This is a genomic window from Ralstonia sp. R-29, assembly GCF_049913345.1.
Lineage (GTDB): Bacteria > Pseudomonadota > Gammaproteobacteria > Burkholderiales > Burkholderiaceae > Ralstonia.
In genome coordinates, this window is sequence record NZ_CP184378.1 from 1,200,235 (window position 1) to 1,315,577 (window position 115,343).

A 115,343-nucleotide genomic window follows, 5' to 3' on the forward strand; every position below is an offset into this window, starting at 1 on the left:
GCTGCCCGGTGGTCTCCACCCCTTCGGCCACGGTCTTCATGCCCATGGCCTGCGCCATCATGATGATGGCCCGCGTGATGGCTGCGCGCTCCGCCACGTGCGGCAGATCCTGCACGAACGAGCGATCGATCTTCAGCGTATCGATCGGGAAGCGATGCAGATACGACAGCGATGAATACCCCGTGCCGAAGTCATCCAGCGCCAGCGACACGCCCATCGCCCGCAGCTCGGTAAGCAGCGCATGCAATGACGGATCGTCGCGAATCAGAATGCCTTCGGTCATCTCCAGCTCAACCGCATTGCCGGGCAAACCGCTGGTGGACAGCGCCCGGCGCACCATGGTGCTCAGTTGCCCCGAGCTGAACGCCTGCCCGGACAGGTTGATCGACATGCGTAAGTGCGGCAGCCCGATGCGGCGCCAGCGCGCGAGTTGGTCGCAGGCGGCGCGCAGGATCCAGCGGTCGATCTCGACAATCAACCCGGTCTCTTCGGCATCGTGGATGAACTGGCCGGGCATCATCTGGCCGAAGTCGGCCGAGTTCCAGCGGATCAGCGCTTCCACGCCGACAATGCGGCCGCTGCGCACGTCCACACGCGGTTGGTAATCCGCGTAGAACTCGTTGCGGTCGCTGGCGCGGCGCAGGCCCGATTCAATGCGGAAACGGCGCGAGACACGGTCGTCCAGATCGCTCGTAAAGGTCTGGAAGTTGTTGCGCCCGCGTTCCTTGGCCAGGTACATGGCGGCGTCGGCCTTGCGCAGCAGCGTGTTGGGGTCGTCGCCGTCGTGCGGTGCCACGGCAATGCCGATCGACACCCCCAGATACAGCTCCTGCCCCTCTATATAGAACGGCGCGCTGAGAGCCGACAGGATGCGCTCGGCCACACGGCGCGTGCCGATGCTGTCGAGCGCCTCAAGCATGACGACAAATTCATCACCGCCCAGCCGGGCGACGGTATCGGCTTCGCGCGCGCAGGCCTGCAGGCGCGCGGCCACTTCCCGCAGCAGCATGTCGCCAAACTGATGGCCCAGCGTGTCGTTGACGTTCTTGAAACGATCCAGGTCCAGGAACATGACCGAGACCCGCGAATGATTGCGGCGCGCAATCGCCAGCGCGTGCTCCAGCCGGTCTTCGAGCGCAGAGCGGTTCAGCAGCCCGGTGAGCGTGTCGTGCGTGGCCAGATGCCGGATGCGCTGCTGCGCCTCGCGGATCTGCGTAATGTCCACCAGTGACACCAGCACCGAATACGGCGGCGCGCCTTCCACAGCGTCCGTCGGCGAGGCGGTCATCGACTGGCCACCTTGGGTATACAGCGGCGTCCAGTTGCTCGACACCCACACGGTGCGACCGTCCTGGCAATGCAGCCCGAAGATCTGGTTCAACTGCGGCTGGCCTTCGGCCAGTACGTCGCGATCGGGCCAGTCGGCTTCGTGGATGGAAGTTTCGAACTCGTCAACGGCCGAATTGACCACCGTGGGCAACAACCGCCCGACCAGTGCGTCCATCGGCATGCCCAGCAGCCGGGCCGCACTCGGGTTGGCGTAGGTGACGCGCCGGTCGGCGCCGCAGACCAGGATGCCCTCGGTCAGCGCGTTGACCATCGACAGCAGATCCAGCTTGGGGCAGAAGCCCGGCAGTTCGCCGCGCGCCGGACAATCGGCGGGCAGGCCGTCGGCATCAACCGTTGCCAGGGCAACACGCGTGGGAAAAGGTAGAGGGTTCAAGACGGCTTCCGGCAAGGCAAGTGTGCGGGCCGGACCACGCCGGCGCGTTCTGTCCACTTACAACGGCAGGCGCCCGTAAATCTTTCGGAACGGCATCACATTTGCGTCAAAAGACGGGCCCGCGCGCTTGACAAGACACATTTGTATTTGCCCAGGCATCATCAATATGCTCCAAACGTCACTTATTGAGGCCGCTTCAACACGTCGGCGGCATCGCAAACCCCCGAGATAGGCCGGATTGACCGCGTTTCTTGTCGGAATGAGGTGGACACAGCTGGGGAAGAATGCCATCCGAGAACCCGACTCTATGGCTTGCAACGTGCGCCAGAGCCGGGAAGCCAATCCCCCCTTTGTTCCCGAGTGATCCCCATGGCCGAAGCTGCTGCCGCTACCACTGCCCCCGCCCCAGCAAAGGGCGGCTCCACCAAGCTGCTGCTGATCATCCTGATCGTGCTCGTGCTCGTCGGCATGGGCGGCGCCGCTGCTTGGTTCTTCCTCGGCGGCGGCAATCACGCCGCAGCCGGCCCCGCCGCTCCGCCCAAGCCGAAACAGCCGGTGTTCGTGGCCATGGAAACCCTCACCGTCAATCTGCAACCCGAAGAAGGCAACGATCGCTATCTGCAGATCGGCATCACATTCAAGAGCTTCGACAAGCACGCCGAAGAAGAGATCAAGACCTATACGCCAGAACTGCGCAGCCGGGTCCTGACGTTGCTAGCCAGCAAGGCACCCACCGAGCTGTACTCGGCCGAGGGCAAGGGCAAGCTGTCCAAGGAAATCGTCGAACAGTGTGAGGAGGTGTTCAAGGCCGTCGGCAAGGAATCGCCGGTGGCGGACGTCCTGTTCACCAACTTTGTGATCCAGTGACATGCTCAAGGAAGAGTTTCTTTCCCAGGAGGAGATCGATGCGCTCCTCAAGGGCGTCTCCGACGACACAGACGATGAACCTGTCGAGGACGCCCCCGCTGGCATACGCTCGTACAACCTGGGCTCGCAGGAGCGCATCGTCCGTGGGCGCATGCCCACGCTGGAAATCATCAACGAGCGTTTTGCGCGCAACTGGCGTATCGGGCTGTTCAACTTCATGCGGCGCAACGCGGAGATCTCCGTCGGGCCTGTGAAGGTGCAGAAGTACAGCGAGTTCATCCGCAACCTGGTGGTGCCGACCTCGCTGAACCTGGTGCACGTCAAGCCGCTGCGCGGCACGGCGCTGTTCGTGTTCGACCCCAACCTGATCTTCCTGGTGGTCGACAACCTGTTCGGCGGCGACGGGCGCTTTCACATGCGCGTGGAAGGCCGCGACTTTACCGATGTGGAGCAGCGGATCATCCAGCGCATGCTGCAGCTCGTGTTCGAGCACTACGCCAAGGCGTGGCAGCCGGTGTACCCGATCGATTTCGAATTCCTGCGCATGGAAATGCACACCGAATTCGCCAACGTGGCCACGCCCAATGAAGTGGTGGTCACCACCAGCTTCAGCATTGAGTTGGGCAGCAACGGCGGCGACGTGCACATCTGCATGCCGTACACCATGATCGAGCCGATCCGCGACCGGCTCACCTCGGCCATCCAGGGCGAGGCGCTGGAAGTGGACAAGCGCTGGCTGCGCCTGCTCTCACAGCAGGTGCAGACCGCCGAGGTGGAGCTGATCGCCGACCTGGCCACGGCCAAGGTGCGGTTCTCCGACATCGTCAACATGAAGGCCGGCGACGTGATCCCGGTGGAGCTGGACGATTGCGTGACCGCCAAGGTGGACGGCGTGCCCGTCATGGAATGCAGCTACGGCACGTTCAACGGCCAATACGCGCTGCGGGTCAACCGCATGCTGAATATGAGCGGCAGCGAGGCTGCCACGGAGTCTGAAGATGACAACTGAACCGACCATGAACCCCGAAGCCAACGCCGACGACATCGATGTCGAAATGACGATGGAAGAGGCCATGGCCCTTGAGGCCGCACAGCGTGCCGCCTCAAACCCGCCAGCCGCGGCCCCTGCCGAAACCAGCCCGGTATTCAAGCCGCTGACGGCCGATGGCCTGGGCGGTGGCAGCGCCCAGCGCAATGACATCGACATGATCCTGGACATCCCCGTGCAGCTGACGGTGGAGCTGGGCCGCACCAAGGTGCCCATCAAGAACCTGCTGCAGCTCGCGCAGGGCTCGGTGGTGGAGCTGGACGCACTGGCGGGTGAACCGATGGATGTGCTTGTCAACGGGTACCTGATCGCCCAAGGTGAAGTGGTGGTGGTGAACGAGAAGTTCGGCATCCGCCTGACCGACATCATCACGCCGTCGGAACGCATCCGTAAGTTGAACCGTTAAGCCACAGAATCCGCCGTTTTTTCGGCACCCTGACAGCAACTACTGCTCCCCCCGGGCAAGGTGTTGACATGAACCAAGCAGTCGATTGGGCCCGCACCTTTGGCGGGCTGTTTGTAGTGTTGGCCATGATCGTGGCGGCAGGCTGGCTGTTGCGCCGCCTGCAGCAGCGTGGCGGCATGGGCCCCTTGGGTGCTGGCCGCCGTCGCGGCCAGGTCATCACCGTGGTCGCCCAGCAGATGCTGGGCGCGCGCGAGAAGGTGGTTGTGGTGGACGTGCAAGGCACGTGGCTGGTGCTGGGCGTCACGCAACAGCACGTGCAGACGCTGCACACGCTGCCGCGCCCGATCGAGGAAGCCACCGAACCCTCCAGCGGCGACGACAGCCCCGGCACTGCCGACGACACGTCCAGCGCGAGCAAGCCGCCCAGCTTTGCCGATGCGCTCTCTCACCAGATCAAACGCCACCTGACGGGGAAGTCGGAATGAAGTTGCGTGTTGTCTTCCGTCCCCTCTTCCGCTGGCTCGCGGTGCTGGCACTGTTGAGCGCCGCCCCGGCCGTCTTCGCACAGGCGCAACCCGGTCTGCCGCTGCTCACGGGCACGGCCGGTGGCCAGAGCTATTCCCTGCCCGTTCAGACGCTGATCTTCCTCACGTCGCTGGGCTTCCTGCCGGCCATCATGCTGATGATGAGCAGCTTCACGCGCATTATCATCGTGCTGTCGCTGCTGCGCCACGCGCTGGGCACGCAAACCACGCCGCCCAACCAGGTGCTGATCGGGCTGGCGCTATTCCTCACGTTCTTTGTCATGTCACCGGTGCTCGACAAGGTGTACACCGACGCCTACGTGCCGCTGCGCGACAACAAGATCACCGTGGAACAAGCCATGGACACCGCCGCCACGCCGCTGCGCCAGTTCATGCTCAAGCAGACCCGCGAGCCCGACCTCGCCCTGTTCGTCAAGATGGGCAACATGCCGCCCATCGCCAGCCCCGAGCAGACGCCCATGCGTGCGCTCATCCCCGCCTTCGTCACCAGCGAGTTGAAAAGCGCATTCCAGATCGGGTTTGCCATCTTCATCCCGTTCCTGGTGATCGACATCGTGGTGGCGGCGGTGCTGATGTCGATGGGGATGATGATGGTCACGCCGTCAATCTTCTCGCTGCCGTTCAAGATCATGCTGTTCGTGCTGGTGGATGGCTGGCACCTGCTGTTGGGCTCGCTCGCCCAGAGCTTTGTGCAATAACGCAATCAGGAGCCACCATGACACCCGAATACGTATTGGACATGGCCCGCCAGGCCATGCAGGTCGCCATGATGGTGGGTGCGCCCATGCTGTTGGTGTCGCTCGTCGTAGGCCTGCTGGTGGCGGTGTTCCAGGCCGCCACGCAGTTGAACGAGCAATCGCTGTCGTTCATTCCCAAGCTGGTGGCCGTGGCCGCCACCATGGTCCTGGCCGGCCCGTGGATCGTCAGCGTCATCGTCGACTACACGCGCGGCGTGCTGACCAACATCCCGAACTACGTCAACTAACGTAGCGCCGCAAATCCAAGCCCACGCCTCATGATCCAGTTCACCGCCACCCAGCTCAACGGCTGGATCGCCATGTATTGGTGGCCGCTGGTGCGCGTGCTGGCGTTCATCGCCATTGCGCCGCCGTTTGCCAATACCGAGGTGCCGAACACGGTCAAGATCGCGTTTGGCGTGATCGTCACGGTAGCGCTGGCCCCCATGCTGACGCTGTCACCGGATGTGGCCAGTGTGTCGGTCGGCTCGTACGAAGGGCTGTGGATCACCCTGCTGCAGGTGGCGATCGGGCTGACGCTGGGTTTCTGCGTGCAGCTCGTGTTTTCGGCCATCAGCGGCGCAGGTGAGCTGATGTCGATACAGATCGGCCTCGGTTTCGCCTCGCTGCTGGACCCGCAACAGACCGAAAGCAGCATGCTGCTCGGCCGCTTCATCAGCCTCACGGCCATCACCGCGTTCATTGCCGGAGACGGCCACCTCGTGCTGCTGCACGCGCTGTTCGACAGCTTTACCGCGCTGCCGGTCTCAGCCACGCCTCTGGCCAACCCCGGCTGGCAGACGCTCGCCGGCAGCGGCACGATCGTTTTTGCACTGGCCCTGCGCATTGCCCTGCCGATCATCGCCATCATGCTGGTCGTCAACTTGGCGTTTGCGGTGCTCTCACGTACCGCGCAGGCGCTGAACCCGTTTGCCGTGGGCATTGCCGCTACGCTGGTGGTGGGGCTGATGCTCGTCATGGTGATGATGACCTCGCTGGCACCTGTGGTGGAGCGCTCCGTCATGGACGCGCTGGAACTGGGCGGCCGGGCGTTTGGACAATTCGGGCAGCTCGGGGCACGCTAAGCCCCTGCCCCAACTTCATCCGAAAGAATTAAAACAATCGTTTTACTCACGCCACAGTGGAGCACCGTCCTGCACGGGAAGTGGGTGTCATCCCTCTGGTTTTGCACGGACGTTTTGTATATCCCCTCCACTTTTTCCGGCTTCGTCGCGCATGTGACACGAATTCACGCAAGTGGTTGTTTTCGGAGGGAACTTTTCAGTATGATTCGGCCCGGGGTTGGGGAATAGCAAGCGTATTGAAAGAGAAAATCGGCCGGGATTAACGGCCCGTGCGTTCACCCAGATCAATCGATAACAACGAGAGCGGATCGGGTGGAGGCAAATGCGCGGGCTTGCGCAACTGCCGCACCCGTGCCGGGGCGCCACGCAATCGCGCGGCACTGGCCCTGCTCCCAACGCGAACACCGATATGCCCGATTTGCACTGGACTATCCCGGTTGCTCGCTGGTCCTGCTGGCCTGCTCTTGGTTCCGATTCAGTTTCGTCGCCTGACCTCGGTTTTATTGAACCGATGGTGCGGCGTCGCCTGAGCACGCTGTCTAAAAGCGCGCTGAAAGTCGCACACGATTGCGTAGCAGACGTACCGCACGCGCGCATCGTGTTTGCGTCCCGGCATGGTGAGTTGCGCCGCACGGCGGGCATCCTGGCCGATATTGAAAACGCCGAGCCGGTCTCCCCCACCGCCTTCAGCCTGTCCGTGCTCAACGCCATGAGCGGCGTATTCAGCATCGCGCGCGGCGACACCTCGCCCGCCATTGCCGTCTCTGCCGGCCCCGCCACGCTGGGCTTGGCGCTGCTCGAAGCACACGCGCAATACACGGCAGACCCGGCCTCGCCGGTGCTGTTGGTCTATGCGGATGAGCCTGCGGACGCGCGTTTTGGCACCGTGACCGATGAGGTGGATGAACGCGCGCTGGCCATCCTGCTCGATGGCACGGCAACGGCTTCGCTGGTGTGCTCGCACAGCGCGCCCGGTGCGGCTGCGCAGGACGTCTGCCCCATGACCACGCAAAGCCAGGCCGTACTGCACAGCCTGGCAACGCACACCTCCAGCACGTGGCAGCACGCCGACGGCACCTGGACGTGGCAATGGCGCGAGGGGCGATGACACATCCATTGACACTGACCACACGCATCAACAAGGCATGGCGCCTGGTGGCGACGGGACTGGCCTTTGTCGTCTTCGGCATCTGCGGCGTGCTGTTTTCCATCATCGTGTTTCCGCTGGCGTGGCTGTGGCCGCATCGCGCCTCGCGCCAGCGCACGGTCACCTTCATCATTCACTGGTTCTTCCGCGCGCTGGTGCGGGCACTGCAATGGCTGGGCGTGATGACGCTGGACATGCAAGGCGCTGAGCGGCTGCGCGCAGGCGGCCCGGCCATCGTGGTGGCCAACCACCCGACGTATCTGGATGTCGTGGTGCTGCTGTCGCTCACGCCGCGTGCCTGCTGCGTGGTCAAGAACGCGCACTGGGGCAACCCGTGCTTCTGGGGCATCGTGCGTTCGGCGGAATACATCAGTAATGCCGACCCGACCGAACTCGTGGAAGCCGGCGCGCGCCAACTGGCCGCCGGCTACACCATGATCATCTTCCCCGAAGGCTCGCGCAGCCCGGCCAAAGACCGCCTGCATCCGTTCTCGCGCGGGTTTGCGCACATGGCGCTCAACGTGGGCGCGCCCATCGTGCCCGTGCTGATGGATTGCAACCCGCCCGCCCTCACCAAGGCCATGCGCTGGTACGACGTGCCGCCGCGCGCATTCTGCATCAAGGTGGCGGTGCTGGAACCCGTCAGCGTTGCCCAATACGTGCCGGAAGGTGCGCCGTCAGCCTTGGCTGCGCGGGCGCTGACCACCGGCATTGAAACCCATATCACCGACCATCTTCTGCACTATGGATTCCTTGAAGCTCGAAATTAAGCAACTCCTGATCGAGGCACTCGATCTGGAAGACATGACACCGGCCGATATCGACGACGACGCCCCGCTATTCGATACCAACGGCATCGGCCTGGATTCCATTGACGCATTGGAAATCGGCATCGTGCTGCGCAAGCGTTATCAATTGACGATTGCCGCCAATGACGAACAGACGCGCGAGCATTTCCGCTCCGTGAATACACTTGCGGCACTCGTCAAGAGCCAACAATAATCGCGCCGCCGCGAATTGCACCAGCGCACCAGCGCACCGGCAGAAATAGGGAGAAAACCACATCATGACGGACACCGAGATCCTCGAACGCATCCGCGCCATTTTCAAAGAGAACTTCGATATCGCCCCCGAACGCGTTACACGCGAGGCGCATCTGTTTGAAGAGCTGGACTTGGACAGCATCGACGCCGTGGACCTGGCCATCAAGCTGCAAGAGATGACGGGCCGCCGCATCAAGCCGGAAGAATTCAAAACCGTGCGCACGGTGGGCGATGTGATCGTCGCCGTGGAATCGCTGCTGGCGGCGTGACCGGATGCCCGCGCGGATGCAAGCGCGCATGCCCGCGCAATCTGACCGCTTGACCCACCCATCCACCACCCTGCCCCGCTGGGTGCGCGGCGCCACGCAGGGGCTGCTGAAAATCGCCTATCCGCTGGTATTGATCGGCGCCTGGCATTTCGGCAAGCCGCGCTACGCCGGCATCGCGCTGCTGGCGCTGTTGTGGGCGCAGCGGTGGGTGGGAGCCGGCAGCGTATCCACGCTGCTGCGCCAGCTCACGCCGCTCGATTGGCTGATCGCCGGCACGCTCACGTGTACCTCGGCGGCCGTGGCCATTACCGATAACGAGCTGGTGCTGCGCCTGTATCCGGCGCTGGTCAATGCCGGGCTGCTGCTGAGCTTTGCGGCCACGCTGCGCTCGGGCCCTTCCATGATCGAAAAATTCGCGCGCATGCGCCTGCCCGATCTGCAACCCCGCGCCGTGCGCTATACGCGGCGCGTGACGCAGGTCTGGTGCGGCTTCTTTGCGCTCAACGGGCTGACCGCCGTGGTAGCGGCGCTGTACTGGTCGCGCGGTGCCTGGGCGCTGTACAACGGCGTGATCGCCTATGGGCTGGTCGGTGTGCTGATTGCGGCCGAGGCGGCGTTCCGCCATTGGGTCGTGCGGCCGCATGCGCCCTCTTCGGAGGCCGCATGATCGCCCTGCATGCCCTGCTGTCAAATGCGCGCGCAAACAACGCCGTAGTCTGCGTTGACGGCGCAACAGCCATCACATACGAGGCTTTCAGCACCCGCGTAACGGCCTACGCCGCTGCATTCGCAGCGCAACCGGCGACGCGCTATGCCCTGTGCGTGGACGACCCGTTCGATTTCACCTGCGCGCTATTCGCGCTGTTTACGTGCGGCAAGCACGTGGTAATTCCCGCCAGCGCGGCGCCCGCCTATCTAGACACGCTGGATGGCGCTTTTGATGCGCTCGTCACCGATGCCAGCCTGGGGGCGATGGATCTGCAAGCGGAAACAACCCTTGGTGCGATTGACCCGCAGGCGCCCATCACGCTGTACACATCGGGCAGTACCGGCACGCCCAAACCCATCCACAAGACGCTCGCGCAATTCGATGCCGAAGTCGTGACCCTGGAGCAGCAGTGGGGCGCGCAGATCGGCACGGGTGCCATGATGGCGAGCGTGCCGCATCATCATATCTATGGGTTGCTGTTCCGCGTGTTCTGGCCGCTGGCGGCTGGGCGTGCATTCAGCCGGCAAACGCATACCGAACCTGCGGCATTGCATGGTGCGCTGGCGCAGCATGCAACAGCGGCCTTTGTTTCCAGCCCCGCGCAATTGGCGCGCTGGCCAGAATTGCCCGGCTTCAGCGCGCTGCCGGCGTTGCCAGTGGTGTTCTCCTCGGGTGGCCCGCTGGATGCGGCTGCCGCCACGGCATTTGCTGCCGCGCATGGCAGCGCGCCCATTGAAGTGTTCGGCAGCACCGAGACGGGCGGCATCGCCTGGCGCCGTCAGGACCAGACGCTGGCCTGGTGCTCCTTTTCAAGTATCGAAATCCGCCAGGAAGACGACGGCGCGCTAGCCGTGCGCTCGCCGCATCTGCCGCACCAAGATTGGCACCGCACCGACGACGCCATCGCCTTTGACGACAGCGGCCGCTTCCTCCTGCGTGGTCGGCTGGATCGCGTGGTCAAGGTGGACGGCAAGCGTGTCTCGCTGCCGGAAGTCGAGGGCTGGCTGGGCACGCATCCGTTTGTCACGCGGGCGGCGGCGACGCTGTTGCCCGGGGCGTCGCGCGAACGGCTGGGCGCGCTGGTGGCGCTCACGCCCGCCGGTGTGCAAGCGCTGCGTGCGCAGGGCCGCGTGGCCCTGGCCAAGACGCTGCGCCGGCATCTGTCCACTTACACCGAGCCCACGTTGATTCCCCGTCGCTGGCGCTTCTGCATGGCCATGCCGGTAGATGCGCGCGGCAAGCTGCCAGCCGCCGCCGTGGCCGCCGCCTTCCGGCCCGGCGTGGAAGGTTTCGAAACCCTCGCGCACGTCAGCGATGCCGAGGGTGATCACTACGAATTGCGCGTCAGCCCCGACCTGGTTCACTTTGCAGGCCACTTCCCCGGTCTGCCAATCCTGCCGGGCGTGGTGCTCGTTGACTGGGCGGTGCGCTTGGCCGCCACCCGCAATCGCGCCGTACGCGCAATCGCTTCGGTGGATCAGTTGAAGTTCATGGCGCCGGTGCCGCCGGGCGCGGTGGTCTCGCTACGGCTCGCACACGAGCCGGACCGCTGTCGCGTGCGCTTTGTCGCCCGGCTCGGGGCGCGGGATTGCGCTTCGGGCGTGCTGGTGCATCAGGAGGCGGCATGACCCCACCGACTGGTGTCACCACCGCCATCGTCATCCCGATCTACAACCACAAGGACGCCATCGGCAATACGGTGGCGCACCTGGCGGTGCACGGGCTGCCGATCTTTATCGTCGACGACGGCAGCGATGCGGCCACGCAAGCCGTGCTGGCCGCGTTGGCACAGCAGTACGCATCGCAAGTGACGCTGCTGCGTCTGCCGCAGAACGGTGGCAAGGGCGCTGCCGTGATGGCGGGCCTGCGCGCCGCGCGTGCTGCTGGCTATACGCATGCCCTGCAGATTGACGCCGACGGCCAGCATGATGCCGCCGACGTGCCCCGCTTCCTGGCCGCCGCAGCCGCTTCGCCCGACGCGGTGATCCTCGGCCGCCCGGTCTACGACGAAAGCGTGCCAAAGGCGCGCCTGTACGGCCGCTACCTCACGCACGTGTGGGTGTGGATCGAAACGCTGTCGTTTGATATTCGGGATTCGATGTGCGGCTTCCGCATCTATCCGTTGGCGCTGGCGTGCAAGCTGATTGACGATGTGGCGCTGCCCACGCGCATGGATTTCGACATCGAGATTCTGGTACGCCTGCACTGGCGCCGCGCGCGCATCGTCACGCTGCCCACGCGCGTGACGTACGAGCCGGGCGGCCTCTCGCACTTTGACGTGCTGTGGGACAACGTGCGCATCAGCAAGAGCCACACGCGCATGGTGGCCGGCATGCTGCTTCGGCTGCCGCTGCTGCTGGCCGGCAAGTTCATGCCGCGCTGGCGGCATCCGGCTGCAGCAGACAAGACGCAGAGCGAGTCTCACGGCTGGTGGCGCATGGCCGAGCGCGGCAGCCAGCTCGGCATGCAGTTTCTGGCGCTGAGTTGCCGCCTGTTCGGTACGCGGTTCACTTCGCTGTGGCTGTACCCGATCGTTGCGTACTTTCTGCTGACGGGCCGCGCTGCGCGAGAGGCATCGCGGCAGTATTTCGCGCGCCTGCATGCGACATCACCCGGGGCTGACATGCCACAGCCGGGGTGGCTGAGCGCGTACCGTCAGATGATCGCGTTTGCGCAGTCGGGGCTCGACAAGCTGGCGGCGTGGTCAGGCCAAGTCAAAAACGAGCGCGTGCGCTTTGATGACCCGACCGCGTTCGAGGCGCTCGTCGCCAGCGGGCGCGGTGCGCTGGTGATCGGCGCGCACCTGGGCAACCTGGAGATGACGCGCGCGCTGGCTGCCCGCAACGGCCATGCCAAAGTGACGGCGGTGGTCTACACCGAGCACGCGCAGCGCTTCAACCACGTGCTGGCACAGGCGCATCCGGATGTCGTCTCGCACCTGATGCAAGTGACCGACTTCGGCCCCGCCACCGCCATGCTGATGCAGGAGCGCATCGACGCCGGCGAACTGCTGGTGATCGTGGGCGACCGTGTGCCCGCGCATGAGTCAGGGCGCACGGTGGAGGCCAGCTTCCTCGGCGCACCCGCGCAGTTCGCGCAAGGGCCGTATGTGCTGGCGCACGCCCTGGGCTGCCCCGTCTACCTGTTCTTCTGCCTGAAGACGGGCCGAGACCACACCCTCTACTTCGAACCGTTTGCCGAACGCATCGAACTGCCGCGCGCCGAGCGTGCACGCCACCTGGGCGGATTCGCGCAACGCTATGCGGAACGGCTCGAACACTATTGCCGCAAGGCGCCTTTCCAATGGTTCAACTTCTTCGATTTTTGGGCGCGTCCGCGCGTTGCCAAGAACATGGATACCGCCCATGGCTGAACACGATCTGAATGTGACCACAGAGCGGCACACAGAGCGCCACATCAAGCCCATCGTCATCGGCAACCGCCATCTGACGATCGAAGACGTGGTTGCCATCGCGCGCGGCACGCAGCCGGTGTCGCTCAACGCGGACGCCGCCTGGCGCTTGCGCATCGAGCGCGGCGCGCAGTTCCTGCGGGAACGCCTGGCCCAAGGCGCAACCATCTACGGCGTCAACACCGGCTACGGCGATGCCTGCCAGGTGAGCGTGCCGATGGCGCTGGTCGAAGCCCTGCCGCTGCAACTCACGCGCTACCACGGCTGCGGCATGGGCCGCTACCTGGAGGCCTCGGAAACGCTGGCCGTGGTGGCCGCACGGTTGAACTCGCTGGCCTATGGGTACTCGGGCGTGCGCTTCGTGCTGCTGCAACGTCTAGCTGATCTCGTCAACCACCGCATCCTGCCGCGCATTCCGGCCGAGGGCTCGGTGGGTGCCAGCGGCGACCTGACGCCGCTGTCGTACGTGGCCGCTGCACTGGTCGGCGAGCGTGACGTGCTCTTCAACGACGCACTGCAACCTGCTGCCGGCGTATGGCAGCAGATCGGCCACGCGCCCCTCACCCTGGCCCCCAAGGAAGGGCTCGCACTGATGAACGGCACGGCCGTCATGACGGGCCTGGCGTGTCTCGCGTATGCACGGGCCGAGCAACTGGTCCGACTGTCGTCCAGATTGACGGCGCTCGCCACGGTGGCACTCGATGGCCGCGCCGCGCACTTCCACCCCACCATCTTTGCCGCCAAGCCGCACGCCGGTCAGGCGGAGGTGGCGGGCTGGATTCGCGCTGACTTGGCCGACTGGGACGACACCTCCGCGCACCGCGTGCAAGACCGCTACTCGATCCGCTGCGCGCCGCACGTGATCGGGGTCGCGCGCGACGCGCAGTCGTGGATCCGCCGCGACATCGAAAACGAACTCAACAGCGCCAACGACAACCCGCTCATCGACCCCGATGCGCAGGAAGTCCTGCACGGTGGCAACTTCTACGGCGGGCACATTGCGTTTGCGATGGACTCGCTCAAAACGGCCATCGCCAACCTGGCCGACCTGATGGACCGCCAGGTCGCGCTGCTGGTGGACGACAAGTTCAACAACGGCCTGCCGCGCAACCTGTCCGGCGCCACGGCAGAGCGCGCACCGATCAACCACGGCTTCAAGGCGGTGCAGATTTCGTCGTCCGCGTGGACGGCCGAGGCGCTCAAGCACACCATGCCGGCGAGCGTGTTCTCGCGCTCCACCGAGGCACACAACCAGGACAAGGTCAGCATGGGCACGATCGCCGCGCGCGACTGCCTGCGCGTGCTTGAGCTGACCGAACAGGTTGCCGCCGCCCATACGCTGGCGGCGGTGCAGGCGGTGCGGCTGCGCTGCCAGCTCGACCCGTCGACGAAGGTACCGGCACCGGTGCAGGCGTTTATCGACCGCGTGAGCACGCTGTCGGCGTTCGTGAGCGAAGACCGCCCGCTGGAAGCCGACCTGCGCACGCTGACGCTCGCCATCGAGCGCGGCACGCTCACGGATGAACAAGGAGCGCAATATGACCGCACGTGACCTGCCGGCGACCTTGCCACCCCTGACCGCCAGCGCCCGCGTGGAAGTGCCCTTCCATGACGTCGACGCCATGGACGTCTGCTGGCATGGCCACTATCTGAAGTATTTCGAGATCGGCCGCGCCGCGCTGCTGCGCCGCTTCGACTACGACTACCGGGAGATGCGCGATTCGGGCTTTCTGTGGCCCGTGGTGGAAGCTCACCTCAAGTACATCAAGCCAGCGACCTATGGCCAGCAGATCGAGGTGCGCGCCACGCTGGTGGAATACCAAAACCGTCTGAAGATCGGCTACGAAATCGTCGATTGCGCATCGGGTGCGCGCCTCACAAAAGGCCACACCACGCAGGTGGCGGTGTGCGCCCGCACGGGTGAACTCCAGTTCGTCTCGCCGCCCGTGATGATCGAACGTGTGGAGCGCGCATGGCTGCCCTAATCCACACCGTGCGCGCATGGGCAACGGCGCTGGTGCTGGCGGCCTGCCCGCTGGCCAATGCGGCACCTACGGAGCCGCCACAGGACAATGCGCTTGTCTCGCAAGTGGCCGCGCAGTTGGCACAGGCCAAAGGCGTGCGCGCGCAGTTCGTGCAAACACAATCGCTGCAAGCCATGCAAAAGCCGCTGGTGAGCAGCGGCACCCTGCTCTTCCTGCGCGATCAAGGCGCACTCTGGCGCATCGAGCAGCCAACCCGCATGACCTATGTGATGACCGACACCGGCGTCACCACGCTGGACGCCAACGACAAGCCCATGGCGCGCGGCGCACGCAATGCCGCAGGCGTGGCGCAGGTCTCGCGCATGATGCGCGCGATGCTGGCGGGCGATCTGTCGGCGCTGTATTCGCAGTTCAATGTCAATGCGCAAGGCAACGCCAGCCGCTGGCACCTGCGGTTGATTCCGGCGCAGCCGCAATTGGCGCAGGCGTTGCGTGGCCTGGATCTGACGGGGGATACCTACCTGCGCAGCATCCGCATTCAATCGGCCAACGGCGACGAAACCCGCATCGAGTTCACGGGCAGCACGCGCGTGGACGCGCCCAACGCGGCGGAACGCACGCTGCTGGGAGCGCCCTGATGGCGCGGGAGTTTGCCCTGCGCCAGTCCGGTCAAGCCACCTGGGCCATCCGGCTCGGCTGGCTCGCACTCGTGCTGGCCGCGCTGCTCTATTGCGGCGTGCGGCTGCACGATGGCACGGCGCTGCAGACCAACTTGCTGGCCCTGCTGCCCGCGACCGAGGCCGACCCGGTGGCCGAAAAGGCCGTCGACACACTCGCCGCATCGCTGGGCGACCGCGCCGTCTTCCTGGTCAGCAGCCGCGATGCCGAGCACGCCAAGGCCGCCGCATTGCAGCTTGGCGGTCAGCTCAAACGCAGCCCCGCATTCCGCAACGTGATTGCCGCGCTGCCGCCGTTCGACGCCAGCCAGATCACACGCTTCTACCAGCCCTACCGCTTCGGCCTGCTCAGCGCCGCCGACCGTGCAGCGCTGGACGATCCGTCCACGGCGTTGCCGGCACTGCTCGCACAACGGCTCTACGCGCCGGTTGAAACCGGGCTGAGCGCGCCGCTGGCCGATGACCCATTCGGCTGGCTCGGCCACTGGCTGGCCGACCTGCCACTGGCGGCCACGCGCCTGGAGCTGGAAGACAACTTCCTGATCGCCCGGCACGACAACACCACCAGCGTGCTGGTAACCACCACCCTCGCCGCCTCCGCCTACGACGGACAAACCCAGGCCGACGTGCGCAGCGCGGTCGCCGGAGCCGAACAATCACTTGCGCGGTCCTTTCCCGACGTCACACTGGTGCGCACAGGCGCGGTGTTCTACGCGGCCGCGGCGCGCAATGCTTCGGAGCAGGAGCTGCACCGCATCGGCATCGTCTCCACAGTCGGCATTGCGCTGCTGATGCTGTGGGTGTTCCGCTCGCCGCGCTATTTGCTGCTGGGGTTCGTGTCGACCGGCATCGGTATTGTGTTTGCGCTGGCGGCCACGCTGCTCGTGTTCGGCAAGCTGCACCTGCTGACGCTGGTATTCGGCGCCAGCCTGATTGGCGAAGCGGTGGATTACTCCATCCAGTACTTCGTCAGCCACCTTGGGGCCGAGGCCGGGCAAGACGCACGACGCAGCGCGCGCGATGTGCGCCCCGCACTGTTGGTCGCCCTGGCCACCAGCCTGCTCGGTTACGCCATTCTGGTTGGCGTACCCTTTCCGGCGCTGCGCCAGATTGCCTGCTTTGCCATCGCGGGGATTGGGGCGGCCTTCCTGTCGGTGGCTTCGCTGCTGCCCGCCCTGCTGGTGAACGCACCACGCCAACCGCGCCGCACCTATGGCCGAGCCGCACGCTGGCTTAGCGGCTGGCAGACCGCACTCACGCGCCGAGGCGCCTGGCTGTGTCTTGCGCTCATCGCTGTCGCGGCCGTGCCCGGCTGGCTGCGCCTGACCAGCGATGACGACATCCACCTGTTGATCCAACGCGATCCGGAACTCGCCCGGCAGGAATCCGTGGTGCGCGAGGCCATTGGCGTGGAGAACAGCACGCAGTTCTTCGTCGTGAAGGGCGATCCCGCCGAGCAGGTCTTGCAGCGCGCGGAAGCCCTACAACGCAAGTTGGAGGCACCCATTGCCGGTGCGCAACTCAAGGGCGTGCAATCCGTCGCGCAATTCGTGCCGTCTGCGCATCAGCAAGCGCAAGACCACGCTCGTCTTGCCAATCGCGTGTTCGCCGATCCACAGGCACTGAGCACCACATTGACCGACGCCGGCTTCCGCCCCGACGTGGCGGCTACCTACATCAACGCTTTTGCAAGCGCCGGCAGCAGCACCCCGCTCACCATCGACGCATGGCTGGCGATGCCGTGGTCGCAGCCCTACCGCCATCTCTGGCTCGGCCAGGTTGCGAACGCCAACGCGCAACAACCCGTGTATGCGGCCATCGTCATTCCAACGGGTGCCACGGCCGCGCAATTGCCCGCGCTTGCCGCATTTGCGGAGGGCGATGCCGGCATCCGCTTTGTCGACAAGCCGGCCAGCGTCGCGCGCCTGTTCGCCACCTACCGCGTCGACAGCGGCTGGTGGCTGGCCGGCGCGCTCAGCCTGATCCTCGCGTTGTTCTGCGTGCGCTATGGGCTGGCGGCCGGCGTGCGTGTGACGCTGCCGGTGATCTGCGCGGTCGGCATCACGTTTGCCGTGTACGGTTATGCGGGCATTCCGCTGAACCTGTTCCATTGGCTGGCCCTGATGCTGGTGCTCGGCGTGGGGGCCAACTACGCTGTGTTTCTGCGCGAAGGCTGTACGCGCCAACGTGCGGACATTGGCGGCGTATGGGTGGGCGTGCTGTTGTCAGCCGCGACCACGCTGCTGTCGTTCGGCCTGCTCAGTACGAGCGCCATGCCGGTGCTGCGCAGCTTTGGCATGACGCTGGCACTGGGCATCGTCATCGCGGTGGCATTGGCACCGCTGGGTATGCCACTGGCAAGACATCGATCCTCATGACTGCATTTACTGCCTACCTACATGCGCTGGGCATGGTCAACGCACTGGGCGATGACGTGGACACCATCCGTCGCAATTTGGCGGCCAGCCACGCGCCCGGCATGGTTGCGGCCGAGCGGCCCGATGGCACAACTGCCATCGTGGGGCGCGCCGTGGCACCACTCACGCTTGCACCTCCTGCACATCTCGCCCCCTACGACTGCCGCAACAACCGGCTGCTGCTGGCCGCGCTCGCGCAGATCGAGCCCGCGCTGAGCGCCGCCCGCGAGCGCTATGGTGCGCACCGCATCGGCATCGTGCTCGGCACCAGCACCTCGGGCATCGATGCGGCCGAAGCGGCGCTGCGCCATGCCAAGGCACACGGCGCGTTGCCCCCCGCGTTTGACTATCGCCAGATGGAAATCGGCACGCTTGCGCCCTTCGCCGCGGCGGCACTCGGCACCACCGGCCCCGCCTATACGGTGTCCACGGCCTGCACGTCGAGCGCCAAGGCATTCGCATCCGCCCGCCGGTTGCTCGGCCTGAACCTGTGCGACGCCGTGGTCGTGGGCGGTGTGGATTCGCTGTGCGAGCTGACGCTGCAGGGCTTTGCCTCATTGGAATCGACCAGCCCCGTGCGCACCAACCCGATGAGCCGCAATCGTGCCGGCATCAACATCGGTGAAGGCGCCGCGGTGTTTCTCATGACGCGCGAGCCCGGGCCGGTACGCCTGGCCGGTGCGGGCGAATCGAGTGATGCCCACCATATCTCCGCGCCCGACCCCACCGGCGCCGGCGCGGAACGCGCGTTGCGTGCCGCGCTGGCCGATGCGGGCATCGACGCCAACGCCATCGGCTACGTCAACCTGCATGCCACGGCCACGCGCAAGAACGACGAGATGGAAGCACACCTCATGGCGCGCGTCTTCCCACTCGGCGTGCCGACCAGTGGCACCAAACCGCTGACCGGCCACACACTGGGCGCGGCGGGTGCGACCGAACTCGGCTTTGCGTGGCTCGCGCTTGCACACGAAGGCACGCCCTTGCCACGCCACCTGTGGGATGGCGAATCGGACCCCGCGCTACCTACGCTGGATTTGATCGAAGACGACCGCCGCCTGGGCGCCGGCCAGTACGTGATGAGCAACTCGTTTGCGTTCGGCGGCAGCAACGCCAGCCTGATCCTGGGCCAGGGATGAGCATGAGCGCCGACTTTCCCATCTTGCCCATCGAATCCATCCTGCCGCATCGAGGCACCATGTTGCTGCTCGCAGGCGTGGAGGCGTGGGATGAAGAATCCCTGACCGCTACCGCCGACGTCGACCCCACTGCGTGGTATGCCGACGCCGCGGGCAACATGCCGGCGTGGATCGGCATCGAACTGATGGCCCAGGCGATTGCCGCGCATGTCGGCCTGCTCTCAACACGCGAGGGCAAACCCGCGCGGCCCGGCGTGTTGCTGGGCTCGCGCAAGTACGAGGCCAGCGTGCCGGCCTTCACGTCAGCTCACTCGCTGCGCATTGAAGCACGCGAGTTGCTGCGCGGCGCAGAGGGTCATGGCGCGTACGAGTGCACAATCAGCACCTGCGGCCAGACGCTGGCCAAGGCCATCATCAAGGTCTACCAGCCGACCGATTTTCAAGCATTCATCGAAGGGAGTTTCACAGCATGAGCCGCCGTGTTCTTGTGACGGGCGCCAGCCGCGGCATCGGCCGGGCCATCGCCTACCAGTTGGCGTCGGACGGGTTCGACGTTTCCGTGCATTGCCGCAGCGGCCGCAACGAGGCCGAGGCCGTGGTGGCCGGTATTCAGGCGCAAGGCGGCACGGCACGCGTGCTGCAATTTGACGTGCGCGACCGCAACGCCTGCCGCACGCAGCTCGAAGCCGACGTGGAAGCGCACGGCGCCTACTACGGCATCGTCCTGTGCGCAGGCGTCACGCGCGACGCCGCCTTTCCCGCTCTGACGGACGAAGACTGGGACATCGTGCTGGAGACCGGCCTGGACGGCTTCTACAACGTGGTGCACCCGCTCACCATGCCGATGGTGCGCGCACGCAGGGGCGGCCGCATCGTCACCATTGCATCGGTGTCTGGCGTCATGGGCAACCGTGGGCAGGTGAACTACAGCGCAGCCAAGGCTGGGTTGATCGGCGCGACCAAGGCGCTGGCAGTGGAACTGGCCTCGCGCAACATCACCGTGAACTGCGTGGCGCCGGGGTTGATCGAGACCGAGATGCTCTCGCATGTCGAGCACCTCGACCACGCCCTGAAAACGGTGCCAATGAATCGCGTGGGCCAGCCGGCCGAGGTCGCTGCGGTGGTCGGCTTTCTGATGTCGGATGCGGCGTCGTACGTCACGCGGCAAGTGATTGGCGTCAACGGCGGGATCGTCTGATGAAGCGCGTTGTTGTGACGGGCATGGGCGGCGTGACCGCCCTGGGCTCCGAGTGGAGCGAAATCCAATCCGCCATCGAGCAAGGCCGCAACGCCGTGCGCCGCATGCCGGAGTGGGATTACTTCGACACCTTGCATGCGCGCCTGGCCGCCCCGCTGCCTTCCTTCACCACGCCAGCGGACTACCCGCGCAAGAAGACGCGCTCGATGGGGCCGGTGTCGGTGTACGCCGTGCGCGCAAGCGAGATGGCGTTGGCCGATGCCGGGCTTACGGGCGACACCTCCATCGCCGATGGCCGCATGGGTGTGGCGTACGGTTCGTCGTCTGGCTCCGTGCAGCCGATCCGCGCGTTTGGCAGCATGCTCGATACGGGCTCGATGCAAGGCGTGACCTCCAACAGCTACGTGCAGATGATGCCGCACACCACGGCCGTGAACGTGGCGCTGTTCTGGGACTTGAAGGGCCGCATCATCCCCACGTCGTGCGCGTGTGCCTCGGGCAGCCAGGCGATCGGTTATGCCTACGAAGCCATCGCCACCGGCAAGCAGACGATGATGCTGGCCGGCGGCGCGGAAGAGCTTTCCGCGCCGGCCGTGGCGGTGTTCGACACGCTCTATGCCACCAGCACGCGCAATGACGAGCCACACCTCACACCCCGCCCGTTCGACAAGGCGCGCGACGGCCTGGTGGTAGGCGAAGGCGCCGCCACGCTGGTGCTGGAAGACTACGACCACGCCCGCGCACGCAGCGCACGCATCCATGCGGAGGTGGTCGGCTTCGGCTGCAACTCCGACGGCGCGCACATGACGCAGCCCACCGCCACCACGATGAGCCATGCGATGCGGCTTGCACTGCAAGACGCCGGCCTCTCGCAAGACGCCATCGGTTACGTCAACGCGCATGGCACCTCCACCGACCTGGGCGACGTGGCCGAAAGCCGGGCCACCGCTGAAGTGTTCCGCCCGTCGATACCGATCAGCTCGCTCAAGAGCTACATCGGCCATACGCTGGGCGCGTGCGGCGCCATCGAAGCGTGGTGGACCATCGAGATGATGAAGCGCAACTGGTTCGCGCCCACGCTCAACCTCGAACACGTCGACCCGGCCTGCGCGCCGCTCGACTACATCGCCGACAGCGCCCGCGAACTGCATGTCGACTACGTGATGAGCAACAACTTTGCGTTCGGCGGCATCAACACGTCGCTGATCTTCAAGCGCGCCGACTGATGCAAGCTGGTATGACGCGCACTTCCTGGGCACCCGAACGCGTGGTCGTCACGGGCCTGGGCATTGTGAGCTGCCTGGGGAATACGCTTGATGCGGTTTCCGCCGCGCTGCGCGACGGGCGCTCGGGGCTGGTGCACATGCCGGCTTGGCAAGCGATGGGACTGTCATGCCAGGTAGCGGGTTTGGCCTCCGTGCAGGACGAACCGCCGTTTGCGCGCAAGTTCGAGCGCTTCATGGGCGAGACCGCGCGCATGGCGTGTCACGCCGCGCGCAAGGCGGTTGAGGACGCCGGGCTCGACATGGCCGCGCTGCAATCACCGCGCGCTGGCCTGGTGGCAGGTTCGGGCAGCGGCGCATTGGCCGCCTACGACACCGCACTGGACGCCGTACGCGCGCGCGGCGTCGAACGCGCCTCGCCCTACATCGTGCCGCAGGTGATGAGCAGCACAGTGTCAGCCAACCTCGCGCAGGTGTTCGGGCTGGGCGGCATCAGCTATTCGCCTTCATCTGCGTGCACCACGTCAGCCTTGGCCATCGGGCAGGCTGCGCATTGGATTCGTTCCGGCCAGCAGGACATCATGCTCGCCGGTGGCGCGGAAGAACTACACGACAGCTACGCATTGTTCTTCGACGCCATGGGCGCGCTCTCGCGGGCGCCGGGTGACATGCCCGCACGCGCATCGCGCCCTTACGATATGGCGCGCGACGGCTTCGTACTGGGCGCGGGCGCGGGGATGCTGGTACTGGAATCGCTCACGCATGCGCGGGCACGTGGCGCCCGAATCTATGCCGAGCTGACCGGCTTCGGGCAGAGCACCGATGTGGGCTCGATGGTGTCGCCCCGCGCGCCAGGCATCGCGCGCGCCATCCAGAGTGCCATAGACGAAGCAGGCGCGCCGCCCGATTACATCAACACGCACGGCCCCTCCACGCCATCGGGCGACGTGGAAGAAATCCTGGCCCTGCAGACAGTATTCGGCGCCGAGGTGCCGGCGTTCTCGTCCACCAAGGGGCTCACCGGGCATCCACCGGGCGCGGCAGGCGCGCACGAAGCCATCTATACCTTGCTGATGATGCGCGACGGCTTTGTCGCGGGCTCGGTCGGCATTGAAACGCCCGACCCGGCGGTGGCAGGCCTGCCGCTGGTACGCGAGACGCGCCCAGCGCAAATCGGGCGCGCGCTGTCGATTTCCTTCGGCTTTGGCGGCAGTTGCGCCGGGCTGATGTTTGATGCCAGAGATGGCGATTTCTCACCCCAACAACAAGAACAGGAATGCTCTCGATGAAGACCCAACTGCTACTGGCTGCCAGCGCACTGGCCATGCTCACCCAGGCGGCCCACGCTGGCACCCAGGTGATGACGTTCCCGATTCAGCCGGTGCTGCAATCGCAGCAGTTCGCGCCCGGCGTCGGCTTGTACTTTGGTGATCAGCCGCACCCGGCCGTGGTGACGAAGCTGGGCGAAGTCACCAAGTCGTCGCACCCGGCGCGCAAGACCGCCACCGAGGTCGAAATCTGCAACGCCACGCTGGCGGACGCGCTGGGCCAACTCGCCAACGCCGCGCACGACCGCGGAGCTAACGCCGTCATCAACATCAAGACGTGGTTCCACTCCACCGTGAGCAATGACGCCAACAACTACACCTGCGGCGTCAGCGGCGTGTCGGCCGGGCTGCACGTAAGCGGCGAGCTGGTCAACGTCGAACCTGCCAAGTAATCCGTGATTGCAGTCCCTTTCCACAACCCGCAATACAACAACAAGGAGTCTGGAATGAAACGTCACCTGATGCTGGCCGCCCTGTGCGTCGCCACGATGAGCACCACCGCCTTCGCCCGCAACGATGTCGAGACCTACTCGATCGAGGCCGCACTCAAGAGCCCCGGCTCTGAGAAGGTCGGCAGCGATATCGCACTGAGCTTTGCGGGCCAGAAGCACACGGCCGTGGTGAAGTCGATGGGCGAGATCGCCACCAACAAGAAGACCAACGGTGTTGGCCGCAGCGATGAAGCCGCTTGCCAGTACGTCTTCCTGTCAGCCGTGCTGGCGCTACAGGAACGTGCCCGCGAAATGGGCGGCAACGCGGTCATCAACATCAAGAGCAACTACAAGAACAACCTGACTGCCAGCGCGACGGACTTCACGTGCGGCTCGGGCGCGCTCATGTCGGGCGTGGCCCTGAAGGGTGAGGTTGTGACGCTGAAGAAGTAACGCGCTGACGTGTAACGGGTGCCACCGGCCGGAATGTTCGGCCGGCACACTCGCTACAACCGATCAGGCAGCGGGCTTGGTAGCGGCGACGTTGACGAGCGTCTCGCGCCGCTTGCCCGGCTTGGGATGATGCAGGCCCAGACGCTCGAACAGGCCGAAGTCCGTTGCGCGGCTCCACCATAGATACGGCAGCGAAACGTTTCGCTGATCAAACTCAAAACCACCGGCACGCAGCATCTGCAGATAGCCATCCGCGCTCTTTTGCACTTCCATGGGATGCCGGAACAGCAAGCGGATCACCCACGACTTGATATACGCGTCGGTCGACTCCGCAAACAGCAGCACGCCACCCGGCTTCAAGATGCGCCGGAATTCCGCCAGCGCGCGCTCCTGCTCGACAAGGTGATGAAACGTCTGATGGCAGAACACGATGTCTGCACAAGCGTCGGGCAGCGGCAGCGCCGCGCAATCCCCTTGCATCACCTCGACTGGCGTGCCGATGGCACTCCCGGCCTTGCGCGCCGCGTCCAGCGAGGGTTCATGGCAATCCACACCAACGATACGTTGCGGAGCAAACGCTTGCTCCAGCAGCCGGAATGAAATGCCTTGTCCGCACCCGACGTCCACCAGCACGGGGGCGTCGGGTAATGGGGTGGTGATCCGCTGCTTGAGATCGTTGATAGCGACGCGCAGCACATGGTGTTCCCACGTATACGTGCGCAGGAACCAGACACCAAATGCGGTTTCGGGCACGAAGGAACCGACGTGCGCGGGCGTTGAGGTGGTTTGCATGGGGAGGCGGTGGTGGTCTGAAAACGGCAGCGCGGGCATGGACAGCCCGCACATGATTCAGGAGCCGCGACTATAACGCACCGCCGCATGCGGTAGGCGCATTCGATACCGAACCCTATACTGATTCGACGGCACAAGGAGACACGACGATGGAACTGCTCGTGGAACCCGTAGAAGTGTGGGCGGCAGGCATTCCGGACCAGCCTGGCGGGCTGGCCGCCGTGTTGACGACCCTGCGCGATGCCGGCGCCGATCTGCAATTGATCATCGCCCGGCGCAGCCTCGAGCGGCCCGGCGAAGGCGTTGTCTTCGTCACGCCGCTGCAAGGCGATCATGAAATGCGCGCCGCGGCAGTGGCAGGCTTCAACATCACGCAACGGCAGCACTGCGTGCGCGTGACGGGCCCCAATCAACCAGGCATTGCCGCCGCTCTGGCGGAGGACCTTGCCGAGGCCGGGATCAACCTGCGGGGCTTCTCTGCGTCGGTGATCGGTGCGCAGTTCGTCGCCTACGTCGCGGTCGACTCGCAGGCCGAGGCTGAGAAGGCGGCATCGGTACTCAAGGCTGTTTGAACCCGTGTTGCGGCCGGTTCTAGCGTCGAGTGTCTAGAGCGCCGCGAAACGCGAGACCCAGCGTAGTGCCGCAATCGCGGCCAGCAGCCAGATCCCGGCGATCACCAGCGCTGCTGCCCGGCTGACAGACGGGTGCTCAATGCACTTGGCGGCCGCGCGATGTTGCTCCATCACCTCAACAGGAATCAGCCGGATAGCGAGCAGCAGGCCCAGCGGGACCAGCACCACGTCGTCCAGATAACCCAGCACCGGAATGAAATCCGGAATGAGGTCGATGGGAGACAGCGCGTAAGCGGCGACCACGCCAGCAAGCGCCTTCGCATACCAGGGCGTGCGCGGGTCGCGCGCGGCCAGCCAGACCGCATGGGCATCGGCCTTGATCCCGCGCGCCCATTGACGCGCGCGCCCTGTCAGGCGGGCAAACACATCACGGCGCCAGACGCGCAGCCGCACATCGTCAAGCACCGGAATCGCCGCCAGCATGACCAGCAGCATCGCCAGCGGAAGCGTGACACTGAACCCCACGGACTTGAACCCCACCGCGCCCACCACGCCGCCCAGAAAGAAGAGGCCGATCAACGTGGTCAGCACGCGCAGCTTGTGGCGGTTAGCCAGCACCAACGGCTTGGTGGTATCGGCCTTCTCGAGGTTCCAGTAGAACAGCTTGCCGAGTTCGATACCGATGTCGGTCACCATGCCCGTCACATGCGTGGTGCGGATTTCCGACTTGGAAACCTTCGTCACCATCGCGTTCTGCAAGCCCATGATGAAGCACAGCACCATCACGGTTGCCGGCACGAACAGCCATTCGTGGTGCTCAAGATTGCCGCCCAGCACGCCGAAGCACACCAGCAACCCAGCCTCCACCATCAGCGGCAACGCGTATTCGCTCTGCAGGTGTTCGCGCCGGCCCCAATTGATCAAGACGGAAGAGCACGCTGCCCCCGCCAAGAAGGACAGCAACGCCCCCAGGCCGCCAAGCAACAACCCGACATCGCCCAGCGCCAGGTCGTCCGCCATGGCCGAGACAATGCCCGACATATGGGATGTGTATTGCTTCACAGCGAGAAAGCCGCCCGCATTGGTTGCCCCGGCGATGAAGGCGAGGTAGCAGGCGAGTTGCCGATTGCCTTCAGGACTGCGTTCCTTCCCCGTCAACTGGCGCAGGTATGAAATGGGCATGGTTGCGTGCGAGGTGCGTTCCGGCCGGGGCGATGTTGTCTGCGCGTCAGTTGGCCTGTTCTGACCAGGACGGCCGACTGGGCGCGGGCCGTTTGCGCTGTCTCAGACGCCGCGCCGCCGAGCCCAAGTCCAGCGCGTGCGTGGCTTCCAGGCTGGTTGCGCGCGCCAGCAAGGTGTCTTGCGGCGGAAGCTTGCCTTTCCAGGCCAGCAGCGTGTAGTTGCCACCGTCCTCGGACAACCACATGGAAAACGATTCGCCAAACGCCGTGCGCACTTCGTCCAGATAGAAGCCGATATCGGGATCACTCTCCAGGAAGTTGGCCACCAGCACGCCGTTGTCAGCGAGGCGTGCGCGGCAATCCGCGTAGAACTCCGCCGTGCCGAGTTGCGCCGGCATGCCGCACGCTAGGAAGCCATCCACCAGAATGACGTCCGGCCGCGCATCCTGATTTTTGACGTATTCCACGCCATCCGCGCAGACCACTTCAAAGCGATCGTCGTCGGGCGGAATCTGAAACGCGTCGCGCAAAGCGATCACGGCGGGATCGATCTCGATGGCCACCACCTTGGTGTCCGGCAGATGGTGATAGCAATACTTGGCCAGCGAGCCGCCACCCAGACCGATCATGGAGATCCGCGCCGGTGCCGGCTGCAGCAGCAGGAAGCTCATCATCGTCCGCGTATAGCCCAGCACGAGCTTGTAAGGCGCGCGCCGCGACATCAGGCTCTGTATCGCGTGTTCGTCGAATTGCAGCGACACCAGTTGCTCCGTTTCCAGAACGAGCGGCATCCCGTCGCCTGAGGCCTCGGCAGTGAACTGCAGATCGGCACCCAGGGAGGCATCGTAGAAATCGGTCTCCATCAGCGGGCCTCGGTCAACCAAGCAGCGCAGCGAGCGTCTTCGCCGCAGCACCCTGGTCCGGGCCAACCGCCTTGATCTTGATCTCGGTGCCGGCGCGGACGGGAAGCGCCATCACGTCCATGACGTTCTTGGCGTTCGCCTGGCGCGCGTTGCAGACCAGCAGGATGTCGCTTTCGAACTGGCTGGCGGCCAACGCCAGCCGCGCCGAGCCGCTGCCTTGCAGGCCAACGCGGCTGGTGATTTCAATCGTCGCTTCTGTCACCACATCCCCAAGATCGGTGAGATCCGAGCCGCGAGCGTCTGTCCGCTTGAAGACACGCACGTCGTGACTCAGTTGTATATAATGATAATGACATTATCATACAATACAACGCCAGAGCGTATGGAATCCAAGACCGCCCGCCTCACCGTGCTGATCGATCCGGTGAAGAAAAAAGCCTTCGAGGAATTGTGCGCAGAGCAAGACCAGACGCCGTCGCAGGTGGTGCGTCAGTTGATTCGTGACTACCTGGAGCAGCACGGCGCCGACTATGCGACCCGCTCAACGGTTGGCGCAGGTGCGCGCGCCCCAAAACGCGTTTCGTAAGCCTGCAACCCTCACGGCTGCCGGTCGAACCACTCGGCCTGGCTGATCTTGAGCACCGCCTTGGCGTGCTCCGATAGCACCGCCTGGTGCTCGCGCGCGGTGGTCTCGCTGGAGCCGATCAGCACATCGCATCGCGCGATGGCGGCGGAAAAGCTGTCCTGGTAGTTATCGCGCCCGACGGCCGCCAGGATGCCCGCCTTCTCCAGCTTGCCTCGGACCCGGTCATTCGCTTCACTAACGAGCACGGTGATGCCACGCTTCTCCAGCTTGGCGATCACTTCCTCCAGGGTCAGCAACCCCGTCATGTCGATGAATGGCACGCGCTTCAGGCGCAGGATCAACACCCGTGGGTCTGCGTGCGTCTGGCTCAGGGCGCGCTCGAAGTTCTCAACCGCCCCGAAAAAGAACGGGCCGTCGATCGCATAGACCAGCACACTTGGGGGCAACCGCATCTGGCCCAGCTCCGAGCCGAGTTGCTGCACGGACTGCTGACACACCTCAACCGACGACGCCATCCTCCGCAAGAACTGCAGCGTGGCCAGGATGACGCCGATGTTGACCGCCACCACCAGATCAGCAAACACCGTCAGGAAGAATGTCATCAGCAGGATGGCAACGTCTGCGCGCGGTGCCCGCTGCACCATCCGGACAAAGTGTCGGACCTCGCTCATGTTGTACGCCACCACGAACAAGATCGCCGACAACGCCGCCAGCGGCACCTTCGACGCCAGCGGCGCCAGCAGAAGGAGGATCAGAACCAGCGTCAGCGCATGCACGATGCCGGCCAGCGGGCTGTTCCCTCCATTGCGGATGTTCGTCGCGGTGCGGGCAATCGCACCGGTTGCCGCAAAGCCGCCAAAGAGGGGCGCCGCAACGTTGGCAAGACCTTGGCCGATGAGCTCCTGGTTTGCGTCGTGCCGGGTGCCGGCCATGCCATCGGCCACCACGGCGGACAGGAGCGACTCGATCGCGCCCAGCATGGCAATCGTGAACGCCGGGCCGATCAGCTCGACGATGCGGGTCAGCGTCACGTTTGGCAGGGTGAAGCTGGGCAGCCCCTGCGGGATCCCACCAAAGGTACTGCCGATGGTGGCGACCCCATCGAAGTGGAACGTGGCCTGCGCTGCCGTTGCAACCACCATCGCCACCAACGGGCCGGGCACATGCTTCAGGCGCGCAATGCGCGGCGTGAGGATGACAAGCGCCAGGCTGGCGATCGCCAATGCGGTGGTCGCAAAATGCAGATGCGGCAAGCTCTGCAGGGTGTGCCAGAGCTTCTCGTGAAAATGGGCCCCGGCCGGTTTGGGCAGCCCAAAAAAATCGGGCCATTGGCCAACCCAGATAATGACGCCGATCCCCGTTGTAAAACCGACGATCACCGGAGCGGGAATAAACTTGATAACGGTGCCCAGCCTGGCGGCACCCATGCCCACCAGAATGATGCCTGCCATCAATGTGGCGATCTGAAGGCCATCGATACCGTGCGCGGCCGTGACACCCGACAGAATGACGATGAATGCGCCGGTCGGCCCCGCAATCTGCATCCGGCTGCCACCGAAGGCGGACACCAGCAGCCCGGCAACGATGGCGGTATAGAGCCCCTGCTCGGGTTTGGCGCCAGACGCGATGGCAAAAGCCATGGCCAGCGGCAAGGCCACAACGCCGACAACCAGGCCGGAAATCACGTTGGGCAGCCAGTTCTGGCGCCGCAGCAGTCCAGCGCGATACGCTTCTTGCAGTGCGATCATGATGTGTGCCCTGCCACGCCGTTCGACCCGGTCATCCTCGTCCTGCACCGGGTCGCACATGCATCGGTTGATCCTTCCAATGTATCAGCGGGCAAGACAGATCAACATCAAAATATCGGTTCAGTCACGCTGCTTTGATGTGGATACGCTTGTTTTCATGCAGAGAAGCAACAGCCGCGCGATCTGGAATTGGCAGTTCGCTTCAATATCGGTTTTCAAAGCGTGTACGATCGCGCGTTATCTCGGCCAAGCCGCGCAACAAACACCCTATTCGCAACCGATATGCACGCCAATCTTTCCGAAATCGAACACCACGAACACGTCGACGTCGCCATCATTGGCGCGGGCCCTTCAGGGGCTGTGGCGGCGGCCATGCTGCGGCGCGCGGGGCGCAATGTTCTGGTGCTCGAACGCCAGCACTTTCCGCGCTTCTCCATTGGCGAGAGCCTGCTGCCGCAAAGCATGGCCTACCTGGAACAGGCCGGCATGCTGCAGGCGGTGGTGGAAGCGGGTTTCCAATACAAGAACGGCGCGTATTTCGTGCACGGTGACAAAAGCGCCGCCTTCGATTTTCGCGACAAGCATTCCGCCGGCTGGGGCACGACATATCAGGTCGAGCGCGCGGTATTCGACAACGTGCTGATTCAATGTGCCGCCCAGCAAGGCGCCGAAGTGCGCTTCGGCCACACGGTGCGCGCCATGCAGCCGGGTGACGCTCCCGTGCTGGAAGTGGAGGACGAGGCCGGCAACGCCTACGTCGTCCACGCCCGCTTTGTGCTGGATGCCAGCGGCTTCGGCCGCGTGCTGCCGCGCCTGCTGAACCTCGAAGCGCCGACCGGCATGCCCACGCGGGCTGCGCTGTTCACCCACGTGCGCGACGCCCTGCCCGCCGGCAGCACCGACCGCGACAAGATCTGCATTGCCGTGCACCCCGAGCGGCGCGATGTCTGGTTCTGGATGATCCCGCTGGCCGGTGGCCGCTCATCGGTGGGCTGCGTGGCAGAAGCCAGCTTCCTCGACGTGCCCGAAGCCGAACGCGAGACCACGCTGCGCCGCCTCATCCAATCCGAGCCGAACATCGCTGCCCTGATCGGCAATGCACCGTTCCTGATGCCGGTGCGGCAGATTGGCGGCTACTCAGCCAACGTCGAACGCCTGTATGGCCCTGGCTATGCGCTGCTCGGCAACGCGGGCGAGTTTCTTGACCCGGTGTTCTCGTCGGGCGTGACGATTGCCCTGCGCTCTGCCGAGCTCGCCACGCGCACCCTCCTGCGCCAACTCGACGGCGAAACCGTCGATTGGCTGGCCGATTACGACCGACCGCTGCGCAAGGGTGTTGACACCTTCCGCGCCTTTGTCGAGCGCTGGTATACGGGTGAGCTGCAAGACATCATCTTCCACCCGCGCCACTCGCCTGGCATCCGCCGCATGATCAGCGCCATCCTGGCGGGCTATGCATGGGATGAAACCAACCCATTCGTGGCCGATCCGGTGCGTCGCCTCAATACGCTGCATGAAGTCTGCAAGCTCGAAGCGGCCTGACCGGCAAGCCGCACCGGCCGCTACACCGAACGCCGCTTCGGAATTCCGGCTCAAACGCGACGTCGCGCGGCGGCTGGCGGCGCGGTTTGCGCTGCGTCTGCACGTGGCGCTGATCGTGCTGTGGTCATTGGCGTGGGGCGTGGCGTGCAGCAAGACGCTGCATTGGGCGGGATTGGATTCGCGCGCCTGGCGATATGCCGTGGCCACCGTTTGCGCCTGGCTGGCGATGCTCATCGCCTTCAAGCTGTGGCTCGCCTATACGGGGTTCACGCAGCGCCGCAGGGCGCAACGCGCGAGCACGAACAGCGATGGCGGCATCGATCTCGACTTCGATTTCAGCCTGCCACGCCTGGGTGGCAATGCGGGCCGGGCAGCGACCCGCATGGGAGACCATGGCGGCACCTTCAGCGGTGCCGGCGCTTCAGCCGATTTCGAACCGTTTGCCAGTGCCGGTGATGCTGCGGGCAGCGTGGCCGATGGCTTGTCATCTGCCGACGAGGCGCTGCCCATCGTCTTGGTGATTGCGATCGTGGTGGCCGCGGCAGCCGCGTGCCTGGGCGTGCTGACGTACTTCTACACGCAAGGGCCCATGCTGCTGTCGGAAGCGGCGTTTGAGGTGTTGCTGGCCGGCGGCGTGATCCGCTCGGTGCGACGGGCGGACGACGGTGACTGGCTGCGCACAGTGGTCGTCAAAACTGCCGTGCCATGGCTGATCGTGCTGGGCTGCGCCGTCGCCATCGGCCTCGTGCTGCGCTAAGCGTCGCTAACAAAACCCAGCGCAGCGGTCCTGGCTAGGCGCGACGACGCAGACAGTACAAAGGTACGGCAAGGAGGCGCAACGAAGCCAGGCGGGTTTTGTTAGCGACGCTAAGCCGGCGCAGGTGCTTGATCAAGAATGGATGTACTGGAACAGCGACATGCCCTGCATGGCCGTGAACGTCTTCTGCGCGGCCTGCAGCGACACCTGCTGTTGCGAGAACTGTGAGATGGCGCTGGTGTAATCCACCGATTGCAGCTTGGAGATCTGCTCCTTCAACTGCTCGCCGTAGTTCGAGCCGCTGCTGTTGAGCGTGGTGATCTGCGCTTGCTGCGTACCGACCGTCACCTGCGCCTGCAGTGCCGCCTGATAGGCGTTGTCCAGATTGCCCTGTGCGGTCTGCACGGCCTTCTGCAGGTTGGCGACGTCCGTGGCCTGGGTGGCGGCGTTGATCGGCGTCGACAGTGCCGTGATCAGGTTCTCGTACGTCTTGAAGATGCTCTGGTTGGTGTTCGGGTTGGCCGGGTCCGTATTGGCAATGCGCACGAACACCGAATCGCCCGACACTGAGTTCGGCATCGAAACGTTTTGCGACACCTGCACCGTGGGCGGCTGACCCGTGCCCACGTATTGCACCGTGCCGCCGGTGCTGACAAACGGGTCGGTCGTGCCGTTGGCGCCACCGAACAGCGCCACGCCAGACGCATCGCGCTGGTTGGCCGTTGCCAGCAACTGTTGATACTGCTGTTTGACCTGCGCCAGCACGCCAATGCGCTGCGAATCCGTCATCAGCGAGGTATTGGCACCCACCATCGTCTGCTTGCCCTGCTGCAGCGTGGTCACCAGGTTGGTGAGCGCGGAGGACACGTTCGTCAAGCGCGCATCGGTGGCGTCGCGGTTGGCCTGGTACTGATCGTTGGCGTCTTGCGTTTGCTGCAATTGCGTCATCTGGCCGAACGCGCTGGGGTTGTCGCCCGCGCTGTTGAGCGCGATGCCGCTCGAAATCTGCTGCTGCAGCGTCAACAGGTTGGACTGCGTGTTCTGCATCGAGGCGCTGGACAGCGCGAAGAACTGGGCGGTACTGACTCGCATGATCGGTCCGGACGGAAGGCTTCTTTAGAGCGTTATCGGCAGAGGGGCGTGATTCTTCAGTGGCAAATTGCGCGGATGGTGCGGATTAAGCGCGCCCATCAGTGGTTGGCGATCGACAGCAGCGAATCGAACAGCGTATTGGCCGTCTGCATCACCTTGGCTGACGCCTGATAGGCCTGCTGGTACTTCATCAGGTTCATCGCCTCGTCATCGAGGTTCACGCCCGACACGGATTGCTGCTGCGACGTCGAACTCGCCAGCAGCGCCTTCTGCGACGTCAGGTTGGTGCTGGCGGAGTTGGCCTGCACGCCCACTTGCGTCACCAGCGTATTCCACGCCGAACCGATCGAGCTGGTGCCGCCGTCGAGCAGCGTGGCGTTGCGCAGCTTGGCCAGCGCGCTGGCATTGCCGTTGTCGGTGCTGTTGGCGGTGTTGGCTGCAACGGTAAAGGTATCGCCATTACCCGGCGAGCCCGACAGCGTCATCTGCACGCCGTTGAAGGCATACGTGGCGCCCTGGGTGTACGGCGCCGTGCCACCGGTGTAGGTGGTGGACGTGCCATTGGCGGTGACCGTCACGCTGCCTGGAAAGCCCGAGAGCGAGCCGCCCACGGCGGAGCTATAGGCGAGCGTGACTGGCGAGGCGAGCGGCGAACCGGCGTACGTGCTGTCCACGCCAATGGACGACACCGTGGCGCTGCCCGTGTTGTTGCTGCCCTGCGTGAGCACCACAGGGGACGCTGCCGCCACGTTGTGGTAGTCGGTGGTCAACGTCTGCATGGTCGATGCGGCGTTGGCCGTCGGGCGCACCAGGAACGAATCGCCGCTGTTCATCGTGCCCGACACGTTGAGCGTGACGCCGTCGACGGTGGTCGGCCAGCTCGTCACCGTAACGGAGGCCGAGCCGTCCGGATAGTGCGAAACGGTGTAGGCGCCGCCCTGGTACTTGATCTGGTAGTCGTAGCCCATCCCCGCGTTGGCGTTGGTGATGCTGGCTGTGACCGTAGCGCTGCCGGTGTTGTTGGTGCTGGCCGCCACGCTCGGCGCGCCCACGGAGAACAGGTCCGTACCCATCTTGCCGTTGGCGTCTATGCCGAGCTTGCTCTGCGCGTTCACGTCGGCCGACACGGCGGTGGCCAGACGGCCCAGGCTGTTCTGCGCCGGGATGAGTGTGTTGCGGCGGAAATCCATCAAGCCGCCCAGCGTACCGCCGCCGAGCTGGCTGTCGTCAATCGTGACGGTGCCGGCCGGGCTCTTGTAGCCCACCGACAGCTGCGTCGGGTCGTACTGCGACGGCACCGGCGTCAGCTGGTAGCTCTGGTTGCCCTGCACCAGCGCCTGACCGTTGCCGACGTAGATGTTGTATTGGCCGTCGCCGGTCTGCACCACGCTCGCCTTGATCGACTGGTTGAGCGTCTGCACGAGTTGGTCACGCTGGTCGCGCAGATCGTTGGCGGGCTGGCCGGTCGAGGCCTCCGCCTTGGCGATCTGGTCATTCAGGGAGGCGATCTGCTGCGCGGTGCCGTTGACCGAGCTGATCTGCGTCTGCACCTGCGTGTTGACCTGGCCAGACAGCGCATTCATCTGGCCGGAAATCGAATTGAAGCGTTGCTGCAGGCTGGCTGCCGCGTTCAGGAAGACCTGGCGCGCCGTCGTGCTCGACGGGTTGGACGCCAGGCTGTCGGCGCTATTGAAGAAGCTGGTCAGCGCGGAGCTCAGGCCGCTGTTGCTGTCCGACATGTACTTGCTCAGGCCGGAAACCAGGCTGTTGAGCTGGTCCGCCGCGCTGGTGGCCGCCTGGCCGCTTTGTACCTGTGCGGTCAGGAACTGGTCGTAGATGCGCTTGACGGTCGTGACGTTGGCACCCTGCCCCAGATAGCCGACGCCGGCGTACATCGGAATGTTTTCCGTCTGCACGGCCTCCTGGCGCGAATAGCCGGGCGTGTTGGCGTTGGCAATGTTGTTGCCAGTCACCTGCAGGTTGATATCGGCAACCCGCAGGCCGGTGGCGCCAATGTTCAAGAGGGAGCTGCTCATGTTTGTCTCGCGGATGGTCTCGAACCGAGCGGCACAACGCCGCCGGGATAGACCCTAGAAACAACATCGGCCGGCCAAGAAGAAACTTGAGCCGGCCGATGCGTTGAAATGTGACGAATAATTCACTTCAAGCGATCTGCTTGAGCACCGCCATAATCTTGTGGGCGTAGTTCGGGTCGGTGGCGTAGCCGGCGCGCTGCAGGCCCTTGGCGAACGACGCTGCATCGTTGCCGTTGCCCGCCGCCACGACATTGCTGTAACGCGGGTTGTTGGACAGCAGGTTGGCGTAGTCCTTGAAGGCCTCGGCGTATGAGCTGTAGGCACGGAACTTCTCCTGGACCTTGTGGGCGACGCCGCCGATGTATTCGGTGGTGGTCACCACTGCGGTCTTGCCCGTCCACGAGCCGCCGGCCTTGATGCCGAACAGGTTGTGCGTGTTGGAGCCGTCCTTGGCCTTGATTTCGCGGCGGCCCCAGCCGGATTCCAGCGCGGCGTGGCCAATCATGAAATTGGCCGGAATACCGGTTTCCTGTGCCGCTTGCGAAGCGTGGCCGATCAGCTTGTTGTAGAAGCTGGCCATGCGGCTGCCGCCAGACTCAGACGCCACGGTCGACAGATCCACATCGGCCATGGCGCTGGCGGACTTGCTTTCGGCTTCCGCCTGCTTGCGCAGGGCAGCCAACGCGCGCTGCACACGCTCTTCCAGGCCGGGGCGCGGCACGGTGCTGATGCCCGAACCATCGTCTTCCGTGCCGGTTGCCGCCGACGCAGCAATGCTGTTGAGCGACGACCGGGCGATGGTCTTGGCCGCATCCGTGGCGGAACCGGCAGCGCCCGGCAAAGCGGTGTTGGTGGCGGTGGTATTCGACAGGGCGGTATTCACCGGCGTCGTGGACGCATCCGGGTTCACGCGGTTGGCCTGGCGCAGCATCTGCTTCAGAAGCTGGTCCGCCACGCCCACGCCGCGCGCGGCCATGGTCTGCGAGAGCTGCTGATCGAGCATCGACGTATACATCTTGGTCGATGACGAATCGAACGGCCCGTTCTGCGGCGATGCATCGCGCATCTGCTTGAGCATCATGTTCACGAAGATCGCGTCGAACTGCTTGGCGACGGTCTTGGTGGCGCCGGTCGGGTCGGTGCGCGCGGTCTGCTTGAGCGATTCGAATCCCTTGGAATCGAGCGCCAGGCGGCTGGTGAGGTCGGTCGGGTTCATGGTCATTGCTGCATCCCCGGCATCAGATGATTTCCAGATCGGCGCGCAGCGCGTTGGCCGCTTTCATCGCCTGCAGGATCGAGATCAAGTCTTGCGGGTTGGCGCCAATCGCATTGATGGCCTTGACCACATCTGCCAGGTTGGTGCCGCCCTTCACGTTGATGAGGCTGCCGCCCTGCTGCTTGACTTCGATGTTGGAACGCGCGCCCGCCACCGTCTGCCCTTGCGAGAACGGCGCCGGCTGGCTCACCACCGGCTCGGTGCTGATGGTGACCGACAGGCTGCCGTGCGCCACCGCACAGGGCTCCAGCTTGACGAGCTGATTCATCACCACCGAACCCGTACGGGCGTTGATCACCACGCGCGCAGCGGCCAAGGCCGGCGTCACTTCAATGTTCTGCAGCTTGGCGACAAAGCCAACGCGGTCCGACGCCAGGGCCGGCGCACGCACGTTGATCGTGCGGCCATCCGCAGCCTGGGCCGTATCGCTGCCAAATTGCTTGTTGATGGCCGAGACGATGTTCTGCACCGTGCCGAAATCTGTCGTACCGGTGTCGAGCTGGATGCTACCGGCCTCGCCCACCGTGGCCGGCACGGCGCGCTCCACCGTGGCACCGTTGGCGATGCGGCCGGCGCCCAGTTGGTTGATCTGCACCTTGCTGCCATTGGCCGACGCACCTGCGCCACCAATCACCACGTTGCCCTGTGCCAGTGCGTAGAGCTGGCCGTCCACGCCCTTGAGCGGCGTCAGCAGCAGCGTGCCGCCGCGCAGGCTCTTGGCATTGCCGATGGATGACACCGTCACGTCGATGGTCTGGCCCGGCCGCACAAACGCGGGCAGCGAGGCCGTCACCACCACGGCGGCGGTGTTCTTGAGCTGGATGCTCGCGCCGGCCGGCACGTTGATGCCGAACTGCGTGAGCATGTTGTTGAAGCTCTGGATCGTGAATGGGGTTTGCGTGGTCTGGTCGCCGCTGCCATCCAGGCCGACGACGAGGCCATAGCCGATCAGCGCGTTTTCACGCACGCCGGCAATGGTGGTCAGGTCTTTGATGCGGTCGGCATGTGCCGTGCCTGCCAAGGATGCGAAGGCAACCAATGCGGCGCCGAGGATTCGATACAACGTCATGACTGATTCCTCAGAACGGTGACACGGTCAGGAAGAACCGCGACAGCCAGCCCATCTGCTGCGACTCGGCCACATAGCCCGTGCCGCGGTATTCCATGCGTGCGTCCGCCACCTGGGTGGACAGCACGGTGTTTTGGTTGTTGACGGTGGTCGGATTGACCACGCCCGAGAACTTGACCGACTCGGTGCCCTGGCCCACGGCGGTCTGCTTCTCGCCGCTGACCACCAGGTTGCCGTTGGACAGCACCTCCACCACCGTCACCGTGATGGTGGCCGTGAAGTTGTTCTGTGCGCCATTGGCGCCCTTGCTGTCGAACTTGTTGGCGTCGGTGGCCGACACGCCCAGCAAGGACAGCACGCCGGCGTTCATGCCTGCAAAGGTGGGCACCGAAGCGCTCATGCTGCCGCTGCGGTCCACAGTGCCGGTCATCTGCTTGCTGGCCGCCGTGTTTTCCGTGATCACGATGGTGATGGTGTCGCCCACCATGTGTGCGCGGCGGTCTTCAAACATGCCGCGAAAACCGCCGCTGCCCGATGCCACTTCCTGGTAAATCGCCCCGTTCTGGCGCGGCGCCATCACCGGCATCGGTGGGCGCGCGGTGGTCGGACCTTGCACGATCGGGGCCGGCGGCGGCAGGAAGCCGCACGCCGTAGCGAGCAAGGTGGCCGTGCCGAGCACAGCCAATCGAACGAACCGGACAGCGCGGCCGCTATCCGAAAGCGAGTAGACCGGGGGGGTTTGCATCGCACTACTTCCTTAAAAACTGCGCCGCACAGCTTAGAGCTGCGACAGCTTTTCGAGCATCTGGTCGGACGTCTGCACCGACTTGCTGTTGATCTCGTACGCGCGCTGCGTCTGGATCATGTTGACCATCTCTTCCACCACGTTCACGTTGGACGTTTCCACGTAGTTCTGGTTGAGCACGCCGATACCGTTGGAGCCCGGGTTGGCCAGGTTGGCCGTGCCCGATGCTTCGGTTTCTGCATAGAGGTTTTCACCCATGCTGCGCAGGCCGGCCGGGTTGATGAAGTTGGCCAACTGGAACGCGCCCACCTGCGTGCTGTTGACCGAGCCCGGCGTGGTGACCGTCACAATGCCGTCCTTGCCGATGGACAGGCTGGTGGCGTTTTGCGGCACGGTAATGGCCGGCTGCACCGGGTAACCCGCGGCCGTCACGAGCTGGCCTTGCGCGTTGACCTGGAAGCTGCCGTCACGCGTGTAGCCCAGCGTGCCGTCCGGCATCTGCACCTGGAAGAAACCGTTGCCGTTGATGGCCACGTCGGTCGAGTTGCCGGTCTGCTGCAGGTTGCCCTGCGTGTGCAGGCGTTCGGTGGCGACAATGCGCACGCCGGTGCCGATCTGCATGCCCGAGGGCAGCGTGGTCTGTTGCGACGACTGCGCACCCGGCTCACGCACGTTCTGGTACAGCAAGTCTTCGAACACGGCGCGCGAGCGCTTGAAGCCCGTCGTGTTGACGTTCGCCAGGTTGTTCGAGATGACGTCCAGCTGCGATTGCTGCGCGTCCATCCCGGTTTTGGAAATCCACAGGGAGCGAATCATGTTCGAGTCCTTGGTTGATTCAGTTATGCGCCCGCCGATCAGGCGTGGCGCAGCAGTTCATTGGCCGACTGTGCGTTCGAGTCGCTCGTGTGCAGCGACTTCATCTGCATCTCGAGCTGGCGGGAGATCTCAATCATGTTGACCAGCGAATCGGTCAGATTGACGTTGCTGCCCTCCAGCGCACCGCCCGTAATGCGCACCTTTTCGTCCACGGCGGCATCCTGGCCGTCGCGCTGGCGAAACAGGCCGTCGGTACCGCGGTCGATGTTGGCCGGCTCGATACTCACCAGCTTCAGACGGCCGAGCGCCACGGGTGGCGTGCGGTTGTCGGCGCTGATCGCGTTGACCGTGCCGTCCTTGGCAAACTGCACCGTGGTATCGGGCGGCAACGTGATCGGGCCGCCGTCACCCAGCACAGGCTGGCCGGAGAGCGTCTGGATCGTGCCGTCCGGACCCACCTGGAACGTGCCGGCGCGGGTGTAGGCCTCGCTGCCATCCGGCGTTTGCACGGCAAAGAAGCCTTGGCCGTCGATGGCCACGTCCAGGCTGCGGCCGGTGGTTTCGATCGGGCCAGGCGTGAGATCCGTGCCGATGGCCGAGGCCATCACGTAGCTGCGCGTGGGCGAACCTTCGCCCTGCACGCCCACTGAATGGAACGCATCGATCTGGGCCTTGAAACCCGTCGTGCTGGCGTTGGCGAGGTTGTTGGCGCTGGCCGCCTGTTGGTCGAACAGGTGCTTCACGCCAGTCATCGACACGTAGATCGAACGATCCATTGTGGTGGGCTCCTGCTTGTGGCTTAACGCATGCTGACCAAGGTCTGGAGGATCGTATCCTCCGTCTTGATGGTCTGCGCATTGGCCTGGTACGAACGCTGAGCCACGATCATGTTGACCAGCTCCTGGCTCAGGTCCACGTTCGATTGCTCCACCGCCGACGATTGCAGCAGGCCGAACGAGCCCATGCCCGGCGTGCCGAGGTTGGGCGCGCCCGAGTTGGACGTTTCCACCCACTGGTTGCCGCCGATGCTCTGCAGGCCTTCCGGTGCCTTGAAGTTGGCCATGGCGATCTGGCCCAGCGTGGCCGTGCGGCCATTGGAGTAGCGCGCCGTGACGATACCGTCGGTACCGACCGAGTAGCTCGCCAGGCGGCCCGTGGCGTAGCCGTCTTGCGCAACGCCGGGCGCGGTGTCGTTGTAGCCACCGCCGTATTGCGTGGTGCCCGTGAAGTCCATGCTGGCGATGCTCATGCCGCCGAACGCCACGGCAATCTTGCTGGGCGAAGACGTCAGCTGGCCGTTGCTGTTGAACGTGAGCGACGTCACCGGGTTGCCGCCGGTGGGGTTGTTGCCATCGACCTGCGAGTAGACATCCCAACCGGTGGCGGTGCGCACGTAGTAGTTGGTCAGCATGTGCGCCGTGCCCGTGCCGTCGTACACCTGCTCCGACACGGAGTGGTTGAACGTGGCCGAGTTGGCGTTCGAGAACGGCGTGGTGGTCGGTGGGGTGGCGGCCGCATCCAGGTTGATGCCGAACGTCGTGTTCGTGGTGGCAAGCGGCGCCAGGTCGTTCACCGGAATCTGCAGGTTGGTCAGTACAGCGGTGTTGACTTTGCCGGCGCTGTCCACGCCGTAGCCCGTCAGGTTTTGGCCGGTGGCGGACAAGATGAAACCGTTCTTGTCGGTGTGGAACTGGCCGTTACGCGTGTACGACACCTGGCCGCTGCTCGTATCGACCGTGCGGTAGAAGCCCGTGCCGTTGATCGCGATATCCAGCGGGTTGCCGGTAATGGTCACATTGCCCTGCGTGAACGACTGCGACACGTTGGTCACGCTCACGCCCTGCCCGATCTGGGTGTCCGACGCGCCCACCAGCGAGCGTGCGTACACGTCGCCAAACTCGGCGGTTGCCTTCTTGAAGCCGACGGTGTTGGCGTTGGCAACGTTGTTGCCGATCACGTCGAGGTTTTTGGAGGCGGCGTCGAGACCGCTCAGGCCTTGCTGGAATCCCATTGTGTTCTCCCGAGAAAGTATGGAAGCGGTGTTCGCCGCGTTATTGAATCGTCGTGATGTCCGACAGCTTGGCCGTGTTGCCCGAGGCCAGTTGCAGCTGCGTCGTCCCGTTGGTAATGGTCACGCCCGTCACCTTGTCGGCGCCCGTGGCGTTGGCCGTGGTGGTCTTGCCGCCCAGCATGGCGGAGACCGAAATCGAATACGTACCGTCGGCCACCGTAGTGCCGCTGTCGTTCTTGCCGTTCCAGGCGTAGCTGCCGCTACCGGGCGCCATCTGGCCCAGATCGACGGAACGCACGGTGTTGCCGCGCGCATCCTTGATGGTGACCACCACATCGTCGGCGCCGTTGGGCACCGAAATCCCGAAGTTGGCCGTGCCCGATGCCAGCGTGAGCGACGACGACGGCACCTGCACGCTGCGCCCGATCAGCGACGACGCCTGCGTGGCGGCGTTCTGCGTGGCCATGTTGGTCATCGTGGTGTTCAACTGTTGGATGCCGTTGACGGTGTTGATCTGCGCCAACTGCGAGGTCATCTGCGAGTTGTCCATCGGGTTGAGCGGATCCTGGTTCTTCAGCTGCGCGACCAGCAGCTGCATGAACGTGTTCTGCAGATCGGTGCCGCTGGTGACGGCAAGCTGGTTGCCGGTGTTCGTGGTACTGCCGGTGCTGCTGGTTGCGCTGACGGTCATGTTCGTATCTCGCTAGGATGGGGGCCCTTCATTGGCCTAATCACTGGCCCAGGGTCAGGGCCTTGGAGGCCATCGTCTTGGTGGTGTTGGCGACTTCCACGTTGGCCTGGTACGAGCGCGAGGCGGAAATCATGTTGACCATTTCTTCGACCGGATCCACGTTGGGCATGGTCACGTAGCCATCGGCATCGGCCAGCGGGTTGCCCGGCTGGTGCATGCGCTTCATGGGCGTGACGGTGTCTTCCACCACACGGTCGACCGACACGCCGGTGGCATAGGCATCGCCGTCGGTCTGCTGCGCGGGGGTGAATACCACCTGCTTGGCGCGGTAGGCCGTGCCGTCCGGGCCGGTCACGCTCTCGGCGTTGGCCAGGTTGGAGGCCACTACGTTCATGCGCTTGGACTGCGCGGTGAGCGCGCTGCCAGCCACATCCATCACCTTGAATAGCGACATGTTGGTTCCGCTGTCTTCTGAATACTGTGCCCGGCGCGATTGCCGGGTCTAACTTGCCGTTGTGAGGGCGCGCTCCGAGCCAGATCTGCCTGGCCCGGGGCGCCACATCACTCCCGCCCCTCTTTCTCGCCGCGCCTGACTGCTGCGCGGTCGTCTTGCCCTATACGTCGTGTTAGTCCACTGAATCACTGAAATTGGTCGGTGCTTGCCATGCCATCGGGGCGCATCGCGTCGTTGCAAATGCTCGCAATAGCCAGCTATTGCTGCGCTTTGCGCCTAGCGCTGCATCCCCCATGGCATGTCCTTCACCTCCCATTTCAATGATTCAGCGGACTAGCTGTTCTGGATGGCCGCCAGCATCGACTTGATCTTCTGCGTCACGATGTTCAAGTCGGCCTCGTAACGCACCGTGTTGTCGGCAAAGCGCATGCGCTCGCCGTCCATGTCCACCGTGTTGCCGTCAATCGACGGTTGCTGCGAGGTGCGGTACTGCACCTCACCTTGCAGCGCCTTGGTCTGCTGAGATAGCGACGCCTGCATCGGCGTCACATCGCCTGCCGGGGCGCCGGTGGTGGTCAAGTGACCGGCCGCCGTTGCCATCATCGGGAGGCTGTTACCGCTTTGCTGGCCGACCGCGTTCTGCAGCGCAGACTGAAAATCAAAGTCGCGCGCCTTGTAGTTCGGCGTATCGGCGTTGGCGATGTTCGAGGCCAGGATCTGGTGCCGCTGCGAACGCAAGTGCAGCGCCTGCTCCTGAAAACCGAACAACTGATCCAGCTTGTCGACCATGTCTGTATTCCTTGCGCGCGGCGCCCTGTTGTGGCGCGCCCGCCGGGTTTGTGTTCCAAATTCCGTTGGGGGTGGAGACTGCGGCACCGGCGGCCCCTTCAAAACCACCGATGCCGTCTCCAAAAACCGCTTGTTACCGCGTGCTGCTGAGTTGCCGTCATGCACCTCAGTGGAAAAGGACTGTCTGCGATCCAGCAGCCGCCACGAACACGACCACCAGGACAGGTCACGCGAGGCACAACCAGACACCGCGCAACGCCAGGGACTTCACCACGTTGCAAAGTCTAGGGGCCGGTGCGCAAGTGCATTCGTCCGAATAAGGGGGGGATTGGCCGACATTTCCGCATTTGGCTCTCCCGAGCGCGTGGCTACACTTCACCGGACTTTTGATGGAGGCTTGCCATGCCACAGCGGTTTGCACGCAGCGCGCACCACCCGACACTCGCCGTTGTCCGGCGCACGCGTGCCGTGGCCATGCCATTGGCGGCCCGCCAGCGCAAGCTGCTGCTGATGGTGATGCTGGCGCTTGGCGTGCTCGCCAGCCTGGCGCACCCGATCCTGGCGCACGCGCAGGGCATGATGCGCGTGGGCTATGCGCCAGCCGCCGCCAACCAGCCTATGCCCGCCCAGCCGGCGACGACCATCCAGGGCCCGACCGCCATCCAGATGCAGATTCAGCAGCAGTTGCAATCGCAACTGGACATCCTGGGCGGCACCAACGACGCCGGCGCCCCGCGCGCCTCGGTAGAAGTCGGCCCCGTCGACCCGCGCATCGCCAACCAGCCGTGTGATCAGATCGACCTGATGTTGCCCGCCGCCAACCGCCTGCGCGGCCGTATACAAGTGGGCGTGCGCTGCCGTTCGCCGCACGCCTGGGCGGCATGGGTGCCGGCCACGATTCAGATCAGCGGAACGTATTACGTGGCCGTACATCAGTTGTCGCCAGGCAAGACGCTCGACATGGGCGACCTGGAAGCCCGCACGGGCGATCTGTCTGCGCTGCCGCCCTCCGTGGTGCAGCAGCCCGCGGACGTGGTGGGCCGCGTACTCGTCACCAGCGTGGCGCCCAACCAGCCGTTGCGCGCCGAGAGCCTGCGCTTGCCCATCGCCGTGCAAGCGGGCCAGACCGTCAAACTCGTCGCCGACGGAGGTGGCTTCCAAGTCACAAGTGACGGACGGGCGCTGAATCAGGCGGCCATTGGCCAAGTTGCGCAGGTGCGCACCGCCAACGGCAACGTCATCTCGGGGATTGCGCAGTCGGTTGGCGTGGTCGCCGTCCAGTTTTGAGCTTGGTTTGATGCGAACCGATCACTTTCACAGTGTGATGTGCAATCGCATTCCGCCGCTAAGAGCCGCTAACAAAGCTGTCCTGGCTAGGCGTGCCGACGCAGACAGTACAAGCGTACCGAGTGTTGGTCACTGCGGGAGGCGCAACGACGCCAGGGCGGCTTTGTTAGCGGCTCTAAAGTTTGAGCCGGGGTTGGCCGATATGGGTGTTAGGATGAACGCGCTCTTCGGAGACACCTGTGAAAATCAACCATATCGTCAACAACGCGCCCGCCGTGGTGCCGGCCAAGGACGCCACGTCCGGGTCGAGCCGCGCCACGAGCACACCGTCGGCCAGCGGCACGGCTGCGGGCTCGACGCGCCACAGTGGCGACACCCCGTCGCTCTCCGTTCAACAAGTCTCGCGCCAAGTGGGCAGTGGCGACTTCGACGCAGCACGCGTCGAGCAGATTCGCGCCGCCATCAAGAATGGCACGCTGAAGATGGACGCCGGCAAGATCGCCGATGCGGCACTGTCCGACGCCCAGTCGCTGCTCTCGACGCGAAGCAAAAAGGCCTGACGGGGCACTTCCCGCGCCTGTCTCTCGTTTTTGATGACGCCGCCGGCCCGCATGGGCTGATCGCGGCGGGGTGGCGCTCAGCCCATGCGGGCCGGCGGCTGCCCAAGCTCCCCACGCTGATAGGTCGCCACCATGGATAACACGCTGCTGATCCGCACCCTTGCCGACGAGCAGGCACTGCTGCGCGCCGCCACCCAAACCCTGGAAGCCGAAAGCCAGGCGTTGCGCGATGGCGACATGGCCGAGCTCGAGCGCATTACCCAAACCAAGCAGAACCAGCTCACCGCCCTGGGCGAAGCCGACCGTGAGCGCCGCCTGTGGTGGGCGCAGCACGGCGGCGCAGATCCATACGGGCTGGTGAAATACCTGCGCTCGGACGAAACCGCCAGCCGCCTGTTCGACGAGAACCTCGCCCTGGCCCGCGCCCTGCGCCAGCGCAATATCGACAACGGCGCCCTGATCGACCTGCGCCTGCGTGCCACGCAGAATGCACTGTCCGTGCTGCACGCAGCCAATAATGGCGGCGGAACCCCCTACGGCCGCGACGGCAAACAGCCGCTGTCGATGCCGCGCTTCTCGGTCGTCGCGCAATAAGCCCCGGCGGCACACCGCCGCCACGCTCCCCGCCTGTCCTACGCCACCGCAGACCCCAATTTCGCCCCGAGTCAATGGGCGTGAAGTGGGGCTAGCTGCTGCCGCCTGATCCTGATATCTATACCGGTCTTGCACACATCCAATCGGGGTAAACAAAAAGGTTTACATCCCATTGATGGGTGCAACAAGCATGCTGGGGATTTATTCTGCGGATTTTGGCGGGGTATATCCCCCGCGCCTGGCGACATAAATAAGAAAACCGGAAGGGAATTGCGCCTGAATGGCGTAGCAAGGTTTTGGCCCGGCGGCACCGTACTGCGGTGACCACCGGTTGAACGGGGAAACATACCGAAACCGCGCGCCATTGCATTTCCACCAGCCACGTCTGTATGTATTTGGATCGCGCCGGTCCAAATGGACGAGGCCACGGCTGATTCCGGTCATGGGCAAACAACCATAACCAGACAGGCGGCGCAGTGAAATCAATCGTAGTCGAGGCGCACCCATTGGTGCGCGCCGGTGCCACCCACGTTTTGCAGTCCTTGCCGGCCATTTCCGAGGTCGTCAGCGTCGAGCCGGACGAGGCACTTTTTGAAAACCTTGCGGCGCATGCGGACGCCGAACTGGCCCTGATCGGCCTGCCCATTCCGGGCATCGACGATCTGCCAGCCCTCTCCCGGTTGCTGCAACAGCCGCATCCGAGACATATTGCCGTGCTGGGTGAAACCGACTCAGCGGCGCACGTACGTGCGCTTATGCAATTGAATATTTCTGCCTATCTGCTGAAAAGCTATTCCGGCAAATTGATTGCCGCAGCATTGGAATTGGTATTGGCCGGCGGCCGTTATGTACCCGCCTCCGTTGTGTTGGCCCGCGCCGCATCCTCGGCGGCGGGCGCATCCAATGGCCATGACGATTCCGCATTACTGGGGCTCACCCAGCGGCAATATGAGATTCTCGTGCTGCTCGCGCGCGGGCACCCGGTCAAAACCATCAGCCGCATGCTGAGCATTTCAGAGGCGACAGCCAAGGCGCATATCAATGCGCTATATCGCCGGCTGGAGGTGCGCAGCCGGACGGAGGCGGTGTTCGTGGCCACCCAGCGCGGCGCCATGCTGTTGAACTCGCCACAACCGGCCGAGCCGCCGATACGGTTGGCGCGCACCGGTTAACCGCTCTCGGTTAGCTTCCACCATAAAAAACGGCGCCCGAATCTTCGGACGCCGCTGGCAACCCACGCCCACGCTGTCGACACGCGGGCGGTGACAAGGAAACAGCCCGCCAATACCAACGGTACCGGCGGCAGCCCATCAGAAGTGGTATTCCGCGCGCACCATCGGCGTTTTTGCCAGCGAACCGGGTACCGATGCCGGGTTGCCGAACTTGTTGCGCCAGTATTGATATTCAATGCCCACGCGCAGCGTGTTCTTACCCAGATGTAAAGGCGTGCCCAGGTCGTACATCAACATGGCGTCGATGTTCAGCTCCGGCGCGGTGCCGCCGCCGAATTCGTTGTTGCCCTTGGCTGCGATGTAGTTGGCATACCCCTCAAACGACAGCCCCGTCGAGCCGATGGGGATACCCCATGCCGCGTTGAGCATCGGGTGGGCCTTGTAGTGGTAGCGGCTCGTGACGCCGACCGGCTCGTTGCTCTCCCACAGCATCAGCAGGCTGATGTTCAGGAAACCCGGCACGTCCATCATGACCGTCGGCCCGACCACCAGCATGCGCTTTTTCGATGCGTAGCCGGGGTCGTTCTTGGTGTTCCAGTCAAAGCCGGCGGTCAGGCCATAGCCGCGAATCGGCCCGGCGCTGAGGTTTTTGTCGAGCACCTTGCCGATATCGAGCGTGTGGCGATACACGACATAGGCTTCCTGCGCGTTGGCGTCCTTGCTGTCTGACTGCAGGAAATCGACGTTCAGGTAGTTCGTGCCGTACTTGTATCCGCTGGCGTGCGTGAAGTTGAAGATGTTCTTGTGAATGCCGTCACCCACAAACGGCTCTGCGAATTGGGTGCCATAGCGATAGCCGATTGAGGTATCGCTCCATTCGACTGCCCCCGCATCTGCTGCCCCCATCAACAGCGCAACTGCCGTCAAGGCGCAGGCAGTGAGTTTGCCCGCCGCCGTCTTCTGATGTGTTGTCATAGTGTTTGATTTCCCCCGAGTAGTGAATCGCAAAAAAGAATCCATCTGCATTCGTCCCGCACTTCTGCGTCAGATAGGTTTTGGGCGAATGTCCGACCAGATCGCGCCTTGGCAGGCATCGATTTCCTCAATCCGCGTTCTCCGGCCAAGGCCATCATTCGCGGCTGAGTGGATTGCTTCGCAGGGAAGGCGGCTCAACCCGCCCCGCACAATCGGGGCGAGTCAATGCAACAGCCGTGCCAGTGCAGCACGACGGCGTCACAACACAGCAAATGGGCGCTTGGATGAAAAAGGGGCGCTGTCCAGCTTGGCTACCCCGGGCAGACAAGTCCCCTCACAGGGGTATGCGACGCGGTTTCTGCACCGTGCTGGCGCAGTGCCGGTTCAGTCGTTCTGCAGCACGCGGATGTCGACTTCGCGGGTGTAGCGCTCGGGCGAGAAATCGCAATACGTGAGGGAGATCGGCACGTCGGCGCCGCTATAGCCGATGCGGCGCACGCGGACCAGCGGTACGCCCATCGCTACGTCGAGTTGGGCAGCCTGGTGGGCATCGGCCACGCAGGCCAGGGGCGCCTCGCGCGAACGCGCGATGGTCAGATTGGCGCGCTGGAACACCTGCACGAACAGGCGGTCCTCAAAATCGCGCGCCTCCAGCATGGCGGCCAGCCGGGAGGTCAGCCACGTGCGCAGCAGCATGATCGGTTGGCCGCCCACCTGCGCGCGGCGCTCCACGAAGGCCACTTGCGCACCCACCTCCAAACCCAGCGCGGTGGCGACGGTTTCATCAGCCTGCTCCACACGGAACACGCTCACCGTATAGACGGCGCCGGGCACATACTCGAGCGCCGCGTCGGACTGGCCCGGCGCATACAGCACCGGCCGATGCGGCCCCACGCGATCGAGCACCACACTGCGTTGCCCGCGCGAGCGCTTGAGCAGCCCACGTGCCGCCAGTTCATTGAGCGTGCGGCGCGCAGTCAGCCGCGAGACGCCGTAGCGCTGGGCGACTTCGTTCTCGCTGGGCGCAACGCTGCCGGCGGGCAATGCGCCGTGCAGGATGTCGAGCCGGATGCGGTCGGCCAGTTCAAGGTATTTGGGCAGGCGAGGCGTCATGCCGTTGTTATACAGGAACGTGGATCGCGCGCGCCAATGAAAACGGCCCACCGTAGGGTGGGCCATCCGAGCTTGACGCGCACTGGGCGCGGTCAGTCAGATCAGGCGATCAGGAACTTGTCGCGGTTCTTGCCGATCCAGGCCGGCGCACGGCCGCGGCCCGACCACGTTGCACCCGTCTTCGGATCACGGTACTTGGCCGGTACCGGAGCCTTGGAACCGGCACGGCGGCCACGGCGCGGTGCCAGGCCCAGATCCTCAGCCGACAGGCCGTATTCGGCAACCGTCTGGCGCACTTGCTGGATCACGGTTTCCAGTTCCTTGGCGCGAGCGTTTTCAATCTGCTCTTCCAACTTAGCCTTTTGTGCAATCAATTCCTTGTATGTCGCCATATGCGCTCCCGATAAAGTCTGGTGTGGATCAGATATTAGATCAATTGTATTCATAACTGAAATGAAATTTCAACATTCTTGAGCTTACAACCTGAGGGGCCATCAAGCGTTCAACTCCGTGTCAAACCAATTCAGGTACATCGACTGCTAAGCATTGCACCCGAAAAGTCCGATTGATGCATCGGATTAACGTACGCCGTCACGCGATGGCCTCAAACCGATGTCGCACTGCATTTCATCAGTGCAATCACCATAGCAAGGGCAACCGGGTCCCGCAATTCCGGCAACGCGACCCGCATCATCAGCGCCATTGCTCGGCATCGCCGACGTACCACACACGCAGTCACGCGTGCACGCTATACCGAATGCATCCAACCCGGAGCGCGACATCAAAAGCCCTTTTTCGTAGACACCGCATGTCGATTTGCGACCGGCAGAAAAGGCAGTTCAACGCAGTGCACGCCTTGGCTGACCGTTGGATGAGACACCGATGAACCCGCGCTTGCCACGCCGCTTTGACGCTCTGCTTTTAGTTTTTGCCCTGCGGGGACGCGTCTTGTTTGGGACCACGACCCGTTTCTTTCCAGAACGTTCAATCGAATGCATCAGCGTCGATTTCGTCGTGACAATGGGCACGTATGTATTGATGTGTGCCATTGGACGGGAATGCACACCGCGCCGGATCGAGCGGTGTTTCTCTGCGCCAAAAACCCTCAGATAGAACTGAATCTGCGCCTACGGCAAACGATTCAATGCCAACCGCTTTAACGGGCGCGTTGCCAGCCGGGCGCTGGACCGTCACTAAAATCGCCCCAATGTGTTGTATCGACCACAAACTAACAATTTGCGCGACTCACAACTTTTGCGCATCATGAATGGCATTGCCCCGCCCTCTGCCGGCTAGCCCCCGTCTCGCGGCGCGCGGCTTGCGTGGGGCAGTATCCTGGGCAACCTCTTGGTTGGAGCGTGGGATGCAAGACGAACTTTCCTACCCGCTGTCGGCGCAAAGCCTGCCCGTTCCGCTCTATGTCGTCCTGGAGGGCCGCATTGTGTATGCCAATGCGGCGGGCGTTTGCATGGTGCGTGCGCTGTCGGCTGATCAGTTGCTGGGCGAGCCCTTCTCGCGCTTCTTCCTGGATGTGCCGGCCTGGCTCAGCGCAACCGACCACGTCGAAGCCGACATCGATATGCCCGCCTCGACCGGCATGTCAGCAGCGCAACTCACCTCACTCATTTCTCTGGATGCCGCCAGCAAACCGGTGGGGGTGCGGCTGACCGTCACGCCCACGCGCTTTGATGGCCTGCCCGCGCAGCAGGTCGTCGTGCACGGGTTGCCGCTGCCACTCGATGCGCAACTGCCCGGCAAGGCGGGCGAGCGCCTGCTGAGCGCGGAGGCGATTGGCGCAGCGCTACCGCACGAACATCTCGACCATCTGCTGTCCACACTGCCGTCGGCCGCATCGCTGGGGGAACGGCTGCATGCCGCGCTGCGCGCGCTTGAAGCGGCGCTACCCAGCTCGCTATGCGTGGTGGTGCGCGTGGTGTCCGGACGGGCGCGGATCTATGGCACGCAAGCCGCGCGCGCGCAGTTGACCCACCGTGAGCCAGCCCTTGGGCAGAACGACCCGGATGTCGAACTATCCCACATCGCGCCGTTGCTGAACGATCTGGCGCCGATTGAACTGATCCGTCTGCCGAACGCGTCCCCAGCCTTGCGCGAAACGCTCGGTCGCGCGCTCGGCACGGCGCTGCCAGCATGGCTGTGCCGCCTCCCCGCTCAGCAAGGCGGCGCGGCGCTCGGTGACGATCTGCTGTGCTTGTTCTATGCCGCGCCCAATGTCAGCACTGTTGACGATGCTCCCTTGCGTCACGCGTGCGGCAGCATCGTCGGCGCGCTGGCAAAGCTGCTGCGCCTGGAGACCGAATACCGTCAGGCGCGTGAATTGCGCGATCAATACCGGCTGGTCGTCAATCATCTGAGCGAGGGTGTGCTGACGCTGTCCACCGACGGTCGCGTGCTGTCGTACAACCGCAGCGCGGCAGAAATCCTGCGGCTATCCGGCACGTCGTGGAAAGGCCGGCCGCGCATGGCGCTAAGCGACATGGTGCTCGGCGAAGATGGCGCGATCCTGCCGCGCGCCGCATGGCCGACCACGCTGGCCGCCCGCACGGGGCGCGCCATTAGCAATGTGGTGGTGGGCGTGCCTGCCGCAAACGGGCAGATCGTGTGGCTGCGCGAGTCGGTGCTGCCGATGTTCTCGCCGGACAGCGCCTCGCCACACGCGGTGCTCGTCATCTTCAGCGACATCACGGCCGAGCGCTCAACCGTTGAGCAGCTGCGTCTGCTGGAGACCAAGGATTCGCTGACCGGGCTGCCCAATCGCGCGGCCTTCATCGAGCGACTGGATGCGCGCCTGACGTTGCCATCCACCGGTCAAGCCGCGCTTCTGTACATCGGCCTGGACCACTTCAAGACCGTGAACGAAGCGATGGGCCACCACATCGGCAACCAGGTGTTGAACCTGGCGGCACAACGCATCCGCGCCGAGGCCGGACAGCGCGCTCTGGTGGCGCGGCTGGGTGGCGACCAGTTCTGCGTCGCCATCGACGACCCGGATGCGGCCGACTCGCTGAGCCAGCAAGTCCTGGAAGCGCTGGCCAAACCCTTTACCGGCGGCGACCGCGAGTTGCACTTGTCCGCCAGCATTGGCGTGGCGAGGTTCCCGGACGACGGCGGCGACGCGGCCACGCTGGTCAGCCATGCAGAAGCGGCCATGTACCGCGCCAAGGAAAACGGCCGCAACCGCGTCGCGCGGTATTCGCGGGCGCTCGAAACGCAAATGCTGCGTCGCTTCACGCTCAACGAGCGCATGCGGCGCGCCCTCGCTCGCGGCCAGGTGCGGCTGGTGTATCAACCCAAATATGCGCTCGCCTCGGGCGAACTCGTGGCTGTGGAAGCCCTGATGCGATGGTCGGACCCGGAGCTTGGCGCGGTCTCGCCCACCGAGTTCATCGCCGTGGCAGAAGAATCGGGCTACATCCTCGAACTCGGCCGCTGGGCACTCATGCAGGCGTGCGCGCAGGGGCAAGCGTGGGAGCGCAACTTTGGCTTTACCGGGCGCATCTCGGTCAATGTCTCCGCGCGCCAGTGCGATGCGGGTGTGATCGAGCGCGATGTGGATGAAGCGCTCGAAGCGTCCGGGCTGACGCCGTCGCGGCTGGAACTGGAGTTGACCGAAAGCGTGCTGCTGGCCGATCGGCTATCCACGCAGCGCCTGCTGATGAGCCTGACCGCACGCGGCGTGCGCATCTCGCTCGACGATTTCGGCATCGGCTTTTCGTCGTTGTCGTACCTGCGCAGCCTGCCGATCCACAACATCAAGATTGATCGCTCGTTCATCAGCGGTGTGCCGGCGGTGGCCGACTGCGTGGCACTCACCAAGACCATCATCGCGATGGCCCGTGCGCTGAACATGACGGTAACGGCAGAAGGCGTGGAAACGCCCGAGCAGTCGGCCTTCCTGGCCGCGCATGCATGCGATGAAGTGCAGGGTTTTCTATTTGGCCGACCGCTTGAGGTGCCGGCAATCGACGCGTTACTGCGTGCGCACAGCCGCGCGCAGGCGTAAAAAAACGGCCCCAACGTTGGCAACGTGGGGCCGTTTTTTATTTGGCGATGCGTGATCAGCGCGTCGACACGTTACCCACCAGACCACCCAGTGCCGCGCCGCCCAGCGTTGCGCCAGGACCGCCAATCAGCGCCGCACCGGCCAAGCCGCCCACGCCCGCACCAATGGCGGTATTGCGTTGGCGCGCCGTCATGTCAGCACAACCGGTGGCCGTCAGCAGCGTCGCGCCGGCCAGCAGAATCGTCAGTAACCGAGCCATGTTGTTCTCCTTCAATGATCGGTTGCGACCCGTGGTCGCATGCCGGAAGTCTGGTCAACGGCGGGCCGTGGTGCTGTATCAGGTTGTAATCAAACGTTGCTCGATGATCTTTCTCTGAAGCAAGGCTCACGAACACGCCGGGTGCCGAATTCGCGAGCAACACCGACCAAAAGCCGTCGCCATGCGGGTCGGATGCGGTTTCCCACAGACTTATCCACATGTTCTGTGCATAACCCGCCATGCCGTGGAACCCCGGCATAACAAAGGGCTTGACGGTTTTCGGCAAACGTGCCGCCAAGCAGAACCGTCTCCATGGAGCGGACGTTATCCACAGCCCGCCGGCCGTTACATCGTGCAACAACTCCTTGTGCATCAAGCGGTTGCGTCAATTTCCGTATGCGGTTTGGGCGGTGCTGTGGACAACCTTGGCGCGCGCTAGAACTGATCTTGAAACGATCGATTAGTTGCGGATACAGCGCTTGATTAGTTCCGGATACAAGCTGCGACGGCGACCCGCAAAGCCTTACGGGGCGAGACGTATCCGAAACTAATCGGCGGCGGGAAAAATGCGAGACCAAGCCCTTGCTGCGATGCAGCTTTGAACGCCAACCTCTTTGCTGATCCCCCTCTCGAGACCAACTCAATCGGTTGGCCGCTGAGTCAATTGCGGGTGCGGGAGCCCGGTATGCACCCGCTTCGCACGGAAGTGTCGCGGCATTCTTATGCCTCCGGAAGCTGTTCAACGCTTTCCGGAGGTGAACTCTTGGCGATGGAAGCAATGAGGGACCGCTCCTGGCTGGAAGCGGACAAGTGGACTCGAATAACTTGGCTGATGTAGCAATTGCTTCCTAGTGCGGAGCGCGTGGCCCACCGTACGGTCATGCTCTTCAGCTGACGCAGCTCGTGATACAGCGTCTTTTTCGACATGCCGAGCGCATCGCTCACCTCGGCGACGTTACCTTGTGACGCCGCAGCTTGTCTTGGGAACGCACGCTGGAACGGCTCGGCGCGAACGAGTCGATCCCGTCGATTGCCGCGTGATCGCGGCATCGAAGGCCGATCTCGTGGCGCTGGCCGCCGAAGGCGTTTTTCGCGCGGATCTGCTGTATCGGCTGTACGTTGCGCAGATCGGGCTGCCGCCGTTGCGCGAGCGCCGCGAAGACGTGCCGCTGCTGTTCGAGCACTTCGTGTGGCGACGGCACGTCGCTTCGCAACAACCCACGCCGTGGTGTCGGCATCGCAGGTGTCGGAGTTAACGAGGCGCGCGTTGCGTGTTGCTCTCTTCGCTTTGCGCGTCACGTACGCGATCTCCATCAGCGTCGGAAGTTCTTCGTCAATTCCGTCAACACCTGGACGAAGGCCTTGCTCGCCGCCGTCCGATACGCGTCCTTGCGTTGCAGCAGCACAGCCGTGCGCGCCTGCAGCGGCGGGTCGAGCAGCACGGGGTGCAGCTCGGTATGCTCGCGCGCGATGCCATCGGGCAGTATGGTTGCGAGCTGCCCACGCCGCACGATCTCGACGATCGCACTGATCGAACTGACCTCGATGGCAACCTGCGGGCGGATCTGGTTCTTCGCGCAGTATTCGTCGATGTAACGCCGCGTCGCGAACGCCTTGTTCAGCAGCACCAGCCGTTCGTTGGCGAAGTCCTGCGCGGACAGCGGCTTGCGGCGCGTCGCGCGCGTATGGTCGCCGCCGACGACGAGGCTCAGCGTCTCGCGAAACAACGGCTCGCTTTCGATTTCCGCAGTGTGGACGGGCTCGAACGCGATGCCGGCGTCGAGCCTGTCGTCGGCGAGTTGCGCTTCGATCTGATCCTGCGTGATTTCCTGAATGTCGATCGCGATGCCGGGATGCAGGCCATAAAAGCGATCGATCACAGGCCCTACGAGATATGCCGTGAAGGTCGGTGTCACCGCAAGGCGCAAATTGCCGCGGCTCAGTTCGCCGACGTCATGTATCGCCCGCACGCCCGCATCTAGATCCTGTAGCGCGAGCTTCGCATAGCGCATCCACGCCGCGCCGGCATCCGTGAGTTGCACGTTCCGCCCCGAACGGTCTAGGAGCTGAGTGCGCAGCGTGTCTTCCAGTTGCCGTATCTGCTGTGACAGCGTGGGCTGCGAAACGTGCAGCGCCTCGGCGGCGCGTGTGAAATTGCGGTGTTCCGCGACGGCCAGGAAGTAACGGATATGACGCAACAGCATGGCGAATCTCCTCGTTCCCGATGGCTATTGGTGTTGCCTATGGTGATCATCATAAACCCGTCTTGGACACTATGACGGAACGGGTCCATTCTCTGTCCAACGCACCGCACTGAGCGACACCGCGACGAACGCCAGATTGAATGGAGCTGACCATGCAAGAGATCATCGACGGTTTTCTGAAGTTTCAGCGGGACATCATGCCCGCGCGCAGGGAGTTGTTCCGCAAGCTGGCCACCAGTCAGACGCCGCGCACACTGTTCATTTCCTGTTCCGATAGTCGCATGGTTCCCGAACTGGTCACGCAGCGCGAACCGGGCGATCTGTTCGTGATCCGCAATGCCGGCAACATCGTGCCTTCGTTCGGTCCTGAGCCCGGCGGTGTGTCGGCAACGGTCGAATATGCGGTGGCCGCGCTCGGCGTGACGGATGTGGTGATATGCGGCCACTCGGACTGCGGCGCGATGACGGCCGTCGCGACGTGCAAGTGCCTCGACCATATGCCCGCGGTCGCCAACTGGCTGCGCTACGCCGACTCGGCGAGGCTCGTCAACGAGGCGCGTGAACATGCAGGCGAGCGCGAGCGCGTCGACTCAATGGTGCGCGAGAACGTCATCGCACAGCTCGACAACCTCAAGACCCACCCCTCCGTTGCACTGGGACTCGCGCAAGGCCGCCTCAATTTGCACGGATGGGTCTACGACATCGAATCCGGCTCGATCGACGCGCTCGACGCCGCGACTCGCCAGTTCGTGCCGCTCGCCGCGCATCCCGATGTCACCGCGACGCCCATCGAGTGCGTGGCTGCGCTCTGATTCCCGGCTCGTCACACCGACTGCCGATCTCACTAGGTTGATTTACTGAAGGAGCAACATCATGACCCAATCGCAAGTCACACCGAACGCACGCGAAGCTCTGACGGAAACGATCGTCGATGCGAAGGTGCGCAAGAACCTCACGTTCGAAGCCATCAACGAGGGCACGGGCCTGAGCCTCGCATACACGACAGCCGCGCTACTTGGTCAGCATGCGCTGCCGGAGAATGCGGCGAAGCTGGTCGCCGAACGCCTCGGGCTCGACGACGACGCTGTTCGCCTGCTGCAAACCATTCCCGTGCGCGGCAGCATTCCGGGTGGCGTGCCGACCGATCCCACCGTCTACCGCTTCTACGAAATGGTGCAGGTGTACGGCTCGACGTTGAAGGCGCTGGTTCACGAGAAATTCGGCGACGGCATCATCAGCGCGATCAACTTCAAACTCGATATCCAGAAGGTTCCGGACCCGGAAGGTGGCGAGCGTGCCGTCATCACGCTTAACGGCAAGTATCTGCCGACCAAGCCGTTCTGAACCCATGTTGCAAAGACGAAAATTCTTACTGAGCACCGGTGCCGCGCTTGCTTCGGGCGGCCTTGCCCTCTCGGGTTGCACGATGACGGGGCCGCGCTCCACGTCGAGCACCAACAACGCGCTGTCCCCCACAAGGAGATCCGAAATGACTTCACCCGCAGCAGTTCGTCCGCCGCTTCCGCCCTTCACGCTGGAGACGGCCATCGAGAAAGTTCGTCTCGCAGAAGATGGCTGGAATTCGCGCGATGCCGCCAAGGTCGCGCTCGCCTATTCGCTCGACACGAAATGGCGCAATCGCGCAGAGTTCGCGAACAATCGCGCGGAGGCGCAGGCGTTCCTCGAGCGCAAATGGAAGAAGGAGCATGAGTATCGTCTGATCAAGGAACTGTGGGCGTTCGGCGGAAATCGCATTGCCGTGCGCTACGCCTACGAATGGCACGACGACTCTGGCAACTGGTTCCGCTCCTACGGCAACGAGAACTGGGAGTTCGGCGAGGATGGCCTTATGCAACGTCGCTATGCGTGCATCAACGACATGCCGATCAAGGAATCCGAGCGCAAGTATCACTGGCCATTGGGCCGTCGGCCGGACGATCATCCGGGACTGAGCGAGTTGGGACTTTGAAGCCCGGACCGTTACAGCCGCGATGAGCGATTAGCGCCCAACAATCCAGTGGCGACGAATGACGGATTGTTGGGCGTGCGCCGGCGCACCGTCGGGATGTAGCGACTTAAATGTCGTTGAATTATTCGCGACTTTTCGTTTGCTCCTCTTGGGTGAAAGGATGATCTGTGTCCGGTGTCAGGTCTGAGCTGCAAAGCAGTCTTTCAAATCGTCAGTCTGCGGAATCGACGACCGGCCGCAGTTGGCCGGAAACCGACGGTCGGCCTTCATTGGCGTGGAGGCGCATTGCCACACCTATCCACCAGAGCCTGTGCAGGTGCTTTCAATGGGAGCCCCAAGGGCTGCGGCGCTGACGACTCGCCCCTTGGCGCTTTGAGCCGCAACTCTCTGTCAGAAGTAATTTCGTACGTTAGTGTTGTCCCGAAAGAGGATGCTTGACGCCATATACGCGGAATCAAGACATCGTCGTGGTCTCGTAGTCGAAGCTTCTCTTGGCTGAAATGAAGTCCGCCAAACCAAACCGTCGAACCGACGCGGATCATCATGGTGGGCGTCTGGTTGACGACGCCCGACTTGATTAAGGTCGATTCCCCGGGGTTGGCACGATGCCCATCATGTTCTTCTATGACCGCCACACTGCAACTAGTGCTATTCAGAATGTAAACACGGTCGCCGGTATATCGACTGCCGATAGTGATGAGTATGGCCGGTACCGCAAGTACAAAAAGGAGAAGTGCCACTATGCGGGCAAAGCGAACAATGATGTGCATTCACGTCCTAACAGATATGCAATTCGGCAAACCTTAGCGGGCGAACTGAACCTTTCCTATCCCTAGAATGGGCAATCAACGTCCGCAATGCTGGGTTGCGGCCTGACTGGGCCGCTTTTGGCCGCGAGCGGACCGACATTTTGTCGGCCATCACGACTTCTTCGTGTCAGTCTCTCCCTGGCCCCGCCCTGGCGAAAGAACAACAACCCCAACAAGTACTAACCCAACAGCGACTGGTATCGAGAACACTGCCAACAGCACTGGGAACGCGGCATGCTTAAATACGTATGCGCTGGTGGAAAAAAGTATCCCCACCAATGCGCACCTGACGAGAATCTTCCCGGCGAATTGAAGGGCCTTCTTATCAGTTCTCATATGCAGGCATTCCTATGCAGCGCAATCAATGCTTCCCTCCAGTGGCGGTTGCGTCGGGCGTTCTAATCAACTCGTTGGAAGGAATTTAGCTGTCCAGACGACCGCTTCTGGCCGCAAGCGGACGGCGTCTAGCCCAGTGCAAATTCGTCAAGCTCAGCAGTAATAAGATCCGAGCCTAGCAGCACAGAAAAATCATCGGAACCATCGAGCAGCCCATGTGATGCAATGAGGCTAACACCTCCGTCCAGCATCAAGCGCAAGCCGACCTCACTTGGGCGTGTGCTCTGCTTGGCGTTCATCGTCTTCCTCTTCAAGATTGATAGCGCGCTCAAAGTCAGTCCAGCGAGCTTCGACCACTCTTTTGTCGAAAAGCGCTCATCCGAGGCCAGGATCGGAAAGAGTTCGCTATCCTTATCTAGAGGAGGACCCAGCCTGTCAGTTTCAGGGCGCCGTTCGTCCCAGACGATGACCGAGTTGAGGGCCGGTTCACTGGCCATCCCGACGATTCGACCGTCTTCAAAGTGGATCGCCAACGGTCCTGCCGTCAGTGAGAAAGCTTGTTCGTCTTCAACGTTGCAGTTGAGGGCTGCGTCCATAGCTGGCCACCAGCTATAGCGAACTAGCTGTGAAATCCTTGCACCGATAAACGTCCGAAGGAAATCAGACGCTGCCGACGGCACAGTGGAAGATGTAATGCGCGATGTCATGAAGCGCCCTCATTGAATGACCAATCTTGGCCGGAAGCGGACGGGGTCAGGGATGAAATGGCTTCGTGGCTTGCTCTATGAAACTTGCCTTGAAATACGCTCTATCCTTGGCCGCGCCGTCCCTGTATATCGTTTCGATCTTCTCGATCGGCACACCTCTCGCTTTCAGGGCATCGTAAATCGCGGTTCCACACACGTTAGCAAGCTGTTCTTCGTGCTGACGTACATGTTCGGGATCTTCTTGGCTAACCGAGATTGCGGCTTCCACGGCCGCTCTGTCGGCAGCATCAAAGGTGTCCGGCCCGAGCGTACGAGCGATCTGGCCATACACGAAGCTTTGGGTATCAGCATTGTCGATATCAGGCCACGCTGCTTCAGCTTCTGCCCGAGTCAGACCGCCGTGCTCCGTGCCGGCGTTCGTCAACGCGGACCTTCTATTCGCCAGGGCGTAAAAGCAAAATAGGGCCCGTTCCTGTGCACCTGCGGCCGCGTAACGGGGGAAATATCCTTTAGTTGACTCGCTGGAGGCAGAGCTACGTTGCGACGGCGCAGAGGAATCAGCGTATGCGCAAGTGGCAATCAAGAATGCCGCAGAAGTAATGAGACTGGCAAGACGGGTAGCTGACATGTTTTCTCAGTCAATGACCGAAAGCTTAACCGTTGTCCCATCCGGAAGACTGGCAATTTGATGAGCTAGGTCGCCAGAGACACGGATGAGTTCTTCGAGCGAGATCGTTCCTAGATTATCGCCACCGTACTCGCCGCCGAGTATGCCCGGGATCTTGAGACAGAACTTCCGGCCCGCGGAGAGCGCCCCGAGCTGTTGCGTTGCTTGATCCTTCAGGACACTCATCTGCCAGTCCACCAAAAACTCACTATCAGCGGCCAGTACCTCAAACGCTGCTTGGTCTGGCGCGACTACCTCGCAATAGCAATCTTCCGGGCAGAGTCGCCAGCACTGTCTGTGCACGTCCTTGATGATGAGATTGCCGAAGTCGTTCTCGTCTACCAGTTCCACCGGCTTGATGCCGGTCCAACCCCAGGCGTCTTGAACTTCTTTGAGTATGCTCATCGTTCGCCCTCCCCACCGGTCAAGGACCGAATATCAGCTATTGGCCGAAAGACGGCCTGACTGACAGTTAGAGCTATCGTGCCGGACGCCAGCCGACGTAGCTCGGAAATGGCGCGTTGGCACAGAACGCAAGAAAAATCTCGACAACCTGATTCGCCATGAACCACTCGTCGGACAGCATCGGAAGGTTGCCTGCTCCGAATACAAGAACGGTTCCATGTGGGCGGCCGGCGTTAGGCTTGTCGTGAAACGCCCTGGAGCGAACCTCCGCTGACGCGTCGAATAGCTCGACCATGCAGCTTACGCCACCACCTGCGACCTGCACGTAGTTGCCTGACTCGTTCGTCAAGGAAGCATAGGAGGACCGGCCATAGCTTTTGAGCGACCGAATCGCTCTCGCAATCTGCGCTGGCGTTGCATCGCTGATACTGGCTTTACCTTCGACTTCGAGTTTCATCGAGTGATTTTTTCTATCTAGCACCTGACCGCTTCTGGCCGGCAGCGGACAATTTAGGCTGCATCACATACCAACGTCGTAGTTGCCCTTAGCCTTTCACATAGGAACGTGGACGAGCGTCGCAGAGGTGCGGTTTCCGTCTCAAGCGAGGCGGCATTCGCTAGATTGCCAAGAGCATTTGGCAGTGAGTTCAGGCCTTCCGCGTGACAGACAAAGTTGAAGTAGTAATAGCTCTTGTCATCTGCATCATCTGGCGGCCCTTGAAGCTCAAACTTCAAACCGTCTGCCGCTGCAATGTATCCTGGCACCTCGTCAAATAGGTCAGTCTCGACAAGCGCCAGAGGCGCTAAGAACATGTTTAGCTCGTCGGCAACGACTTGTAACGACCGATCCGCCACGATGATTGCTGCCCCCCAATAACGCATTCCCATCCTTTTCTCCTCCGAGATTTCATTTTCTTTTACGCCCGCTTCTGGCCGAATGAGATCAGTCCAACGGAGCTACACGCGTGACTGAAGGAACGGCTAAAGTTGACGCGAATATCAATAGCTGAAGCTGCTCGTATCGGCTGTTAGTCTCAGTCTTCCAGTCGGGCAGCAACCCAGTTTCGAGGATTGAAGGTCATGTCCATCATCAAAAGTACGCCTCGCTTAGTGCTGTTGTGTGCAGGCGTTCTTGCCGTTGCGGATATCTCGCTGGCTGTCCGTGTAGTCGTAAGGGGCGCTGACTCGTTCCGTTGGGTAAGCGGCATTGGTGCAGGCCTGCTTCAGGTGGGCTCGTTGGGCTTCGTCTGGATGTGGTGGGCATATCGTCCGGAGCGGCCTCAAAGTCTGACTGAATACCTCTGGAGCAGGAACAAGCGCCTTTCGCTGCTTGGAATCGCGATATGGTGTGCTGTCATCTCGCTCTCAATGCTTTGGGCTACCTGAGTGGCTGCAAATGGCCGGGAGCGGACGGCGGCTGCGTAGCCGTAAGCTATGGCGCTGACTTACTCGCTCCGTTGCTTAACCACCATCCGGCTGCCCGCCAGAGCGCGACGTCGCGGACCGCAGCATGCTGGCGGTAAAACACGGCGCGTTTTCCTCGGTTGCCAATGCAAGCAAGCGCGCAGCGATGGCCTTTCCGTTCCCAATTCCAGCGGCGATGGCAGCATCCGCCGAATCGAAGTCGGCCGACGTGTTATGGAAGCGCTCCAGGCGAGGATAGGTCATCGCATCGGTCGCTCCTGTACAAACAAATCCGCTGTACGAATAGCTGAGATGCCTTTTGCGGCCGGGTACGACGAGCACGTGTATCGCACAGCCGAAGAAGTGCTGGATTAACCATCTAGGCATCATTTCTCCCGTCTTATCGACATTTCGATCTCGCTGATAGCAACCAGTGCACACATCGTCAAACGGCTCACCTGCGGGAGCAGGGCAGGATTATGCATTTGCCCGCCCCATGCCCACTTCTCACCGGTAACCGCCGAGTACCACTCAGCCAGGTAACCATCTGCATTCAGTACGTCGAACATCACCGCCGCAAAGAGGGCAGCGGCCATCACACAAACCAGAACCTGGGCCAGCGGTGCGCAGTTTGAGCGGATGCGGGTGCGGGTGCCTTCGGGCACGGGCGTCAGCGGTTCGCGTGTTTCATGCGTTGCTCTCTCTCGTTTCGTTGGCACAGATGCCTGACATCAAGCAAAGAACAACCACCTAGCGCTCTGATCCATACGCGCTAGGCAACCTGGAAATGCTTGACGGACTCCGCCAGCAGGCTGCCCTGCTCTTCCAATGCCTGCGATGCTGCGGCCGCCTCTTCGACCAGCGCCGCATTGCGCTGCGTCATCTGGTCCATTTCCGAAACCGCCATATGGATCTGGGCAATTCCCTGGCTTTGCTCGGCACTGGCAGATGCGATGTCTTCGATGAGCCGTGTTACGTTGCCCACCGCCGTAGTGACGGACCGCATGGTTTGCCCAGCACGCCCCACGGCGACGTCGCCTTCGCGCACATACGCAAGGGATGACTCGATCAGCCCCTTGATTTCCTTCGCCGCAGAAGACGAGCGCTGGGCAAGCGTGCGGACCTCGCTGGCGACGACCGCAAAACCTCGACCTTGCTCGCCGGCACGTGCGGCTTCGACCGCGGCGTTGAGCGCGAGGATATTGGTCTGGAAGGCGATCCCTTCGATAAGGCCCGTAATCTCGTTGATGCGCACCGAGCCTGTACTGATCTTGCCCATGGTCTCAACCATGTTGTCCACCTCATCGCTGCCTTGCTTGGCAACGTCTGAGGCACTAATAGCGAGGGTGGCAGCCTCCCGCGCATTAGCGGCATTCTGTTGGACCGTCGTGGTCAACTCTTCCACGCTGGAGGCGACCTGCTCCAGTGCCGAGGCTTGTTCTTCCGTACGGCTCGACAAATCAACGTTGCCACTGGCGATCTGACTGGAGCCAGCAGAAACCGACTGCGCCGCATCGCCCACCCGACCGATGAGCGTCCCTAGCCCCTGGCAAATCTGCTTCATTGACGACAGCACGCTTCCACTGGGCGCAACGCTGAAGTCCTCCTGTGCACGAAAATCACCGCCGGCGATGCAAGTCGCAATGGCTGCCAGCCGCGAAGGTTCAGCGCCCAGGGCGCCCAGCACGCTCCGTGCAATAGCAACGCCAAGCACACCGGCCATTGCAAACGCAAAAAGCCCCACCGCCAATGCAATCCACATCGCTGTGGTTGCGTACGTCCGCGCCGCCTCCACCGCAGCGCCCGATCGGGCGGATACGAACGTGTCATACGCTTCAACGGCCTTGTCCAGGGCAGCAAGCAGCGGCACGCACTCTCGATTGATCTTGTCGACTGCGGCATCGCGATGGCCGCTTTCAGCCAACTGCGCGATGGCCAGTGCAACGGGGCCATACTTGTTCTCCACCGCGCGAATGGCGCCTACCAGGGCGCGCGTCTGGTCGGTTGCATCGGGGCCATTCTTGGCCTCTTCTTCCAAGCGCGTAAGCTGACTTTGCACGGCCGCATGGGCTTTGCCAACGGCGTCCGCAGCGGTGCGCCGGTCTGCGTCCGTATCCGCAAGCACCAAGTTACGCGCGGCAACGGCTCTTTGCTCGACAGCCAACTGCACCGCGGCTACCAGTTTCGACCGGAGATAAAGACCGAGTTCAAAATTGCCGAACTTCGTACTGAGTGCGTTCAGCTGATAGCACGTCATGGCAGCCACGATTGCCACCAGAACGGCAAGAGCCGCGAACGCAGAAAATAGTTGTGTCTTGACCTTCATGCTGCTCCCCTATTCCAAAAAAAATCAGTCTTTCTAGGAAGACGTTTTATTCAAGCTACCGTACGGCCCGTACCGTTCAAACTGCATTGCTCGACAACTTGGAGTTGTGGTGCCTGTACCCTCCTGGTCTCATTGCTGAATCACGCACTGGCATGCGAGGTTTGCAGGACCCCATCGGAAGACGCGCTTTCTGGCATGAAGACCGCAAAGACGAGAACTGCCGCAACGGCCACGGTTGAAAGTGCAAGGAATCCTGCGGAGAAACCGAAGCGATCGACCAACAAGCCGCTGGTGAGATTGCTGAGTGCGGCGCCAACGCCCACGGCCAGCGAAAGGGTGCCTTGTGCCAGGTTGAAGCGCCCGGTGCCGCGCATGACGTCGGAAAGCATGACTGTGATGACAACGCCGAAAATGCCGGCGCTCACACCATCCAGGAGTTGGATGGCAATAACTGCGTACGGACTGCCCGTGAGTGCAAATAGAACACCGCGCACCGGCAGCACCCCGAGAGCAACGAGGAATAGCCTCTTCCGGCTCATTCCCGCCTTGATTGCGCGCCCTACGCCGGCCGCAACCCCGACCATCACCAACTGCGCAGCGATCACGCAGGCGCCGAGCCAGAGAACGCCCTTGTGCTGCGCTTCTGCGGCGATCATCTGCCCTGCAAGCGGCAGCATGGCCGCATTGCCGAAATGGAACAGCACGACCGTGGCAAGCAGGGCAAGAAGATCACGCCGTTTGAACACATCGCGGATCGGCTGCGGTTGCCCAGATCCGGTTTCCGAACGCAACTTCTCGCCGCCGCGTGCGACCTCGTAGTCAATGTCGGCTGGCCGTATGAGCATCACCGCCAAGGCGCTCGCTACGGAGAAGACGCAAACGATGTAGAAGAGCCAGACCGTACCGGCGTGGTGCGTGATCGTTGCCGCCAGGGTTGCGCCGCTGAAATTGCCTGCATGATTGAAGACCTCGTTGCGGCTCACGCGCGCAGGTAGTCGGCGGTGTCCCACGATCCCAAGGCTCAATGAGGCGAGACAAGGTCCGATGACAGCGGAAACAAGCGCCAGCGCAATCTGCGTGTAAAGAATGACGGACCAGGTGGGTGACCATGCAATGAGCATGCAACCCAGCCCGATGACACCGGCCGAGACGGCGATCAAGGCGCGCTTGGCTTGCATGGCGTCCACCAGCATGCCCGCCGGTATCTGCGCGATAGCCCCGGCGAACCCGCTCGCGCCGACGACAAATCCGATGTCCTCAGAAGACCACTGCTGGGTCCCTTTCAGGAACACCGCGAGAAAGGGTCCGATGCCGTCCCGCACATCAGCCATCAAAAAGCTCACCGCGTCCAAGCCCCAAAGGCTGCGTGCAGACGGCGGACGGCTGCGCCTTACCTCGGTGATGACGTTGCCGGCCACGAGGTGCATCGTCATCTAGCCACGCCCGCCTGTCAGGCATGCTGTGATGCCAGAACTTGTTTTCAGGTGCGTCGAGGCGATGCAATGGGCAACGCTGGCCAGCGTGATCTTCTCCACATCCAGCGTAGTGGCCAACCGGCTTGCGACGAGTTCCCCCCACGCGTGCACGCGGGCGCCCGGTGTGAGATAGCTTGCCCGTTCTGCTGCTGCGGATACAGTCATACGCAGCGAAGTGCCGCCACCGAGCAGGGCGCCGCGCAGTTCGCCCTCGGGGCTGTACAACGGCAGCACCACTGTCCCGACCAGATCGACGTGTACCCGTTCAACAGGCCATTCATCGTCGTCGCGCAGCGTGCGCTGAGACCCATCATTAACGATGGTCACGTCGTCCTCGGGTTCAAGGGCAACCATCGACATCAAGCCGGCGCCGCGTAGAAAGACGCCTTGTACGCGCACGGTGTCGCCGAGCAAGACATGCGCCGCAACGCTTGCCGACATGCCCGGAGGGAAATGCACCTGACAGCTACGGTCGAGAATGAAGCCATCCAGCTCGCCGTGTTCGTTCATCAGGAATTGCGTGACAGTGCCTTCGACTTCAGTCAAGCGGGCGGGGGCAGGCAGATACATCGGCCGTGTTTCTATCAGGTGCGATGGGAAAAAGCAGCAGCACAAAAGACCATGCTGCAAACAGAGCCGAAACGGCTGGGAGCAGTATGGCTGCTAGGTAGGTTGCTCCTGCCGTTGCGCGGCAGAAGGATTGGGGGACAAGACCGACGGGAAAAACACGGCATACGTGCTGCAAGGTGCGCGTCGGAGGGAGGCGCTGTATGTCGTGCTTGAGGAAGAGGCTGAGATCGTTGCAAGGTTCACTCCACGCGGGGCGTGGAATGAATTGCAAACGTCATGCCACCCGGCGAACCCTTGCAGGACAAGGGCTTGGGGGGAAAATTCCGGACGGAGTTGTCCGGTTTGCTTGACACCGGGGTGTCTGGTTTCTTGACGGCTTAACTCAGCCCGAGGGCCGCCATCTTTGTGTAGAGGGACTGGCGGCTGATGCCAAGCCGGCGCGCTGCATCGGCGCGGTTGCCGTTCGCTTGCGCCAAGGCGTGCGTGATGACCGCGCGCTCGACGCGTTCGACCGCTTCGACAAGGGGAAGCTCGACCAGCTCGGCCGGGACCGCCTGTGCCTGCAAGGCGGAGCGCTTGTGTAGAAACGCTAGATCGTCAGCGGTGACGGTAGGGCCGGGGGCCAGCGAGCAGACCCGCTCCATGGCGTTCCTCAACTCGCGCACGTTGCCGGGCCATGCGTGCTGGACAAGCAGACGCTGCGCCTCAGCGCAAAGATGCATTGGGCGCCCCGTCGCACGCCCTGCCGAAGCAAGAAAATACTCGGCGAGGGGAAGAATATCGGCCACACGCTCGCGTAAGGGCGGCAGATGTAGTGCAACAACGTTAATCCGGTAGAGCAGATCCTGGCGGAACTGGCCCGCTGCCACCATCGCATCGAGATCGCGATGCGTAGCAGCCACCACCCGCAAGTCGATCGGTACGGTCCGATTGGTACCCAATGGCGTCACCTGACGCTCCTGCAGCGTGCGCAGAAGCTTCGCCTGCATTGCGCTGGGCATGTCGCCAATTTCATCCAGCAGCAGCGTACCGCCGTTGGCGGCTACCAGCCTGCCGATGCGGTCCGACGTGGCATTGGTGAATGCCCCCTTGCTGTGCCCAAACAGCTCACTCTCGAGCAGCTCATGTGGAATGGCGGCGCAATTGACGGCAACGAACGGGCCTCCGCGCCGATTTGAAGACGCGTGCAGCACGCGCGCCGCCACCTCCTTGCCTGTTCCAGTCTCTCCGGTGATCAGTACGGTTGCATCGGACATGGCCGCCCGACCGAGCTGCTTCTGTACGGTCCGCATGGCAGCGCTGATCCCCAGCAACTGGGGCCGTTCGGTCTCCGGCTCGTCAAGAAACGGTCTGTCGGTATTGGAGGACTCTACGCGCGGCTGATTAGCCGAAAAGATGCGCTCCAGCAGCACCGTAATGTCGCGACGCCCCACCGGTTTTGTCAGATGCTCGAAGGCACCCAGGCGCATCGCACCAATCGTGTTGTCGCAACTGGCATAGGCGGTCAGCATGACGGCCGGAATGGCCTTCAGCGCCGGGGCTTCGCGCAGACGCTCGAGCACATCGAGTCCATTCAGATCGGGCAAACGAAAATCGAGAAATACACAGTCGGGGGCCTGCCCATCGCCAAGCATCTGCAGTGCGGCCTTTCCGGACGCGGCTTCCACCACGCGATGACCGAGGTCGGTCAGGGTTTCGGCCAAGCCTTCCCGGAATGCGTCGTCGTCGTCGACTATAAGGATGGTTGCCATGGCACTTCCAGTGCGAATGAGGTGGTCTCAGCGGTCTCGTCCAGCCATGCCCGTCCTCCATGGGCGGCCGCGACCTCGCTGACCACGGCCAGGCCCAGCCCCGAGCCATCCGGGCGACCGGTCACGAATGGCTCGAAGATGTGCTCGCGCCGGTCGGGTGGTACCCCTGGGCCACTGTCCGATACGGTGATCCTGAGGTAGGAGCGGCCGTCAGCATAGGTACGGGTTGCGACAACTGTCACCGTGCCCCCGGTTTCGGCATGGCGGACTGCATTGATCAATAGATTATCGAGCGCCCGCCGCAATTGCTCCTGATCGAACCGGGCCGGCGCGGATGGTATGCCAGCGTCGTACGTTGACACGAGCTTCACGCACCTTTGCTGTGCTAACTCCTGATGGGACCCGACCACGCCCTCAATCCACCGTGCCACATCAGCCGCTTCCACATGCAGCCGGACGGGCTGTGTCAGCGCAAGCAGACTGGTCAATTGGGCTTCTATCCTGCCGATCTGCTCGAGGATGACGTGAAGCGCTTCTTGCTGCCGGCTGACATCGCCCGCCAGCGCGTTCTCTGCCTTGAGCCGCATCGCGCCGGTAGGGTTGCGTATCTCATGCGCGACCTGCGCGGCCAGCTTGCCCAGCACGCTAAACCGCTCGGCCTGTGCCAGCCGCTGCCCCAGTCTGGCCGTCTCGTGCTGTAACGCTTCTGCGCGCGCGACGTAACCATTGAATGCATCGACGATGCGATCAAGATCAGGTTCACCCACAAGAGGGAGGCGTGTGCCATCGCCGCGCGGCGGCAAGGCCATTTCGAGTTGCCCCAGTTGCCGCTTCCAGCGACGCAGGACAGCCACAAAGGCCACCGCAGTCACTAGGATCCCGGTAAGCACGATGGCAAGTCCGGTCACCAGATCCCTACCGTACTGCCCAAGCGCGGGTTGGGCTCGCGTCATGGCCCATACCAGCACGTCTTGGTGGCCCTGTACCGGACAGGCTGCGACAACGACGGCATCGTTCCCATTCACAACAGCGTCCGTGGCTGGCTGCTGCGCCTGAAGGCCAGCCTGCAATGCACGGAGGATCAGCGGGATTTCAGCCTGCGGGATGTCCCGCTTGATACCGCTGCCCTGATAGGTCGGAAACGAATAGGCGAGAAAGCCATTCGGGCTTAAACCTGCGCGCGGTGACCAGAATCCCCCCTCCACGCCCGGCACGGAGACAAGAACGACGTCAAGGATGCCACGCATCAGGTCGGTACTTGCAGCGGCATCGGCTGGCAATATCGATTGCCGATAGCGCACCGCAATGGCTTCACAGGCTATCGTTGCCTGAAGCTTTGCGTTTGCCACTTGCTGGTCTGCCGCAGAGCGAACCATGACCCACACGACCACGAGAAGCGTGGCGCTGATGACCGCAACAAGCCCCCAAAGAATGGCGATCTGAGCCGAAAATGAAGGGCGTTTAATCTGCATGATGATGACGGCGCAACAGAACGATTCAACCGGCTCTTGGCCGTGAACAGGCGGCGCTTCTGCTTGGCTTGGTTTTCGTGGGGCGCTGTTCAAGCTGGAGTTTCTCTCGGCACGCCTTTCATCCGCCTTGCAGCACGCCAGACTTTTCGGGCTAGCGCATCGCTTGTGCCCCATTCCCGTGCCATAGCAAATACAACGGTGCGACAAGAATCGACGATTGAAGCCTCCAATCTAACCGACCGCATCACACGCCAGAGCTTGCGCAAATGGAGACGGCGCTGGGACAGCCAAATTCAGTTGAATCTGCCGATCGAGTCTCCATAGCAGCGTTTTCTAGCAAATGGGCTGATTTAAACGCACCATCGTGACAGGTGTTGGCTGGCCAGCGTGATACACGACGCCGCGCGTTGCTGGAGTTTTTCGGGTTTGTGCCGATAACGCTGCTGACGTTGGCAAAACGTTGACATGTTAGCTAGCACGCCGACGTTATCGGTCCCTGTCTTTGGGGCTCCTGCCTCTACCAACCTGCCCATCATGGTCCTACGTTGCTACGTTCAAAGGCTGACTACGTTGGCTGGTTGTCACCCGCTCATTGTGGGTACGCTCGGAACCGTCCTGACGCTGATCGTCTTGGCCATCAGCGCGCTGACCCTCTTGGCTGACCGTGACACAGCGATCAAACATGCGCATGACATGTCGAAAAATGTCGCCGCCGTTCTGGCCAGCAACATCTCGCGGACTATTGAGATAGCAGACCGGTCCCTCGTCATGTTGGACGCTGCACAGAAAAAGCCAACGATCCGGAATTTGGATCCACAGATTCGACACGATCTGCTGTTCAGTCAGACAGGTTCTGCGCGATACGTGACTGGCATGGGCATTACCGACGAGCAAGGCAAACTTATCGACGGTTGCTGCTCAAGCACGCACCATTGGGATTTCAGTGACCGCGACTACTTCACCGTCCAGAGGGATTCCCCAAACGTCGGCCTGTATGTTTCTGCCGTATACAGAGCGCGTTCCCGTGCCGATGTAGAAGCCATCGCATTCAGCCGAAGAATCAGTCGACCAGATGGTTCTTTCGCCGGCGTAGCCATCGTCGCAATCGACCTCGAGTACTTCAAACAGTTGCTCCAAGGACTGGATATCGGCGCACGCGGAGCAACTGCAATCGTTCGCCTTGATGGAACATTGGTGGCGAGAAATCCGCCTTCTAACGCGGATCAGGGACCCAGTTTGAGGCACTCCATGACGTTCCTACGCATGGTGAATGAGGAATCCGGCTTTTATGTTGCGCGGTCCCCGTACGACGGCGTGCTCCGCCTGTATACGTTCCAACGCGTGCCCGGAACGCCGTTCGTCTCGGTTGTTGCTCCTGCAATGGACGATGCGTTGGCACCCTGGAAAAGACTGTCATGGATCGTAGGCCTGTCGTCCGTCGCCGTGAGCCTGGCATTTTGTGGCGGCGTTTGGCTTCTGGCCTTCGCACTGCGCGGGCGCCTTGAAGCCGAGCGCCACTTGAGGGAACTCACACACACCGATCCGCTCACCGGCCTCAAGAATCGCCGCGCGCTGGACTCAACACTGGACATTGAGTGGGATCGCCTACAACGCAGCGATAGTTGCCTTTCCGTGCTGTTCATCGACGCGGACAACTTCAAGGCATACAACGATGAGCACGGACACGCGCAGGGCGACGTGGCACTTTCGCACCTAGCAAACTGCATTTCCCAACACACGCGACGACGTGGCGATCTCGCGGCGCGATATGGCGGAGAAGAGTTCGTGGTGGTCTTGCCTGACACCGACGAAGTCGGGGCCGTGCGCATCGCAGAAGCGATACGCGCTGAGGTAGAGGGCTCCCGGACAGCGGAGGGAAACCAGCCCCTGCCGCCGTTCACGGTGAGCGTTGGTTGTGCTACGGCGCGACGATCGAGCTTGGCATCGCTAGATGCGTTGACCAAGGCTGCCGATGCTGCACTGTACGAGGCAAAGCGCAATGGCAGAAATGGCGTTATGTGCAGTGCCTGATCGAACGAATTTTCCGAATGCTAGAGACCGCTCTTGGCCGGGAGCCGACGTCGCCTTGCCCCTGACAAATAACGGCAGCGGTCGTCGACATGCAAACCTTCGACCGCATCGCCGCGCAGTAGCCACGTAGCGCGAGCTCTGTCACCTCTGCGTCGACTGTAGCTGGCCCGCAGGGAACACATCTCGAACACCTCCAATGGGCTCGATCACGCTCCCCCGTGACCACCATCTCTCTGCTGCGGCACCATCACCGGCAGTGATCCAGTCGTGCACGCACCGAACAATCCGGAACATCAGATTTCGATATTTTTCATCGAGATTCGCAAAGAATTCCCGATAGGATGTCTGGCAATTGAGAGCATGCAGCCGGTCTCTAGATAACCTCGTCCCACGAGGCTTTCGACAACTCCTTCCGACCTTTTTAGAACCTGCTTCGGCGAAGCGGCTTAAAGCTCTGTTGTCCGTTCAAGATGCATCGCATCGCCCTGCAGATCAACAGAACCAATAGAACGAGAAGGCGAAGCACAACCAAATGCGCAACCAGGAGGAGACACGAGTATGGATAACCAACTCGACGCTATCGAGCACGTCGTGGTGCTCATGCTCGAAAACCGCTCGTTCGACCATGTGCTGGGCTTCTGTACACCGCCCGGCCGCCGAGTGACGGGCAGCCATTCGATGGCCTGACCGGTCACGAATTCAACGTGGATAGCAGTGGTCAACAGGTCAAGGTGTCGTGGTACTCGCGAGGAGCCCAAATGTTTGCTGATATCGTCAAAGGCGCACAGCGTGGCTTGCTGCTGCGGCCGCTGTTCGGTCTGATGACCACGCTGGAGTTGCGCAACCACGATGCCGAAACGCAGCGCGCGGTGTTGGCGCTGGTGCGCACCCTGAACCAGGCCGTGGAAAATGCGCCGCAACCCAGCGGACTCGTCGCGGCGTTCTCGCCCGAACTGTGGGGCCGCTGGCACAACCGTGAAATCCCGGTGAGCCGCCGCGTATTGGATCATTCGCCCAAGCTGCGCAATACCGGCGGAGACGTGTTCCTCTTCCTGAAAACGCCGGATGCGCAGACCGCCGAACAATTGATGAGCGATTTCCGCACCGAGCTGGCCGAACTCTCCAGCCGAATCGATGAGGTTCCAGTGGGCAAGCGCACGGACGGGCGCGTGATCGGCGGGCGGTATCTGGATGGCATCACGAACCCGAATGACGCGGTCAGCCTGGCGGAAGACATTCTGGTGGACGGCCCGTACGCGGGCGCAGCCTTCGGCTTCACGCAGAAATTCTTGTTCGACTGGACAGGCATCGCCGCCATGGCGCCCGATACCGAAGACGCGATGATGGGTCGAGATACGACGGGCGCCATCCTGCCGCAGAACGCCACCGATGCCCACATCCACCGCGCTCACGCACTCGATGCCAACGGCGACAACCGCAAGCTGCTACGCCAAGCATTGCCTTTCGGCGAACAAGCCGGCCACCCGGCGCGCGAGGAAGGATTGATGTTCGTGGCGTTCTGCAACGAGCAGGAACGCTTCGAGACCATCCTGCACCGCCTCATGGGCGATATGCCCAACCGCCCGGCCGACCGTCTCATGAGCGTGGTGCAGGGGGTGTCCGGCGCTTACTGGTACGTGCCAGCCGCAGCGGAACTGGGCGTACCCAGCGTGGCAAGTCTGTCGGAAGCCGCCGAAGATCCCCACTGGCAGGTGCGCAGCAGCAACGGATATCTGTTCTACAACTCGCAGGATTATCTGCACCAGATGGCCGAAGGCCGCTATGCACCCGGCGACCCGCCGAGCCCACGCTTGCTGGCCTTGCTGGGGCGGACGTTCTCCCACTGGAGCGATGGGTGGCTGCGTCGCAAGCCGTTCCCGCGCTTGCCGCATCTCTCCACGCTGGTGACGCCGCAAGACGCCGATGTGATGCAGCGCTCGGCACAACTGCGCAAGGGGCTGGCCAACAAGAAGACCTTGGCTGACCTGCTATCCGCGCCAGCGTCGCCGATTGCGCGGGATACCCAACTGCTGCGCATCTATCCGGAAGAGCTGATCGTCGGCGTGATTCCCGACTTCACGCTGGGGCGCGGCAAGGAGGTCGTACCGTATCTGAGCGAAGACGAAACGGTTGCAGCCTGGCTCAAAGGCGAACTCAACGAGTGGTCTGCCATGGGCCACGTGGTGCCGGATTACCAAACGCTCGTGGCGCAGGGGCTCGGTAACCTGTTGACGGATCTCCGCCAACAGCAGGCGCAAGCGGGACTGTCTTCCCAACAGGCCGATTTCTTTCAGTCGGCAATCTGGTCGCTCGAAGGCGTGCAGGCGTATCTGCAGAACTGGGCCCTGCTGGCCGACCAAGCTGCCGCCGGCGCGCAGCAGCCGGCCGACGCACAGAACATGCGGGATGTGGCGGCCCGCTTGCGGCGCTTGAGCACCGACAAGCCGGCAGACCTCCACGATGGCGTGCAACTGATCTATTCGTTCCACTGCTGCCTGCACCTCGTGGGTGAGTTGACTTCGTTTGGCCGGCTCGATCAGATTCTGTGGCCGCTCTTGCAGCAAGCGCCCATCGATGACGCGCGCGCGCAGGACATCATCGACTGCCTGTGGCTCAAGATCGGCGAGAACGCCTTCGTCAACCGCGCCAACATCACCGACTACGTCAACTACGGCACGACCGCGGTCTGCGGCTTGGGCGGCAACTTCCCCCAAGGCGGCGGCATCAACCAGTGGGTCCAGCAGATCACGGTGGGCGGCTACCTGGCCAATGACGATGCCACTCCCACCGGCGGCGTGAACCCCGTCACCATGCTGTGCCTCAAGGCCGCACGTCGGATTCCCGTCAACGCGCCGACGCTGTCGCTACGCGTGTACAAAGACATGCCGCAAGCCGTGCTCGATGCTGCAGCACAGTCGCTGCTCGCGGGCGGCGCCCATCCCATCCTGTACCAGGACGACAAGCTGTGTGAGGCGCTTCATCGTTCCGGCAGCGCGATCCCTCTGCGCTGGGCGCGCGACTATGCCGCCGACGGCTGTTATGAGCCGATGTTTGCCGGTGCCACGGAGTTTGCGTTTGCCAACGTCACGCCGATGCTGGCGCTTGAGCAGGCGCTGAACCAGGGCGCAACCTATGGCGCGGCGGGGCCCGTCTATCTGCGCGGGCTCAAGCAAACCTTCCGGTCACCGCCCGTGCAGGAGATCGACAGTTTCGAGAAGCTGCAAGCGCAGTTCCTGCACCAACTCGAATGGTTGGTGATCCAGACCTACAACGTCATCCTTGGCGCCTACGGCAACCTCGCAGACATCTGCCCGAGCCCGCTGCTCTCGGTGCTGATCGACGGCTGCGCAGCGTCAGGGCGTGACTTGACGAGCGCCGGCGCGCGCTTTCATGTCATCGCGCCGCTCTGCGTGGGCGTGTCGAACACCATCGACTCGCTCTATGCCATCAAGAAGCTCGTGTTCGAGCGCGACAGCGCCATCGCCACCCTGCCCGAACTGGTGGACTGCCTGATCAACGACTGGGGTGCCAATCTGATCGAGCCCTATCAGAACAGCTTGATGGGCCCAGCGGCGGCCGGCGAACGCACGCGCCGCTACCAGGAGTGGCGCGAAACCGCATTGCAACTGCCCAAATGGGGCAGCGGCCACGCCGAAGTGGACGCGCTGGGTGCCTGGTTGATGGACCATCTGGTGCGGCTGTGCGTGGACGTCGTCCGGCGGCCACACCCGGCACTGCAGCCCACGCTCGACAACATCGCCAAGACGTACGGCGCGTTCGAGTTCGTCATCACGCCGGGTATCGGGACCTTCGAAGGCTATGTCGGCGACGGTCAGGGTTGCGGTGCATCAGCCGACGGCCGGCGCAACGGCATGCCGATCGCGTCCGACCTGTCGCCAGCGCCAGCACCACAGGATCTGCCGGCCAACCCAGCTTTCCGCAACATCTACCAGTCGCTCACCAGCTGGAAGGTGGACGCCATCGACTACGGCTTGTCGAACGCATCGCCGGTCGACATGAACATCCCGGAGAGCTTTGCGCTAGACGACCTCAAGCGCTTCCTACGCGTCTATGCGGACGGCGGGACCGGCTCGAACCTGATCACGCTTACCTGCGCGGATCTCGCTACGTATCAGGCGGCCAGCAACGATCCGGAACGCTATGACCTGCTGCGGGTACGCATGGGCGGGTGGACAGAGTTTTACGCCGTCATGTTCCCGATGCATCAGGAGCAGCACCAACGGCGCCAATACTTTACGCCGTAAGCGTCTGCGCGCATCAGCATCAATCGGAGGGGGTGGTACGGGGCCGATACAGGTCGCATCGCAGCAAATCGCCATCAACAAAAAAGGGGGTGGACGATGCAATGCAGCACACATGTTCCCGCTTCCTCCGAGTCTTGCGTGACCACCATGAGTGAGTCGACTGCTGATCGGAACACGCAAAGCTGCCATCTGGCGGCTCCATAAAAGACGCCCACTGGATCCGCTTAGAGCCGATAACAAAACCGCCCTGGCGTCGTTGCGCCTCCTTGCCGTACCTTTGTACTGTCTGCGTCGGCACGCCTAGCCAGGACAGTTTTGTTAGCGGCTCTTATACAGATCGCCAATGACGCAATGATGGTGAAGCCGCCCAGAACGGACGCCATGTCGCGCTGACTCCCCTCTGAATTCGTTCCTTGCCGGTATATCAGATAGAGAAAAATTTCATTGGCAAGACGCACATAGCCGACCAAACCTTCTGATTGGAATTCGGCTGCGTAATAGGCATCGCGATCACTGGCTTGCGAAGTTCCAGTGTGAAGCGGTCACGGCTGGTTGCCTGCGTAGTCAGTCAGACGATATTGCCCGCGAGCCGATGAAGCAGGCATATCCATTCAAACAATGACAACAACGGGAGAAATCAGGATGACCACGCCCATTGCGACCACTCGGGTGGTCCGTGAGAGGTTCTTCGGTGCGGCGGTTCGCATCGGCCGTCGCGGCACGCTGGCTTGGTTTCGGCTGGCTCTGGCGGTGGCGTTAGCGGCCTTCGCGCTCGTACTTGCGTCCACTGCGCCCGCGCAGACGAAAAAGCCAAACGGAATCGATTATTCGATGTACTACGTGGCGGACGTCCGTGATAACGAGCACTGCAAGATGACCGTCGACAAAAACGGCAAGTGGTCTGTCGATGAGCGCATCAGCAATCCCGCCATGACTTGCCCCGACATGACGTCTTGGCGGCTGTTCGCCACGGCGGTGCGTGACCGCTTCTGGAGCGATTGGGCCGATGAAGACCAGAACTGGCCGCAACAGCCGTGGCCACTCTGCACGGCCACCACTGGCGCCAACTGCTGCGACCCCCATTCCTCAAAGAACGACCCGCAGCACTGTCCGATCTTCCCCGGCGATACGCGCGAGCACGGCGCGATGTTGCTGAAGTCAGGCGCACCCGTGCTCCGGATCGGCCGCCCTGCCATCACGCAGCACCTGCAGGAAATGGCCACACCGGTCGATTTGGACAAGACCGTAACAGAGTTCAACGCGATACGGGCGCTGAGCGCCCAGGCGCCCGACATGCCGCAGTGCTCAAACACGGTGGTGGACAAGCTGGTGCCCAAGAGCTACGAAAGCATTGGCCGGGTGATTCGCCAGACCAATTCCGAAGTCACCATCCGCAACCGGGCCTTCCACAACTACCTGTTTGAAAACAATCTCTACAACAGTAACGGGGTGGCCGCCGTGTTTGCGGCGAACGATGAGAACCAGCGGAAAAACGCACCATATGCTCTGGACAGTCGTTCTGCAAGCCAAGGCCAAGCCGCGAAGCTGGGCAAAATCGACTTCCCGCCAGATGCCATCATGATCAAGAGCAACTGGTTGTACGAGGGCATCGCCAAGAAACTCGGCATCGCCAACACGCGCGAGAAGCCTTTCATCACCCAGAAAATGACCACGGTGGTTCAGTACAACGAGGGCACCACGTCCGTGAACTGCAAGCTGACCGGTGTGCACTACCTGATGGCGTTCCACGTTTCGTCCAAGGATGTCCCCAACTGGGTCTGGACGACGTTCGAGCACGTTGCCATGCCCGGTCGATGCGACTTCATCGGCTGCAACGACGCCTACGGCTACAAGTCCACCGACCCGCTGCCCAGTGGCGCGGCGCGCAACTACATCGCGCCGCACGTCAAGTCAGACGGCCTCGTGATGTCACCGTCTACCGTGTTCGATCACGACAAGCTGTATCCGTTGGAATCGATCAACGCCGGGCTGGACCAAGTCTTTAAGAACCTTGGCATCGGCACGGCCATGAGCACGAACAGCGAGCAGGCATCGATCTCCGATCTGGGCTGGCGCAGTTATCGGCTGAAGGGTTCCCAAGTCGAGTTCACGAACTCCATGGGCCGCAAGACCGTGCTGGGCAATTCCATCACAGAGGCCGGCTTCATGAACAATTCAAGCTGCATGACCTGCCACGCCCGAGCCGGCATCCACGTAGAACGCGACAAGGCAAACTTCTTCCGGTTGAGCGTGTTCAACAAGGATCAGTCCGATTACGGCTATGCATTGAGCTATCACGGCATCCCGAATCCCGCATGGTTCCACAACGACAACAACAGCGGCACGCTCGACGTGATGCAGGTCGACTTCGTTTGGGGCTTCCTTAACGCCAACGCTGTGGCTGCTCCGACAGCAAGGGAAGGTGGTCCGCGGGCACCTTGAACGTGTCCCGATAATCCTGATGGGTGAACGCCCGGCGCTGATCCCGCCGGGCGTTTTTTGTTAGCGCCCGAAAATCGACGATCCACCGCAAAGGACGTGGCTGACAGCGTTGCACCTCACTCGATACATCGCTCGTATCGCCCAGGGAGCAGTGACGCCACTTCGGCAGCGGTGGGCGCATATGCGCCGGGATGCCCGCAGACGACCGCGGCGCACGCGGCCGCGTAGCGCAGATGGTCGACCGCAGGAGCCTCCGGGTGCATGAGCAGACTCGCCATCCAGCCGCCAACGCTTGCGTCGCCGCAGCCCACCGTATCGGCGACCACGGTCTGGAACGCTGGCTGGAACAGCGCGTTGTTGCCTTCAAAAAGCGTCATACCCGACGCGCCGCGCGTCACGAGCACGGCGGCATCCGGCGCCCATTCGCGGAGTTGCGCGAGCGCGGCGGCTTCGTCGAGGTCGGGGAAGAGGCCGCCCAGATCCTCGTCCGAAACCTTGATGTAGCTGGCCAGGCCGGCCATGCGCCGTAGCGTGGTGCGATACGCTGGCTCGGCCATTGGCGCGCGGAAGTTTGGGTCGAATGAAATCCGCTTGCCGGCCGCACGCGCGGTCTGCGCAACCTCGATCAGGCGTGAGGCAAGCGGCTCGCGCACCAGGCCGAGCGAGCCAAAGTGCACGATTTCGGCCGCATTGAGCGCGCCTGTAGGCAACTCGGACGGATCGAACGCCAGGTCGGCACTGTGTTCGCCGATAAAGAAATACCGGGGCGGCTGCTTCGACACCACCATCGCGAAAAGCGGTGGGCGGTTGACCTGCCGCATGAAGCGCAGGTCGAGGCCGGCCTCGGCGCTCTTTTGCATGAGTTCATCACCGAACACGTCGTCGCTCACGGTCCCGGCAAAGCCGGTGGGCACGCCGAGCCGGGCGCCCACGCGCGCGACGTTCCAGCACGAGCCGCCGGCAAGGCTGCGCCAATGATTGGCGTCGTCGCGGATAAAGTCGGTCAGCGCTTCGCCGAAGACGACCAGTCGGGGCAGGTTCATTGACTTAGTGCGCGCTCCAGCCCTTGTAGCTCTTCACGTTGTCGCGCGTGACAAGTTGCGGATCGAGCAAGACCATCGGGTCGGCCGGCTTCTTGCCGTTCATGACGCCGTAGCCGATCTCAACGGCCTTCTGCGCCATGGCCCACGGATCCTGGCTCGCCGAGGCCTGCACGAGCGTATTGCTTTGCAGCGCGGTCTCAATGTCCGGCGCACCATCGACCGACGTGATGACGATGTTGCTGCGGTTGAGCTGCTTGGCGGCGAGATCGCTGCCAATGGCCTGCGGATCGTTGATTGTGAATACGCCATCCAGCTTGGGGAAGCGTGTCAGATAGCCCTGCATTGCGCTCATGCCACCTTCGCGCGAGCCCTTGCCATCCTGGTCGGAGGACAAGATCTTGATGCCAGGGTTCTTGGCAAGCACCGCCTTGCAGCCGTTCACCCGATCGATGACGGCGGACACCTGCGGGCCGTTCTCGATGATCACGTTGCCCTTGCCGCCCAGCTTTTTCGCCAGGTAGTCGCACGCCAGCTCGCCGGCCTTCACGTTATTCGTCTGCACGGTCGCGTCGGCACCGGCGGCCGCCACGTCGACCGCGATGACCGGGATGCCCGCTGCCTGCGCCTTCTTGAGCGCCGGCTCGATCGCCTTCGCATCGGCCGCGTTCAATAGGATCAGGTCGACGTGTGCGGAGATGAAGTTGTCGATCTGCGTGAATTGCTTGTTCAAATCGTAGTCCGCCGATACGGCGGTGACTTTCGCGTTCGGGTTGATTGCCTTCGCACGTGCCTCGGCCCCCTTCACCACGGTGACGAAGTACGGGTTGCCGAGCGAGCCGACCGTTACACCGATCGATTTCAGCGGTTTGTCTGCCGCATGAGCGGCGATCCCCGCAAACGCCATCGCGCATGCGATACCGGCTTGCATCGCCTTGACCTTGAATTTGTGCATATCGTCGTCTCCAGATGGCCCGTGAATAAGACGCACACGTGGACCTGCGTGTGCGCCGGTATTGAGGTATTGAATAGATGGGGATAGATCAGGTGCGGGCCGATTCGCGCCGGCGGTAGCGGTCCAGCGTGACCGCACCAATGATGACCAGGCCCTTGATGATGTATTGCCAGATGTCGGATACGCCCAGCAGCACCAAGCCATTCGAAAGCACGGCGATGATCAGCGCACCGACCAGCGTGCCAACAATCGAGCCAACGCCGCCAACGAAGCTCGTGCCGCCGAGAATCACCGCGGCAATCGCGTCGAGCTCATACGACTGGCCGAGTTGCAAGCCGTTCGCCGCATAAAGGCGAGCAGCCGACATCAGCGCACCGAGGCCGGCGAGCAGACCTGATGTCGCATAGACGAAGAGTTCGATCGCCCGCACGTTGATGCCCGCCAGGCGCGCTGCTTCGGGGTTGCCGCCGACCGAGTAGATGCGCATGCCCAGCACGGTGCGGCGCAGGATGAACCACGAGCCCGCGACCACCGCGATGGCGATCACGACAAGCCACGGCACGCCCAGAATCGAGCCATTGCCAATGAACGCGAACGGCAGCTTCGGGTTAAAAATGGTCGTATCGTTGCCCATCAGACGGGCGATACCGCGTACGGCGGTCAACGCGCCGAGGGTGACAATGAACGGCGGCAGGCGCAGGAACGCAACCAGCGCGCCGTTGACGAGCCCGAACCCGAGTCCGACGAGCAGTGCAGCCGGCACCCCAAGGCCGCCCCAACCGGGGATGTTCGACGCGATGAGCGCAGCAACCGCTGCGGCCGAGAGAACCGAACCGACGGAGAGGTCGATGCCGCCCGTCAGGATCACAAACGTCATGCCAGCGGCAAGCACGATATTGATCGACGCCTGCTGCGTGACGATCGACAGGTTCTGCACCGTGAAGAATCCTTCGGTCATGACGCCAAAGCCGATGCAGAGAATCATCAGCACGGGCAGCATGCCGGCCGTGCGCATCAGTGACTGCATGCGAGCCCGATGACTGACAAGGCGCGCTTGCAACGCACGGTCGGGGGCCACAGAGGCTTGCGCGGACGCAAGGTCGCGCTGCTTGATCTGATTCATATCGTTCACCTGTAGGTGGAATAGCGCTTCGCGGCGCAACTCAGTGCGCTTGCGCCAACGCTGTTTGCGAGCCGGTGGCCAGTGCGATGATTGCCTCTTGCGTGATCGGCTGGTTGGTGTAACCGCCGAGTTCGCCGGCAATCGTGCCTTCGCGCATCACGAGCACGCGATCGGCAATGCCGATCAACTCGGGCAACTCGCTGGAGATCACGATCACGCCGACACCGGCGCGCGCGAGTTCATTGATGATTCGATAGATTTCCGATTTGGCGCCGATGTCCACGCCGCGCGTCGGCTCGTCGAGGATCAGCACGCGCGGCTTGGTTTCCAACAAGCGCGACAGCAGCACCTTTTGCTGATTGCCGCCCGACAGCGCGCCAGCATTCACATTTGCATGCGGCACACGGATCGACAGCGAGGAGATCGCGTCGCGTGCTCGCTTGGCGCCGCGCGCGAGGTCGAGCACACCGCCTTGCGCATCGCGGTCGGCAACGGAAATGTTGATGTTGTCGCGCACGCTCATATCAAGGAACAGGCCCTGCCGCTTGCGGTCTTCGGTCAAGTAAGCGAGACCCGCATCGATTGCATCGCGCGGCGAATGTGCACCGAACGCTCTGTCGCCTAGCGTCACCTCGCCGCGCGTGCGCGGTTGCGCGCCAAAGATCAGGTGCGCAAGCTCAGTTCGGCCCGCGCCGACCAGTCCTGCGATGCCGAGCACCTCGCCAGCATGCAAGTCGAGGCTGCAGCCACGCACGCGGGCGCCGTCGGCAACGTCGCGCACGGACAGCAGCAGGTGGCCCCGATCGTATGGCGCGTGTTCCTTCTTGTAGAAGCCGGAGATGTCGCGGCCGACCATCATGGCAACGAGCCGCTCGGCCGACAGTGACGCGCGGTCCAGCGAGCCGACGTAGGCGCCGTCGCGCAGCACCGACACGCGGTCGGACAACGCGTAGATCTCATCCATCCGATGGCTGATGTAGATGATGGCGAGGCCTTCGGCACGCAATTGACGGATGAGCGCGAACAGGTGCTCGGTCTCGCGCGACGATAGCGGCGTCGTGGGCTCGTCCATCACCAGCACACGCGCCTTCGTGTGCACCGCACGCGCGATCTCGACCAACTGCTGCTCGGCAATCGACAGCGTACCGACCAGCGTTTCGGGCCCAAAGCTCGCGCCCAGGCGTTGAAGCACATCCACGCAACCACGCGCCATCGCGGCGCGGTCGATCATGCCCCAACGACTGTTGCCGCGGCGCAGTTCGCGGCCAACGTAGATGTTCTCCGCCACGGTGAGGTTCGGTGCGAGGCAAAGCTCTTGGTAAATCACCGCGATACCAGCATCGCGCGCGGCGAGCGGGCCATCGACGACGAGCGGCTTGCCGTCGATCATGATTTCGCCACCCGAATCCGCTTGGTAGGCGCCCGAGAGGATCTTCATCAGCGTCGACTTGCCGGCACCGTTCTCGCCCATCAGCGAATGCACTTCGCCAGGGTAGACCGCCAAACTAACGTTGTTGAGTGCGCGTACGCCGGGGAACGTCTTGCTGATTCTCTGCATTTCGAGCAGTGGGCGCGACGCCTCAGAACGCAACATAGCTGACCTCCTGCGTTTGCACGCTGGCACCTTTGAGGATGCCGGTGCGCGGCGAGAAATTGAAGAACATGGGCAGCGTTGCGGCGCCAATCGCGCCGGCGTCCGGGCCGAACGAGCCGCGAACGAACGTCGGCAAGCCGCGCGCTTCGGGCGTGATCTCGGCAAGCGCGTCGGATAGGCGCTGTATCAGCGTGTCGATCAGGCCCGCATCGGTGTCGGCATCAAACACGACGACCGACGAATCCAGCACCGACAGCACCGAGCGCAGCGCGGGGGCAAGTGCGTCAACGCAGTCGTCGACCCATTCGTCGACCGCCCGCGTGCCACGCGTAATGCACGCTTCCAGATCCGCGCGTGTCTCGACGGTCTCGCCGCAATAGCGCACATGGCGGATCAGCGCGCTCAGCGAGGTGCGAGTGAGCAGGATGTCCCACGCGCCGTTCGGGGCGGGAGCGGATGGCAGGCGGCTCGGCAGCACGGGCATCACCGCGAAGTCGCCTGCGTTGCCGGTGCGCCCGCGCAGGCAATCGCCGTCGACCGCAATGCCGCCGCCGATGACCGGCCCAAGGAACAGATAGACGAAGTTGTCGTGCTGGCGCCCGCAGCCGTAGAACAGCTCTGCGATCGTGGCGGCATTGCAGTCGTTCTCGCTGAACACTGGCAGCGTAATCGCGCGACCAAGCTCGGCGGCGAAGTCGACCTCGGCCCAAGCGCGAAACGCGTCGGCCGGCAAGCCGATCTCGCGCAGCCAGCTGCCCAGGTTGTACGGCTGCCCGACACCGACACCAGCGAGCCGCTGGCGCTCGCTGGCGGACAGCAGTTGCTGCATTGCGTCGATGTCCTGCCGCACGGTTTCGAGCACGGCGGCGGGCGGCGGGAGCAGCGTGTCGTGCGAGCGGCGCCCGAGCACTTCGCCCACGAAGTTGACAAGAACCGTCTCGATCCGCATCCGGTCCAGCCGGACACCGATGCCAAACGCGCCGCGCGGATCAAGGCGGATCAGCGACGCTGGCTGGCCGCGCTGGCCTTCAACGCGGCGGCCGGTGAACTCGATGAGGTTCGCGTCAGAAAGTGACGTGATGATGCTGCCGACCGCAGTCCCGGTGAGATTGGCAAGGCGCGCGAGGTCCGCCTTCGATGCGCTGCCCGCGCGCCGCAGCGCCTTGAGGAGCAGGCGCTCGTTATAGCGGCGCACGTTGACCGAGTTGCTGCCCTGGCCGATGTGCGGACTTCTCATGTTGTCTCCGGGCCGCGCCGTTTTCCGGCGTCATTAATTAAATCAACATGATTTAGTTAATAACATGTCGTCACAGATGTCAGCCTAGGGAAATCCCGGTGTCAGCTCGGTGTTGGCTTAGAGCCGCTAACAAAACCGTCCTGGCTCGGCGTGCCGACGCAGACAGGACAAGTCGTACCGAATGTCCGTCACTGCGGGAGGCGCAACGACGCCAGGGCGGTTTTGTTAGCGGCTCTTAGTGGAGAGAACTTCGAAGTAGCGAGGGCGATGGAAGATATCGGGCCCGGTGATGGTAAGGCGCTATCGACGCTCGACGAGCGCCGAGACTTCCGCCATTGTCGGCGCATACGCCCCGCGACGCGCGCAGACAACCGCGGCGCACGCCGCTGCATGGCGCACATGCTCAATCGCGGATGCGTCGGGACGGGCAAGCAAGCTTGCCATCCAGCCGCCGACGCTCGCATCGCCACAGCCGACGGTATCGACCACCGCGGCCGGAAACGCTGGCTGCTCGAACACGTCATCACCGTGCAGCAGTTGCATGCCGAAGGCGCCGCGCGTCACCAGCACGGCTGCCGTGGGCGCCCACGCACGCAACTGCGCGAGTGCCGCGGCCTCATCGAGATCAGGAAATAATCCGCGCAGGTCTTCGTCAGACACCTTGATGTAGTTGGCCAGGCCCGCCATTTGGCGCAGCGTCGCACGGTATGACGAATCGGCCATTGGCGCGCGAAAGTTCGGATCAAACGAAATGCGTTTGCCTGCATCGCGCACGGCCTGCGCGACCTCGATCAGGCGCGAAGCCAGCGGTTCGCGCACCATCCCGAGCGAACCAACATGGACAATCTCCACGGCATCAAGCCAGCCGCCTGGCAAGTTGGTCGGATCGAATGCGAGATCGGCGCTGTTCTCGCCAACAAAAAAATACTGCGGCGGCTGTTTCGACACGACCATCGCCAGCAACGGCGCGCGGTCGACTTGACACATGAAGCGCATGTCGAGCCCGGCCTCGGCACTCAGGGCCATCAGCTCATCACCCAACATGTCACGGCTCACCGTGCCGGCAAAACCGGTTGGCACGCCGAGCCGGGCGGCGACACGCGCGACGTTCCAGCATGAGCCGCCTGCAACGCTGCGCCAGTGGCCCGCGTCCTCGCGAATGAAATCCGTCAGCGCTTCACCAAATACGACCAGTCGGGGGAGGTTCATCGTCTTATTGCGTGCTCACATGTGTCAGGCGATGGCGCCGCGCCTTGTATCGGCCAATCAATTGGTTGGTGGAACCGTCGTGCGACTGCTCGGCATCAGGCGCGGAAAGCTGCGCTTCGATGACGACGGCAAGCCGCTTTCCGAACTCGACACCCCATTGGTCAAAGGAGTTGATACCCCACACCACGCCCTGCACGAACACCTTGTGCTCGTAGAGTGCAATCAGCGCGCCAAGCGATGCCGGGTCGAGCGTGTCCAGACAAATCGTGGTGGTGGGGCGGTTACCGTCGAAATTGCGGTGCGGCGCATCTGCACGACACCAGCCGTTCATCAAGGCTTCAGATTGCGCGAAACAATTGGCGACGAGAATGTCATGATGCTCAGCGTGCCTGTGATGCGGCCGCATGCAGACGATCATGTCCGCCGGGATCGTAGTCGTGCCTTGATGCAGCAACTGGAAGAACGCGTGTTGACCGTTGGTGCCTGGCTCACCCCAGATCACTGGACCGGTCGCATAGCCGACGCGCTGGCCGTCAAGCGTGACCGACTTGCCATTGCTCTCCATGTCGAGTTGCTGCAGATACGCGGGCAAACGATGCAGCCGATTGTCATACGGCGCGATCAATTGGCTCGTCGTACCGCGAAAATTCCGATGCCAGATACCGATCAGCGCGAGCAACACGGGCAGGTTGCATGCAAGCGGCGCCTCGGCAAAGTGTCGGTCCATCGCGTAAGCGCCACCGAGCAACGCCTCGAACGCGTCCATGCCGGCCATGAGCGCAATCGGCAACCCGATCGCCGACCATAGCGAATAGCGTCCACCGACCCAGTCCCAAAATTCGAACATGTTCGCTGGGTCGATGCCAAAAGCGGCCACCGCATCCGCATGGGTGGAAACCGCAACGAAATGCTTCGCAACCGCCGATTCCGCCGCACCGCTTGCCAGCAGCCATGCGCGCGCGGTACGGGCATTGACGAGTGTTTCGCGCGTCGTGAACGACTTGGATGAGACCACGAACAGCGTGGTTTCCGGTACGACCCGATTGAGCACCTCGGCAATGTCCGCGCCGTCGACATTCGATACGAAGTGCATCGACAGCCGTTCATGCGCGTACGGCTTGAGCGCTTCGCAAATCATTTTCGGCCCCAGGTCGGACCCGCCGATGCCGATATTGACAATGTCGGTGACCGGCAGACCCGTATGGCCGCGCCATGCCCCTTCTCGAACGGCATCGCTGAAGCGGCGCATCTTGTCGAGCACTGCCGCAATTTGTGCTGTCACATCCGTACCGTCGACCCAGCGCGGCTTGCCCGATCGATCACGCAGCGCGACGTGCAGCACGGGGCGGTTCTCAGTGCGGTTGATCCGCTCGCCCGCGAACATCGCATCCCGCCGCGCCTCGACCTCCGTGGCCTGCGCAAGCGCCACAAGCCGATCGCGCGTTTCTTCGGTGATGGGATGCTTCGAGAAATCGACGAAGAGTCCCGCCGCTTCCAACGAGAACCGCGCCGCGCGTTCGGCATCGCGCGCGAACAGATCGCGGATCGATACATCGGTCATCGCATCGCGATGGGCGATCAATGCGCGCCACGCAGGTGTCTGGGTTAAACAGGTCATCATCAGGTAGTCGATCAATGGCAGCCCGTGCGCTGCAAACTCAAGCCTCTTCGGCCCACAGCATGCCTTCGCGCGCCATGAGCGCCGAAGATGCTGCCGGACCATAGGTCCCTGCGGTGTAGCTGCGCGGCTTGTCACCCAGCGCCTTCCATCCGTCGAGGATCGGCTCGACCCACGTCCAGGCGGCTTCGAGTTCGTCACAGCGCATGAAATGCGTCAAGCGTCCACGAATCACATCGACCAGCAGACGCTCGTAAGCCTCGGCTCGGCGCCCTGCAATCGCCTGCTTCAAATCGAGATTCAGGCTCACTGGCAGCACATGCAGTCCGCTGCCGGGCTCCTTCGCCAGCATCTGCAACTGAATCGACTCTTCCGGCTGAAGCTGGATCACGAGCCGGTTGGCGCTGTTGTGCGGCCCGTTTGGAATAATCGAGAACGGCATGTCCGCAAACTCGATGACGATCTCCGAGCGCCGCCGGTGCATACGCTTGCCCGTGCGCAGAAAGAACGGCACGTTCGCCCAGCGCCAGTTGTTGATCTGCGCGCGTAGCGCCACAAAGGTTTCGGTACCGCTGCCGTTGGGCACATCGGTTTCATCCAGATATCCCCTGACCGGCTCGCCTTCCACCGCGCCGGCTGCGTATTGGCCTCGAACCGTGTCGCGGGCGATCATCTCCCTGGACATCGGCCGCAGCGAACGCAACACCTTCAGCTTTTCATCGCGCACCGCATCGGGATCCAGCGACACCGGCGGCTCCATGGCCACGATGCACAGCAGTTGCAACAGATGATTCTGAATCATGTCGCGCATCGCACCGGTATGGTCATAAAAGCCCGCGCGGCTACCGACCCCAACCGATTCCGCAACCGTGATCTGCACGCTCTTGATGTACGGCGCTTGCCACAACGTCCCGAAAATCGCATTGCGCAAGCGCAGCACCATCAGGTTCTGCACCGTTTCCTTACCGAGATAGTGGTCGATCCGGTAAATCCGCTCTTCCGGAAAGTGGCGCCCGACCGAGGCGTTGATCGCCTTGGCAGAAGCAAGATCGTGGCCCAGCGGCTTCTCCAGCACGACACGCGCGTGGCCGTCGACCAGCCCGCATGCCGCCAGGTTGCTGCAAATGGTGCTGAACAGATTCGGCGAGGTCGCGAGATAGAACACGCGCAACGCGTCGCCACAAGTCTTCTCGACCAGATGCGCGTAGTCATCTGGCGCACCAAAATCGACGCAGGCGTAGTCCAACAGCGCAAGAAACCGCTCCCAGGCGCCGGCATCTAGCGCATGCGCGTCGACAAATGGCCGCGAGAGCTCTTCCACGAAGGCCAGATATTGCTCACGCGACCACGCACTGCGCCCCACCGCGATGATGCGAGTTTGCCGGGGCAGGCTGCCGTGCAGATGCGCCATGTAAAGCGCGGGCAGCAGCTTGCGTACAGACAAATCGCCTGCCCCGCCGAAGATCACCATGTCGAGTGGCTGGTCGGCCGGGCTTGAGGGTACGTGCGTCGTCATGATTGTCGGGATGCGTGATGGTGGCGAGATCGAGGGTTATTGGCCGGCGGCGATCGCCTGGCGCACCTGCGCGGCGCTGCCCAGCTTGATCGCGCGCTGCGCCAGCGCCCGGCAAGCTTCGAAATCGAGCGAGGCCAGTTCGGCCTTGATCGCAGCGATGGCCGGCACACTCACGGACAACTCATCGATGCCAAGCCCCACCAGAATCGCCGTCGCCGCCGGATCGGAGGCCATCGCACCACACACCCCTACCCATTTGCCATGGGCATGCGCGCCGGCCACCGTCAGTTCGATCATCTTGAGCACGGCCGGATGCAGCGCATCGACTTGCGCGGCCAGCTTTGCGTGACCGCGATCGATCGCCAGTGTGTATTGCGCGAGATCATTGGTGCCGATCGAGAAGAAGTCGACCTCCTTGGCAAGCGCTTCGGCCATCGCGACGGCGGCGGGCACCTCGATCATCAGGCCGATCTTGACCGGGTGCGGATAGCGCGCCTGCGCTTCGCGCACCATGCGCTTGGCCGCCAGCACCTCGTCCAGATCGCTGACCATCGGGAACATGATGTGCAGGTCACCGTGCGGTGCCGCGCGCAGCATCGCGTGCAATTGCGTGCGGAACAGATCCGGATAGGCGAGGCTGACGCGAATGCCGCGCAGGCCGAGGAACGGGTTGTCCTCCTTAGGCAGCGGCAGGTAGCGCAGCGGCTTGTCGCCACCGACGTCGAGTGTGCGCACGATCAGCTTTCGGGCAGTTCCCAACTCGGTCGCCACGGCCTGATACGCAGCCGCCTGCTCGTCCTCGCTGGGCGCATCCACGCGATCCTCGAAAAGAAACTCCGAACGCAGCAACCCAACGCCTTCGGCCCCCGAGGCGATGGCCTCTTGCGCGTCGGCCGCGTCCCGCACGTTGGCGACCACCTCCACGCGATGCCCATCACGCGTGCAGCCAAGCCGATGCGCGACCTGCGCATTTGCCCGCTGCTGGGCGGCGACGGCCTCCATGCGGCGTGTCACGTCGGCCAGCAGTTCGGCATCGGGGTCGATACGCAGCAGGCCCGCCGAGCCGTCGAGTACTGCAGGCGTACCGTCGCCAAGAGACAGCGCGGCGGGATCCATGCCGCAGATCGCGGGAATCCCCATCGACCTGGCGATGATGGCCACGTGGCTGGTGGGTCCGCCCGACACCGTGCACAAGCCGGCGACCTTGCTCCGATCGAGCGACACCGTGTCCGACGGCGTCAGATCGTCGGCCAGGACGATGGATCGCTCGGCCAGTACCGGCGATGCGCGCCGCACCCCCGTCAGCAGAGACAGCACACGCGTGCCGATATCGCGCACGTCGGTGGAACGTTCGCGAAGTTGCGGGCTGGGATGCTGCGCCAAGCGCTGCGCCACTGACTGACAGGCGCGGTGCCACGCGGTCGGTGCACTGGTGCCCGTGCGCAGGCTCGCCTCCGCTGCCTCAGTCAATGCCGGATCTTCGAGTAGCGCCAGATGCGCTTCCATGATGTCGGCCTGGCAACCACCTTCGCCGCCGGCAACCGACAACGACAGGATCTGCTCGCCCGCAATCCGCAGCGCGTTGGACAGACGGCCGCGCTCTTCGTCGTAGGCACCGCCAAATTCATCGAATTCGAATTCGACACCCTGCCATTGCACGATCTGGCCAATCGCAAGCCCTGGCGACGCGCAAACGCCAGCGAACGCGCCGGACAGTGCCGTGTCGCTTGCCACGCCATTTGCCATGGCGGCAGCCGGCGGCATGGCATGGGCGAGCCCGCCCACATGGGCACGGTCGACACGTTCACCACATCCGTCGCGCAGCAGGCGCTCCAGTTGCTCCAGCGCTTGCGCGGCATCGGCACCGCATCCGCGCAAGCGCACTCGATCGCCCTGGCGCGTCGCCAATGCCATGATGTCGACCACCGATTTGGCATCCGCGTCGAGGGCACCGCTCGACAGACCGATGCGCGCGGCAAACTGGCGCGCCGCCTTGGCCAGCGTCGCGGCAGGCCGCGCATGCAGGCCCGCCGGGTTGGGCAGTTCGATGAACGGCGAATGCAGCCATTCGCCGTCGGACTCCGTGGACAGCGCAATACCGTGCGCGGTCTGCACAGCAAGATGCAGCGTGAGCAGCACGCTCTTGCCCGCTTCGACGGTGCCCGAGGCCTTGTCCATCTGCACGAGGCATTCGCCATTGACGACCACGATCTCTGTCAACACGCTGGCAGCATTCGCGGCCACGTGCGCGAGATCAAAGCGCAGCAGCGGCTGCCCGACACGCACCGTATCGCCCTTCTTGACCAGCGCGTCGAAACCCTTGCCATCGAGCATGACGGTGTCGATGCCGACGTGCACCATGATCCGAACGCCCGATGGTTCCTCGATCACGACAGCGTGCCGCGAAGCGTGCAAGTCGATCACCAGGCCGTCGATCGGCGCCAGCACGAGATTGGTTGCCGGATCGATCGACAGGCCATCGCCCACCATCTTCTGGGCGAACGCCGGGTCCGGCACGTCTTCGATGGGGACAATGCGCCCCGATAACGGGGCCAGCACGTTCACTGGGGATTGCTTGGCCAACATGTAGGTGGCTCCTGAAAACCGGCGCTAGAACCGGAGGATTGGAAACGACGGGATGCGAATTGAGGGCGGCCAAGGCCGCTGGGCGTCACCACCAGCTCTCAAGCTGGGCGCCGACCATATTGGTGGAGTGGCGACCGGCGGACCACGCGCCCCATCCTGCGCCCTGGGCGTCGAGCGCCGCCTGGTTCCACGCCACGTGCGTGGCGTACAAGCGCAGTTCGGGGCGTGTCATGAGTTCCGGCCCCTTGCTGAAGGCAATGGCCGCGGTGTACTTGTCGAGCCGCTGCAGCGGGCCGCCGTTGGCACGCAAGCGCGTCCAACCACATTCGGTCAGCAGCTTGACGTTGTGAGTCAGACCGTATGAGAGACGGCCGCCGAACGAGTTGCCGGTGCTGCTGCCACCACCCTGCTCGTCCTTACTACGCTGGTAGACCGCCAGCGCCTGACCGCCAAAGCGGCCAGCCTGCCAATTCACCGAATCGACCAAGCGCACACTGCGCGTGCCGGTTGGGCTGTTAAGCGGGCCGAACCCGGTTTCGAGCGAAGAATAGCCGGTGCTGGTCTGCAACCAAACTGAGTTGGTGACGTTCGGCAGCAGGAAGTTGGCCTGATCGTATTTGAATGTCAGGGCCTTGCCCCCGTCACCACCCTTGAAACCGCCGAACACCATCGAGCCGATCACGCGCAGCTTGCCGCCTTCGGTGACGGGAATGTCGTACAAATCGACGTTGGCGCGGGTCGCGTCCTTCCTGCCGTCGGTCGGGTTGAAGCGCTGCTGGCTGCGTAGCACCGCGATGCCCAGCTTGGCGGATTCTGCGACCGGGATAGTGTTCGCACCGGCGCCAAGGTCGATCGTTGGTCCCCCAACGCTATAGAAGTAGTGGTCGACGATATGCACATCTTCGCGCTCGACATAGCGCTTGCCCGCCCAGAACACGGTGGATGGCGAGAACGCGTAGCCGGTGGTGGTGACATAGGCTTCCTTGGCGGCGTAGGCGCCATCGCTACCCAAGCCCCGCAGGTTGGCCAGACCGTTCCAGTAGGTGCCGGTATAGGCGGCGGTCCAGCTCACGCCGCTATCAAGATGGAGTGTTTTCTTCAGCCCAAGCTCGGCGTAGGTATCGCCCTCGTTGCCCAGACGGAAGAGCTCTGCGCCGTTGCCCAGCGCGTATTTGTTGGCTCCGCCCTTATCGGTCTGGTGTTCGGACACCACGCCAGCACGGATATAGCCGACCACTTCCCAACCGTCGCCAAGATCCATGGCCATGGCTTGCACGCCCGTACAGAACAAAGCTGCCGCCACCAGGGGTTTCAGTTTGACTTTCAATTGCATGTCTCTTCCACTGCTTTTTTTTGTTGTGCTCGAAGTTCTCGAGTTGTTGGGAAATGCCGCAGCTACCTGGGCTGCGGCTGTAATGGCCATAGACAGAGATCGCGCAGCATCAGCGGTTGCGTGGTGACCCAGCGCAGCGGCATCGGCTCGGATGCGGGGTAGCAGCGCGTGGTGAAGACCTCGGCGCCGTCATTGACAAAAATCTCAACCGAGCTGCGGTCGACGAACACCTGCACGCGCGTGACGGCGGTGTCGATTTCGCAATCCTTGCGCTCATCGAACTGCCCGGCTGCCGGACAGTTGCGGATCAGCGCAAGCCGGCCGTGGCTGCCTTCACAGACCAAGCGCAGCGACTGCTCGCTGCTGTCGAACAGGTGCAGCACCCAATCGGCGCAATCGGCGCCAGCGGGCGCATCGATCAAGACGTCCAGCTCCCACACTCCACCGGGCACCTGCGGCAACGAAACGGCTGCCCCCGCTTGCAGCGCGGTATCGGGCATCCGGATCACCTCGCCGCGCAAGCGCGCGAGTTCGCGCAATGGCCGTTGCAGCAGACGGCCGTCTTCCAGGGTCAACTCGCGCGGCATCGTCAAACAATGCGTCCAGCCGGATGCAACGGTGGGGGTCTCCGGCTGCGTCGGCAGCCCCATCCAACCAATCAGCAGCCGGCGGCCGCTAGCGTCGAGCAGCGTCTGTGGCGCGTAGAAGTCGAAGCCACGGTCAAGCGGACGGAAGCCCGTATGCGCGAGGCGGCCGGCCGCCAAGTCGACCTCGCCCACCAGATAGCCGGCTGTGTCTGCGCGGCGGATGCCATCGGCACGGACCTCTGCCGTTTGCTGGCAGCAGATCAGCACCGCGCGCTCGTCCAGTCTGAACAGGTCGGGACATTCGACCATGTAGCAAAACGGTGCTGGCTCGATCAGCTCGCCAATCAGTTCCCACGCAACTAGGTCCGGGCTTTTCGCAAGCACCACCGTTCCGGCCAGATCGTCGCGCTGCGCCCCAATGACGGCGTACCACGCTTGGCCCTCCCGCCAGACCTTCGGATCACGGAAATGGCCGGTGTAGCCCTCAGGCGCGCCATCAATGACTGGGCCAAGCTTCTCGAAACGCACGCCATCGCGCGAACGAGCAAGGCACTGGTAACTCGAACGGCCGCCCACTGCATCGCGCACGTTGCCCGTGTACATCAGAAACAGTTGGCCATCGACGTCCATCGCACAGCCCGAATAGCAGCCCTGCGCGTCGTAGGGCCGATCGGGCGCCAGGGCGAAGGGAAGCCACTCCCAGTGCAGCAGGTCCGTGCTGCGCACATGCGCCCAATGCTTGTTCTGGTGATCGCAGCCGCTCGGGTTCCACTGGTAGAAGACGTGGTAGGCCCCCTGCCAGAAGATCAACCCATTGGGGTCGTTGATCAGGCCATGTGGGGGGCACAGATGAAACGTCTGCCGCCACGAATCGACAATCACGTCCAGCGCGCTCAGGTCAGACACCCGTGGCCTCCCCATACGGCGTCTTGACCTTGAGAGCGCGCAACCAGGTGCCGGCAAACGCAACCGAGAACGCAATCACACCGCCAATCAGATAGTTGAGCAGGCTGTCAGGCCGCACGATGGCCAGCCCCGGCAAACCGGTCAGGCCGATGCCCGTCATGCCGACATGCGTGGCCACCACCCAGCCGCCCGCTACGGCACCGCCGACCGCCGCAGAGACGAACGGCCAGAAGAACCGCAGGTTCACACCAAACAACGCCGCTTCGGTAATGCCCATCAGGCAGGACAATGCCGCCGGCAGCGCAATCTGCCGGGTCTTCTCGTCACGGGACATGAAGAACACGGCCAGCGCCGAGCCGCCCTGCGCAATGTTTGCCATCGACCAGATCGGCAGCAGAAAATTGACGCCGATAGCGGGATTGGCGAGCAGCCCCGCTTCAATGGCGTGGAAGCTGTGGTGGATGCCCGTGACGACGATCAACGAATAGAGGCCGCCGAACACCAGGCCGGCCAGCTCGCCACCCGTGTGGTAAATCGCTTGCAGGCCGAACGACAACCCATCGCCGAGCGCGCGCCCGATGGGGCCCACCACGGTCAGCGCAATCGCGCCCGAGATCAGCAGCGTCAAGAACGGGGTGAAGATCAGATCGACCGCATTCGGCATGAAGCGCTTCACGCCGCGCTCGATCCAAGACATCATCCAAACGGCAAGCAGAATCGGCAGCACGGTGCCTTGATAACCGACCTTCGCGACCTGCAGGCCGAACAGGTTCCAGTATTCGTGGACACCGCCGCCGAGCGTCCATGCGTTTTGCAACGCGGGGTGGATCATGATTCCGGCCAGCGCTGCGGCCAGAAATGGCGAGACCTTGAAATCGCGGGCCGCCGAAAACGCGATCAGGATCGGCAGGAACACGAACGCGGTGCTGGAGAACACATCCAGGATCTGGAACACGGCGCTATTGCCGCTCGTCCAGCCCAGGCTCTTGAGCATGCCCAGCAGCCCCATCAGCAGGCCGGATGCCACGATCACGGGAATGATCGGCACGAAGATGTTCGACAGCGTGCGCGCCAGCCTCTGTGCCGCGTTCTGCCGCGAGACCGCCTCTTCCTTCACGTCGTCCAGCGAGCCGGCGGCCGAATTGCCGGAATCGCCGAGCTGCGCCTGCATCGCGTCATGGACGTGGTTGACGATCCCCGGGCCGATGATGATCTGCACCTGCCCCGCTCCGCTGAACGACCCCTTGACGAGATCGAGCGCACCAATCGCAGCATGATCAACCTTCGACTCATCGTGTACGACGAGCCGCAGGCGGGTCGCGCAATGGGCCAGCCGAGCGATGTTTTTGGGGCCGCCAACGAGGGGCAGCAGCGCTTTTGCGGTGTCACTTTCCGTCATATTCTCCTCAATCCTTTGGGTATGGTATCGATGCCATATGGTATCGATACCACATTGAAATCTTTGACGATTACTTGTGCTTCGTTTGCTACATCACTCCGTTGCGACGTCCGTGTCCGTACTAACTGTCACGTACTGCGACGCAGTGCCAGCCGATAAGGCATCACTGTGCGCGACGTAGCTCCATCCTTAGACTCCCGAATGGCCAACATCAGGCGAGCGGCCTCCGCTCCTGTCCCGGCGTAGTCATAGTGCACGGTCGACAATGCCGGCCGCACCATCCAGGCCATGTCGCTGTCTCCCATGCCGGCCACCGCCATTTCGTCGGGCACGCGAATGCCGTGGTCATGCAGGCACGCCATCACCCCAACCGCCAAGCGATCGGTCACCGCCAGGATCGCCGTACACCGTGCGCTGCCCGTGGCGCGTAGCAGCTGTTCAGCGGCCTCCTCGCCCGCGCCAGCCCGGAAACTCGCGCGCACGATCAGCGCCGGATCGACCGCCAAACCACGCGCCCGCAATGCTTCAACGTAGCCAGCCGTTCTTTCTCCGCCGACCTGGATGTCCTCTTCGCCCACCGTCACCAAGCCGATCCGCGAGTGTCCGCGGCTGAGCAGATGCTCGGTCAATTGGCGCGCCGCTGCGCGCTCGTTCTGGATCACGCTCGTCACACCCAGATGGCTGGCATCCTGACCAATCATGACCACCGGCAGACCCGCTTCCCGGATCGCGCTAATGAGGTTGTCATTCACGGTCGTTGCCGAGTGCAGCACGCCCGCGACCCGCTGCCTGCGAAACAAATCGTAGGCGGCCTCCTCTTCGGCAACCGAATTCGCGGTGTTCGCCAGCAGCATCTGGTATCCCAGCGGCTCCAGCGTCGATGAAATGCCCGCCACGATCTCGCTTGTCGTATACGAGTTGATCTTCGGGATGATGACCCCGATGAGCCCCGACCGATGCGACTTCAACTGCTTTGCCAGTTCTGACGGCGTGTAATGTGTTTCCGAAATGACCGCTTCGATTCGCTCCCGCACCTCGACCTTCACGTAGCCGGAGTTGTTGAGCACGCGCGACACAGTCGATGTCGACACCCCCGCCAAGGCGGCAATGTCCCGAATCGTGATGCGTTTTTGTGGAATCGATACCATGTCCGGCACGATAAGCACCTCAAGCCCCCCTGTAAACAAGGGGAAACACGGAGAAATGCCACGGCTGATTGATTAGCTCAGAAATATGGATAGTAGATCACATACGCTCACATTCTCTCCGAGCGCTTAGTGCCCGAAACTGGGCCCGGAGAACGGCGTCGGGGCGATGGTCCATGGCGCAGTGTCAAGCCACCGCTTCTGGCCGCGAACGGACATCCATGAGCGCTGCCCCACAGATTCCGAACAAACCTCTGCTCGGTTAGCCCGACCGATCTTCTCCTTGGATCATGGACTCCAGCAGCAAGTCGAATGGGACGTGCATCCATCGCGAGAAACTTAGAGGGGGGCGTGCCTCTCCCCTCCCCATCAAGCAATAAGCGCGCTCTCCCTTTCGGGAGGCGCGCTCATCGGTCCATCACTTCAAGTTGCTAGAACGTTAGAACAGCTGACGCAGTTGCAGGCTGCCGGCATGTGACACGTATCCGCTACCCACTTGCAGCGAGTAGCGCGCGCTGATGCTCAGATTGTTCGCACGCAGCAACTTCACACCGGCAGAGAGCACCGCCAAATCCGTCACCGGGCTGGCACCCAGCGACGTGAAGCTGGTCTGGCCCGTCGGGTCTGCCGCAAAGCTGGCTTGCGTCTGCACGCGCGTGTTGTTGTACTCATGGCGCCATGCCACCTGCAGTTCCGGCACGAGGGTGCCGTACGAGGTTGCGAGCTCGCGCGAGAACTTCACGCCAAGGTCGCTGGTGACCGACGTGGTGTGCGACGCGCCCACCGACAGCGCTGCACCATTGCCGCCCGACTCGGTATAGCCGTTCTGGCGCAGGTAGCCATACGTCAGGCTTGCCAGCGGCGTGACCGTGGCAACGGCGGTCGCAAACGGATAGCCGGCTTCCGCGCGGGCGACATACTGCGTGCCGCTGAAGCTGCCGTCGGCATTGCCCGAGAAACCGGCAAAGGTGACAGCGCGGGTGGTGTCGTAGTGCTGCTGCACGGCACCTGCCGACAGGTTTGCGTACCACGGGCTGCCCGTGTAGCTGGCGTAGCCCATCAGGCCGAACGAGTTCACCCGCGTCGAGTTGCCGTCGGTGTCGCCCGTGTTGCTGATCTTGGCGTTGCTGTAGCTGAACACACCGCCTGCACGCCATGCATCGCTGACCGCGTGATCGACGCCGAACAGCAAGCCGCCGAAGTTGGCGCTGTAGCCGTCCACCTGATCGCGCTGGCCCTGATGTGCGTGGCCGCCAAATGCCTGGCCCCACACGCCCCATGCCGGACCGGCTTCACCGGTCGAGACACCGCTCAGGCCACCGGCCTGGGCAAGGCGCACATTGTCGGCATGCGTGGAGATGATGTTGAGCACATCCAGCGTCGGTGCCAGTGCAGCCTGGGCAGTCGAGCCCTGCGACACCGGGTTCAACTGCTTGCCGGCGTGGTTGGCGGCGTCGCTGCCGCCTAGGTTCAGCGCCATCGAGGCGTTGTACAGGTTCAGCAGGCCCGGATCGCTGATGCCCGTGTACTGCGACAGACCCGTGAGCGCCGCTAGGGCGTTCGGTACGGTCGCCGGGCTGGGGACCGGTGCAGGCGCGGGAGCCGGTGCCGGGGTGGGTGCTGGCGTGGGGCTCGTGGTCGGGATCAGATCTGCGCTAACCACGGTTACCACCAGATCGCTGCGGCCGTTGGCCGTAACGTTGGCGCCGGTCAGGACGCTGTTATAGCCGCGAATCCCATACCGCAGCGTGCCTTCGTTGTAGTTGGTGCCGGTGCTCGACGCATCGACGATCACATAACGCTGGCCGGCCGCAAACGGATACGGGTTGACCTGCGCAAACGAAACGGCCGAGCCCGCAGCGATGTTCACTGCGCCCGACACAATCAGTCGGCCATAGCCGCTGTCGCCCGTCAGGGCGCCGTTGGCAACCGCACCGGTGTTCACGCCAATCTGCAGCGTACCGGCCGCACTCTGGCTGTAGGTGCCGGCAATGGTGATCGGGTTGTTGACTTGCAGGACAGCGCCCGTGTTGCTCACCGCCACCGCGCCGGTGGGGGACGGGGCAGCAGAGGCAATGCGAACGCTGGCCAGATTAAGGGGGGGCGCCGCGACCCCAATGTTGTCGTTCAGCACCAGGTTGCCCGCGCCGAATACAACGCCCGCGTTGGGGCTGACAATGGTGCCGATCGTTCCGCCAAAGCCGGTCAGCGTGCCGAACGTCGTGCCCGTTCCGCCATTGATGGTCAGGGCTTGAGTGGCCCCGTTCGTAATGTTGCCGGCGATCACGCCTGAATTGGTGATCGGGCCGATCGACCCGGTGCTGTTGATGGCACTGCCAGCGCCGGTGATGGTGCCGCTGTTATCCAGCGCGCCGATCGTTCCGAGGTTGAGAATGCCGGCCACAAAGGGCATCGTGCCCACGGTGCCGCCGCTGATCGTTCCGCGGTTGACCAGCGTGCCGATCGTGCTGGTGTTGTAGAGGCCTGGAACGCGGCCGCTGATCACGCCGCTGTTGGTCAGCGAGTTGATCGTTCCCTGGTTGGTGATACCGACGCCGCCACCGCTGATGCTGCCGCTATTGGTGAGCGTGCCGATCGAGCTGCCATTGAAAACGCCGGCATTCTGCGGACCAGTACCCGAAGGCAGGCCAAGGATGGTGCCGCTGTTGCTCAGCGTCTGGATCCCGCCTAGGTTGTTGATACCTGCGACGCTACCTTGGATGGTGCCGCTCGCAGCGTTATTCAGCGTGGTGATCGCGCCGCCGTTGGTGATACCAGAGCCCACAATGCTGCCCGAGCCGCTGCCACCGAATCCGCTGATGGTGCCGGTGTTGCTGAGCGAGACGATGGTCCCTTGGTTCTGAATGCCGATGCCGTTGCCGCCTTGACCCTGGGTTCCGGCCACGCTGCCGGCGCCGCCAGCGCCACCGTTGCCACCCTGGCCAAGGATGGTGCCGCCGTTGTTCAGCGCGGTGATCAACGCGGGGTTGAGCAGGCCAACGCCGTTGCCGCCAGCGCCGCCAGCGCCTCCCGACATGCCCCCGAAGCCCGCGCCGCCGTTACCGCCGTTGCCACCAATGCCAGTGATCGCGCCATTGTTGTTCAGCGTGGTGATGCTGCTTGCCTCCATGCCAAACACTCTGTCGCCCGCACCCCCTGCCATGGCGGGGAGGAACACTGGGAACGGCCCCGGCATCACGGCGCCATTCGCACCGTTGGGCCCCGCGTGGCCAATAGCACCGATGATGCCGCCGGCCGCGTTGTTCAGCGTATCGATTGAGCCGCCGTAAGAGCCGATCCCGAAATAGCGCCCGGTGATCGTGCCGCTATTGGAGAGCGTGCCGACGGTGCCCTGGGTCATCAGCGCCGTGTTGGAAGTGGCGATGGTTCCAGTGCTGGTCACCGTGTAGTTGCCATTGCTCCAGAACTGCTGGGTGGTGAGCGCGGTGCTGACAGTCGTATCGGCCGCAGCGATGGCCGGAACCATGCTGGACAGCGCTGCCGCGATTGCCAGCGTCAAGGTGCTCTGTTTAGGAAGCTGATTGCGTTGAGCCATTGTTTTTGTACCTGAGATAGGCGGTTGAAGGGCCATTCCGAGCGGCGCCCCGGCACACGTGTTGAGGCTCAAGGTCTGCCTGTCGGCTTCCCCCGAGCCTCAACACCGCGCGGTTTGCTTGCGTCGAACGACTTCCCCGTTTCGCAATCCGGTACGTTCCCGGCAAATGGCGCTGTTATGTTCTGCGCGCCTCTGCAAGCTACGTTCTTGGATCAGGCAAACCTGCCGGCTGGCTCTGTTTTGATGCGGCACCGAATGCCGCAAGCGAGCGTTTGACCGACAGCCCTGAGCCGCTACCGACTCCCCCCGGACTGCTGACACATGTGTGTCGGGCCCGATAGTGGCGATGTTTTTTGGGGCCGTCTTGACCGTGCGTCTCAGTTTTTGGAAAGTTCCGCGCGAAGAGGAAATTTCTATAAGATCCCTGCGCTACCTCAACACCACCCGCCGCACCCAGGAATGCTTCGCATGCGCCATCGGGCTGACCACACCGCGCACCAGGACCGTGCATGAGCCGAATCGTTTTTGCATGGGAGCTGGGTGAGAACCACGGGCATCTGTGGCGCCTGCTGCCGATTGCCCTGGCGCTGCAAGCGCGTGGCCACGAGGTGATGTTCGGGTTGAAATCGATGGCCTCGGCCCAGCGCTATCTGGCGCCTCACGGCATCCGCTGGTTTGCCTGCCCAACGCCGACAAACGTCACAGCGCTGGGCCGCGAGATTGCGACCTACGCCGACATCCTCGCCACCTATGGCGCCACGCAGCCCGATCTGCTGGGGGGCATGGTGCACGCCTGGCAGCATCTGTATGCCGCGCTCCAACCGGATCTCGTCGTGATCGATCACGCACCGCTTGCGCTCTTGGCCGCCAAGCGCGCGGGCATCGGCACTGTCCAGGTCGGCACCGGCTTTACCATCCCGCCCACGCTCTCTCCGGCCCCGTGTTTCCGCCCATGGGAAGCGAACGACGCCGAAGCACGCGCGCAAACGCAGGCCGCGGTCGAGCACAACATCCAGGCGTTGTTCGATTCATCACAACCGCTCACGACGTTACTCGCCGCCGATCACACCCGGCTATTGACGCTGCCGGAGCTGGACCACTACGCGCCTCTGCGGCCGCCCGGCACCCTCTTTCTGGGCCCGGTGCCCGAGCCTGGCACGGGCGAAATCGTGCCATGGCAGCAACCCGATAAGCCGCACGTCTTCGCGTATCTGCAAGCGCAGCCCTGGCTGGATGCCGTGCTGACCGCGCTGGAAGCCTCCGGCGCCGAAGTGATTGCGGTCATCCCCGACCTCCGCGAGGAGACGGCAAGCCGGCACCGCGGCCTGCGGCTCTATCGGCAGCCCATACGGCTGCTCCCCTTGCTGCCCGGCTGCACCCTCGCCATCACCCACGCGGGCCACGGCACGGCGTTGAACTGCTTGCTGGCCGGCGTGCCGATGCTGTTGCTGCCGCAGCATATCGAGCAGCTGATGGTCACCGAGCGGATAGCCGCCATGGGCGCGGGTCTCGGCATCCTGCCAGCGTATGTGGAGACCGGATTCCGCGCGGTGCTCCACGACCTCTTGGGCAATCCAAGATACCGTGACGCGGCACGCACCATTGCGGGGCGCTACCACGGCTTACCACGCGATCGTGCTTTAGAAGAGGTCACCGGGCTGATCGAGGCAGCGCTGAGGCCGCGCCGTTAGGTGCCGCCACGCGCTGCGAAGTGTTGGTCCCGTGCCTCACCCTGTGGTGGGGGGCGCCGCGCTTCGCGCTGTTTCTTCGATACAGTTCCGACCATAAGAAGCCGTATATAAAAGCAGCACCACAAAATACTCACGGGGCGGAACTCTCTTGCATGGAACAGCGCACGTTCACGGCCGACGCTCGCTCGCCGGGTGAATCCACCATCGTTCACAGCCACTTCGACGTGCGAGCCCAAACGCATCTGCCGCCGCTGCTGGCGTGGCGAGAGCGGGTCGGCCACATCATCGATGTCCTGCCGTCGCGCGCCGATCTTGAGAGGCCGTTTCACGCGGCCATCGATTGCTACAAGGTCGACGATCTGTCGTTCACCGATTGCCGGTCCGATGCGGCGGTGCTGGACCGTTCACTCGCGCGCATCTCGACCGACCCGATCCGCAACTACGCCTTCCACGTGTTTCTGGAGGGTGGTGTCACGGATGTCGCCGTGCGTTCGTCTTCGTCGCGCAACAACACGCCGGCTGCCGGCAGCATCCTTGCACTGCACTTGGGCCAGCCTGTACGCATGCAGCGCAGCGCTTGCCGGGTCGCCACCATCTTTGTGCCGGGCGCACTGGTCGGAGAGACCTTTCCCGACCCCGAAGCCATCCACGGTCGCTTGATCGCGAACACGACACCGCTCACCCAGTTGATCGTCGAACATGTGACCGCACTCGGCCAGGGCATTGCAGGCATGAGCGCGCACGCGGCGGGCAATGCCATTCTCGCGGGCACGCAACTCATGGTCTCCGCGTTCGGCAAGCAAGCCCAATTGAGCGGCAATGCGCGCGCAGCGGCGCGGGCTGCCATGTTCGGCCGCGTGCGGCGCTACATTCAAGCCCATCTGCGTCAGGAAGACCTTTCGCCAGAGAGCGTGCTGCAGGCGCTACAACTGCCTCGCCAGACGCTGTATCGCCTGTTTCAGCACGAGGGCGGCCTCGGTGCCTACATCCGCCACCTGCGTCTGCGCGAGGCGGCAGACGAACTGGTTCGGCACCCCAACCGGACCGTGACAGACATTGCGTTCGGGCTGGGCTTCAAGAGTTCGTCCGATTTCACGCGGGCGTTCCGCCGTGCATACGACATTGCACCGCAAGACTTCCGGGCGCAGTCCAGCAAAACGTCTGACGCGCGGCCACAGGCTTTGCGCAACGAGCCGATTGCACTCGCCGCATAAGCAGCGGGTTCAGGCCTGTGGTTTCAGGCGACTGCGTGGTGCTCCTTGAACGCGAGCACGGCAACAAAGCTCACCAGGCATGCGGGCGCCACGTACCAGGCAGCGGATACCGGGTCACCGGTCCACTTGATCAGCCCGGTGATGATGAATTGCGCGGTGCCGCCAAACAGCGTGATACCCAGGGCATGCGAAATTGCAAAGCCGCTGGCACGTACCCGCGCCGGAAACGCTTCAAGAACAAGCAACGCGCCGATACTGGTGCCAAGCGCCAGCAAGACGCTGATCACCGCAGACCCGAGCACGACGGCAAGCGGGCTCTGTGTAAGCGTCATCATCGCGAAGACGGGGTACACCAGAACCGCCGTCGTGCCCGCTGTGATGAGCACCATTGGCTTGCGGCGCGGCAATCGGTCTGCCAGCAGGCCGGACAGCGGCGATACCACCACCAGCAGCAACGTCGATAACGTCGACGACATGAACCCGATGATGGGCGGCATGTGCAACACCCGCGTCACGTAGCTGGGCATATACGTAATGACCGCGTAGACCGGTACCGTGCTCCAGATTTTCCCCAATGTGGCCAGCACCAGCGTGCCGCCGTGCTCCCGGCACAGTTCGACGAACGGGATGGACGTGCTGCGATCGGAGGCGCCACGCACCGGGCCATCGACCAGCCGACGACGCATGTATAGGCCCGCCGGCACGATCGACAGCCCGACCAGGAAAGGGATGCGCCAACCCCACTGCGTCAGGCTTGCCGGCGACAGCGTGCCGGTCAGCAGCATGCCGAACACTGCCCCGAGCAATGCGGCCGCAGCCTGACTGGCATATTGCGAACTGACCAGCATTCCGCGTTGTGGCGGTGGCGCGGCTTCCATCGCGAAAGTCACTGCCGCCCCCACCTCGCCGCCCGCAGCGAAGCCTTGCAGCAAACGACCCACGATGATGATGACCGGCGCCGCCAAGCCAATGACGGCAAATGGCGGACATAGGGCAATCGCGGCCGTGCCGGCTGCGGTCAGCCAGATGGTGATCGTCATGGCGGCTCGGCGGCCGACCCGGTCGGCGTAAGCGCCAATCACCATGGCGCCCAGCGGCCGCATGAAGAAGCCCACACCAAACGTGCCGACTGCCAGCAACAGCGACGTCATCGGATCCGTGGCCGGAAAGAACTGGTCTCCGATCATCACCGCGAAGTAGCTGAACACCGTGAAGTCGAACAGCTCAAGACACGTGACCAGCGACGTCGCGATGACAACCTTGAGCATCTCGCGGCGGGAGTTAGCGTGCGTGGCGCGCAAATCGCGTGTCATGGGTGGAAGGCGCCATCCGTATTGTTGTTCTCGATTCCGCTCGCGCGAGATGTTTTGCTGGCGCGTTGGGCTCCGCCGGTCCAGTTCACCACGGCCGGGAGCACGCTTCAATCTCACGAGGCTGGGCCGACCTCGCTGTTCCGCTGGCAACGCGCACTTCTAGGACCCCGTTGTCAGTCGTTGAGATTCAACGCGAGGCACGCCATCACCAGAGGACCACATATCACCGCAGATTCGCAAAGCGTTCTGCCCCCTACAGGTAGGGAAGTGTTTACCTTACGCCGCCCGCAGGACGACCATCGTGCCAAAGGGGGGCGCTTTTTCACGGCCCCAAGCTCTGCTCGCAAACCGGAGGCAACCTTGAAACGCGGTGTGGCAGCACATCCGGAAACGTCTTCAAGTGCGCCAAAAGGCATCCGAGTGGTCGCCGTATCCAAGACGAATCCATACCTTACACGCCACCACTGCAGGCGCAAAGCATCCGTTCTCTGGCCCTGTCGAGGTAGCGCGGCTCAACGTCCAAAGCCACTCGACAGGCCAGTATGCGGAACGCATCGCCCCCAGCTAGAACTGATAGCCCACCGACAGAAAGCTCGCCAACGGGTTGATCCGCACCTTCGATGTCGTTGTCACGGTGCCAACCGGCGCCTGCGTCGTCAGCGTCGCCGTGGTGGATAGCCACATGTACGACACCGACGCACCAATCGACCAATGGGCGTCGATGTTGTACGTCAGGCCTGCATTGACGATCGGCGCCCATGACTTGCTCAGCGATGCCGTGGTCGGGCCGACCAACATGGAGCCGGTGGTTGGCGAGGCGAGAATCTGCCCGGTTGCCAACGGTCGGCTCAATTCGATGTCCCGAAACCAGACGTACGCAAGCCCAGCGCCGAGATAGGGTCTGACACGCGCGGTCGGCTCGCCAAAGTGGTATTGCACTTGCGCGGCCGGACTCCATGCCCGTGCCGTGCCCATCTCCCCGACGGATGCCAGCGATCCGGTCCCGTTCAGGTGCAGCTTGGGTGGAATGCCGAGCACGGTTTCGAGCGCCACATGGTCCGTGACGAAATACCGCGTGGTGAGCGCAAAGGTATTGGCATTGGCCAGCGTCGAACCGCTGCCGGGCACCACGGTGGATTGGCCGAGCGCATTCACCGTCAGCGGTTGGCTGGAATCTTGAGGGGCGAGATGCACCCAGCCTGCGTTGACGACCCACTGCCCTGCTGACTGTGCATGGGCGAGCGAGGTCATCGCGATCGACAAGAGCATTGCCGCGCGTGTGGTCTTCATGTTGTCTCCGTTTTTTTAATGTAGGAACTGCAACTGCAGGAATGCGCCGCCATGCGGCGCGGGGCACTTCGCCCGCTCACGCGGTGGTGGGCAGGCGAGGAATTCCTCCTTCGATCGGGTGCGTCAGAACGCTCGGCTCACCCGCGCTTCAATTGACGGAAAAGGGAAAGGGGAAGCGGCCAAGCACTTCACGCGCGGCAGCAATCGATGCCGATGCGTCGAGCTTGACCGACGCAACGAGGCCTCTGGACTTGTCTTCGGCCACATCCAGCGCATCAAACGCGATACCTGCATCGCTCAGTGCCGCAGACAGGGCTTCACGCGTTTCACGGTGCTTCAGTGCGGGCTTGAAGATCTTGCCCACGGCAGTCAGGGGCATCGCTTCAATGAAGTTGACCTGCCGGGGCAGCGCCGCGCGTTCGGCAATCTCGACCTTCAAGAAGGCCAGCAAATCGGCTTCGGTGACCGAGGCACCGGCACGCAACTGCACGTACGCAACCGGCAGCTCGCCCGCATGCACATCCGGACGCCCGACGGCGGCGGCAATGTGCACTGCCGGGTGACGATGCAGCGGCGCTTCGATGGTGAGCGGATCGATGTTGTGGCCGCCCCGGATGATCAGCTCCTTCTTGCGGCCTGTGAGCCAGAAGTAGCCTTGTTCATCCTGCCGAGTGAGGTCACCTGTGTTGAGCCAGCGCCGGCCGTCCCCCGTGTCGACCCAGAGCCCCTCGTTCTGCTCCGCCTGGCGGTAACCCGCAAAGACATTCGGCCCTGACACCAAAAGCACGCCGACTTCCTCTGCGACGCAATCCCGCAGGTACTCACCGCCCTCGCCCAACACAACGGCCTTCATCTGCTGCGTGGGCACGCGCAGGCCGATGGAGCCAAGACGGCGCTCGCCCAGCGGCGGGTTGACGCTGCTCACACACGTCGCTTCGGTCAGCCCATAGCCCTCGAGAATCTTGATACCCGTCTGTTCCTGAAAGCGGCGGAACACTTCGATGGGCATCGGCGCAGCACCGCATAGGCCGTATTCGAGCGACCGCACATCCCGCTCGCCAACGGGCACCTGAAGCAGCGAGGCGTAGAGCGTTGGCACGCCGCTGAAGAAGTTCACGCGATGGTGCTCGACGATCTCCCAGAAGCGCTGGATCACGCCCTCGCCGCGATAGCCCTGTGGCGTGCCAAGTACGACATGCGCGCCCTTGGAAAACGGCAGCAGCCCGGTCACCAGAACCCCATTGACGTGGAACAACGGCAAGCCGCAAAACACCACCTTTCCGGGGCCGATTCCGCCGCCCAGCACCTGCGCCGTGCTCCACGCATTTGCCACTTCATTGCCGTGGGTGCGCATCGCGATCTTCGGCAAGCCGGTGGTGCCGCCCGTACAGAAGTACGAAGACGCATCTTGCGCAGCAATGCGCCGCCGGCTGTTCAAACCGTCCGCATTTTGTGCCTGCACCGCGCTGTTGAAATCGTGGATGCGGACCGACATCGGAACAGCGCCATGCACGCCCTGCGGACCCAGCAGCCTCAGCGCTTCGTTCTTTTGCACTTGCGCCGCACACTGCATCGCGCCGTGCACGCGGTCAGCCAGGTTCACCAGCACCAGGTGCTGCAGGCTCTTGATGGCAGGCAGGTGCGGTTGCAGCTTGGCCCAGGTATCGGTGCCCGGAAACGGTGCCAGCGTGACCAGCACCGATGCCCCCGCGGCATTGAGCAGTTCGGCGAGCGCAGGCCCTTCGAGCAGCGGATTGAATGCCGCAACGATGCCCGCCGCCTGCCCACCCCAGATCACGAAATGCGTTTCCGGAAGGTTAGGCAGCACAAACGCAATTACGCTGTCTTTCTTGACGCCGATGCTGTCGAAGAAATTGGCCGTCTGCGTGATGCGCGCAAGAAGCTCCGCGTAGCTCCACGTCTGCGGGGTGCGGTGATGATCGACGCTCAAGAAGAAGCTCAATGCCGGCGCCTCCGGATTCAGGCTGGCGCCACGACAGATCATCTCGTACGTGCTTTGCGGAAGATCGGGCGGAAGACCGTACTCCTCCGCAGCTTCCACGTCCTGCAGGCTGGAAAAACCGGACATGGCGCTCACTCCTCAGCAACGATGCGGTTACGCTGCACGCCCAGATCGATTCGTCCATCGGACGAGTGGATCCGTGCTTCCACCACGTCGCCTGGCTTCAGGTATTGAGGGCGCGCAGCCTGCACTTTCAGGAACATCTCCCACTTCGCCTTCTCCGGCAGCATCGCGGCCATCTTCTGCTTGGTCGGCGACGGCACGGACAACGCGCAACCCGCAGGCGTGCCCGTGGCCAGCAAATCGCCCGGCTCCAGGTCGTGCACGCGAGACAGCTCGGTCAGCGTCTCGGCCGGGCCGTAGACGAGATTGGCTGTCGTGTCGTTCTGCCGGAGCTTGTCGTTGACGGTCAGCTTCAATTGCAGGCTCCTGAGCGCCGCGAAATCGCGCGGCTCCAACAGTGTCAGCCACGGGCCCACCGGCCCGAATGTGCGGAACGACTTGCCCTTGTAGAACTGCATCTGCGGGATCTGGACGTCGCGCGCGGAATAGTCGTTCACGATCACGGCGCCGGCCACGTACTCGTGCAGGGTGTCTTCAGTCACATCGACCGCGCCGTGGATGGGCTTGCGAAGCACCAACCCAAGCTCGATCTCGTAATCGAGAAACTGCACACGCTTCGGTTTGATCACGTCGCTGTCCGCCGGGACGATGCAGCTCGATGCCTTAGTGAAGATCATGTTGTACGTCTTCACGTCCGGGTCCATGCCGGACTCGATCATGTGTTGCCGGTAGTTGGCGCCCTGGCAGATGAACTGCTGGTTGCGCGTGACCGGAGACAGCAGCTTCACGGCGGACACCTCGAGCGTTTCGCCGTCCAGCGCGGCAAGCTCGGCCAGCGTTGTATTGCGGACGAAGTCGCCCGTCGTGGCATAGGTACCTGGCACGGGCGTAATGCGTGTATCCCGGATCACGCCCCATTGAGTCTGACCCTGGTATTCAAAGCGAACGATATTGATGGGCATGGCAAAAGATGTGTTGGATGGATGACGGAAGACGGCTTTTGCGCTGCCTCAGGCAAAGAGCCGGGCCAGCGTGACCAGCTTGCGAAACGTCAGGTCTGGGCTGCGGCGCAGGTTGCGGATGAGCGCCGCAATGGCGGCCGGTGTCAGCTTCGGCTTGGTGAACGTGACGGGCATCGACTGGCCCCACTGCGACATGGCCTCGCGGCTGACCGGGTGGATGCCGGTGGGTTGATCTGCGGTGAACAGGTCACCGTCGCAGTAGTGCTCGTGCTTGTCGCCCCAAGGGTCTTGCCAGTAGTCGAAGATCTGGCTGCCGAGGATGTGCCGGCCCAGCCCCCAGGCGTGCTTCCACCCCTGCTCACGCAGCATGCGATGCCCCATGCCGACGGCATCGGCATCGATCAGCTCAAAGGCGCTGTGGCTGTACTTCGACACAAAACCCTGAGCGAGCGCGAGCGTGTGGTGATCGGCCGGCGTGTCGCCCAGATCCAGCCGCATGAAGGCAACCGCAGGCGAGCCATCCGGCAGCACCTGGACGTCGCTTGGAATGAACCCGAAGTGCTGCGTGTACCAAGCGCACGTCGCCTGAAAATCGGCAAGCTCCAACACGACATGCCCGAGGCGGATCACCTCCGGCGCACCCACGGGTGGTCGCTGGGTTTCGTTGATGCGCAATGGGGCATCCGCTGAGTTGAGCGGCAACGGTGCGCGGTGCGGCAACTCGGCTGTGGGCGCCTGACCAGCAATGGCATCGACCCGGAACCCGGACGGATCGACGAGACGCACGCGATAGCCGCCGCCCGGCCACGCCGACGGCTCCACGGTCGATGCCCCAGGCAGTTTCGCCAAGGCATCCAACGCTGCACGGCCGGCGACCTGCAACCCGAAGCCCGCAAACGCCGCCTTTGGCGCCTTGCGCACGACATAGCAGAACGGCGCCGCACCCGTTCCGCGCAAGAGCAATGTCGCCTCGTCGCGCTGAACCGTCACGAGACCAAAGTCGTTGAGGAACCGCTCGGCCTGTTCAAGATCGGGCCGATCGAACATCAGGTAGGCAAGCGACAACGCCTTCGTAGTCGGCTGCGGATGGCGTGCGGGCTGTGCTGTGGTGAGTTTCATGGCAGGACACTCAAGCGGATTGAACGGCGGCGGCAGTTGCGGGGACTGGCGCAGGTTCGCTACCCAGCAGCGCCAGGCTCTCGCGAACGAGGCGGTCTGCCTCGGCGACGGGCCCGTCGTGGACCACCGTGCGATCTGGGCGCACGACGGCCGCCCAGCCAACAGGTACCGCGTCGGGAAGAAACGTGCCGTTGATGTCTTCCCACACACCGGACGCCTCACGATGCAGACGCTGCCCTCGATGCGCGATCTGGACGAACGCACCGCCTAGGCGTTCGAACGCCGCAGCCGTTGCGGGCTCCAGCGCCGTGCTGGCGTCGCCGCCAAAACTGACGAGCGTGTAGCTGTGGCCGAGCACGTCGTCGCTCAGGCACGTGCGCCCCTCCGCATTCCTGATCCAGCCCTGCGGGATCACGCCGCCGCGCGTCAGCTTGGTCGACGAGCAGCCTTTGACGAAAAGCCCGGTCTTGAACGCGTTCTTCGGCTTGATGCGCAACTCTTCAAACTGCGACCGCAGACCAGGCACGAGCCGGGTCAAGCGCATCAGGCCGTGCGTCAACAGCGCGATCGCGGCACTGCGCGGCATCACCAGCTTGCCCATGAACCGCGCGAGATTGATCATGGCTTTCGCATGCGGGCGGCGTTCCTCGTCGTAGCTGTCGAGAATGCGTGCATCCGCCCGCCCTTGCAGCACCCAGGCCAGCTTCCAGCTCAAGTTGGCAGCGTCTCGCAGCCCGGCGACCAGCCCTTGGCCGACAAATGGCGGCGTAATGTGTGCTGCGTCACCGACAAGAAACACGCGGCCAACGCTGAACCGGTCGACGGTTCGGGCATGAAAGCGATAGACCGCCTTGCGTTCGATCGTGATGCTGTCAACGTCCGTCCACGGTGCCAGCAATGCACGGATACGGCTGTCCGACTCCATGTCTTCGCGGCGCTCGCCCGGCTGGAGCATGAACTCCCAACGCTCGCGCGCGCCTGGGGCAACCATGTGTGGCGTAGGACGACGGTGGTCGCAGAGAAATTCAACGTGGTCGATCGGCTTGGGAACATGACGGGCGTCGACAATGAGCCAGTCCTCCGCGTACGTCGTGCCCCGGAATTCCTGGCCGATCAGATGGCGCACCAGCGAGCTTGCGCCGTCAGCCCCCACCACGTAGCGGGCACGGACCTGGTGTACCTGCCCTTGCCCGACATCGAGTGAGGCCAACACGCAATCCGGCAGATTGGTGACGCTGAGCAGCGTGGTGCCCAGCGCGATGTGTACGCCATCGTGTGCCGCCAAGCGTGCGCGCAGGCAGCGCTCCAGATCCGGCTGATAGAACGTGACGAGCTTCGGATGACCATCCAGGCTGCCCAGCGTGTTGACCCGGCCGAATTCGCCGAGCCACGGCGAATGCATGCGGACATGCGGAATGGCCACTGTTTCGAAATCGCCCTCGCCGATCCCTGCCTGTTGCAGGATGCGCAGGGCTTCGTTATCCAGCGCAATGGCACGCGGGGCCATGTAGATGTCGGGCGCCTTGTCGATCACCATCACGCTCACGCCATGACGCGCCAGCAGATTGGCCACCATGGCGCCGACGGGGCCAAGCCCCACGACAAGGATGTCTACCTCAGATGGCAACTCGCCCGCCCCGTGGGGGCGTGCGCCATCCGCAACGCGTGAACTGGCACGCGCATGTGCTTTTGTCTCCACCGCTACTCCGTGTGTTTGTCTACGTCTTGTCAGGCTTCTTCCGCCTTTTTTTTGACATTAAAGTCATCGCTGATGATTTTGTCAATATCGACATTCGAATCTATAATTGCAGCCACAACAAGGACTGCAGACCACCATGGCCACCACCGAGACTCGCCGAACCCCGAAGCGCGCCACCACAAAGACGCCTGCCCCTCCGGCGCCTACCGTTGAGGAACGCGAACCACGTGGCGCACGGCGCAAGCGGGAAACACGTGCACGGCTGCTGGATGCCGCACTGCGGCTCATGGCCGATCGCGGCATGGAAGGTGTGGCCATCAACGAAATTACCGAGGCGGCGGACGTCGGTTTCGGCTCGTTCTACAACCACTTCGAATCGAAGGAAGCCATCTACGCCGCGCTGGTGAGCTCGGTGTTTGAAGAGTTCGCCGATTCGCTCGACAAGGTGACGGAAGGGCTATCCGACCCTGCGGAGATCATTTCCGTGTCGGTGCGGCATACGCTGGTTCGGGCACGGCGCGAGCCGGTGTGGGGGCGGTTTCTCATCCGCGAGGGCTTCTCGGCGCGCGTGCTGACGCATGGCCTCGGCCAGCGCCTGCTGCGCGATATCGAGCGCGGCATCGCGGCGAAACGGTTTGTCGTGGCGGATCCGCTCATCGGCTTCCTGTCGGTCGGCGGCACGGTGCTCACTGCCATCTCGGCAGAGCTCAACTTTCTGGCGCCCGGTGCGCCGGCTCCCGACATCATCAAGGCGCTTGGCTTTACGGGCGAGCATTTCCCTGAACGCACGGCAGCGGTGCTGCTCCAAACGCTGGGGATCAAACGCGCGGAGGCCGAGAAGGTGGCCGCCCGACCGTTGCCCGTCGTGGAAATTGCAGACAGCGCAAGCTGATCTGATCAGCGGCGCTGCGGCGCCCGCTGATCGACCAAACTCACATGGCCAACATACTGGCCGACGAATCCAGGCAACCTGGCATCGACCGCGCCGCCTCTGATGGTGCGGCAGCGTAAGCCAGTAGAGGCTCCGCCATCTGCGAAGCCAGCGCGTTCAAGGCACTCCGCTGGCCCTGCACCACGCCGTCAATGCCTGTGGGCACGTTTTCGCGGACGACACTGCGGCACGTCAGCATTGGGCGATCTTCCGCCGTGCGAATCGTCCAGACGGCGTCAATCAAGACATGCGAGCCGGGCCACGTATCAAACCGCTGTACATCCACGGCCACCCGGTAAACCGGGCGTTTTCCACCATAGAGAAGGCCTTGCGGGTCTACCGCGCTGGTCCGCAACGCCAGCCCCGACGACAGCGCCGCACGGATCTCATCGGCCAAGGGCGACGCCCAGCGGTCCATCTCCAGCACGTCGACCTGGCCTGAGCTGCGCTGCACCACCAGCCGCCTGCCCGCCACTGATGGCGGAACACGCACTGGCAGCACGTCAACAAGCAACGTCGATGCGGGTGCCGCCACCGCAGCCTCATCAGCGGCTACCAAGCGATGGAAACGCGCCGGCGGGGAGCTACATGCCGCCAGGGCGACACAAGCGGCCACACCGATCAACACGCGGCACAGCGGGAAGCAGAACAAACTCACCGCGCATCTCCTTTCTTGCCGAACAGCAGCGATTCCGGGTGACGCTCCAGATAGTCCGTCAGCGCATTGAGCGATTGAAGCGTGCGCGTCAGCTCCTGCATTGCCTCGTGCACATCCGACTGGAGCGGCGAGTCCTGTCGCAAGGTCGCCTGTGCTGCGTTGAACGTCTGCTGGGCGGACGCCAGCGTGTCCCGCGCCTGCGGCACCACTTCCGTATCCAGATGACCGAACAGGCGGTTTGCATTGTCGAGCGCGCCGTTCAGGTTGTTGCCGATCTTGTCGAAGGGCACCTGGTTGAGCTTCTTCGCGATGTCGGCAAGCTGCACCTGCAATTCATCGAGCGAATTCGGAACCGTCGGCAACTCCACCGGCGAGCGATGAACATCGACCGTCGCGCGCGGCGCCTTAGGGAACATGTCGAGTGCCACGTACAGCTGGCCCGTCAGCAGGTTGCCCATGCGAAGCTGCCCGCGCAGCCCCTGCATGACCAAGTGCTGCAGCATTTCATGCCCGCCCGGCGTATCAGGTGCCGGAAGCGATGTGTTGCTGCGCCGGCTGAGCCGCGACGGATACAGCGCCATCACAACCCGCATGCTGAATGTTTTGCCCGTCTCGTCGTATTCGATGCCGATGTCCGTGACGTTGCCCAGCGCAATGCCACGCAAATCCACCGGCGCGCCGACAGACAACCCACGCAGCGACTGGTTGAATCGCATGACCACAGTCAGCGGCGCACCGTCGGGCTCGCGCATGGCGTCTGCTTCATCGGATGCCAGCTGGAACACGGTGCTATCCGGCGGCGGAGGCCCATCCGCCTGGCCCTGCGGCGACTGGAACGCCAGGCCGCCGACGATGACGGTGGCAAGCGACTGCGTGTTCAGCTTCAGCCCGCTGGAGTCGAGCCGCAGGTCCACCCCGCTGGCGTGCCACCAGCGCGTGTTGGTGCCGACGTACTTGTCGTAGGGCGCGTTCACGAACACCTTCACCTGCACGCCCCCGCCTTGCTTGTCCAGCGCAAAGCCCACCACCTGCCCCACTTGCAGATGGCGATAGAACACCGGCGCACCAATATCAACGGACCCGAGCGAATCGCCGTGCAGCGAGAACTGACGCCCTTGTTGATCGGTGGTGACAGAGGGCGGACTCTCCAGCCCCACGAACTGGGTCTGACTGTCTTTGGAGCGACCGATATCCACGCCGATGTACGCGCCGGAAAGCAACGTGCCCAGCCCGGAAATGCCGCTCGCGCCCACGCGTGGCCGGACCACCCAGAACCGGGTGTCCTTGGTTGCAAAGCGCTCGGCTTCGCGCGCCAGCTGGATTTTCACCATCACCCGCTTGAGATCCGGGGTCAGTGAGATGGCTTGAATCGTGCCGATTTCGACGTCCTTGTACTTCACCTTCGTCTTGCCGGCCTCAAGGCCTTCGGCATTGGCAAAGGTAACGGTCACGGCCGGGCCTTTCTCGGCGATGGTCTTGGCGACCAGCGCGAGCCCGATCAAGGCCGCAATCAGCGGCACGAGCCAGACCAGTGAGGGAAGCCAGCGCCGCCGGGGCGTGATCTCGGGAAGGGGTAGATCGATAGGACGCATTGCGTGAAAAGAGAATGTGGCGGACGAATGTTGTGGACGGAATCCGTTCAGGCATCGTCTTGCGCGGATTCGGCGTCGTCGGGAACGGGGTCCCAGATCAGCCGGGGGTCGAACTGCATGGAGGCGATCATGGTGAGGATCACCACCGCGCCAAAGGCCAGTGCGCCCGGGCCAGCGGTGATGACGGCGAAGGAACCGAAGTGCACCAGCGCAACCGTGAGCGCCACCACGAACACATCGAGCATCGACCACCGGCCGATGCGTTCGACCAGGCGATAGAGCCGAGTCCTTTCGTGCGGGCGCCAGGTGGAGCGCCGATGTGCCGCGAATACCAGCAGCGCCAGAATGGCGAGCTTGAGCATCGGTACCACCACGCTGGCAATAAAGACGACGGCAGCCAGGCCCCAATCGCCGGAAGTCCAGAAGTACGCCACCCCGCTGAGGATGGTGTCGTCTTCTGAGCGGCCGAGTGAGGTGCTGTGCATGACCGGCAGCAGATTGGCGGGGATGTAAAGCAGCGCGGCCGCCAGCAGCAATGCGGCGGTTCGTGAAATGCTGGCGGGACGGCGTTCGTGCAGGGCCGTATGGCAACGACTGCACCTTTGGTGTGCTTCGCCATCGTGAAGCGGTTGCACGCTGCCGCAGGTGTGGCAGACAACCAGCCCGGCCTGTTTTGCGGAGACCGCCTTCACTGCGTCAGCTCGCAATGCGGCAGACGGCGTCGCACCGTCCGGTGCCTCGATCTCATCGCAGGCGTGCCAGAGCCTGTGCGGATCGAACCGCGAAACTAGCGCCAACAGCATCGTCAACGCGCCGAATGCAAACAGGCCGGCACCAGGAATGACCCGCGCGAGGCTGACCATTTTCACTGTCGTGACGAGCACGCCCAGCATGAACACTTCGATCATTCCCCAAGGCCGGAGCCATTGAAGAAACCGGATGACGCGGCGAAAACCAGGAGGCACAGTGCACGCGCGCAAGGGAAGCAACACGTAAAGCAACGCGAGCAATTCCATCGCAGGAAACAGCGTGGTCGTAAAGAACACGACCGCAGCCACGATGTGCATTTGCCCTGCCCATAGGGAAGACACTGCGTCAAGCAACGTGGCCTGCGATGCCATGCCCTGCGCCTTGAGCGCAATGATCGGGAAGCATTGTGCGATCGCCAACGCAATGAGCGCCGCAACCGCCATGGCGCAGGTGAAGTCGAGTGTCGGGCGGGCGTAATGGGCGCCGCTCAGGTCGTTCGCACAACGCGAGCATCGGACGTGCAAGCCATCCAACAGTGGCGGCCGCCGAAACACGCGG

General features: G+C 63.2%; 102 protein-coding genes and 1 pseudogene (2 of these 103 only partly in view). 46 read left to right on the forward strand and 57 right to left on the reverse strand.

What is annotated here, in order from left to right; translation table 11 throughout:
• Positions 1-1,600, reverse strand: partial view of a putative bifunctional diguanylate cyclase/phosphodiesterase gene (locus ACN9M1_RS22585; protein WP_426400706.1) — the 5' portion only. Its footprint begins 137 nt before the window's first position; only the first 1,600 of its 1,737 coding nucleotides appear in the window; the start codon lies at positions 1,598-1,600; the stop codon falls past the left edge of the window.
• Positions 1,601-2,092: 492 nt separating this feature from the next.
• On the opposite strand from ACN9M1_RS22585, the gene fliL reads away from it, so the two are divergent.
• The 25 genes from fliL to ACN9M1_RS22710 all read left to right on the forward strand — a co-directional run bounded on the left by fliL (position 2,093) and on the right by ACN9M1_RS22710 (position 23,842).
• Complete coding sequence (gene fliL, locus ACN9M1_RS22590) at positions 2,093-2,590, forward strand: flagellar basal body-associated protein FliL (RefSeq protein ID WP_426399078.1); 498 nt, start codon at positions 2,093-2,095, stop codon at positions 2,588-2,590.
• 1 nt (position 2,591) lies between these two features.
• Positions 2,592-3,599: a flagellar motor switch protein FliM gene (gene fliM / locus ACN9M1_RS22595; RefSeq protein WP_426399079.1), complete on the forward strand. Its 1,008-nt coding sequence runs from the start codon at positions 2,592-2,594 to the stop codon at positions 3,597-3,599.
• Positions 3,589-4,044: a flagellar motor switch protein FliN gene (gene fliN, locus ACN9M1_RS22600; protein ID WP_426399080.1), complete on the forward strand. Its 456-nt coding sequence runs from the start codon at positions 3,589-3,591 to the stop codon at positions 4,042-4,044. The genes fliM and fliN overlap by 11 nt, the downstream gene beginning before the upstream one ends.
• A 68-nt stretch (positions 4,045-4,112) precedes the next feature.
• Entirely contained in the window at positions 4,113-4,529 is a 417-nt protein-coding gene (fliO, locus tag ACN9M1_RS22605) for a flagellar biosynthetic protein FliO (RefSeq protein ID WP_426399081.1), read from the forward strand.
• The gene (gene fliP, locus ACN9M1_RS22610) at positions 4,526-5,287 is read left to right on the forward strand and encodes a flagellar type III secretion system pore protein FliP (RefSeq protein WP_426399082.1); all 762 of its coding nucleotides are present in this window, start codon (positions 4,526-4,528) and stop codon (positions 5,285-5,287) included. Before fliO ends, fliP begins: the two co-directional genes overlap by 4 nt.
• A gap of 17 nt (positions 5,288-5,304) precedes the next feature.
• Positions 5,305-5,574 carry a flagellar biosynthesis protein FliQ gene (gene fliQ, locus ACN9M1_RS22615; protein ID WP_426399083.1) on the forward strand — a complete coding sequence of 90 codons (270 nt, stop codon included), beginning with the start codon at positions 5,305-5,307 and terminating at the stop codon, positions 5,572-5,574.
• 30 nt (positions 5,575-5,604) lie between these two features.
• Entirely contained in the window at positions 5,605-6,411 is an 807-nt protein-coding gene (fliR, locus tag ACN9M1_RS22620; RefSeq protein WP_426399084.1) for a flagellar biosynthetic protein FliR, read from the forward strand.
• Positions 6,412-6,820: 409 nt separating this feature from the next.
• Complete coding sequence (locus tag ACN9M1_RS22625; protein ID WP_426399085.1) at positions 6,821-7,519, forward strand: beta-ketoacyl synthase chain length factor; 699 nt, start codon at positions 6,821-6,823, stop codon at positions 7,517-7,519.
• Entirely contained in the window at positions 7,516-8,328 is an 813-nt protein-coding gene (locus ACN9M1_RS22630; protein ID WP_426399086.1) for a lysophospholipid acyltransferase family protein, read from the forward strand. Before ACN9M1_RS22625 ends, ACN9M1_RS22630 begins: the two co-directional genes overlap by 4 nt.
• Positions 8,303-8,560 carry a phosphopantetheine-binding protein gene (locus tag ACN9M1_RS22635; protein ID WP_426399087.1) on the forward strand — a complete coding sequence of 86 codons (258 nt, stop codon included), beginning with the start codon at positions 8,303-8,305 and terminating at the stop codon, positions 8,558-8,560. The genes ACN9M1_RS22630 and ACN9M1_RS22635 overlap by 26 nt, the downstream gene beginning before the upstream one ends.
• Positions 8,561-8,624: 64 nt before the next feature.
• Positions 8,625-8,870: an acyl carrier protein gene (locus ACN9M1_RS22640; RefSeq protein WP_426399088.1), complete on the forward strand. Its 246-nt coding sequence runs from the start codon at positions 8,625-8,627 to the stop codon at positions 8,868-8,870.
• A gap of 28 nt (positions 8,871-8,898) precedes the next feature.
• The gene (locus tag ACN9M1_RS22645) at positions 8,899-9,537 is read left to right on the forward strand and encodes a hypothetical protein (RefSeq protein WP_426399089.1); all 639 of its coding nucleotides are present in this window, start codon (positions 8,899-8,901) and stop codon (positions 9,535-9,537) included.
• Positions 9,534-11,207, forward strand: coding sequence for an AMP-binding protein (locus tag ACN9M1_RS22650; RefSeq protein WP_426399090.1), 1,674 nt, complete (start codon positions 9,534-9,536; stop codon positions 11,205-11,207). Before ACN9M1_RS22645 ends, ACN9M1_RS22650 begins: the two co-directional genes overlap by 4 nt.
• Positions 11,204-12,952 carry a glycosyltransferase family 2 protein gene (locus ACN9M1_RS22655; RefSeq protein ID WP_426399091.1) on the forward strand — a complete coding sequence of 583 codons (1,749 nt, stop codon included), beginning with the start codon at positions 11,204-11,206 and terminating at the stop codon, positions 12,950-12,952. The genes ACN9M1_RS22650 and ACN9M1_RS22655 overlap by 4 nt, the downstream gene beginning before the upstream one ends.
• Entirely contained in the window at positions 12,945-14,543 is a 1,599-nt protein-coding gene (locus ACN9M1_RS22660; RefSeq protein ID WP_426399092.1) for an HAL/PAL/TAL family ammonia-lyase, read from the forward strand. The genes ACN9M1_RS22655 and ACN9M1_RS22660 overlap by 8 nt, the downstream gene beginning before the upstream one ends.
• Positions 14,530-14,976 carry an acyl-CoA thioesterase gene (locus ACN9M1_RS22665; protein WP_426399093.1) on the forward strand — a complete coding sequence of 149 codons (447 nt, stop codon included), beginning with the start codon at positions 14,530-14,532 and terminating at the stop codon, positions 14,974-14,976. The genes ACN9M1_RS22660 and ACN9M1_RS22665 overlap by 14 nt, the downstream gene beginning before the upstream one ends.
• Positions 14,964-15,614 carry a LolA family protein gene (locus ACN9M1_RS22670; RefSeq protein WP_426399094.1) on the forward strand — a complete coding sequence of 217 codons (651 nt, stop codon included), beginning with the start codon at positions 14,964-14,966 and terminating at the stop codon, positions 15,612-15,614. The genes ACN9M1_RS22665 and ACN9M1_RS22670 overlap by 13 nt, the downstream gene beginning before the upstream one ends.
• On the forward strand, positions 15,614-18,031 hold the full coding sequence (locus ACN9M1_RS22675; protein ID WP_426399095.1) for an MMPL family transporter: 2,418 nt from the start codon (positions 15,614-15,616) through the stop codon (positions 18,029-18,031). Before ACN9M1_RS22670 ends, ACN9M1_RS22675 begins: the two co-directional genes overlap by 1 nt.
• Positions 18,028-19,209 carry a beta-ketoacyl-[acyl-carrier-protein] synthase family protein gene (locus ACN9M1_RS22680; RefSeq protein WP_426399096.1) on the forward strand — a complete coding sequence of 394 codons (1,182 nt, stop codon included), beginning with the start codon at positions 18,028-18,030 and terminating at the stop codon, positions 19,207-19,209. Before ACN9M1_RS22675 ends, ACN9M1_RS22680 begins: the two co-directional genes overlap by 4 nt.
• 2 nt (positions 19,210-19,211) lie before the next feature.
• Positions 19,212-19,682 carry a beta-hydroxyacyl-ACP dehydratase gene (locus ACN9M1_RS22685; protein WP_426399097.1) on the forward strand — a complete coding sequence of 157 codons (471 nt, stop codon included), beginning with the start codon at positions 19,212-19,214 and terminating at the stop codon, positions 19,680-19,682.
• A complete protein-coding gene (locus ACN9M1_RS22690) occupies positions 19,679-20,407 on the forward strand; it encodes a 3-ketoacyl-ACP reductase FabG2 (protein WP_426399098.1) in 729 nt (242 codons plus the stop codon). The genes ACN9M1_RS22685 and ACN9M1_RS22690 overlap by 4 nt, the downstream gene beginning before the upstream one ends.
• A complete protein-coding gene (locus ACN9M1_RS22695) occupies positions 20,407-21,633 on the forward strand; it encodes a beta-ketoacyl-ACP synthase (protein ID WP_426399099.1) in 1,227 nt (408 codons plus the stop codon). Before ACN9M1_RS22690 ends, ACN9M1_RS22695 begins: the two co-directional genes overlap by 1 nt.
• 11 nt (positions 21,634-21,644) lie before the next feature.
• Positions 21,645-22,919: a beta-ketoacyl-[acyl-carrier-protein] synthase family protein gene (locus ACN9M1_RS22700; protein WP_426399100.1), complete on the forward strand. Its 1,275-nt coding sequence runs from the start codon at positions 21,645-21,647 to the stop codon at positions 22,917-22,919.
• Entirely contained in the window at positions 22,916-23,350 is a 435-nt protein-coding gene (locus ACN9M1_RS22705; protein WP_426399101.1) for a hypothetical protein, read from the forward strand. The genes ACN9M1_RS22700 and ACN9M1_RS22705 overlap by 4 nt, the downstream gene beginning before the upstream one ends.
• Positions 23,351-23,404: 54 nt before the next feature.
• Entirely contained in the window at positions 23,405-23,842 is a 438-nt protein-coding gene (locus ACN9M1_RS22710) for an excinuclease ABC subunit A (RefSeq protein WP_426399102.1), read from the forward strand.
• A gap of 63 nt (positions 23,843-23,905) precedes the next feature.
• Here ACN9M1_RS22710 and ACN9M1_RS22715 read toward each other — a convergent pair whose 3' ends face one another.
• Positions 23,906-24,634 carry a class I SAM-dependent methyltransferase gene (locus tag ACN9M1_RS22715; protein ID WP_426399103.1) on the reverse strand — a complete coding sequence of 243 codons (729 nt, stop codon included), beginning with the start codon at positions 24,632-24,634 and terminating at the stop codon, positions 23,906-23,908.
• Positions 24,635-24,783: 149 nt separating this feature from the next.
• Between ACN9M1_RS22715 and ACN9M1_RS22720 the strand changes: the two genes are divergently transcribed.
• Positions 24,784-25,206, forward strand: coding sequence for an ACT domain-containing protein (locus ACN9M1_RS22720; protein ID WP_426399104.1), 423 nt, complete (start codon positions 24,784-24,786; stop codon positions 25,204-25,206).
• A gap of 33 nt (positions 25,207-25,239) precedes the next feature.
• Here the strand turns inward: ACN9M1_RS22720 and ACN9M1_RS22725 are convergent, their stop codons facing one another.
• Genes ACN9M1_RS22725 through ACN9M1_RS22735 form a run of 3 tightly spaced genes read right to left on the reverse strand, consistent with a single transcriptional unit; the run spans position 25,240 to position 27,572 of the window.
• Complete coding sequence (locus ACN9M1_RS22725) at positions 25,240-26,388, reverse strand: DUF1275 domain-containing transporter (RefSeq protein WP_426399105.1); 1,149 nt, start codon at positions 26,386-26,388, stop codon at positions 25,240-25,242.
• Between the two features lie 46 nt (positions 26,389-26,434).
• Entirely contained in the window at positions 26,435-27,250 is an 816-nt protein-coding gene (locus ACN9M1_RS22730) for a fused MFS/spermidine synthase (RefSeq protein WP_426399106.1), read from the reverse strand.
• Positions 27,251-27,263: 13 nt separating this feature from the next.
• On the reverse strand, positions 27,264-27,572 hold the full coding sequence (locus tag ACN9M1_RS22735; RefSeq protein WP_426399107.1) for an HPr family phosphocarrier protein: 309 nt from the start codon (positions 27,570-27,572) through the stop codon (positions 27,264-27,266).
• A 60-nt stretch (positions 27,573-27,632) separates the two neighbouring features.
• Here ACN9M1_RS22735 and ACN9M1_RS22740 point away from each other — a divergent pair, with 60 nt between their 5' ends.
• The gene (locus ACN9M1_RS22740) at positions 27,633-27,836 is read left to right on the forward strand and encodes a ribbon-helix-helix protein, CopG family (RefSeq protein WP_426399108.1); all 204 of its coding nucleotides are present in this window, start codon (positions 27,633-27,635) and stop codon (positions 27,834-27,836) included.
• A gap of 11 nt (positions 27,837-27,847) precedes the next feature.
• On the opposite strand, the gene ACN9M1_RS22745 is transcribed toward ACN9M1_RS22740, so the two are convergent.
• Complete coding sequence (locus ACN9M1_RS22745; RefSeq protein WP_426399109.1) at positions 27,848-29,584, reverse strand: SulP family inorganic anion transporter; 1,737 nt, start codon at positions 29,582-29,584, stop codon at positions 27,848-27,850.
• Between the two features lie 282 nt (positions 29,585-29,866).
• Between ACN9M1_RS22745 and ACN9M1_RS22750 the strand changes: the two genes are divergently transcribed.
• Both ACN9M1_RS22750 and ACN9M1_RS22755 read left to right on the forward strand, forming a co-directional pair.
• The gene (locus ACN9M1_RS22750) at positions 29,867-31,126 is read left to right on the forward strand and encodes an NAD(P)/FAD-dependent oxidoreductase (RefSeq protein ID WP_426399110.1); all 1,260 of its coding nucleotides are present in this window, start codon (positions 29,867-29,869) and stop codon (positions 31,124-31,126) included.
• The gene (locus tag ACN9M1_RS22755) at positions 31,098-31,883 is read left to right on the forward strand and encodes a hypothetical protein (protein WP_426399111.1); all 786 of its coding nucleotides are present in this window, start codon (positions 31,098-31,100) and stop codon (positions 31,881-31,883) included. Before ACN9M1_RS22750 ends, ACN9M1_RS22755 begins: the two co-directional genes overlap by 29 nt.
• A gap of 132 nt (positions 31,884-32,015) precedes the next feature.
• On the opposite strand, the gene flgL is transcribed toward ACN9M1_RS22755, so the two are convergent.
• The 11 genes from flgL to flgB all read right to left on the reverse strand — a co-directional run bounded on the left by flgL (position 32,016) and on the right by flgB (position 42,862).
• Positions 32,016-32,975, reverse strand: a complete 960-nt coding sequence (gene flgL / locus ACN9M1_RS22760) for a flagellar hook-associated protein FlgL (RefSeq protein ID WP_426399112.1) — start codon at positions 32,973-32,975, stop codon at positions 32,016-32,018.
• A gap of 98 nt (positions 32,976-33,073) precedes the next feature.
• Entirely contained in the window at positions 33,074-35,011 is a 1,938-nt protein-coding gene (flgK, locus tag ACN9M1_RS22765; RefSeq protein ID WP_426399113.1) for a flagellar hook-associated protein FlgK, read from the reverse strand.
• A gap of 127 nt (positions 35,012-35,138) precedes the next feature.
• Positions 35,139-36,227, reverse strand: coding sequence for a flagellar assembly peptidoglycan hydrolase FlgJ (flgJ, locus tag ACN9M1_RS22770; protein ID WP_426399114.1), 1,089 nt, complete (start codon positions 36,225-36,227; stop codon positions 35,139-35,141).
• A 22-nt stretch (positions 36,228-36,249) separates the two neighbouring features.
• Complete coding sequence (locus ACN9M1_RS22775; protein ID WP_426399115.1) at positions 36,250-37,356, reverse strand: flagellar basal body P-ring protein FlgI; 1,107 nt, start codon at positions 37,354-37,356, stop codon at positions 36,250-36,252.
• A 10-nt stretch (positions 37,357-37,366) separates the two neighbouring features.
• The gene (locus ACN9M1_RS22780; protein ID WP_426399116.1) at positions 37,367-38,101 is read right to left on the reverse strand and encodes a flagellar basal body L-ring protein FlgH; all 735 of its coding nucleotides are present in this window, start codon (positions 38,099-38,101) and stop codon (positions 37,367-37,369) included.
• A gap of 33 nt (positions 38,102-38,134) precedes the next feature.
• Complete coding sequence (gene flgG, locus ACN9M1_RS22785; protein WP_426399117.1) at positions 38,135-38,917, reverse strand: flagellar basal-body rod protein FlgG; 783 nt, start codon at positions 38,915-38,917, stop codon at positions 38,135-38,137.
• A gap of 38 nt (positions 38,918-38,955) precedes the next feature.
• Positions 38,956-39,693: a flagellar basal-body rod protein FlgF gene (flgF, locus tag ACN9M1_RS22790; RefSeq protein ID WP_426399118.1), complete on the reverse strand. Its 738-nt coding sequence runs from the start codon at positions 39,691-39,693 to the stop codon at positions 38,956-38,958.
• A gap of 23 nt (positions 39,694-39,716) precedes the next feature.
• Positions 39,717-40,928: a flagellar hook protein FlgE gene (gene flgE / locus ACN9M1_RS22795; protein ID WP_426399119.1), complete on the reverse strand. Its 1,212-nt coding sequence runs from the start codon at positions 40,926-40,928 to the stop codon at positions 39,717-39,719.
• Positions 40,929-40,968: 40 nt separating this feature from the next.
• On the reverse strand, positions 40,969-41,619 hold the full coding sequence (locus ACN9M1_RS22800; RefSeq protein WP_426399120.1) for a flagellar hook assembly protein FlgD: 651 nt from the start codon (positions 41,617-41,619) through the stop codon (positions 40,969-40,971).
• 40 nt (positions 41,620-41,659) lie between these two features.
• On the reverse strand, positions 41,660-42,073 hold the full coding sequence (gene flgC / locus ACN9M1_RS22805; RefSeq protein ID WP_366170389.1) for a flagellar basal body rod protein FlgC: 414 nt from the start codon (positions 42,071-42,073) through the stop codon (positions 41,660-41,662).
• Between the two features lie 333 nt (positions 42,074-42,406).
• Complete coding sequence (flgB, locus tag ACN9M1_RS22810) at positions 42,407-42,862, reverse strand: flagellar basal body rod protein FlgB (protein ID WP_426399121.1); 456 nt, start codon at positions 42,860-42,862, stop codon at positions 42,407-42,409.
• Positions 42,863-43,264: 402 nt separating this feature from the next.
• Between flgB and flgA the strand changes: the two genes are divergently transcribed.
• The 4 genes from flgA (at position 43,265) to ACN9M1_RS22830 (ending at position 46,475) form a co-directional block, all read left to right on the forward strand.
• Positions 43,265-44,149, forward strand: coding sequence for a flagellar basal body P-ring formation chaperone FlgA (flgA, locus tag ACN9M1_RS22815; RefSeq protein WP_426399122.1), 885 nt, complete (start codon positions 43,265-43,267; stop codon positions 44,147-44,149).
• A gap of 239 nt (positions 44,150-44,388) precedes the next feature.
• Positions 44,389-44,709: a flagellar biosynthesis anti-sigma factor FlgM gene (gene flgM, locus ACN9M1_RS22820; RefSeq protein ID WP_426399123.1), complete on the forward strand. Its 321-nt coding sequence runs from the start codon at positions 44,389-44,391 to the stop codon at positions 44,707-44,709.
• A 132-nt stretch (positions 44,710-44,841) separates the two neighbouring features.
• Positions 44,842-45,303, forward strand: a complete 462-nt coding sequence (locus tag ACN9M1_RS22825; RefSeq protein ID WP_426399124.1) for a flagella synthesis protein FlgN — start codon at positions 44,842-44,844, stop codon at positions 45,301-45,303.
• A 476-nt stretch (positions 45,304-45,779) separates the two neighbouring features.
• Complete coding sequence (locus ACN9M1_RS22830; protein WP_426399125.1) at positions 45,780-46,475, forward strand: LuxR C-terminal-related transcriptional regulator; 696 nt, start codon at positions 45,780-45,782, stop codon at positions 46,473-46,475.
• A 138-nt stretch (positions 46,476-46,613) separates the two neighbouring features.
• Here ACN9M1_RS22830 and ACN9M1_RS22835 read toward each other — a convergent pair whose 3' ends face one another.
• From ACN9M1_RS22835 to ACN9M1_RS22845, 3 genes are all read right to left on the reverse strand, one after another.
• The gene (locus ACN9M1_RS22835) at positions 46,614-47,381 is read right to left on the reverse strand and encodes an outer envelope protein (protein ID WP_426400707.1); all 768 of its coding nucleotides are present in this window, start codon (positions 47,379-47,381) and stop codon (positions 46,614-46,616) included.
• A gap of 453 nt (positions 47,382-47,834) precedes the next feature.
• On the reverse strand, positions 47,835-48,563 hold the full coding sequence (locus ACN9M1_RS22840) for a GntR family transcriptional regulator (RefSeq protein WP_426399126.1): 729 nt from the start codon (positions 48,561-48,563) through the stop codon (positions 47,835-47,837).
• 101 nt (positions 48,564-48,664) lie between these two features.
• A complete protein-coding gene (locus tag ACN9M1_RS22845; RefSeq protein ID WP_426399127.1) occupies positions 48,665-48,955 on the reverse strand; it encodes an H-NS family nucleoid-associated regulatory protein in 291 nt (96 codons plus the stop codon).
• A 971-nt stretch (positions 48,956-49,926) separates the two neighbouring features.
• On the opposite strand from ACN9M1_RS22845, the gene ACN9M1_RS22850 reads away from it, so the two are divergent.
• The gene (locus ACN9M1_RS22850) at positions 49,927-52,584 is read left to right on the forward strand and encodes a putative bifunctional diguanylate cyclase/phosphodiesterase (protein ID WP_426399128.1); all 2,658 of its coding nucleotides are present in this window, start codon (positions 49,927-49,929) and stop codon (positions 52,582-52,584) included.
• 55 nt (positions 52,585-52,639) lie between these two features.
• On the opposite strand, the gene ACN9M1_RS22855 is transcribed toward ACN9M1_RS22850, so the two are convergent.
• Positions 52,640-52,843 (reverse strand): hypothetical protein, encoded by a 204-nt coding sequence (locus tag ACN9M1_RS22855; protein ID WP_426399129.1) that lies wholly within the window; start codon positions 52,841-52,843, stop codon positions 52,640-52,642.
• A gap of 984 nt (positions 52,844-53,827) precedes the next feature.
• Between ACN9M1_RS22855 and ACN9M1_RS22860 the strand changes: the two are divergent.
• Positions 53,828-54,110: pseudogene (locus tag ACN9M1_RS22860) on the forward strand (sigma 54-interacting transcriptional regulator); the annotation flags it as partial.
• 46 nt (positions 54,111-54,156) lie between these two features.
• Here the strand turns inward: ACN9M1_RS22860 and cynR are convergent.
• Positions 54,157-55,047: a transcriptional regulator CynR gene (gene cynR / locus ACN9M1_RS22865; protein ID WP_426399130.1), complete on the reverse strand. Its 891-nt coding sequence runs from the start codon at positions 55,045-55,047 to the stop codon at positions 54,157-54,159.
• Positions 55,048-55,199: 152 nt separating this feature from the next.
• On the opposite strand from cynR, the gene ACN9M1_RS22870 reads away from it, so the two are divergent.
• From ACN9M1_RS22870 to ACN9M1_RS22880, 3 genes are all read left to right on the forward strand, one after another.
• Complete coding sequence (locus ACN9M1_RS22870; protein WP_426399131.1) at positions 55,200-55,859, forward strand: carbonic anhydrase; 660 nt, start codon at positions 55,200-55,202, stop codon at positions 55,857-55,859.
• A gap of 61 nt (positions 55,860-55,920) precedes the next feature.
• Positions 55,921-56,391, forward strand: coding sequence for a cyanase (gene cynS, locus ACN9M1_RS22875; protein ID WP_124657387.1), 471 nt, complete (start codon positions 55,921-55,923; stop codon positions 56,389-56,391).
• Between the two features lie 145 nt (positions 56,392-56,536).
• Positions 56,537-57,016: a DUF1348 family protein gene (locus ACN9M1_RS22880; protein ID WP_028362915.1), complete on the forward strand. Its 480-nt coding sequence runs from the start codon at positions 56,537-56,539 to the stop codon at positions 57,014-57,016.
• A gap of 1,273 nt (positions 57,017-58,289) precedes the next feature.
• Here ACN9M1_RS22880 and ACN9M1_RS22885 read toward each other — a convergent pair.
• The 5 genes from ACN9M1_RS22885 to ACN9M1_RS22905 all read right to left on the reverse strand — a co-directional run bounded on the left by ACN9M1_RS22885 (position 58,290) and on the right by ACN9M1_RS22905 (position 60,828).
• Entirely contained in the window at positions 58,290-58,757 is a 468-nt protein-coding gene (locus ACN9M1_RS22885; RefSeq protein ID WP_426399132.1) for a hypothetical protein, read from the reverse strand.
• Positions 58,758-58,914: 157 nt separating this feature from the next.
• A complete protein-coding gene (locus tag ACN9M1_RS22890) occupies positions 58,915-59,292 on the reverse strand; it encodes a hypothetical protein (RefSeq protein ID WP_426399133.1) in 378 nt (125 codons plus the stop codon).
• Positions 59,293-59,502: 210 nt separating this feature from the next.
• The gene (locus tag ACN9M1_RS22895; RefSeq protein ID WP_426399134.1) at positions 59,503-59,940 is read right to left on the reverse strand and encodes a T6SS immunity protein Tdi1 domain-containing protein; all 438 of its coding nucleotides are present in this window, start codon (positions 59,938-59,940) and stop codon (positions 59,503-59,505) included.
• Between the two features lie 73 nt (positions 59,941-60,013).
• Positions 60,014-60,397 (reverse strand): hypothetical protein, encoded by a 384-nt coding sequence (locus ACN9M1_RS22900; RefSeq protein ID WP_426399135.1) that lies wholly within the window; start codon positions 60,395-60,397, stop codon positions 60,014-60,016.
• A 53-nt stretch (positions 60,398-60,450) separates the two neighbouring features.
• On the reverse strand, positions 60,451-60,828 hold the full coding sequence (locus ACN9M1_RS22905) for a hypothetical protein (RefSeq protein ID WP_426399136.1): 378 nt from the start codon (positions 60,826-60,828) through the stop codon (positions 60,451-60,453).
• Positions 60,829-61,020: 192 nt separating this feature from the next.
• On the opposite strand from ACN9M1_RS22905, the gene ACN9M1_RS22910 reads away from it, so the two are divergent.
• Positions 61,021-61,326 carry a hypothetical protein gene (locus tag ACN9M1_RS22910; protein WP_426399137.1) on the forward strand — a complete coding sequence of 102 codons (306 nt, stop codon included), beginning with the start codon at positions 61,021-61,023 and terminating at the stop codon, positions 61,324-61,326.
• 75 nt (positions 61,327-61,401) lie between these two features.
• On the opposite strand, the gene ACN9M1_RS22915 is transcribed toward ACN9M1_RS22910, so the two are convergent.
• The 7 genes from ACN9M1_RS22915 to ACN9M1_RS22945 form a co-directional block, all read right to left on the reverse strand.
• Positions 61,402-61,608 carry a hypothetical protein gene (locus ACN9M1_RS22915; RefSeq protein WP_426399138.1) on the reverse strand — a complete coding sequence of 69 codons (207 nt, stop codon included), beginning with the start codon at positions 61,606-61,608 and terminating at the stop codon, positions 61,402-61,404.
• Positions 61,609-61,730: 122 nt separating this feature from the next.
• On the reverse strand, positions 61,731-62,009 hold the full coding sequence (locus ACN9M1_RS22920) for a hypothetical protein (RefSeq protein WP_426399139.1): 279 nt from the start codon (positions 62,007-62,009) through the stop codon (positions 61,731-61,733).
• A gap of 107 nt (positions 62,010-62,116) precedes the next feature.
• Positions 62,117-63,670: a methyl-accepting chemotaxis protein gene (locus ACN9M1_RS22925; protein WP_426399140.1), complete on the reverse strand. Its 1,554-nt coding sequence runs from the start codon at positions 63,668-63,670 to the stop codon at positions 62,117-62,119.
• A gap of 140 nt (positions 63,671-63,810) precedes the next feature.
• On the reverse strand, positions 63,811-65,103 hold the full coding sequence (locus ACN9M1_RS22930) for an MFS transporter (protein ID WP_426399141.1): 1,293 nt from the start codon (positions 65,101-65,103) through the stop codon (positions 63,811-63,813).
• Positions 65,104-65,715, reverse strand: a complete 612-nt coding sequence (locus ACN9M1_RS22935) for a hypothetical protein (RefSeq protein WP_426399142.1) — start codon at positions 65,713-65,715, stop codon at positions 65,104-65,106.
• 377 nt (positions 65,716-66,092) lie between these two features.
• A complete protein-coding gene (locus ACN9M1_RS22940; RefSeq protein WP_426399143.1) occupies positions 66,093-67,466 on the reverse strand; it encodes a sigma-54-dependent transcriptional regulator in 1,374 nt (457 codons plus the stop codon).
• On the reverse strand, positions 67,448-69,031 hold the full coding sequence (locus tag ACN9M1_RS22945) for a sensor histidine kinase (RefSeq protein WP_426399144.1): 1,584 nt from the start codon (positions 69,029-69,031) through the stop codon (positions 67,448-67,450). Before ACN9M1_RS22945 ends, ACN9M1_RS22940 begins: the two co-directional genes overlap by 19 nt.
• Positions 69,032-69,472: 441 nt before the next feature.
• Between ACN9M1_RS22945 and ACN9M1_RS22950 the strand changes: the two genes are divergently transcribed.
• The 4 genes from ACN9M1_RS22950 to ACN9M1_RS22965 all read left to right on the forward strand — a co-directional run bounded on the left by ACN9M1_RS22950 (position 69,473) and on the right by ACN9M1_RS22965 (position 77,676).
• Positions 69,473-70,969 (forward strand): diguanylate cyclase, encoded by a 1,497-nt coding sequence (locus ACN9M1_RS22950; protein ID WP_426400709.1) that lies wholly within the window; start codon positions 69,473-69,475, stop codon positions 70,967-70,969.
• A 558-nt stretch (positions 70,970-71,527) separates the two neighbouring features.
• Positions 71,528-71,656, forward strand: coding sequence for an alkaline phosphatase family protein (locus ACN9M1_RS22955; protein ID WP_426399145.1), 129 nt, complete (start codon positions 71,528-71,530; stop codon positions 71,654-71,656).
• A 71-nt stretch (positions 71,657-71,727) separates the two neighbouring features.
• A complete protein-coding gene (locus ACN9M1_RS22960) occupies positions 71,728-75,234 on the forward strand; it encodes a Dyp-type peroxidase (protein WP_426399146.1) in 3,507 nt (1,168 codons plus the stop codon).
• A gap of 642 nt (positions 75,235-75,876) precedes the next feature.
• Complete coding sequence (locus tag ACN9M1_RS22965; protein ID WP_426399147.1) at positions 75,877-77,676, forward strand: hypothetical protein; 1,800 nt, start codon at positions 75,877-75,879, stop codon at positions 77,674-77,676.
• A 116-nt stretch (positions 77,677-77,792) separates the two neighbouring features.
• Here the strand turns inward: ACN9M1_RS22965 and ACN9M1_RS22970 are convergent, their stop codons facing one another.
• The 14 genes from ACN9M1_RS22970 to ACN9M1_RS23035 all read right to left on the reverse strand — a co-directional run bounded on the left by ACN9M1_RS22970 (position 77,793) and on the right by ACN9M1_RS23035 (position 99,444).
• Positions 77,793-78,719 carry a carbohydrate kinase family protein gene (locus tag ACN9M1_RS22970; protein WP_426399148.1) on the reverse strand — a complete coding sequence of 309 codons (927 nt, stop codon included), beginning with the start codon at positions 78,717-78,719 and terminating at the stop codon, positions 77,793-77,795.
• Between the two features lie 4 nt (positions 78,720-78,723).
• Positions 78,724-79,671: an ABC transporter substrate-binding protein gene (locus ACN9M1_RS22975; protein WP_426399149.1), complete on the reverse strand. Its 948-nt coding sequence runs from the start codon at positions 79,669-79,671 to the stop codon at positions 78,724-78,726.
• An 88-nt stretch (positions 79,672-79,759) separates the two neighbouring features.
• A complete protein-coding gene (locus tag ACN9M1_RS22980; RefSeq protein ID WP_426399150.1) occupies positions 79,760-80,794 on the reverse strand; it encodes an ABC transporter permease subunit in 1,035 nt (344 codons plus the stop codon).
• A gap of 40 nt (positions 80,795-80,834) precedes the next feature.
• Positions 80,835-82,388: a sugar ABC transporter ATP-binding protein gene (locus ACN9M1_RS22985; RefSeq protein ID WP_426399151.1), complete on the reverse strand. Its 1,554-nt coding sequence runs from the start codon at positions 82,386-82,388 to the stop codon at positions 80,835-80,837.
• The gene (locus ACN9M1_RS22990) at positions 82,375-83,625 is read right to left on the reverse strand and encodes an ROK family protein (RefSeq protein WP_426399152.1); all 1,251 of its coding nucleotides are present in this window, start codon (positions 83,623-83,625) and stop codon (positions 82,375-82,377) included. Before ACN9M1_RS22990 ends, ACN9M1_RS22985 begins: the two co-directional genes overlap by 14 nt.
• Positions 83,626-83,925: 300 nt before the next feature.
• Positions 83,926-84,834 (reverse strand): carbohydrate kinase family protein, encoded by a 909-nt coding sequence (locus tag ACN9M1_RS22995; protein WP_426399153.1) that lies wholly within the window; start codon positions 84,832-84,834, stop codon positions 83,926-83,928.
• Positions 84,835-84,838: 4 nt separating this feature from the next.
• Positions 84,839-86,455, reverse strand: a complete 1,617-nt coding sequence (pgi, locus tag ACN9M1_RS23000) for a glucose-6-phosphate isomerase (protein WP_426399154.1) — start codon at positions 86,453-86,455, stop codon at positions 84,839-84,841.
• Positions 86,456-86,492: 37 nt separating this feature from the next.
• Entirely contained in the window at positions 86,493-87,968 is a 1,476-nt protein-coding gene (gene zwf, locus ACN9M1_RS23005; protein ID WP_426399155.1) for a glucose-6-phosphate dehydrogenase, read from the reverse strand.
• 36 nt (positions 87,969-88,004) lie between these two features.
• The gene (gene ptsP, locus ACN9M1_RS23010; RefSeq protein WP_426399156.1) at positions 88,005-90,554 is read right to left on the reverse strand and encodes a phosphoenolpyruvate--protein phosphotransferase; all 2,550 of its coding nucleotides are present in this window, start codon (positions 90,552-90,554) and stop codon (positions 88,005-88,007) included.
• Between the two features lie 85 nt (positions 90,555-90,639).
• The gene (locus ACN9M1_RS23015) at positions 90,640-91,887 is read right to left on the reverse strand and encodes a carbohydrate porin (RefSeq protein WP_426399157.1); all 1,248 of its coding nucleotides are present in this window, start codon (positions 91,885-91,887) and stop codon (positions 90,640-90,642) included.
• A 62-nt stretch (positions 91,888-91,949) separates the two neighbouring features.
• Positions 91,950-93,380 (reverse strand): glycoside hydrolase family 32 protein, encoded by a 1,431-nt coding sequence (locus ACN9M1_RS23020; protein WP_426399158.1) that lies wholly within the window; start codon positions 93,378-93,380, stop codon positions 91,950-91,952.
• Complete coding sequence (locus ACN9M1_RS23025; RefSeq protein WP_426399159.1) at positions 93,373-94,779, reverse strand: sucrose-specific PTS transporter subunit IIBC; 1,407 nt, start codon at positions 94,777-94,779, stop codon at positions 93,373-93,375. Before ACN9M1_RS23025 ends, ACN9M1_RS23020 begins: the two co-directional genes overlap by 8 nt.
• A gap of 128 nt (positions 94,780-94,907) precedes the next feature.
• Positions 94,908-95,927 (reverse strand): LacI family DNA-binding transcriptional regulator, encoded by a 1,020-nt coding sequence (locus ACN9M1_RS23030; RefSeq protein WP_426400710.1) that lies wholly within the window; start codon positions 95,925-95,927, stop codon positions 94,908-94,910.
• Between the two features lie 436 nt (positions 95,928-96,363).
• Entirely contained in the window at positions 96,364-99,444 is a 3,081-nt protein-coding gene (locus ACN9M1_RS23035; RefSeq protein ID WP_426399160.1) for an autotransporter outer membrane beta-barrel domain-containing protein, read from the reverse strand.
• 545 nt (positions 99,445-99,989) lie between these two features.
• Between ACN9M1_RS23035 and ACN9M1_RS23040 the strand changes: the two genes are divergently transcribed.
• Positions 99,990-101,171, forward strand: coding sequence for a glycosyltransferase (locus tag ACN9M1_RS23040; protein ID WP_426399161.1), 1,182 nt, complete (start codon positions 99,990-99,992; stop codon positions 101,169-101,171).
• 152 nt (positions 101,172-101,323) lie between these two features.
• On the forward strand, positions 101,324-102,385 hold the full coding sequence (locus tag ACN9M1_RS23045) for an AraC family transcriptional regulator (RefSeq protein ID WP_426399162.1): 1,062 nt from the start codon (positions 101,324-101,326) through the stop codon (positions 102,383-102,385).
• Between the two features lie 23 nt (positions 102,386-102,408).
• On the opposite strand, the gene ACN9M1_RS23050 is transcribed toward ACN9M1_RS23045, so the two are convergent.
• The 6 genes from ACN9M1_RS23050 to ACN9M1_RS23075 form a co-directional block, all read right to left on the reverse strand.
• Positions 102,409-103,698, reverse strand: coding sequence for an MFS transporter (locus ACN9M1_RS23050; protein WP_426399163.1), 1,290 nt, complete (start codon positions 103,696-103,698; stop codon positions 102,409-102,411).
• 564 nt (positions 103,699-104,262) lie between these two features.
• Complete coding sequence (locus ACN9M1_RS23055; RefSeq protein ID WP_426399164.1) at positions 104,263-104,988, reverse strand: OmpW/AlkL family protein; 726 nt, start codon at positions 104,986-104,988, stop codon at positions 104,263-104,265.
• Between the two features lie 148 nt (positions 104,989-105,136).
• Positions 105,137-107,077, reverse strand: a complete 1,941-nt coding sequence (locus ACN9M1_RS23060; protein WP_426399165.1) for an acyl-CoA synthetase — start codon at positions 107,075-107,077, stop codon at positions 105,137-105,139.
• A 5-nt stretch (positions 107,078-107,082) separates the two neighbouring features.
• The gene (locus ACN9M1_RS23065) at positions 107,083-108,036 is read right to left on the reverse strand and encodes a fumarylacetoacetate hydrolase family protein (RefSeq protein WP_426399167.1); all 954 of its coding nucleotides are present in this window, start codon (positions 108,034-108,036) and stop codon (positions 107,083-107,085) included.
• Positions 108,037-108,084: 48 nt separating this feature from the next.
• A complete protein-coding gene (locus tag ACN9M1_RS23070; RefSeq protein ID WP_426399168.1) occupies positions 108,085-109,155 on the reverse strand; it encodes a VOC family protein in 1,071 nt (356 codons plus the stop codon).
• Positions 109,156-109,165: 10 nt separating this feature from the next.
• Positions 109,166-110,731 (reverse strand): bifunctional 3-(3-hydroxy-phenyl)propionate/3-hydroxycinnamic acid hydroxylase, encoded by a 1,566-nt coding sequence (locus tag ACN9M1_RS23075; RefSeq protein ID WP_426400711.1) that lies wholly within the window; start codon positions 110,729-110,731, stop codon positions 109,166-109,168.
• A gap of 259 nt (positions 110,732-110,990) precedes the next feature.
• On the opposite strand from ACN9M1_RS23075, the gene ACN9M1_RS23080 reads away from it, so the two are divergent.
• Positions 110,991-111,746, forward strand: coding sequence for a TetR/AcrR family transcriptional regulator (locus ACN9M1_RS23080; RefSeq protein WP_426399169.1), 756 nt, complete (start codon positions 110,991-110,993; stop codon positions 111,744-111,746).
• A gap of 40 nt (positions 111,747-111,786) precedes the next feature.
• Here ACN9M1_RS23080 and ACN9M1_RS23085 read toward each other — a convergent pair whose 3' ends face one another.
• The 3 genes in view from ACN9M1_RS23085 to ACN9M1_RS23095 are tightly spaced (at most 47 nt apart) and all read right to left on the reverse strand, a layout consistent with a single transcriptional unit that may run on beyond the window.
• Positions 111,787-112,443: a PqiC family protein gene (locus ACN9M1_RS23085; protein ID WP_426399170.1), complete on the reverse strand. Its 657-nt coding sequence runs from the start codon at positions 112,441-112,443 to the stop codon at positions 111,787-111,789.
• On the reverse strand, positions 112,440-114,035 hold the full coding sequence (locus ACN9M1_RS23090) for an intermembrane transport protein PqiB (protein ID WP_426399171.1): 1,596 nt from the start codon (positions 114,033-114,035) through the stop codon (positions 112,440-112,442). Before ACN9M1_RS23090 ends, ACN9M1_RS23085 begins: the two co-directional genes overlap by 4 nt.
• Positions 114,036-114,082: 47 nt before the next feature.
• Positions 114,083-115,343: the 3' portion of a paraquat-inducible protein A gene (locus ACN9M1_RS23095; protein ID WP_426399172.1), read on the reverse strand. The gene runs 38 nt beyond the window's last position; the window shows 1,261 of its 1,299 coding nt (coding positions 39-1,299); its start codon lies beyond the right edge, outside the window; its stop codon occupies positions 114,083-114,085.

Coding starts and splice junctions, on each gene's coding strand:
- ACN9M1_RS23025 (WP_426399159.1), bottom strand. CDS start 94,779: ATGACGGAAAGTGACACCGCAAAAGCGCTGCTGCCCCTCGTTGGCGGC.
- ACN9M1_RS23060 (WP_426399165.1), bottom strand. CDS start 107,077: ATGTCCGGTTTTTCCAGCCTGCAGGACGTGGAAGCTGCGGAGGAGTAC.
- ACN9M1_RS22915 (WP_426399138.1), bottom strand. CDS start 61,608: ATGACCTATCCTCGCCTGGAGCGCTTCCATAACACGTCGGCCGACTTC.
- ACN9M1_RS23065 (WP_426399167.1), bottom strand. CDS start 108,036: ATGCCCATCAATATCGTTCGCTTTGAATACCAGGGTCAGACTCAATGG.
- ACN9M1_RS22895 (WP_426399134.1), bottom strand. CDS start 59,940: ATGAGCATACTCAAAGAAGTTCAAGACGCCTGGGGTTGGACCGGCATC.
- ACN9M1_RS22635 (WP_426399087.1), top strand. CDS start 8,303: ATGGATTCCTTGAAGCTCGAAATTAAGCAACTCCTGATCGAGGCACTC.
- fliP (WP_426399082.1), top strand. CDS start 4,526: ATGAAGTTGCGTGTTGTCTTCCGTCCCCTCTTCCGCTGGCTCGCGGTG.
- ACN9M1_RS23055 (WP_426399164.1), bottom strand. CDS start 104,988: ATGAAGACCACACGCGCGGCAATGCTCTTGTCGATCGCGATGACCTCG.
- ACN9M1_RS22645 (WP_426399089.1), top strand. CDS start 8,899: ATGCCCGCGCAATCTGACCGCTTGACCCACCCATCCACCACCCTGCCC.
- flgJ (WP_426399114.1), bottom strand. CDS start 36,227: ATGAACCCGACCGACCTCACCAGCCGCCTGGCGCTCGATTCCAAGGGA.
- ACN9M1_RS22930 (WP_426399141.1), bottom strand. CDS start 65,103: ATGACGATGCACCTCGTGGCCGGCAACGTCATCACCGAGGTAAGGCGC.
- ACN9M1_RS22730 (WP_426399106.1), bottom strand. CDS start 27,250: ATGGAGACCGATTTCTACGATGCCTCCCTGGGTGCCGATCTGCAGTTC.
- pgi (WP_426399154.1), bottom strand. CDS start 86,455: ATGATGACCTGTTTAACCCAGACACCTGCGTGGCGCGCATTGATCGCC.
- ACN9M1_RS22710 (WP_426399102.1), top strand. CDS start 23,405: ATGAAACGTCACCTGATGCTGGCCGCCCTGTGCGTCGCCACGATGAGC.
- ACN9M1_RS22675 (WP_426399095.1), top strand. CDS start 15,614: ATGGCGCGGGAGTTTGCCCTGCGCCAGTCCGGTCAAGCCACCTGGGCC.
- ACN9M1_RS22970 (WP_426399148.1), bottom strand. CDS start 78,719: ATGAACCTGCCCCGACTGGTCGTCTTCGGCGAAGCGCTGACCGACTTT.
- ACN9M1_RS22975 (WP_426399149.1), bottom strand. CDS start 79,671: ATGCACAAATTCAAGGTCAAGGCGATGCAAGCCGGTATCGCATGCGCG.
- ACN9M1_RS22650 (WP_426399090.1), top strand. CDS start 9,534: ATGATCGCCCTGCATGCCCTGCTGTCAAATGCGCGCGCAAACAACGCC.
- ACN9M1_RS22940 (WP_426399143.1), bottom strand. CDS start 67,466: ATGGCAACCATCCTTATAGTCGACGACGACGACGCATTCCGGGAAGGC.
- ACN9M1_RS22925 (WP_426399140.1), bottom strand. CDS start 63,670: ATGAAGGTCAAGACACAACTATTTTCTGCGTTCGCGGCTCTTGCCGTT.
- fliN (WP_426399080.1), top strand. CDS start 3,589: ATGACAACTGAACCGACCATGAACCCCGAAGCCAACGCCGACGACATC.
- ACN9M1_RS22775 (WP_426399115.1), bottom strand. CDS start 37,356: ATGACGTTGTATCGAATCCTCGGCGCCGCATTGGTTGCCTTCGCATCC.
- ACN9M1_RS22695 (WP_426399099.1), top strand. CDS start 20,407: ATGAAGCGCGTTGTTGTGACGGGCATGGGCGGCGTGACCGCCCTGGGC.
- ACN9M1_RS22630 (WP_426399086.1), top strand. CDS start 7,516: ATGACACATCCATTGACACTGACCACACGCATCAACAAGGCATGGCGC.
- cynS (WP_124657387.1), top strand. CDS start 55,921: ATGACCCAATCGCAAGTCACACCGAACGCACGCGAAGCTCTGACGGAA.
- ACN9M1_RS22720 (WP_426399104.1), top strand. CDS start 24,784: ATGGAACTGCTCGTGGAACCCGTAGAAGTGTGGGCGGCAGGCATTCCG.
- ACN9M1_RS22655 (WP_426399091.1), top strand. CDS start 11,204: ATGACCCCACCGACTGGTGTCACCACCGCCATCGTCATCCCGATCTAC.
- ACN9M1_RS22690 (WP_426399098.1), top strand. CDS start 19,679: ATGAGCCGCCGTGTTCTTGTGACGGGCGCCAGCCGCGGCATCGGCCGG.
- ACN9M1_RS22870 (WP_426399131.1), top strand. CDS start 55,200: ATGCAAGAGATCATCGACGGTTTTCTGAAGTTTCAGCGGGACATCATG.
- ACN9M1_RS22800 (WP_426399120.1), bottom strand. CDS start 41,619: ATGACCGTCAGCGCAACCAGCAGCACCGGCAGTACCACGAACACCGGC.
- ACN9M1_RS23070 (WP_426399168.1), bottom strand. CDS start 109,155: ATGAAACTCACCACAGCACAGCCCGCACGCCATCCGCAGCCGACTACG.
- ACN9M1_RS22850 (WP_426399128.1), top strand. CDS start 49,927: ATGCAAGACGAACTTTCCTACCCGCTGTCGGCGCAAAGCCTGCCCGTT.
- flgL (WP_426399112.1), bottom strand. CDS start 32,975: ATGCGAGTCAGTACCGCCCAGTTCTTCGCGCTGTCCAGCGCCTCGATG.
- ACN9M1_RS23050 (WP_426399163.1), bottom strand. CDS start 103,698: ATGACACGCGATTTGCGCGCCACGCACGCTAACTCCCGCCGCGAGATG.
- ACN9M1_RS22885 (WP_426399132.1), bottom strand. CDS start 58,757: ATGGACGCAGCCCTCAACTGCAACGTTGAAGACGAACAAGCTTTCTCA.
- ACN9M1_RS22680 (WP_426399096.1), top strand. CDS start 18,028: ATGACTGCATTTACTGCCTACCTACATGCGCTGGGCATGGTCAACGCA.
- ACN9M1_RS22665 (WP_426399093.1), top strand. CDS start 14,530: ATGACCGCACGTGACCTGCCGGCGACCTTGCCACCCCTGACCGCCAGC.
- fliQ (WP_426399083.1), top strand. CDS start 5,305: ATGACACCCGAATACGTATTGGACATGGCCCGCCAGGCCATGCAGGTC.
- ACN9M1_RS22755 (WP_426399111.1), top strand. CDS start 31,098: ATGAAGTCTGCAAGCTCGAAGCGGCCTGACCGGCAAGCCGCACCGGCC.
- ACN9M1_RS22990 (WP_426399152.1), bottom strand. CDS start 83,625: ATGAGAAGTCCGCACATCGGCCAGGGCAGCAACTCGGTCAACGTGCGC.
- ACN9M1_RS23040 (WP_426399161.1), top strand. CDS start 99,990: ATGAGCCGAATCGTTTTTGCATGGGAGCTGGGTGAGAACCACGGGCAT.
- flgE (WP_426399119.1), bottom strand. CDS start 40,928: ATGGGATTCCAGCAAGGCCTGAGCGGTCTCGACGCCGCCTCCAAAAAC.
- ACN9M1_RS23045 (WP_426399162.1), top strand. CDS start 101,324: ATGGAACAGCGCACGTTCACGGCCGACGCTCGCTCGCCGGGTGAATCC.
- ptsP (WP_426399156.1), bottom strand. CDS start 90,554: ATGTTGGCCAAGCAATCCCCAGTGAACGTGCTGGCCCCGTTATCGGGG.
- fliM (WP_426399079.1), top strand. CDS start 2,592: ATGCTCAAGGAAGAGTTTCTTTCCCAGGAGGAGATCGATGCGCTCCTC.
- ACN9M1_RS22905 (WP_426399136.1), bottom strand. CDS start 60,828: ATGGGAATGCGTTATTGGGGGGCAGCAATCATCGTGGCGGATCGGTCG.
- ACN9M1_RS22845 (WP_426399127.1), bottom strand. CDS start 48,955: ATGGCGACATACAAGGAATTGATTGCACAAAAGGCTAAGTTGGAAGAG.
- ACN9M1_RS22980 (WP_426399150.1), bottom strand. CDS start 80,794: ATGAATCAGATCAAGCAGCGCGACCTTGCGTCCGCGCAAGCCTCTGTG.
- fliL (WP_426399078.1), top strand. CDS start 2,093: ATGGCCGAAGCTGCTGCCGCTACCACTGCCCCCGCCCCAGCAAAGGGC.
- ACN9M1_RS22700 (WP_426399100.1), top strand. CDS start 21,645: ATGACGCGCACTTCCTGGGCACCCGAACGCGTGGTCGTCACGGGCCTG.
- ACN9M1_RS22705 (WP_426399101.1), top strand. CDS start 22,916: ATGAAGACCCAACTGCTACTGGCTGCCAGCGCACTGGCCATGCTCACC.
- cynR (WP_426399130.1), bottom strand. CDS start 55,047: ATGCTGTTGCGTCATATCCGTTACTTCCTGGCCGTCGCGGAACACCGC.
- ACN9M1_RS22780 (WP_426399116.1), bottom strand. CDS start 38,101: ATGCAAACCCCCCCGGTCTACTCGCTTTCGGATAGCGGCCGCGCTGTC.
- ACN9M1_RS22825 (WP_426399124.1), top strand. CDS start 44,842: ATGGATAACACGCTGCTGATCCGCACCCTTGCCGACGAGCAGGCACTG.
- ACN9M1_RS22855 (WP_426399129.1), bottom strand. CDS start 52,843: ATGGCTCGGTTACTGACGATTCTGCTGGCCGGCGCGACGCTGCTGACG.
- ACN9M1_RS22725 (WP_426399105.1), bottom strand. CDS start 26,388: ATGCCCATTTCATACCTGCGCCAGTTGACGGGGAAGGAACGCAGTCCT.
- ACN9M1_RS22900 (WP_426399135.1), bottom strand. CDS start 60,397: ATGAAACTCGAAGTCGAAGGTAAAGCCAGTATCAGCGATGCAACGCCA.
- ACN9M1_RS22960 (WP_426399146.1), top strand. CDS start 71,728: ATGTTTGCTGATATCGTCAAAGGCGCACAGCGTGGCTTGCTGCTGCGG.
- ACN9M1_RS22640 (WP_426399088.1), top strand. CDS start 8,625: ATGACGGACACCGAGATCCTCGAACGCATCCGCGCCATTTTCAAAGAG.
- ACN9M1_RS23090 (WP_426399171.1), bottom strand. CDS start 114,035: ATGCGTCCTATCGATCTACCCCTTCCCGAGATCACGCCCCGGCGGCGC.
- ACN9M1_RS22685 (WP_426399097.1), top strand. CDS start 19,212: ATGAGCGCCGACTTTCCCATCTTGCCCATCGAATCCATCCTGCCGCAT.
- flgG (WP_426399117.1), bottom strand. CDS start 38,917: ATGATTCGCTCCCTGTGGATTTCCAAAACCGGGATGGACGCGCAGCAA.
- ACN9M1_RS22715 (WP_426399103.1), bottom strand. CDS start 24,634: ATGCAAACCACCTCAACGCCCGCGCACGTCGGTTCCTTCGTGCCCGAA.
- ACN9M1_RS22910 (WP_426399137.1), top strand. CDS start 61,021: ATGTCCATCATCAAAAGTACGCCTCGCTTAGTGCTGTTGTGTGCAGGC.
- ACN9M1_RS22950 (WP_426400709.1), top strand. CDS start 69,473: ATGGTCCTACGTTGCTACGTTCAAAGGCTGACTACGTTGGCTGGTTGT.
- ACN9M1_RS22660 (WP_426399092.1), top strand. CDS start 12,945: ATGGCTGAACACGATCTGAATGTGACCACAGAGCGGCACACAGAGCGC.
- ACN9M1_RS22955 (WP_426399145.1), top strand. CDS start 71,528: ATGGATAACCAACTCGACGCTATCGAGCACGTCGTGGTGCTCATGCTC.
- ACN9M1_RS23075 (WP_426400711.1), bottom strand. CDS start 110,731: ATGGTGGCCAATCTGCTGGCGCGTCATGGCGTGAGCGTGATGGTGATC.
- ACN9M1_RS22840 (WP_426399126.1), bottom strand. CDS start 48,563: ATGACGCCTCGCCTGCCCAAATACCTTGAACTGGCCGACCGCATCCGG.
- ACN9M1_RS22880 (WP_028362915.1), top strand. CDS start 56,537: ATGACTTCACCCGCAGCAGTTCGTCCGCCGCTTCCGCCCTTCACGCTG.
- ACN9M1_RS22745 (WP_426399109.1), bottom strand. CDS start 29,584: ATGATCGCACTGCAAGAAGCGTATCGCGCTGGACTGCTGCGGCGCCAG.
- flgB (WP_426399121.1), bottom strand. CDS start 42,862: ATGGTCGACAAGCTGGATCAGTTGTTCGGTTTTCAGGAGCAGGCGCTG.
- flgA (WP_426399122.1), top strand. CDS start 43,265: ATGCCACAGCGGTTTGCACGCAGCGCGCACCACCCGACACTCGCCGTT.
- ACN9M1_RS22835 (WP_426400707.1), bottom strand. CDS start 47,381: ATGGGGGCAGCAGATGCGGGGGCAGTCGAATGGAGCGATACCTCAATC.
- ACN9M1_RS22740 (WP_426399108.1), top strand. CDS start 27,633: ATGGAATCCAAGACCGCCCGCCTCACCGTGCTGATCGATCCGGTGAAG.
- fliO (WP_426399081.1), top strand. CDS start 4,113: ATGAACCAAGCAGTCGATTGGGCCCGCACCTTTGGCGGGCTGTTTGTA.
- ACN9M1_RS23015 (WP_426399157.1), bottom strand. CDS start 91,887: ATGCAATTGAAAGTCAAACTGAAACCCCTGGTGGCGGCAGCTTTGTTC.
- flgF (WP_426399118.1), bottom strand. CDS start 39,693: ATGGATCGTTCGATCTACGTGTCGATGACTGGCGTGAAGCACCTGTTC.
- ACN9M1_RS22670 (WP_426399094.1), top strand. CDS start 14,964: ATGGCTGCCCTAATCCACACCGTGCGCGCATGGGCAACGGCGCTGGTG.
- zwf (WP_426399155.1), bottom strand. CDS start 87,968: ATGACGACGCACGTACCCTCAAGCCCGGCCGACCAGCCACTCGACATG.
- flgK (WP_426399113.1), bottom strand. CDS start 35,011: ATGAGCAGCTCCCTCTTGAACATTGGCGCCACCGGCCTGCGGGTTGCC.
- fliR (WP_426399084.1), top strand. CDS start 5,605: ATGATCCAGTTCACCGCCACCCAGCTCAACGGCTGGATCGCCATGTAT.
- ACN9M1_RS23080 (WP_426399169.1), top strand. CDS start 110,991: ATGGCCACCACCGAGACTCGCCGAACCCCGAAGCGCGCCACCACAAAG.
- ACN9M1_RS22750 (WP_426399110.1), top strand. CDS start 29,867: ATGCACGCCAATCTTTCCGAAATCGAACACCACGAACACGTCGACGTC.
- ACN9M1_RS22965 (WP_426399147.1), top strand. CDS start 75,877: ATGACCACGCCCATTGCGACCACTCGGGTGGTCCGTGAGAGGTTCTTC.
- flgC (WP_366170389.1), bottom strand. CDS start 42,073: ATGTCGCTATTCAAGGTGATGGATGTGGCTGGCAGCGCGCTCACCGCG.
- ACN9M1_RS22985 (WP_426399151.1), bottom strand. CDS start 82,388: ATGTTGCGTTCTGAGGCGTCGCGCCCACTGCTCGAAATGCAGAGAATC.
- ACN9M1_RS22625 (WP_426399085.1), top strand. CDS start 6,821: ATGCCCGATTTGCACTGGACTATCCCGGTTGCTCGCTGGTCCTGCTGG.
- ACN9M1_RS22995 (WP_426399153.1), bottom strand. CDS start 84,834: ATGAACCTCCCCCGACTGGTCGTATTTGGTGAAGCGCTGACGGATTTC.
- ACN9M1_RS22935 (WP_426399142.1), bottom strand. CDS start 65,715: ATGTATCTGCCTGCCCCCGCCCGCTTGACTGAAGTCGAAGGCACTGTC.
- ACN9M1_RS23030 (WP_426400710.1), bottom strand. CDS start 95,927: ATGGTATCGATTCCACAAAAACGCATCACGATTCGGGACATTGCCGCC.